Annotated in this window: 102 protein-coding genes (1 of these 102 cut by a window edge); 30 read left to right on the forward strand and 72 right to left on the reverse strand. The window is 61.8% G+C overall.

All coding sequences use genetic code 11. The annotated features are described in order from the left end of the window. The first annotated feature begins 78 nt into the window (after positions 1–78). Positions 79–858 (forward strand): hypothetical protein, encoded by a 780-nt coding sequence (locus tag ACFPN2_RS13715; RefSeq protein ID WP_380597392.1) that lies wholly within the window; start codon positions 79–81, stop codon positions 856–858. Here ACFPN2_RS13715 and ACFPN2_RS13720 read toward each other — a convergent pair whose 3' ends face one another. After that, positions 859–3,348 carry an ABC transporter permease gene (locus tag ACFPN2_RS13720; RefSeq protein WP_380597394.1) on the reverse strand — a complete coding sequence of 830 codons (2,490 nt, stop codon included), beginning with the start codon at positions 3,346–3,348 and terminating at the stop codon, positions 859–861. Further along, positions 3,345–4,022, reverse strand: a complete 678-nt coding sequence (locus tag ACFPN2_RS13725) for an ABC transporter ATP-binding protein (protein WP_380597396.1) — start codon at positions 4,020–4,022, stop codon at positions 3,345–3,347. Before ACFPN2_RS13725 ends, ACFPN2_RS13720 begins: the two co-directional genes overlap by 4 nt. Between ACFPN2_RS13725 and ACFPN2_RS13730 the strand changes: the two genes are divergently transcribed. Both ACFPN2_RS13730 and ACFPN2_RS13735 read left to right on the forward strand, forming a co-directional pair. Then, entirely contained in the window at positions 4,021–4,752 is a 732-nt protein-coding gene (locus ACFPN2_RS13730; protein WP_380597398.1) for an arylesterase, read from the forward strand. The genes ACFPN2_RS13725 and ACFPN2_RS13730 overlap by 2 nt on opposite strands. 23 nt (positions 4,753–4,775) lie before the next feature. Beyond that, on the forward strand, positions 4,776–6,470 hold the full coding sequence (locus ACFPN2_RS13735; protein ID WP_380597400.1) for an AMP-binding protein: 1,695 nt from the start codon (positions 4,776–4,778) through the stop codon (positions 6,468–6,470). Between the two features lie 28 nt (positions 6,471–6,498). Here the strand turns inward: ACFPN2_RS13735 and hemE are convergent, their stop codons facing one another. The 11 genes from hemE to ACFPN2_RS13790 all read right to left on the reverse strand — a co-directional run bounded on the left by hemE (position 6,499) and on the right by ACFPN2_RS13790 (position 17,704). Further along, a complete protein-coding gene (hemE, locus tag ACFPN2_RS13740) occupies positions 6,499–7,584 on the reverse strand; it encodes a uroporphyrinogen decarboxylase (RefSeq protein WP_380597402.1) in 1,086 nt (361 codons plus the stop codon). A gap of 68 nt (positions 7,585–7,652) precedes the next feature. Beyond that, on the reverse strand, positions 7,653–7,838 hold the full coding sequence (locus ACFPN2_RS13745; RefSeq protein WP_380597404.1) for a hypothetical protein: 186 nt from the start codon (positions 7,836–7,838) through the stop codon (positions 7,653–7,655). Next, complete coding sequence (locus ACFPN2_RS13750) at positions 7,835–9,385, reverse strand: anti-phage dCTP deaminase (RefSeq protein ID WP_380597406.1); 1,551 nt, start codon at positions 9,383–9,385, stop codon at positions 7,835–7,837. Before ACFPN2_RS13750 ends, ACFPN2_RS13745 begins: the two co-directional genes overlap by 4 nt. A 203-nt stretch (positions 9,386–9,588) precedes the next feature. Then, on the reverse strand, positions 9,589–10,752 hold the full coding sequence (locus ACFPN2_RS13755) for a deoxyguanosinetriphosphate triphosphohydrolase (protein WP_380597408.1): 1,164 nt from the start codon (positions 10,750–10,752) through the stop codon (positions 9,589–9,591). Then, on the reverse strand, positions 10,749–11,849 hold the full coding sequence (gene aroB, locus ACFPN2_RS13760) for a 3-dehydroquinate synthase (protein ID WP_380597410.1): 1,101 nt from the start codon (positions 11,847–11,849) through the stop codon (positions 10,749–10,751). Before aroB ends, ACFPN2_RS13755 begins: the two co-directional genes overlap by 4 nt. Continuing rightward, a complete protein-coding gene (gene aroK / locus ACFPN2_RS13765) occupies positions 11,846–12,394 on the reverse strand; it encodes a shikimate kinase AroK (RefSeq protein WP_380597411.1) in 549 nt (182 codons plus the stop codon). Before aroK ends, aroB begins: the two co-directional genes overlap by 4 nt. Before the next feature lie 168 nt (positions 12,395–12,562). Then, on the reverse strand, positions 12,563–14,770 hold the full coding sequence (pilQ, locus tag ACFPN2_RS13770) for a type IV pilus secretin PilQ (RefSeq protein ID WP_380597413.1): 2,208 nt from the start codon (positions 14,768–14,770) through the stop codon (positions 12,563–12,565). Between the two features lie 20 nt (positions 14,771–14,790). After that, positions 14,791–15,312: a pilus assembly protein PilP gene (locus ACFPN2_RS13775; RefSeq protein ID WP_380597415.1), complete on the reverse strand. Its 522-nt coding sequence runs from the start codon at positions 15,310–15,312 to the stop codon at positions 14,791–14,793. 37 nt (positions 15,313–15,349) lie between these two features. Then, entirely contained in the window at positions 15,350–16,012 is a 663-nt protein-coding gene (locus ACFPN2_RS13780; protein WP_380597416.1) for a type IV pilus inner membrane component PilO, read from the reverse strand. Beyond that, positions 16,009–16,641, reverse strand: coding sequence for a PilN domain-containing protein (locus tag ACFPN2_RS13785; protein ID WP_380597418.1), 633 nt, complete (start codon positions 16,639–16,641; stop codon positions 16,009–16,011). Before ACFPN2_RS13785 ends, ACFPN2_RS13780 begins: the two co-directional genes overlap by 4 nt. Position 16,642: 1 nt before the next feature. Next, positions 16,643–17,704: a pilus assembly protein PilM gene (locus tag ACFPN2_RS13790; RefSeq protein ID WP_206606496.1), complete on the reverse strand. Its 1,062-nt coding sequence runs from the start codon at positions 17,702–17,704 to the stop codon at positions 16,643–16,645. A 499-nt stretch (positions 17,705–18,203) separates the two neighbouring features. Between ACFPN2_RS13790 and ACFPN2_RS13795 the strand changes: the two genes are divergently transcribed. Together ACFPN2_RS13795 and ACFPN2_RS13800 are read left to right on the forward strand one after the other, a co-directional pair. Beyond that, a complete protein-coding gene (locus ACFPN2_RS13795; protein WP_380597420.1) occupies positions 18,204–20,681 on the forward strand; it encodes a penicillin-binding protein 1A in 2,478 nt (825 codons plus the stop codon). Between the two features lie 33 nt (positions 20,682–20,714). Further along, on the forward strand, positions 20,715–21,338 hold the full coding sequence (locus ACFPN2_RS13800) for a hypothetical protein (protein WP_380597422.1): 624 nt from the start codon (positions 20,715–20,717) through the stop codon (positions 21,336–21,338). Between the two features lie 24 nt (positions 21,339–21,362). On the opposite strand, the gene ACFPN2_RS13805 is transcribed toward ACFPN2_RS13800, so the two are convergent. The 7 genes from ACFPN2_RS13805 to ACFPN2_RS13835 form a co-directional block, all read right to left on the reverse strand. After that, positions 21,363–22,658, reverse strand: coding sequence for a citrate synthase (locus ACFPN2_RS13805; protein ID WP_380597424.1), 1,296 nt, complete (start codon positions 22,656–22,658; stop codon positions 21,363–21,365). Between the two features lie 327 nt (positions 22,659–22,985). Next, positions 22,986–24,473 (reverse strand): M48 family metalloprotease, encoded by a 1,488-nt coding sequence (locus ACFPN2_RS13810; RefSeq protein WP_380597425.1) that lies wholly within the window; start codon positions 24,471–24,473, stop codon positions 22,986–22,988. 216 nt (positions 24,474–24,689) lie between these two features. Beyond that, positions 24,690–24,890 (reverse strand): 50S ribosomal protein L31, encoded by a 201-nt coding sequence (gene rpmE, locus ACFPN2_RS13815; RefSeq protein ID WP_380597427.1) that lies wholly within the window; start codon positions 24,888–24,890, stop codon positions 24,690–24,692. A 460-nt stretch (positions 24,891–25,350) separates the two neighbouring features. After that, positions 25,351–26,520 (reverse strand): radical SAM family heme chaperone HemW, encoded by a 1,170-nt coding sequence (gene hemW / locus ACFPN2_RS13820; RefSeq protein WP_380597429.1) that lies wholly within the window; start codon positions 26,518–26,520, stop codon positions 25,351–25,353. Between the two features lie 108 nt (positions 26,521–26,628). After that, a complete protein-coding gene (gene rdgB, locus ACFPN2_RS13825) occupies positions 26,629–27,222 on the reverse strand; it encodes an RdgB/HAM1 family non-canonical purine NTP pyrophosphatase (protein WP_380597431.1) in 594 nt (197 codons plus the stop codon). A gap of 7 nt (positions 27,223–27,229) precedes the next feature. Continuing rightward, a complete protein-coding gene (gene rph, locus ACFPN2_RS13830; protein ID WP_380597433.1) occupies positions 27,230–27,955 on the reverse strand; it encodes a ribonuclease PH in 726 nt (241 codons plus the stop codon). 140 nt (positions 27,956–28,095) lie between these two features. Continuing rightward, on the reverse strand, positions 28,096–28,839 hold the full coding sequence (locus ACFPN2_RS13835) for a PP2C family protein-serine/threonine phosphatase (RefSeq protein ID WP_380597435.1): 744 nt from the start codon (positions 28,837–28,839) through the stop codon (positions 28,096–28,098). A 139-nt stretch (positions 28,840–28,978) separates the two neighbouring features. Here ACFPN2_RS13835 and ACFPN2_RS13840 point away from each other — a divergent pair, with 139 nt between their 5' ends. From ACFPN2_RS13840 to ACFPN2_RS13855, 4 genes are all read left to right on the forward strand, one after another. After that, the gene (locus ACFPN2_RS13840; RefSeq protein WP_380597437.1) at positions 28,979–29,833 is read left to right on the forward strand and encodes a YicC/YloC family endoribonuclease; all 855 of its coding nucleotides are present in this window, start codon (positions 28,979–28,981) and stop codon (positions 29,831–29,833) included. Positions 29,834–29,844: 11 nt separating this feature from the next. After that, complete coding sequence (gmk, locus tag ACFPN2_RS13845; protein ID WP_380600124.1) at positions 29,845–30,459, forward strand: guanylate kinase; 615 nt, start codon at positions 29,845–29,847, stop codon at positions 30,457–30,459. A 109-nt stretch (positions 30,460–30,568) separates the two neighbouring features. Beyond that, on the forward strand, positions 30,569–31,306 hold the full coding sequence (locus tag ACFPN2_RS13850; protein ID WP_380597439.1) for an SIMPL domain-containing protein: 738 nt from the start codon (positions 30,569–30,571) through the stop codon (positions 31,304–31,306). 29 nt (positions 31,307–31,335) lie between these two features. Next, positions 31,336–32,478 (forward strand): SEL1-like repeat protein, encoded by a 1,143-nt coding sequence (locus ACFPN2_RS13855; protein WP_380597441.1) that lies wholly within the window; start codon positions 31,336–31,338, stop codon positions 32,476–32,478. Positions 32,479–32,483: 5 nt separating this feature from the next. On the opposite strand, the gene ACFPN2_RS13860 is transcribed toward ACFPN2_RS13855, so the two are convergent. The 6 genes from ACFPN2_RS13860 to ACFPN2_RS13885 all read right to left on the reverse strand — a co-directional run bounded on the left by ACFPN2_RS13860 (position 32,484) and on the right by ACFPN2_RS13885 (position 40,559). Further along, positions 32,484–32,771 (reverse strand): NfeD family protein, encoded by a 288-nt coding sequence (locus ACFPN2_RS13860; RefSeq protein WP_380597443.1) that lies wholly within the window; start codon positions 32,769–32,771, stop codon positions 32,484–32,486. Between the two features lie 201 nt (positions 32,772–32,972). Continuing rightward, a complete protein-coding gene (gene mnmG, locus ACFPN2_RS13865) occupies positions 32,973–34,898 on the reverse strand; it encodes a tRNA uridine-5-carboxymethylaminomethyl(34) synthesis enzyme MnmG (protein ID WP_380597445.1) in 1,926 nt (641 codons plus the stop codon). 168 nt (positions 34,899–35,066) lie between these two features. Then, positions 35,067–36,431 carry a DUF3999 domain-containing protein gene (locus tag ACFPN2_RS13870; RefSeq protein ID WP_380597447.1) on the reverse strand — a complete coding sequence of 455 codons (1,365 nt, stop codon included), beginning with the start codon at positions 36,429–36,431 and terminating at the stop codon, positions 35,067–35,069. 11 nt (positions 36,432–36,442) lie between these two features. Then, positions 36,443–39,223, reverse strand: coding sequence for a DUF2339 domain-containing protein (locus ACFPN2_RS13875; protein WP_380597449.1), 2,781 nt, complete (start codon positions 39,221–39,223; stop codon positions 36,443–36,445). A 75-nt stretch (positions 39,224–39,298) separates the two neighbouring features. Next, positions 39,299–40,375, reverse strand: a complete 1,077-nt coding sequence (locus tag ACFPN2_RS13880) for a DNA topoisomerase IB (RefSeq protein WP_380597451.1) — start codon at positions 40,373–40,375, stop codon at positions 39,299–39,301. Between the two features lie 16 nt (positions 40,376–40,391). Next, a complete protein-coding gene (locus tag ACFPN2_RS13885) occupies positions 40,392–40,559 on the reverse strand; it encodes a hypothetical protein (protein ID WP_380597453.1) in 168 nt (55 codons plus the stop codon). 205 nt (positions 40,560–40,764) lie between these two features. On the opposite strand from ACFPN2_RS13885, the gene ACFPN2_RS13890 reads away from it, so the two are divergent. Continuing rightward, positions 40,765–42,729 carry a S9 family peptidase gene (locus tag ACFPN2_RS13890; RefSeq protein ID WP_380597455.1) on the forward strand — a complete coding sequence of 655 codons (1,965 nt, stop codon included), beginning with the start codon at positions 40,765–40,767 and terminating at the stop codon, positions 42,727–42,729. Positions 42,730–42,860: 131 nt separating this feature from the next. Here the strand turns inward: ACFPN2_RS13890 and ACFPN2_RS13895 are convergent, their stop codons facing one another. Together ACFPN2_RS13895 and ACFPN2_RS13900 are read right to left on the reverse strand one after the other, a co-directional pair. Beyond that, complete coding sequence (locus tag ACFPN2_RS13895) at positions 42,861–43,757, reverse strand: hypothetical protein (RefSeq protein ID WP_380597457.1); 897 nt, start codon at positions 43,755–43,757, stop codon at positions 42,861–42,863. Beyond that, positions 43,754–45,157 carry an alkaline phosphatase D family protein gene (locus ACFPN2_RS13900; protein WP_380597459.1) on the reverse strand — a complete coding sequence of 468 codons (1,404 nt, stop codon included), beginning with the start codon at positions 45,155–45,157 and terminating at the stop codon, positions 43,754–43,756. Before ACFPN2_RS13900 ends, ACFPN2_RS13895 begins: the two co-directional genes overlap by 4 nt. Positions 45,158–45,222: 65 nt before the next feature. Between ACFPN2_RS13900 and ACFPN2_RS13905 the strand changes: the two genes are divergently transcribed. Together ACFPN2_RS13905 and ACFPN2_RS13910 are read left to right on the forward strand one after the other, a co-directional pair. Continuing rightward, positions 45,223–47,334, forward strand: a complete 2,112-nt coding sequence (locus ACFPN2_RS13905) for an ATP-dependent helicase (protein WP_380597461.1) — start codon at positions 45,223–45,225, stop codon at positions 47,332–47,334. Between the two features lie 32 nt (positions 47,335–47,366). Next, a complete protein-coding gene (locus ACFPN2_RS13910) occupies positions 47,367–49,370 on the forward strand; it encodes a C1 family peptidase (RefSeq protein WP_380597463.1) in 2,004 nt (667 codons plus the stop codon). Here ACFPN2_RS13910 and ACFPN2_RS13915 read toward each other — a convergent pair. Genes ACFPN2_RS13915 through ACFPN2_RS13985 form a run of 15 tightly spaced genes read right to left on the reverse strand, consistent with a single transcriptional unit; the run spans position 49,300 to position 62,196 of the window. After that, complete coding sequence (locus tag ACFPN2_RS13915; protein WP_380597465.1) at positions 49,300–49,851, reverse strand: DUF192 domain-containing protein; 552 nt, start codon at positions 49,849–49,851, stop codon at positions 49,300–49,302. The genes ACFPN2_RS13910 and ACFPN2_RS13915 overlap by 71 nt on opposite strands. Before the next feature lie 21 nt (positions 49,852–49,872). Continuing rightward, entirely contained in the window at positions 49,873–50,772 is a 900-nt protein-coding gene (locus tag ACFPN2_RS13920; RefSeq protein WP_380597467.1) for a type II secretion system F family protein, read from the reverse strand. A 14-nt stretch (positions 50,773–50,786) separates the two neighbouring features. Then, positions 50,787–51,635, reverse strand: coding sequence for a type II secretion system F family protein (locus ACFPN2_RS13925; RefSeq protein ID WP_380597469.1), 849 nt, complete (start codon positions 51,633–51,635; stop codon positions 50,787–50,789). A 3-nt stretch (positions 51,636–51,638) separates the two neighbouring features. Continuing rightward, the gene (locus ACFPN2_RS13930) at positions 51,639–52,940 is read right to left on the reverse strand and encodes a CpaF family protein (RefSeq protein WP_380597471.1); all 1,302 of its coding nucleotides are present in this window, start codon (positions 52,938–52,940) and stop codon (positions 51,639–51,641) included. 7 nt (positions 52,941–52,947) lie between these two features. Further along, entirely contained in the window at positions 52,948–53,496 is a 549-nt protein-coding gene (locus ACFPN2_RS13935; protein WP_380597473.1) for a hypothetical protein, read from the reverse strand. Beyond that, complete coding sequence (locus ACFPN2_RS13940; RefSeq protein ID WP_380597475.1) at positions 53,493–53,696, reverse strand: hypothetical protein; 204 nt, start codon at positions 53,694–53,696, stop codon at positions 53,493–53,495. The genes ACFPN2_RS13935 and ACFPN2_RS13940 overlap by 4 nt, the downstream gene beginning before the upstream one ends. 56 nt (positions 53,697–53,752) lie before the next feature. Continuing rightward, positions 53,753–54,913 carry a Tox-REase-5 domain-containing protein gene (locus ACFPN2_RS13945; protein WP_380597476.1) on the reverse strand — a complete coding sequence of 387 codons (1,161 nt, stop codon included), beginning with the start codon at positions 54,911–54,913 and terminating at the stop codon, positions 53,753–53,755. A gap of 3 nt (positions 54,914–54,916) precedes the next feature. Next, positions 54,917–57,154, reverse strand: coding sequence for a TadE/TadG family type IV pilus assembly protein (locus ACFPN2_RS13950; RefSeq protein ID WP_380597478.1), 2,238 nt, complete (start codon positions 57,152–57,154; stop codon positions 54,917–54,919). A 27-nt stretch (positions 57,155–57,181) separates the two neighbouring features. Beyond that, on the reverse strand, positions 57,182–58,225 hold the full coding sequence (locus ACFPN2_RS13955; RefSeq protein WP_380597480.1) for a type II and III secretion system protein family protein: 1,044 nt from the start codon (positions 58,223–58,225) through the stop codon (positions 57,182–57,184). Next, the gene (gene cpaB, locus ACFPN2_RS13960) at positions 58,222–59,025 is read right to left on the reverse strand and encodes a Flp pilus assembly protein CpaB (protein ID WP_380597482.1); all 804 of its coding nucleotides are present in this window, start codon (positions 59,023–59,025) and stop codon (positions 58,222–58,224) included. Before cpaB ends, ACFPN2_RS13955 begins: the two co-directional genes overlap by 4 nt. Positions 59,026–59,050: 25 nt before the next feature. Further along, on the reverse strand, positions 59,051–59,206 hold the full coding sequence (locus tag ACFPN2_RS13965; RefSeq protein ID WP_380597484.1) for a hypothetical protein: 156 nt from the start codon (positions 59,204–59,206) through the stop codon (positions 59,051–59,053). After that, entirely contained in the window at positions 59,203–59,913 is a 711-nt protein-coding gene (locus ACFPN2_RS13970) for a hypothetical protein (protein WP_380597486.1), read from the reverse strand. Before ACFPN2_RS13970 ends, ACFPN2_RS13965 begins: the two co-directional genes overlap by 4 nt. A 3-nt stretch (positions 59,914–59,916) precedes the next feature. After that, positions 59,917–60,705 carry a hypothetical protein gene (locus ACFPN2_RS13975; protein WP_380597488.1) on the reverse strand — a complete coding sequence of 263 codons (789 nt, stop codon included), beginning with the start codon at positions 60,703–60,705 and terminating at the stop codon, positions 59,917–59,919. Positions 60,706–60,707: 2 nt separating this feature from the next. After that, positions 60,708–61,994: a pilus assembly protein TadG-related protein gene (locus ACFPN2_RS13980; RefSeq protein WP_380597490.1), complete on the reverse strand. Its 1,287-nt coding sequence runs from the start codon at positions 61,992–61,994 to the stop codon at positions 60,708–60,710. Further along, positions 61,903–62,196, reverse strand: coding sequence for a Flp family type IVb pilin (locus ACFPN2_RS13985; RefSeq protein WP_380597492.1), 294 nt, complete (start codon positions 62,194–62,196; stop codon positions 61,903–61,905). The genes ACFPN2_RS13980 and ACFPN2_RS13985 overlap by 92 nt, the downstream gene beginning before the upstream one ends. Positions 62,197–62,348: 152 nt before the next feature. Here ACFPN2_RS13985 and ACFPN2_RS13990 point away from each other — a divergent pair, with 152 nt between their 5' ends. Next, positions 62,349–63,638, forward strand: a complete 1,290-nt coding sequence (locus ACFPN2_RS13990) for a metal-dependent hydrolase family protein (RefSeq protein WP_380597494.1) — start codon at positions 62,349–62,351, stop codon at positions 63,636–63,638. Positions 63,639–63,644: 6 nt separating this feature from the next. On the opposite strand, the gene ACFPN2_RS13995 is transcribed toward ACFPN2_RS13990, so the two are convergent. Continuing rightward, positions 63,645–64,493, reverse strand: coding sequence for a dienelactone hydrolase family protein (locus ACFPN2_RS13995; RefSeq protein ID WP_380597496.1), 849 nt, complete (start codon positions 64,491–64,493; stop codon positions 63,645–63,647). Between the two features lie 94 nt (positions 64,494–64,587). Next, positions 64,588–65,658, reverse strand: a complete 1,071-nt coding sequence (gene ada / locus ACFPN2_RS14000; RefSeq protein WP_380597498.1) for a bifunctional DNA-binding transcriptional regulator/O6-methylguanine-DNA methyltransferase Ada — start codon at positions 65,656–65,658, stop codon at positions 64,588–64,590. Between the two features lie 221 nt (positions 65,659–65,879). Here ada and ACFPN2_RS14005 point away from each other — a divergent pair, with 221 nt between their 5' ends. Further along, on the forward strand, positions 65,880–66,785 hold the full coding sequence (locus ACFPN2_RS14005; RefSeq protein WP_380597500.1) for a c-type cytochrome: 906 nt from the start codon (positions 65,880–65,882) through the stop codon (positions 66,783–66,785). Positions 66,786–66,793: 8 nt separating this feature from the next. Here the strand turns inward: ACFPN2_RS14005 and ACFPN2_RS14010 are convergent, their stop codons facing one another. The 7 genes from ACFPN2_RS14010 to rpmH are packed head-to-tail and all read right to left on the reverse strand — an operon-like array spanning position 66,794 to position 72,207. After that, complete coding sequence (locus ACFPN2_RS14010; protein WP_380597502.1) at positions 66,794–67,882, reverse strand: hypothetical protein; 1,089 nt, start codon at positions 67,880–67,882, stop codon at positions 66,794–66,796. A 57-nt stretch (positions 67,883–67,939) separates the two neighbouring features. Further along, the gene (locus tag ACFPN2_RS14015; protein WP_380597504.1) at positions 67,940–68,320 is read right to left on the reverse strand and encodes a hypothetical protein; all 381 of its coding nucleotides are present in this window, start codon (positions 68,318–68,320) and stop codon (positions 67,940–67,942) included. A 14-nt stretch (positions 68,321–68,334) separates the two neighbouring features. Continuing rightward, positions 68,335–69,696 carry a tRNA uridine-5-carboxymethylaminomethyl(34) synthesis GTPase MnmE gene (gene mnmE / locus ACFPN2_RS14020; protein WP_380597506.1) on the reverse strand — a complete coding sequence of 454 codons (1,362 nt, stop codon included), beginning with the start codon at positions 69,694–69,696 and terminating at the stop codon, positions 68,335–68,337. 17 nt (positions 69,697–69,713) lie between these two features. Then, positions 69,714–71,432 carry a membrane protein insertase YidC gene (yidC, locus tag ACFPN2_RS14025; RefSeq protein ID WP_380597508.1) on the reverse strand — a complete coding sequence of 573 codons (1,719 nt, stop codon included), beginning with the start codon at positions 71,430–71,432 and terminating at the stop codon, positions 69,714–69,716. Continuing rightward, complete coding sequence (gene yidD, locus ACFPN2_RS14030) at positions 71,425–71,679, reverse strand: membrane protein insertion efficiency factor YidD (RefSeq protein ID WP_380597510.1); 255 nt, start codon at positions 71,677–71,679, stop codon at positions 71,425–71,427. The genes yidC and yidD overlap by 8 nt, the downstream gene beginning before the upstream one ends. Beyond that, positions 71,667–72,029, reverse strand: coding sequence for a ribonuclease P protein component (gene rnpA / locus ACFPN2_RS14035; protein ID WP_380597512.1), 363 nt, complete (start codon positions 72,027–72,029; stop codon positions 71,667–71,669). The genes yidD and rnpA overlap by 13 nt, the downstream gene beginning before the upstream one ends. 43 nt (positions 72,030–72,072) lie before the next feature. Beyond that, entirely contained in the window at positions 72,073–72,207 is a 135-nt protein-coding gene (rpmH, locus tag ACFPN2_RS14040) for a 50S ribosomal protein L34 (protein ID WP_161810250.1), read from the reverse strand. A 258-nt stretch (positions 72,208–72,465) separates the two neighbouring features. On the opposite strand from rpmH, the gene dnaA reads away from it, so the two are divergent. From dnaA to gyrB, 4 genes are all read left to right on the forward strand, one after another. Continuing rightward, a complete protein-coding gene (gene dnaA, locus ACFPN2_RS14045; protein ID WP_380597515.1) occupies positions 72,466–73,827 on the forward strand; it encodes a chromosomal replication initiator protein DnaA in 1,362 nt (453 codons plus the stop codon). A 219-nt stretch (positions 73,828–74,046) separates the two neighbouring features. Continuing rightward, the gene (dnaN, locus tag ACFPN2_RS14050; RefSeq protein WP_380597517.1) at positions 74,047–75,144 is read left to right on the forward strand and encodes a DNA polymerase III subunit beta; all 1,098 of its coding nucleotides are present in this window, start codon (positions 74,047–74,049) and stop codon (positions 75,142–75,144) included. A gap of 21 nt (positions 75,145–75,165) precedes the next feature. Beyond that, positions 75,166–76,230, forward strand: a complete 1,065-nt coding sequence (gene recF / locus ACFPN2_RS14055; RefSeq protein ID WP_380597519.1) for a DNA replication/repair protein RecF — start codon at positions 75,166–75,168, stop codon at positions 76,228–76,230. Positions 76,231–76,258: 28 nt separating this feature from the next. Further along, positions 76,259–78,673 (forward strand): DNA topoisomerase (ATP-hydrolyzing) subunit B, encoded by a 2,415-nt coding sequence (gene gyrB / locus ACFPN2_RS14060; RefSeq protein WP_380597521.1) that lies wholly within the window; start codon positions 76,259–76,261, stop codon positions 78,671–78,673. Positions 78,674–78,740: 67 nt separating this feature from the next. Here the strand turns inward: gyrB and ACFPN2_RS14065 are convergent, their stop codons facing one another. From ACFPN2_RS14065 to glyQ, 3 genes are read right to left on the reverse strand one after another with little or no spacing between them, the layout of a single operon-like run. Next, positions 78,741–79,499, reverse strand: coding sequence for a lysophospholipid acyltransferase family protein (locus ACFPN2_RS14065; RefSeq protein ID WP_380597523.1), 759 nt, complete (start codon positions 79,497–79,499; stop codon positions 78,741–78,743). 10 nt (positions 79,500–79,509) lie between these two features. Further along, positions 79,510–81,591 (reverse strand): glycine--tRNA ligase subunit beta, encoded by a 2,082-nt coding sequence (glyS, locus tag ACFPN2_RS14070; protein WP_380597525.1) that lies wholly within the window; start codon positions 81,589–81,591, stop codon positions 79,510–79,512. Continuing rightward, complete coding sequence (glyQ, locus tag ACFPN2_RS14075; protein ID WP_380597527.1) at positions 81,588–82,526, reverse strand: glycine--tRNA ligase subunit alpha; 939 nt, start codon at positions 82,524–82,526, stop codon at positions 81,588–81,590. Before glyQ ends, glyS begins: the two co-directional genes overlap by 4 nt. A gap of 313 nt (positions 82,527–82,839) precedes the next feature. On the opposite strand from glyQ, the gene glnA reads away from it, so the two are divergent. The 5 genes from glnA to ACFPN2_RS14100 all read left to right on the forward strand — a co-directional run bounded on the left by glnA (position 82,840) and on the right by ACFPN2_RS14100 (position 88,298). After that, positions 82,840–84,252, forward strand: coding sequence for a glutamate--ammonia ligase (gene glnA, locus ACFPN2_RS14080; protein WP_380597529.1), 1,413 nt, complete (start codon positions 82,840–82,842; stop codon positions 84,250–84,252). 128 nt (positions 84,253–84,380) lie between these two features. Then, positions 84,381–85,064 (forward strand): DUF4124 domain-containing protein, encoded by a 684-nt coding sequence (locus ACFPN2_RS14085; protein ID WP_380597531.1) that lies wholly within the window; start codon positions 84,381–84,383, stop codon positions 85,062–85,064. A gap of 59 nt (positions 85,065–85,123) precedes the next feature. After that, positions 85,124–86,239, forward strand: coding sequence for a nitrogen regulation protein NR(II) (gene glnL / locus ACFPN2_RS14090; protein ID WP_380597533.1), 1,116 nt, complete (start codon positions 85,124–85,126; stop codon positions 86,237–86,239). Continuing rightward, entirely contained in the window at positions 86,226–87,623 is a 1,398-nt protein-coding gene (gene ntrC / locus ACFPN2_RS14095; RefSeq protein ID WP_380597535.1) for a nitrogen regulation protein NR(I), read from the forward strand. Before glnL ends, ntrC begins: the two co-directional genes overlap by 14 nt. Positions 87,624–87,833: 210 nt before the next feature. After that, positions 87,834–88,298: a tRNA (cytidine(34)-2'-O)-methyltransferase gene (locus tag ACFPN2_RS14100; protein WP_380597536.1), complete on the forward strand. Its 465-nt coding sequence runs from the start codon at positions 87,834–87,836 to the stop codon at positions 88,296–88,298. Here ACFPN2_RS14100 and gpsA read toward each other — a convergent pair. From gpsA to ACFPN2_RS14120, 4 genes are all read right to left on the reverse strand, one after another. Then, complete coding sequence (gene gpsA, locus ACFPN2_RS14105) at positions 88,285–89,307, reverse strand: NAD(P)H-dependent glycerol-3-phosphate dehydrogenase (RefSeq protein WP_380597537.1); 1,023 nt, start codon at positions 89,305–89,307, stop codon at positions 88,285–88,287. The genes ACFPN2_RS14100 and gpsA overlap by 14 nt on opposite strands. 7 nt (positions 89,308–89,314) lie before the next feature. Continuing rightward, on the reverse strand, positions 89,315–89,815 hold the full coding sequence (gene secB / locus ACFPN2_RS14110; RefSeq protein WP_380597539.1) for a protein-export chaperone SecB: 501 nt from the start codon (positions 89,813–89,815) through the stop codon (positions 89,315–89,317). Between the two features lie 89 nt (positions 89,816–89,904). After that, a complete protein-coding gene (gene grxC, locus ACFPN2_RS14115) occupies positions 89,905–90,171 on the reverse strand; it encodes a glutaredoxin 3 (RefSeq protein ID WP_380597541.1) in 267 nt (88 codons plus the stop codon). After that, the gene (locus ACFPN2_RS14120) at positions 90,171–90,617 is read right to left on the reverse strand and encodes a rhodanese-like domain-containing protein (RefSeq protein ID WP_380597543.1); all 447 of its coding nucleotides are present in this window, start codon (positions 90,615–90,617) and stop codon (positions 90,171–90,173) included. The genes grxC and ACFPN2_RS14120 overlap by 1 nt, the downstream gene beginning before the upstream one ends. A gap of 172 nt (positions 90,618–90,789) precedes the next feature. Between ACFPN2_RS14120 and ACFPN2_RS14125 the strand changes: the two genes are divergently transcribed. The 3 genes from ACFPN2_RS14125 (at position 90,790) to ACFPN2_RS14135 (ending at position 94,583) form a co-directional block, all read left to right on the forward strand. After that, entirely contained in the window at positions 90,790–91,896 is a 1,107-nt protein-coding gene (locus ACFPN2_RS14125) for a murein hydrolase activator EnvC family protein (RefSeq protein ID WP_380597545.1), read from the forward strand. Positions 91,897–92,270: 374 nt separating this feature from the next. After that, positions 92,271–93,545, forward strand: a complete 1,275-nt coding sequence (locus ACFPN2_RS14130) for a S41 family peptidase (protein WP_380597546.1) — start codon at positions 92,271–92,273, stop codon at positions 93,543–93,545. Between the two features lie 6 nt (positions 93,546–93,551). Then, entirely contained in the window at positions 93,552–94,583 is a 1,032-nt protein-coding gene (locus ACFPN2_RS14135) for a GGDEF domain-containing protein (RefSeq protein ID WP_380597548.1), read from the forward strand. Between the two features lie 4 nt (positions 94,584–94,587). Here ACFPN2_RS14135 and ACFPN2_RS14140 read toward each other — a convergent pair whose 3' ends face one another. Beyond that, positions 94,588–94,986 carry an MAPEG family protein gene (locus ACFPN2_RS14140; protein ID WP_380597550.1) on the reverse strand — a complete coding sequence of 133 codons (399 nt, stop codon included), beginning with the start codon at positions 94,984–94,986 and terminating at the stop codon, positions 94,588–94,590. 150 nt (positions 94,987–95,136) lie between these two features. Between ACFPN2_RS14140 and ACFPN2_RS14145 the strand changes: the two genes are divergently transcribed. After that, positions 95,137–95,511, forward strand: a complete 375-nt coding sequence (locus ACFPN2_RS14145; protein ID WP_380597552.1) for a phage holin family protein — start codon at positions 95,137–95,139, stop codon at positions 95,509–95,511. Here the strand turns inward: ACFPN2_RS14145 and ACFPN2_RS14150 are convergent. From ACFPN2_RS14150 to dtd, 7 genes are all read right to left on the reverse strand, one after another. Next, entirely contained in the window at positions 95,495–97,438 is a 1,944-nt protein-coding gene (locus ACFPN2_RS14150; RefSeq protein WP_380597554.1) for an OPT family oligopeptide transporter, read from the reverse strand. The genes ACFPN2_RS14145 and ACFPN2_RS14150 overlap by 17 nt on opposite strands. Before the next feature lie 4 nt (positions 97,439–97,442). Beyond that, the gene (locus ACFPN2_RS14155; protein WP_380597556.1) at positions 97,443–99,260 is read right to left on the reverse strand and encodes a M2 family metallopeptidase; all 1,818 of its coding nucleotides are present in this window, start codon (positions 99,258–99,260) and stop codon (positions 97,443–97,445) included. Positions 99,261–99,279: 19 nt separating this feature from the next. Next, complete coding sequence (locus tag ACFPN2_RS14160; protein ID WP_380597558.1) at positions 99,280–100,758, reverse strand: peptide MFS transporter; 1,479 nt, start codon at positions 100,756–100,758, stop codon at positions 99,280–99,282. Positions 100,759–100,923: 165 nt separating this feature from the next. Beyond that, positions 100,924–101,685, reverse strand: a complete 762-nt coding sequence (tatC, locus tag ACFPN2_RS14165; protein ID WP_380597560.1) for a twin-arginine translocase subunit TatC — start codon at positions 101,683–101,685, stop codon at positions 100,924–100,926. 8 nt (positions 101,686–101,693) lie between these two features. Next, entirely contained in the window at positions 101,694–102,113 is a 420-nt protein-coding gene (gene tatB, locus ACFPN2_RS14170; RefSeq protein WP_380597562.1) for a Sec-independent protein translocase protein TatB, read from the reverse strand. A 20-nt stretch (positions 102,114–102,133) separates the two neighbouring features. Continuing rightward, entirely contained in the window at positions 102,134–102,364 is a 231-nt protein-coding gene (tatA, locus tag ACFPN2_RS14175; RefSeq protein ID WP_380597564.1) for a twin-arginine translocase TatA/TatE family subunit, read from the reverse strand. Between the two features lie 75 nt (positions 102,365–102,439). Continuing rightward, positions 102,440–102,895 carry a D-aminoacyl-tRNA deacylase gene (dtd, locus tag ACFPN2_RS14180; RefSeq protein WP_380597566.1) on the reverse strand — a complete coding sequence of 152 codons (456 nt, stop codon included), beginning with the start codon at positions 102,893–102,895 and terminating at the stop codon, positions 102,440–102,442. A gap of 496 nt (positions 102,896–103,391) precedes the next feature. On the opposite strand from dtd, the gene ACFPN2_RS14185 reads away from it, so the two are divergent. Continuing rightward, positions 103,392–104,207 carry a UDP-2,3-diacylglucosamine diphosphatase gene (locus ACFPN2_RS14185; RefSeq protein ID WP_380597568.1) on the forward strand — a complete coding sequence of 272 codons (816 nt, stop codon included), beginning with the start codon at positions 103,392–103,394 and terminating at the stop codon, positions 104,205–104,207. Further along, on the forward strand, positions 104,204–105,241 hold the full coding sequence (locus ACFPN2_RS14190) for a glycosyltransferase family 4 protein (RefSeq protein ID WP_380597570.1): 1,038 nt from the start codon (positions 104,204–104,206) through the stop codon (positions 105,239–105,241). The genes ACFPN2_RS14185 and ACFPN2_RS14190 overlap by 4 nt, the downstream gene beginning before the upstream one ends. A gap of 3 nt (positions 105,242–105,244) precedes the next feature. Here the strand turns inward: ACFPN2_RS14190 and ACFPN2_RS14195 are convergent, their stop codons facing one another. Both ACFPN2_RS14195 and mrcB read right to left on the reverse strand, forming a co-directional pair. After that, positions 105,245–105,742 carry a hypothetical protein gene (locus tag ACFPN2_RS14195; protein WP_380597572.1) on the reverse strand — a complete coding sequence of 166 codons (498 nt, stop codon included), beginning with the start codon at positions 105,740–105,742 and terminating at the stop codon, positions 105,245–105,247. 116 nt (positions 105,743–105,858) lie between these two features. After that, positions 105,859–108,174, reverse strand: a complete 2,316-nt coding sequence (mrcB, locus tag ACFPN2_RS14200; protein ID WP_380597574.1) for a penicillin-binding protein 1B — start codon at positions 108,172–108,174, stop codon at positions 105,859–105,861. A gap of 223 nt (positions 108,175–108,397) precedes the next feature. Between mrcB and ACFPN2_RS14205 the strand changes: the two genes are divergently transcribed. Beyond that, positions 108,398–110,059 carry a cation:proton antiporter gene (locus ACFPN2_RS14205; RefSeq protein WP_380597575.1) on the forward strand — a complete coding sequence of 554 codons (1,662 nt, stop codon included), beginning with the start codon at positions 108,398–108,400 and terminating at the stop codon, positions 110,057–110,059. 6 nt (positions 110,060–110,065) lie between these two features. Here the strand turns inward: ACFPN2_RS14205 and ACFPN2_RS14210 are convergent, their stop codons facing one another. The 3 genes in view from ACFPN2_RS14210 to uvrD are tightly spaced (each overlapping or abutting the next) and all read right to left on the reverse strand, a layout consistent with a single transcriptional unit that may run on beyond the window. Continuing rightward, positions 110,066–111,514, reverse strand: coding sequence for a TrkH family potassium uptake protein (locus ACFPN2_RS14210; protein WP_380597577.1), 1,449 nt, complete (start codon positions 111,512–111,514; stop codon positions 110,066–110,068). Then, a complete protein-coding gene (gene trkA, locus ACFPN2_RS14215; RefSeq protein ID WP_380597579.1) occupies positions 111,511–112,899 on the reverse strand; it encodes a Trk system potassium transporter TrkA in 1,389 nt (462 codons plus the stop codon). Before trkA ends, ACFPN2_RS14210 begins: the two co-directional genes overlap by 4 nt. Continuing rightward, on the reverse strand, positions 112,896–114,788 hold the 3' portion of the coding sequence (uvrD, locus tag ACFPN2_RS14220) for a DNA helicase II (protein WP_380600126.1). The gene runs 279 nt beyond the window's last position; the window shows 1,893 of its 2,172 coding nt (coding positions 280–2,172); its start codon lies beyond the right edge, outside the window; its stop codon occupies positions 112,896–112,898. The genes trkA and uvrD overlap by 4 nt, the downstream gene beginning before the upstream one ends.

The following is a 114,788-nucleotide window of genomic DNA, read 5'->3' on the forward strand; positions in this document are numbered from 1 at the left end:
TTTTGCGGACTCGCTCGACATTTCGACTGACGTGCTTTTGTTAACCTCCGCCGCGTTATGGCAATCGGGCCGGCGCGGATGGATCGCAAGTACATCGAAAACGAGCATGTGGTGGATCGCTACCTGTCCGGCGATCTGACCGTGCGCGAAGCGCGCGACTTCGAGAAGTTCTGCCTCGATAACCCGGCCTTCCTGCAGGCGCTGCCCATTCCAGTGCGCTTGAAGACACGGCTGTCGCGCCGGCCGGTCGACGGCAGCGAGACCGGCGTGTTCGACGCCATTCCCTCCAGCTCGACCCGGGCTGTGATGGAAGAAACCGACGATGGTTTCGATCCCGAAGAAGCTCGGGAAGAAATGCGCCGGAGCAGCGGGGGCGGTGCCGCCAGTCGCGTGCTCGTCCTGGCGCTGGGCCTGGGCATGCTGATCGCGGCCGGTGCGGCCGTGATCTTCGGTCTGCAAGCCCGCGCGCTTACCGAACAACTACAAGGCGCGCACAAAGAACTCACCAGCACACAAATGCAGCCGCCGGGCAGTGTGCAGCGATACAAACTGCAGATGGTGAAAGGCAAGCCGGCGAGCCCGACCTTCGCGCTCGGCTGGCTCGATCCGGCGCAACTGCTGGATATCAGCGTCGACGCCACCGACGGCAAGATCCAGCAGTTTCAAATCACCATCGACAAGAGCGATGGCGTTCGGGTGATGCAGATCAAACGCATCATGCGCGACTCCAACAAGGAGATCCGCTTCAGCTTGAACTCATCGGCGTTCGGCCCGGGCGATTATCTGGTGAAGGTCGAAGGTTATAACTGGCGCGGCCAGACCGAAGAGGTCGGCTGGATGATGCTCGGTTTGAAGTAATCAGCCGCCACGCAAAGTAGCGACCGGCGGGTGATTGACGACCGAACGGGTCGCCAATGTTCCGCTCAGACCGACGAGCACCGCGCCTGCCACCAGGCCGACCGCCCATACGGTGATGTCGAACGTGTAGTCGAGATTGAAGATGCGCGTCGCGAGGAAATATCCCGCCGCCGTCGCGCCAATCGCCGCCAGCGTGCCCGACAGAATGCCCAACGTGGTGAACTCCGCCGCCACGCCTTGCAACACCACGCGACGGCTCGCACCCAACGTTCGCAACATCGCGCTCTCGTAACGTCGCTCATCGCGCGTCGCCTGAATCGCAGCGAGCAGCACCGTGATGCCGGCGAGCAGCGTGAATCCAAACACGTATTGAACCGCTAACGACGCCTTGTCCATCACGCCGCGCACCTGCGTGAGAATCGCTTCGAGATCGATCGCGGTCACCTCGGGAAACTGGCGCACGAAGTCCATCAACACCGGGCGCTGCTCGCGAGGAATATGCACGCTCGTGATGTAGGTACCGGTGCTGTCATTCAGTGTGCCGGGCGAGAACACCATGAAGAAGTTCGGACGGAACGAATCCCACTGCACCTCACGGAAGCTGCTGACGCGGGCGGTGATGGTCTCGCCGGCGACGTCATAAGTGAGCTCGTCGCCGAGCTTCAGACCCAGAGCGTCGCCCAGCTCTTTCTCGACGGATACGCGCGGCCCGCCGCGATCGTTCGGACGCCACCATTCGCCCGAGAGCAGCTTGTTGTCGTCCTGCATGGTCTCGGCCCAGGTGAGATTCGCTTCCCGTTCCAGGAAGTCCTTGCCGCGATCGTTTTGAATTTTCAGATCGGTGGCCGACTTGCCATCGATCTTGATCAACCGGGCGCGAATCATCGGCACCAGTTGCGGCGGCGTCATGCCGTGCTCGGCGAAGAAGTCACGGACCTGCGCGGTCTGATCCGGACGAATATTGATCATGAAATGATTGGGCGCGTTCTCCGGCAAGCTGGCCCGCCATTCCTGCATCAGATCGTTACGAACGACCGCCAGCAGCAACAGCACCATCAGGCCCAGACCGAAGGCGACGATCTGAATCACGCTGTCCCGGCCGCGACGGGCGATGTTTGCCATCCCATAACGCCATGAGACGCCCACACTACCGCGCAGCCCACTCAGGCCTCGCACCAGCAACCAACCCGCAAGCATCAGCACTGCGAACGTGACAAACGTCCCGCCGAATACATACAACAACAGCTGCGCGTCGCGAACCAGCCACGCGAGCAGTGCGACCAGCGCGGCGAGCGCGGTTCCGTAGACGGTGGCATAGCGCAACGGTGGCGGCTCGAGATTCCGTCGCAACACGCGGGCGGGCGGCACGAAGCGCAGTTGTAACAACGGCGGCAGCGCAAAGCCGATGAGGATCAGCACCGAGGTGACAATGCCCAGCCCGCCGGCACTCAGCGACGGACGCGGCAGCTCATTGCGCACCAGATCTTTCAACAGATACGCGATGCCTTCCTGAGCGGCGTAACCGATGACCGCGCCAATCACGCCGGCAATCAAACCGATCATCAACAACTCGAGCACACTGATGGACAGCACGAGGCGCTGAGGCGCGCCCATGCTCTTCATCAGCGCGACGGTATCGAGATGCCTTGAAACGTAACGCCGAGCCGAGATCGCCACCGCTATCGCGGCCAGCAGGATGGTCACCAACGCGGCCAGATTCAGAAACCGGCTCGCACGGTCGATGGCGGAGCGAATCTGCGGGCTGGCATCGGCCAGGTCGACGATGCGCTGACCAGGCTTCTTGATTTGAGTAAGCCGTTCTTTGAAGGCCGCGATGGCTGACGGCTGACCGGCGAACAACGCGAAATGAGAAATGCGACTGCCTTCCTGCGCGAGGCCGGTGGCTTCCACATCCTCGAGACGCATCAGCAACGTCGGCGCGAGATCGACGAATTGCGAGCCTTGGTCGGGCCGATAGTCGAGCACCTTCGTGGCTGTGAGCTCGCTCGATCCGACCCGAATCTTGTCACCGACGTTCGCGCCGAGTTGCGCGAACAAGCGCGGTTCGAGCCATGCTTCGCCGGGACCGGGCGTCGTTGTGACTTCCTGCGCGGGACCGAACGGCACCTCCGCGACTTTGACTCGACCTCGCAGTGGATACTCGGGAGAGACCGCCCTGATCGCCGTCAGCGCGCTGTCGTCGCCCTTGAACACGACGCTCGGAAAGTTGGACAGCTCGGCGGTTTGCAGGCCCGCGTCCTTGGCCATCTGAAAATATTCCGGCTCGAGCGCCGAGCGCGACTGCAGTCGCAGATCCGCCGCGAGCACTTCGCCCGCTTGTTGATCGACCGCGAGACTCACGCGGCTGGTAAAGAACCCCACCGCTGTCAGCGCCGACACGGCGACCAGCAGCGCCAACATCAACACTCGCAGCTCGCCCGATTTACCATCGCGCGCCAGTGCGAGAATCGCGAGCCTCAGCGCTTTCATGCGGCGACCTTGCCGGCGTCGATTCGAATCGTGCGCCCGCATCGCTGCGCGATTGCGTTGTCGTGAGTCACGACGACTAACGTGGTCTGCGCAGCGCGGTTCAACTCAAACAGCAATTCGATGATGCGCTCACCCGTGGCGGAATCGAGATTGCCGGTCGGCTCATCCGCGAACAGCAACGCGGGCCTCGTCACAAATGCGCGGGCAATCGCGACTCGTTGTTGCTCGCCGCCGGAGAGTTGGCGCGGATAATGTTCGCGTCGCGGAGTCAAACCGACTTTTGCCAGCACTTCCGCCGCCGCCTCGCGCGCACCGGATTTTCCGGCCAGTTCCAGCGGCAACATCACGTTCTCGATCGCGGTCAGCGAGGGCACCAGATGAAAGCTTTGGAACACGAACCCCACGTGCTGAGCGCGCACTGCGGCGCGGCCATCTTCATCCAATGCCGTGAGCTCCGAGCCGTTCAGCCAGATTCGTCCGTCAGTCGGTTCATCCAGCCCGGCGAGCAACGCCAGCAACGTCGATTTGCCCGCGCCCGACGCGCCGATGATGGCGACGGTCTCGCCGACCTGAATGCTTAGATCGACGGCCGCCAGGATGGTCAGCGTTCCCTCCGGACTGCTAACCTGCTTGCTGATTTTTTCCGCTCTGAGGACCGGTTGCGCAATGCTCATGTCGAGATCTGAATCTGGATCGTTGGGCAAGTCAGGTACGGCGAAGGCCGCCGTAGTTTGCCAGCGCAAACTTAGCGGAAACTTACGCAGGGCTGTCACGATCGGTTTCAGCCTGGCGTTGTTGGTCCTGCTCGGGCTGGGACTGGCCCCGTCCGGTTTGGTTCACGCCGCGGCCGCGCCCGGCAAGATCCTGGTGCTCGGTGACAGCTTGAGCGCCGGCTATGGCGTCAAAGTGGATGCCACCTGGGTGGCGTTGCTGGAACAGCGGCTGGCCAAGCAAGGTTACGGGTACCGAGTAGTCAATGCCAGCATCAGCGGCGAAACCACCGGCGGTGCGCGCGGCCGCCTGCCTCGTGCCCTGGATTTGCACAAGCCTGCTGTGGTGATTATTGAGCTGGGTGGCAATGACGGCCTGCGGGGCCTGCCTTTGAAACAGGTGCGCGGCAACTTCGAATACCTGATCGAGACCAGCCAGGCCGCGCAGGCCAAAGTCGTGCTGGTCGGCATGCGCATGCCGCCGAACTACGGTGCCGAATATGCCAACTCGTTCCATGCGCTGTATGGCGAGCTGGCGAAAAAATACGACGTGCCGCTGGTGGATTTCTTTCTGGACGGCGTGGCGCTCGACGACACCCTGATGCAAGCCGATGGCATTCATCCCAATGCCACGGCACAACCCAAATTGCTGGACAATCTGTGGCCGGCACTGAGCAAGGTACTGAAGCAATGAACGCAATCGCGCAGGGGGCGCCAATGACGGTCGAATCCTCCAAGCCCTGGCTGAAGAGTTATCCGCCGGGGGTGCCGGAGCAGATCAATCCCGATCAATACACGTCGGCGGTCGAGCTCATCGACGGCGCCTGCGCCCGTTTCGCCGACAAGCCGGCCTTCACCAGCATGGGGCGCACGATCACGTACGCCGACTACGATCGCCTGTCGCGAGACTTCGCCGCCTATCTGCAAAGCATCGCGCATCTGAAGAAAGGCGATCGCATCGCCCTGATGATGCCGAACGTGCTGCAGTATCCGATCGCGCTGTACGGCGCGTTGCGCGCTGGCTTGATCGTCGTCAACACCAATCCGCTGTACACGGCACGCGAGCTGGAACATCAGCTCAGCGATTCAGGCGCCAAGGCCATCGTCATTTTCGAGAACTTCGCGCACACGCTCGATCATGTCATCGCCAAGACTCAGATCCAGCACGTGATCATTACCGGCGTCGGCGATCAGCTGAATTTTCCCAAGTCGGTGCTGGCCAATCTGGTCGTGCGCCACGTGCGTAAGCAGGTGCCGAGCTACAACTTGCCGAACGCGGTGCGCTTCAACAAGGCGCTGCAAGGCGGCCGCTTTGAAACATTCACGCCGGTGCCGCTGACGCTCGAAGACATCGCGTTTCTGCAGTACACGGGTGGCACGACGGGCGTGGCGAAGGGCGCGATGCTGACGCATCGGAATATCGTCGCGAACGTCATGCAGGCTGAGTCGTGGATCGGCACGGCGGCTCGTGTCGGTCAGGACACCATCATCACGGCGCTGCCGCTGTATCACATCTTCGCGCTCACCGGAAATTGGCTGGTGTTCGTGAAGCTGGGCGCGCACGACATTCTCATCGTCAATCCGCGCGACTTCCCGGCCTTCGTCGGCGAGCTGAAGAAATATCGGTTTACTTACATTAGCGGCGTGAACACGTTGTTCAACGCGCTGCTGAACACGCCGGGCTTTGCGGAAGTCGATTTCAGCGCGCTGGCCATTACGCTGGGCGGCGGCATGGCGGTGCAACGCCCGGTCGCGGAGCATTGGAAGAAGGTCACGGGCAACGTGCTGACGCAGGCGTGGGGTTTGACGGAAACGTCGCCGGCCGCTTGTATCAATCCGTTCGGCGAGGACTTCAACAACTCCATCGGCCTGCCGATTTCTTCGACCGAGATCAGCATCCGCGACGACGATGGCAACGATCTGGGCATCGATAAGGTTGGCGAGATTTGTATCCGCGGGCCGCAGGTGATGCGCGGCTATTGGAACCGTCCGGACGAGACCGCCAAAGTGATGCTCGGCGATTGGCTGCGCACTGGCGACATCGGCCGGCTGGATCACAAAGGCTATGTGTTCATCGAGGATCGCAAGAAGGACATGATCCTCGTGTCCGGCTTCAACGTGTATCCGAACGAGATCGAAAGCGTCGTCGCCGCACACCCCGGCGTGCTCGAAGTCGCCGCGGTCGCTCAAGCCGACGAGCATTCGGGCGAGGTGGTCGCGCTGTTCGTCGTGAAGAAAGATCCATCGCTCACCGAGCAGCAGCTGATCGATTTCTCCCGTCAGCAGCTCACCGGGTACAAGGTGCCCCGGCATGTGTATTTCAGGACCGAGCTGCCGAAGACCAACGTCGGCAAGATCCTGCGACGCGCGTTGCGCGATGAGTTGAAAAAGAAGGAAGCACCCAGCGCTTAACGCGAACTACAACCAACCATCCCGTGCGTCAGCGCGGGATGTGATATTGAGGGCTCAGCTCGTGCACGGCGGCGATCATCGCGCCGGCGTGCTCGGGCGGCACGGCCGGGTGAATGCCGTGGCCCAGATTGAACACGTGGCCATGCCCGTGCCCGTAGCTCGACAGGACTCGTCCCACTTCCTCTCGGATCTTCTCGGGTGCCGCGTACAGGCAGTTCGGATCGAGATTGCCCTGAAGCGCCACGCGATCGTTCACCAGGCGACGCGCGTCGGCGAGATCGGTCGTCCAGTCGACACCCAGCGCATCGCAGCCCGTCTGCGCCATGATACTCAGCCGGTCGCCGGCGCCTTTGGTGAACAAGATCACCGGCACGCGCCGGCCTTCGGCTTCACGCGTCAATCCATCGACGATGCTCTGCATGTAGTGCAACGAGAACTCTCGATACTGCGCCGGCGTGAGCACGCCGCCCCAGGTATCGAAAATCATCACCGCCTGCGCACCGGCCGCGATCTGCGCATTGAGATAGGCGCGGGTGGAATCGGCCAGCAGCTGTAACAACGCACGCAGCGTGGCGGGCTCGTTGTACATCATCGTCTTGATACGAGAAAACTCCTTCGAGCTACCGCCTTCGACAATGTATGTACCGACCGTCCACGGACTGCCGGCGAAACCGATCAGCGGCACACGCCCGTTCAGTTCCTTCCGAATCAAGCTCACCGCATCCATCACATAGCGCAGCTCGACCTGCGGATCCGGCACGCCCAACTTCTCCACATCCGCCTTCGACCGCACCGGCCGCTCGATGCGCGGCCCCTCACCGGTCTCGAACTGCAATCCCAGCCCGAGAGCATGAGGAATCGTCAGGATGTCGGAGAACAGAATCGCCGCATCGAGCGGGTACCGATCCAGGGGCTGTAATGTGACTTCGCACGCCAGCTCCGGCGTCATGCACAGCTTCAGGAAACTCCCGGCCCGCTCACGCGTGGCGCGGTATTCCGGCAGATAACGACCGGCCTGACGCATCATCCACACGGGGGTGCGATCGACCGGCTGTCTCAGCAGGGCGCGGAGGAGCAGGTCGTTGGTTGGAGCGGGCTTGGAAGTACCAGTCATCGTGACTGGTAATTTACCACTTGCACGTTGCGGCAGCGCAAATCAATCGTCCTGCCGGCGGCACCGATCTAGTCATCGAGAAAATCAGAAAGACTCGGTGCAAGCCTGGTGGCGGGGGCATTCCCGTCGCTGGCAACGACGGCTTTCTTGTCACCAATACCGGAGGCGTTCTTGAGCCATTGCGGCCAGCTTTCAAGCTCCCGACGGGCCATCTCGATCTGCCGTTCGAGGTCGGAACCTTTCACTGGACTCATATTGAGGTCTCCTCCAACACCCGAGAACCTGCGCTGCGCGCAAGTATGACGGGCAGAACGTTACCAAGCACGCCACCCTCGATCAATAGATACGAGGCAACGAAGCGCTTGAGGCGCGGCTGTGCTTTTCCGTCAATCCACGCGATAGCGTTTCCCCGCGAATCTTTGCGATCAGTCGCGCGGAACATTTCTGTATAGATACTCGGCGCAACTCCGACGAACGGCTCGAACGTAACGCGATCCGGTCGTGCGACACATGGGTCGACATCTATCATGTCCTCGTACAACTCGCGCGCAAGGCTCTTCGGATAGGGCTCGATGTACACCACACGACGTATGCCAGCTGAAATGATATGCCTGGCGCATAAATGACAAGGAAATGTGGTGGTGTACATGCTGGCGTGCTCGACGGCGATGCCGCGGTGCGCGGCTTCCGAGAGCGCCGACATTTCAGCGTGTACTGAACGGCCGAACTCCAACAGGTTCTGGATCTGCGTGCCATTGAGCATTCCAGCGGCGAGCAGCGAATCGGCATCGCCCGGAGAATTGTCCGGCGGACGCCACCCCGCATCGCGTAGCCGAGCGAGTGCTTGCGCGAGCAACTGGCGCTTGAACCTGCTGGTGCTATCGACGCCCTTCACGAAATCCCGGTGATCCGGACTTTCTCCGCTCCAGTACAGACCGCCACCCACCTTCGGGACGTCGTTGCATCCCACCGCGAGAATGCTGCCATCCTGATTTGTGACAGCGACGCCAACCTGTCGCCCCAGATCCGCGGATCGAAGTGCTGCCGCATATGCGTGAAACATTGCGAACTCATCCCGCGTCGGCGTCTCGAATGGATGGCCGAAGAGCAGGCGGACATAGCGTGCCAGCCCCGCTTGCAACCGTTCCGATGAGCGCGCGTCCACGAAAAAATCGCCGCAGGGAAATGAATCTCGAACGCTCTGTCCAAGTTTGTTCTGTTCTTGCTCATCGATCTGAATCAGTTCTTCCGCCTGGGCGCGAAAGCGGTCGGTGTATGTCTCGCCGCGCGATTCGGCGATGGTCGCAGCCAGTTCTTCGACGCGGTCCCGTCGGGGCATGTACGTCGAAATGACATTGAAAGCTCCGCCGTAGACGTATCGAAGCATCTGGATCTCATCGGGATGCTTCAGCGAGCGAATCACAAAAGCGGTCCGTTCCAGCGGTTGTTTGCCGGCCTCGTCCTGTGGAAGATGGGGCTGTCGCAGGATTCGACGTTGACGAATTGCAGATATCGCGAGCACTGCCATGACTTCGCCAGTGCCCATTCTGTTGCGCAAATCAGTGCCGCCTTTCATGTGCTCCCGAATTCGATCGAACTCGGACGCAAAAGCACGCCTGCCGAGGTGCGCATATGAATCGAGCTGATGAAGGAGCGAACTGACATGGATCTCTTCGACTCTGTAACGCACGCGCTCCAACTCCGCGGTAAGCGTGCGTGTCACAGCTCCGAGATCGGACCCCACGGCCCCGACGAGACCGAACACCAGCTCGGGACCCGAAAGCGCTAGTAATTGGTTCATGCAACTATCCGGCGGCTCTTGATGAGCCATCGACTTCGTACTTGATCGTGCTCCCAGACTGGTTCGCCCCCTCGTTGAGGCGGGAATATTTCTATAGTCACCGCGGGAAATGGCGCGCGTTCTGCGCGCGGAGTCACGCGCGCAATTCTGCGTGCGTCGAGCCACGCAGCGTCGATACCGAAGATCAGAGCGAGGAGAAGGGATCAGCTGCGCTTGGCGGGATCGAAGATGCGTTCGTGTTCGACGATGGCGTAGCGGTCGGTCATGCCGGCGATGTAGTCGGCGACCGCGCGGGCGCGGCCGGATTCGCCGGCTTGGGATTCCATCTGCGAGGCGATTTGCTGATGCTCGGGCGGCAACAGCTCGGGGCGCTTGAAGAAGGCTTCGAACAGGCTGTTGATGACCGCGTCGGCCTTGTTGGTCATGCGCAGGACGCGGTAGTGACGATAGACGTGGTCGAGCAGATAGCGCTTCAGCTCGAGATGTTCTGCGATCACGGGCTCGCTGAATTTGACTAACGCGCCCGGCGCCGCGCGTACTGCTTCGACGTCCGCCGGGGCGGCGGCGCGCAGCTGGGCGGCGGTGTTCTCGATCAGATCGGTGACGACGTACGCGATCATGCGCCGGATCACTTCGTGGATGAGCCGCCGCCCGTTCAGCGACGGGTAGGCAGCCATGACGATGTCGTACTGCCGGCGGAACAACGGCACTTGTTTCAACTCGTCGACGGTGATGATGCCGGCGCGCAGGCCGTCGTCGAGATCGTGATTGTTGTAAGCGATCTCGTCGGCCAGATTGGAGATCTGCGCCTCGAGCGTCGGCTGCCGGCGCCGGATGAAACGTTCGCCCAGCTCGCCGAGCTTGCGGGCGTTGTTCAACGAACAGTGTTTGAGAATGCCTTCGCGCGTCTCGAACGTGAGATTCAGCCCGGCGAACGCGGCGTAGTGCTCTTCGAGCTCATCCACGACACGCAGCGACTGCAGGTTGTGCTCGAAGCCGCCGTAGTTGCGCATGCAGGCATTCAGCGCATCCTGGCCGGCATGACCGAACGGCGTGTGGCCCAGGTCGTGCGCCAGACAAATGGCTTCGCACAATGTTTCATTGAGCCGCAACGCTCGCGCGAGTGTGCGGGCGATCTGCGCGACTTCGATGGAATGGGTCAGGCGCGTCCGAAACAAATCGCCTTCGTGATTGACGAACACCTGGGTCTTATAAACCAGGCGTCGAAACGCGGTGGAATGCACGATGCGATCGCGATCCCGCTGATACTCACTGCGATAGCGCGGAGCCTCCTCGGGATGCTGACGGCCCTTCGACCGGGAGTCCCAGGAAGCGTAGGGAGCAAGCGGCGAGGGCGGTGTGGTCATGCGGCGGTGTCGAAATGCGTTCGCATGGTGGCGGCGAACGCTTCGCCTGAGTAGTCGCTGACGACATCCGCCTTGCCGAGGCTGCGTAACAACACCAGTCGTAACTTGCCATCGAGCACTTTCTTATCGAGCCCCATCAGCTCACGCGCACGCTCGGCGCCGATGCGCGGCGGCTCGACGGGCAGTTTGAATCGTTTCAGCAGAGCGATCGCACGTTCTTTGTCTGCGCTCGGCAGCCAGCCCAGCCGTTCGGACAAATCCGCCGCCATCACCATGCCGGCCGCGACCGCTTCGCCATGCAACCAGTTGCCGTAGCCCGATGCCGTCTCGATCGCATGACCGAACGTGTGACCCAGATTCAGAATGGCGCGCAGTCCTTGTTCGCGCTCGTCGATACCGACGACTTCGGCTTTGATCTCACAAGAGCGGCGCACCGCGTAAATCACCGCACCATCGACGCGCTTCAACAACGCCTCGGCATTCTCTTCGAGCCACGCGAAGAACGCCGGGTCGTAAATCAAACCGTACTTGACGATTTCAGCGATACCGGCGGCAAACTCACGCTCCGGCAGCGTGTGAAGCGTCGCGGTGTCCGCGATCACACAGCGCGGCTGATGGAACGCGCCGATCATATTCTTCGCGCCAGGATGATTGACGGCGGTCTTACCGCCGACGGACGAATCCACTTGTGACAGCAGCGTCGTCGGCACCTGGATGTAGTCGATGCCGCGTTGATAGCACGCAGCCGCGAAGCCGGCCATGTCGCCGATGACGCCGCCGCCGAGCGCGACGACGGCTGCGTCGCGGTTCATGCGCTCCTTCACCAGCGCATCGATGATCAGCATCATCGTCTCGAAGGTCTTGTATTGCTCGCCGTCGGGCAGCACCACCGAAGCGATGCGCCGATGCTTCAAGGCCGTTTCCAGCGGCCGCAGATACAACGGCGCAATGGTTTCGTTGGTGACGATCAGCAGATTGCGCGCGGCGACGTGCTCGCTCAGCAGCGCGTCGTCCTCGAGCAGATGCGGCCCGATCAGAATGGGATAGCTGCGCTCGCCCAGGGCGATATCGACTCGTTCGTGCGGTTGGTGACTCATGTTACGGACAGCTCCTGCAAACGCTGCACGACTTCGTCGGCGACCGCTCGCACCTGGCGGCCATCGGTGCACACCACGATGGTGGCGATGGACTCGTACAGCGGACCGCGAAAGGTCATCAGCTCGCGCAGCTTGCGCTCGGGATCGGCGGTGTACAGCAGCGGGCGCTGGCGACCGTGCCGGGTGCGCTCCAGCTGCTGATCGACGCTGGTCTGGAGATAGACGACGCGGCCCCGGCCGGCGAGATGCTCGCGATTCAACTCCGACAAGACAGCGCCGCCGCCGGTGGCAACGATCACATCCGTCATCTGAGTGAGTGCGTCGATCACTTCACGCTCGCGATCGCGAAAGCCGGCCTCGCCTTCCTTCTCGAAAATAAAGGGAATGTCGACGCCGCAGCGGTGCTCGATTTCAGCATCGCTGTCATAGAAATGAAGATGCAGCAGGCGCGCAAGCTGCTTGCCCACGGCGGTCTTGCCCGAGCCCATCGGGCCGATCAGGAAGACGTTATTGCCGAGCGCGGGCTTGGTCGGTTCGGAAGTCATGCAAGGCGGGACTATAAACGAAAGAGGCCGCCCGAAGGCGGCCCTACGTTGCTAGTACCACCCTCGGGTACAGGGATGTACCCCGCCGCTTCAGCGGCGGACGAGCGGCAAAAGTCACGCCTTTTGCCGCCTCGTCAGGAGGGTCGTGGCAGGATGCCCGATCCCGACTTAATAAAGACTCGAGCCTTCGCGCAGGATGCGCGGGGTCACGAAGATCAACAGTTCGTCCTTGTTGTCCGTGGTCGTGGTCTGCTTGAACAGGCGGCCGACGACCGGGATGTCGCCCAGGTACGGCACTTTGTTCTCGGCGTCGCGACGCTCGGTTTCCAGGATGCCGCCGAGCACGACGGTCTGGCCGTCGTTGACCAGCACCTGGGTCACGATCTCGCGAGTGTCGATCGAGGGCACGAAACCGCCGGTGGCGCTGGCGACCAGCTGACCGACGCTGTCCTTGGACACGGTGAGGTCGAGGATCACGCGGTTGTCCGGAGTGATCTGCGGCGTCACCTTCAGGCTCAGCACGGCCTTCTTGAACTGGGTGGTCGTGGCACCGCTGGACGAAGATTCCTGGTAGGGAATTTCCACGCCCTGCTCGATGGTGGCTTCACGCTGGTTGGCCGTGATCAGACGGGGCGAGGAGATGATCTCGCCGCGGCCTTCGGCCTGCGCCGCGGACAGCTCCAGGTCGACCAGGTAGTCGGAGTCGATCAGAGCCAGGGCCAGGCGACCGGCCGGGTTGGCGGCCGGCAGGTTCACCAGATAACGATCGGCAGCGTTCTCGGGCAGGATGAAACCGCCGAGCTGGCCGTCGGTGCCGTTGGTCGGCGTGCCGATCGGCGGATCGTCGTCGTTCTCACCCGCGAGCGCCGGGTACGGGCTGATGCCGACGCCGTTCTCGCCGTTCAGCGGGCCGCCGAGCAGGCCGAGGCCGTCCTTGCCGCCCTGATTGAAGGCGACGTTGGCACCGAAGCGCACGCCCAGGTCGCGGCTGTAGTCGTCGCTCACGATCACGATGCGCGCTTCGATCATCACCTGCTTGACCGGGATGTCGAGCGTCGACACCAGGCGACGGATGTCCGCAAGGCGCTCCGCCGTGTCCTGCAACAGCAGGGTGTTGGTGCGCTCGTCGATCGCGACGCTGCCGCGCTCGGAAATCAGCGAGCCGGCGCCCGACTTGATCAGCGTGGCCAGATCGGCGGCCTTGGCATAGTTCACCTGCAGGTACTCGGTACGCAGCGGCGAGAGCTCCTGAGCTTCCTTACGCGCGGTCAGCAGCTCTTTCTCGCGGGCAGCGATTTCGTTGGCCGGCGCGATGAAGATGACGTTGCCTTCCTGACGCGAGTCGAGGCCCTTGGTACGCATCACCACGTCCAGCGCCTGATCCCACGGCACGTTCTGCAAGCGCAGGGTGACGTTGCCGGCGACCGAGTCGCTGATGACCATGTTCTGGCCGCTCGTGTCAGCGAGCAGCTGGAGCACGGCGCGGGTTTCAATGTCCTGGAAGTTCAGGGTCAAACGCTCGCCGACGTATTCCTTCTTGTCGCGCAGCTCGGGCGGCAGCTTCACGACCGGCTTCACTTCGATCGTGTAGATGTTGTCGGACTGATAAGCGAGCTGCTCGTAGTCGCCGGAAGCGGAGATCACGAGGCGGGCACCGTCGCCGACGCGCAGGGCATCGACCGCGCTCACCGGCGTGGCGAAGTCGACCACGTCCAGACGCTGCAACAGGTTTTCGGGAATCGCGGTCTTGGCGAAGTTCACGACGATCTTGCCGCCTTCCTGGCGCAGGTCGGCGGGCACCTTGGAATCGGTCAGCTCGACGATGATGCGAGCCGAGCCGTCGCCACCGCGACGGAAGTCGATGTTGTTGACGCTGCGAACGCCGGAGACGTTGGTGGCAGCGGCGGGGCGCTGCGTGGCCGCGGCGAAACCGCCGGGCTGGGCGCTCGATTGCAGCGTGCGGCCGGTGCCGGAGGAGGCGAGCGACACCACGATGGTGTTGCCTTGAACGCGGGTCTCGTAGGGAACCAGCGAGTCGACGTTGAGCACCACGCGGGTGCGGCCATTCGCTTCGGCGACGTTGACCGTGTCGAGCACGCCCTGTTTCACGTCCACTCGACGCGAGGTCATCGCGACCGAGGTGGCCGGCAGATCGAGCGCGATGCGCGCCGGATTGTCGACCGTGAAAGTGAGCGGAGTGGGCGCATCCTCGGACAGGCGGAGGGTCAGCTCCACTTTGTTTCCGGCAGTGGCCGTCGCCTGGATGCTTTCCAACCGATTGGTGGACTGCGCCAGTGCAGCCTGGCCGAACCCGGCCAGCGCGGCCAGGGCCAGGACCAGTCTCGCGGCAGACCGTTGCACGCTTGAGAACAACATTCTGTGTTTCTCCCTGAGAATCATTCGTTCAGCGCCAGCGCCGCTGGCCGCTCGATGTATCCGCCGAGGCCGTCGGGGACGATCTCGATGATGGAAATCCGCGTCGGCGTGATGCTGATCACGCGGCCGTCGTTCTGGCCCATGAAATTGCCCGGCAGCACGCGATGAACCAAGCCATCCTTGCCCTGGACCAATCCGTAGTTGTTCCCCTGCAGCTGCAGGGTGCCGACCATGGACATGGTGTCGAGCGGGAACTGTTCGAGGAATTCGCGCGTGCGCTTGCTGTCCGGACGCACGGCGCTGGCCACGTCGTTACGCGCCGGCGCGCTCGGCACGAACGGCGAGCGCATGCTGGAGGCGTTGTACGCGAAACTTTCATATGCCCGGATCTCCGGCAGCGGCTCGATGCGCTCGCCGGGACGGCCCTTGATCTCGCTGACCTGGGCTTGCAGCTTGTCCATGTCTGTCGAGCAGCCGCTCAGCCATACGAGGGCGAGCGCGCCGGTCGCGAGAGTTCGAAGATGCTTGCTGTGTACCGTCATAAGTGACTGCTCTTGGCGTTATCCGTAAGGCGCCGCGTTAATTCGCGCCAGGCGGACGACCCGCCCGTTTCTGGGGTTGCTGGGCAGCCTGCTCCTCGTCGTCGAGGTAACGATATGTCTTGGCGGTGACGTTCAATTGCAGCTGATCGTTGCCACCTTCCTTGTCCTTGCCCGCCGCCGGCGTGATCTCCACGTCGTGCAACGTCACGATGCGCGGCAGCGCCGCGATACCGCTGACGAACGCGCCGATCGCGTGGAAACTCCCGGTGAGCCGCATCTTGATGGGCAACTCGGCATAGAAGTCCTTGTTGATCTGCGCCTCGGGTTGAAACAGCTTCTGATCCAGACCGGCACCGGCACCCTGCTGGGAAATATCGGTCAGCAGGTTGGGCACCTCGGTCTTATCCGGCAGCTTGCGCAACATCGCGCCGAACGAGCGCTCCATTTCGGCGAGCTGCGCCTTGTAGGCATCCAGATTCGCCGCCTTGCGCGCCTTGGTTTCCAGCGTCTGTAACAGCTCGGCTTCCTGTGCGCGGGCCGTGTCGAGCTCGGGCTTCTTGTCCTTCCACGCCAGGAAGTACGACATGAAACCGGCGGCGAGCACGAAGATCAGCGCAATGGCCCCGAGCCGGAATGCCACCGGCCAGCGGCTCGGATCGTTCGGATCCAGATCGCGCAGTTGTTCGACGAACGTGCTCATGACGCACCTCCGGGAACTTTAGGCGCCTTCTTGGAGACCGGCCCCTTCTGGCCCGGTCCGGCTTTCTGTTCCGACGCCGCGGCGGCCACTTGGGGATTTTCCTGGGTCGCGTTCAGCGTGAACTGCGAGCCCGCGTCGCTGGCGCCCTTGGTCTCGAGAATCTGCAGCGCCGGATCTTTCAGCCACTCGGAGCTGTCGATATTGCGCATATAGGAGGCCACGCGCGTGCTCGACTGCGCGATGCCTTTCAACTCGATCTTACGGTCGGTCTGTTTCACTGATGTGAGATAGATGCCGTCGGGCGTGGTGCGGACCAGTTGATCGAACACATGCACGATCTCCGGACGGCTCAGCTCCAGCTGCTCGATCACGGTGATGCGCGCCTGCAAGCGTTTCTTCTGCTCTTCCAGATCCAGGATTTCGGCAATCTGCTTGTCGAGCTCCTTGATCTGGTCGTTCAGATAGGTGTTGCGGGCCATCTGATCGTCGATCGCCGACTGCATCTGCCAGTTGACTACGAAGTACACCAGAACGGCACCCAACAGCGCGGCGACCGCGCCAACCCCGAACTCCTGACGCTTGCGCTTACGTTCCGCCTCACGCCAGGGCAATAAATTAATTCTTGGCATGTCAGTCGAAGCTCCTCAACGCCAGCCCGCACGCTGTCAATAATGCGGTCGCATCTTTCTTGACTGCCTGCGCCTTGGCCTTCTGACTGACCTTCATCTGACCCAGAGGGTCGCCTCGTTGTGATTCGATGCCGACGCGACTTTGGATCATTTCGGCGGCACCGGCGATGTTGGCGCAGCCACCGCAGATCAGAATCTGTTCAGGTTGCTCGCGGCCCGCGCCGGAGGCGAGGAAGAACTGCAGCGAGCGGCTCACTTGCTGGCACATATCGTCGATGAACGGGCCGAGCACTTCAGTCTCGTAATTGCCAGGCAGCCCGCCTTCTTTCTTGGCACGGCCGGCTTCTTCCATGCTAAGGCCGTAGGTGCGCATCACTTCTTCGGTCAGCTGCTGACCGCCGAAGGCGAAGTCGCGGGTGTAGATGACTTTCAGGTCGCGCAACACGCTGAACGTGGTGGAGCTGGCGCCGAAGTCGACCACCGCGATCACGCGGCCGAGGCCGCCATCGGGCATCTGGTGAGTCAGCAGGCGGCAGGCATTCTCGAGCGCGAACGCTTCCACATCGACGATCTTGGCAGTCAGACCGGCCGCGGCGCAGGCGGCGATCCGCTGTTCGACGTTCTCAGAGCGGGTCGCGACCAGCAGCACGTCGAGCATGTCCGGATCCTTCTCCGAAGGTCCGATCACTTCGAAGTCGAAGCTGACTTCTTCCATGGGGAAGGGGATGTACTGGTCGGCCTGCATTTCCACCTGGCCTTCCAGCTCGTTCTCGCCCAGCGTGCGAGGCATCTGGATGACCTTGGTGATGGCGGCATCGCCGCTGATCGCCACGGCCGCTTCCTTGGCCCGCGCACCTGAACGCTTCACGGCGCGCTTGATCGCCTCGCCGACGGCATTGGCGTCGACAATGGCTTTTTCGTTAATTGAATTCGGCGGAGTGGCCTCCGCGGCATAGGACTCCACGCGGTATTGACCGCCGCTCATGCTCAATTCAATGAGCTTGACCGAGGAGGTAGTGATGTCCAGGCCCAGGATGGGTCTGGATTTTGCGGTTAACAGCACGCTGGTTCCCTTTCTTGATCAGACACTTAGGTGACGATCGGAGATCGGACGCGAAACACGGGCGGCAACTATATACAGCCGTGACTTAAGTTGAATGTGAGGAGCCTCACGAAATACCATCGCGGTATTCCCGCAGCAAAAGTGCTGTTTTTGCAGTAGTAAGCACCTGTTAGCCGCATTCATCCGCAGGAGCTGAGGTAGATCAGGGCCTTACCGTCCGGGCGGCGCAGCTCCACCACCCCGGCTCCGCCGTCTTCTGCCGTTATCCCCGAACGCCGTTTGCGGTTTCGCGTCGCGGGCCTCCCGGTGTGAAACCTGAGAGTCGTGTGCAACGATCTTCAGGGTCTGACCTCAAAGTCAGCCTGGAGCGCATTCGGTACTATCGGTCCGGCCTGGATCGATACGCGATGCCGCACCAGATTATGTTCACGGGCTAATATTGCCTAGCAGCTTTTGATATAGCAACTGGCAAAGCAAGGACTTAGGATTTTTAGTTGCCATGCGACGTTACCTCAAATCCCCCCTCCGGCTGATCATTGCAGGCGTGCTCGGGGCGACTGGCGCAGCCGTGCTCGGACTGGCCGGCGCCTATCAGTACCTCCGTCCGGCCCTGCCGGATGTCAGCGCCATCAAGGACATCCGGCTGCAGGTGCCGTTGCGGGTGTTCAGCCGTGACGGGCGGCTCATTGCTCAGTTCGGCGAGCAACGCCGCATCCCGCTGTCCTTCGAGGCCATCCCTCATCAGATGATCAATGCGGTGCTGGCGGCCGAGGACGACAACTTCTTCCAGCACGGCGGCGTCGACTATCCCGGTCTGGCGCGTGCCGTGATCCGGCATCTGTTGTCAGGTAACAAGTCCGAAGGCGGCAGCACGATCACGATGCAGCTGGCGCGCGGCGTGTTCCTGAGTCCTGAGAAGAGCTATCGACGCAAGATGGTGGAGATCTTCACCACCCTGCGGATCGAGCAGGAGCTCTCGAAACAGGAAATCCTCGCGCTGTACATGAACAAGATGTTTCTTGGTCAGCGCGCGTATGGCATCGGAGCCGCGGCGGAGGTTTATTACGGCAAGAGTGTCGATCAACTGACCTTGCCCGAGATCGCGATCATTGCCGGCACATTCCGTCTGCCGTCGCGTGACAATCCGGTGGCGAACGCGGAGTTCGCCCGCCAGCGGCGCGCTTATGTATTGCGCCGAATGCATGAGAAAGAATTCATCACGCAAGCGGAATACGAAGCGGCGTTGAAGTCGCCGGTCGAGTCGAAGCTGCACGGTCCGGCGGTCGAAGTCGAAGCGCCGTATATCGCGGAGATGGTGCGAGCCGACCTGTTCAACCGACTCGGCGCCGATGCGTACACCGCCGGCTACGAAGTCATCACGACGGTCGACAGTCGTTTGCAACATGCGGCGGTGAAAGCATTGCGTGGCGCGTTGCTCGAATACGATCAGCGCCATGGTTATCGCGGTCCCGCCGGACGCGTCACTTTGCCGTCGGGTGCTCGCGAGAAAGAATGGTCGCAGGCACTCGAGGAATATGCGGTGCGCGGCAGTCTCGAACCCGCCGTCGTGATCTCAACGGAAGAAAAAAGCGCGGTCGCTTACTCACGCGGCTCCGGACGAGTCAACTTGGGTTGGACTGGACTGAGCTGGGCGCGCAGCCCGTTGCCCGATGGCAGTGTCGGTCCGCAGCTGCAACGTGCGGCGGATGTCGTCGCGGTCGGCGACATCATCTATATCGCGCAGGAAGTTTCGGGTAACTGGCGCATGGTGCAGGTCCCGGAAGCGCAGGGCGCATTCGTCGCGCTCGATCCGCAAGACGGCGGCATCGCGGCGCTCACCGGCGGCTTCGACTATTTCGCCAGCAACTACAATCGCGCCGTGCAGGCCAAGCGTCAGCCGGGCTCGTCGTTCAAACCTTTCCTATATTCAGCGGCGCTCGATCAAGGCTTCACGCCTGCGAGCATCGTGAACGACGCGCCGCTGGTGATCGAAGACCCGACGCTCGAAGGCAGCTGGCGTCCGCAGAACAATACGCGTGAGTTTCGTGGTCCGATGCGGCTGCGAGAGGCGCTGGTCCGTTCGCGCAATCTGGTCTCGATCCGCGTGATGAATGCATTGGGACCTGCATACGCGACGCAGTTCATCGAGCGCTTTGGTTTTCCGGAAAACACCTTGCCGCGCAATTTGTCGCTGGCGCTGGGCACCGCCCAGGTGTCGCCGTTGGAGATGGCGAGCGCGTACTCGGTGTTTGCTAACGGCGGCTTCCGTGTCGAGCCGTATTTCATTCAGCGCATCGTCGACTCCAACGGCAAAATCGAGTTCGAAGCGCAACCGAAGTTCGCTTGTGTCGACTGCGTGCAGCCAACGCCGCCCGCCGGCGAGACAGAAGGAGGCGTGACCAATCTGATCGATGCGCCGATCACCACCGCTACCAACGACGAGACACGCTGGGGCGGTCGCACTTATCTGCAGGAGAAGTCGCTGGCGCCGCAGGTTCTCTCGCCGCAGAACGACTATTTGATCACCGACATGATGGCGGACGTCGTCAAGCGCGGCACCGCGGTGCGCGCGTTGCAGTTGAAGCGCTCTGACCTTGCCGGCAAGACCGGCACCACCAACGATCGTCGCGACGCCTGGTTCTGCGGCTTCAACAGCTCGCTGGTCGGCACGGCGTGGGTGGGCTTCGATCAGGAACGTTCGCTCGGCCCCGGCGAAGAAGGCAGCCGCACGGCGCTGCCGATGTGGATCTACTTCATGGCCGAAGCGTTGAAGGGTGTGCCCGAACAAAAACGCACCCCGCCGCCGGGACTGGTGTCCATGCGGATCTCGGCGGATACCGGCCTGGCCGCACGGCCCGGCGATCCGAGCGCTATTTTCGAGACATTCATGGCAGGCCATCTGCCGCCGCAGGCCGAAGTCGACTCGGCGCTGCCTGGCGATGACGAAGAAGAGAAAAAGGACGACTCGCTGTTCTGAAGCGGCGGGTCGGTGCTGATTACGGGAACGAAGATGAGCAAACGAAGTAATCCACGCGCAGAGCAGCTGCGCATGGCCTTGGCGCAGGAGGCGGCCCGCATCATGTCCGAGCAGGGCATCGATGATTACGGCCTGGCCAAGCGGAAGGCAGCTGAGCGCCTCGGCGCGACCGACATCGCGGTGCTGCCGAAGAACACCGAGATCGAAGCCGCACTGGCCGCGCATCATCGTCTGTTCGAAGGTGACAAGCATTCGACCGCGCTGAGCGCGTTACGCCGCACGGCGCTGCAGGCGATGAAGTTGCTGGACAGCTTTCAGCCGCGCTTAGTCGGGCCCGTGTTAAGCGGCACGGCGTCGGCGCACTCGGAAGTGAATCTGCATTTGTTCGCGGACAGCCCGGAGCGGGTGACGCTGCATCTGATGGACAAGAACATTCCGCATCACCTGGCCGAGCGCCGGCTGCGTTACGAGCCCAATCGACTGGTAGCGTATCCGGTGGTGCAATTCGTGGCGGGAGATCGGGAAATCGACGCGGTCGTGTTTCCCATCGACGGCATTCGCCAGTCGCCGGCCAGCCCGGTGGACGGCCGGCCGATGCGCCGCGCGGACGCGGCGGAGTTGGAATCGTTACTCGAATCGGAGAGCAGCGACTATTAACCTCGCTGCTCCCTCGAAGCCAATTTAACGCTTCTCGATTTCGACGTACTGACGCGTCGCAGGTCCAGTGTACAGCTGGCGCGGACGGCTGATCTTCATCGCCGGATCGGCGATCATTTCCTGCCAGTGCGCCACCCAGCCGACGGTGCGAGCGATCGCGAACATCACCGTGAACATCGACTGCGGAATGCCGATCGCGCTGTAGATGATGCCGGAATAGAAATCCACGTTCGGATACAGCTTGCGCTCGACGAAATACTCGTCCTTCAACGCGATCTCTTCCAGCTTCAGCGCCAGCTCGAACAGCGGATTGTCGGACTTGCCGAGCTTCGCCAGCACCTTGTGCGCCATGGCGCGGATGATGGTCGCGCGCGGGTCGAAGTTCTTGTAGACGCGGTGGCCGAAGCCCATCAGCTTGAAGTTGTCGTTCTTGTCCTTGGCCTTGGCGAGGAACTTCGGCACGTTGTCGACGGTGCCGATCTGCTCGAGCATCGCCAGCACCGCTTCGTTCGCGCCGCCGTGAGCCGGGCCCCACAGCGCCGAGATGCCCGAAGAAATCGCGGCATACGGATTCGTGCCGGTGCTGCCGGCGAGACGCACGGTCGAGGTGCTCGCGTTCTGCTCGTGATCGGCGTGGAGGATGAACAGCAGATCCAGCGCCTGCGCCTGCACCGGATCGATGTTGTACTGCTCGCACGGCACGGCGAAGAACATGTGCAACAGATTCGAGCAGTAGTCGAGATCGTTGCGCGGGTACATGAAAGGCTGACCGAGCGCGTGCTTGTAGGCAGCGGCGGCGATCGTCGGAATCTTCGCGATGATGCGATGAGCGAAAATCTCCCGGTGGCGCGGGTTATTGATGTCCATCGAGTCGTGATAGAACGCCGCCATCGACGCCACCACGCCCGACAACATCGCCATCGGATGCGCGTTGTACTGGAAGCCGTTGAAGAATCGCAGCAGCGATTCATTGATCATCGTGTGGTACTGGACCGCGTGCGTGAATTCGGCAAGCTGCTCGGTGGTCGGCAATTCACCGTTGATCAGCAGGTACGACACTTCGAGAAAATTGCTCTTCTCGGCCAGCTGCTCGATCGGGTAGCCCCGATACATGAGCACGCCTTCGTCGCCATCGATGAAAGTAATTTTACTTTCGCACGACGCCGTGGCCATGAAGCCCGGGTCGAAAGTAAACAGGCCGTGGTCCTTGGCAAGGCTGCCGATGCTCAATACATCGGGTCCGAGCGTGCCGCTCTTCACGTCGGCGAGCGACTTCTTGCCGGTCGCCAGGTTGGTCAGTTCAAACTTCTTCTCGGCCATGGGGCTAATTCCGCAAACAGATGCCACAGGGGAAGCCTGACCGGGCGCTTCGGTGAGGGAGCATCTGGCCAAGCCGTGGAAAACGATCGAGCCCGTCCCTAGGCCTGCGATCGTCGCGGCTTTTTGCAAGCGCAAAAATCGGAGGCGCAGACTTACACGTCGTCGCCAGCGAATCAAGCATGGAGATCGGCGATGAGCATTAGTAATTCGCATCGCTGCGATTGCGACGCTATACCGTGAAGTAAGTCCGCCGTTGTCTATTAGGCGGACTTATGTTCCCTTCGGCGAGATTAATCTGCTCGCACTCGCGGAGGGGAAAACTCCGATTTATTGGACGATCTTGATCAGCTGACCGGGCTGCGGCTCTTTGTTCGGGTACAGATCGTTGAGCAGCCGCAATTGCTGTTCGGCGTACGTCGGCAACGGTGAAGTTTTCGCAAGGTCGGCGATGCGCGTGGTTTCCGTGGCGCGGATCGTCTTGATCTTGTACGGCTCGGCCAGTGCGAATTCGTTCTGCTTCAAACGACGGAAGGTTTTCACCGTCGACATGAACAGCGGGTCGGCCTTCGGCGTGCCGCTCGAGCCCTTGGTGGCACCCGCGAAAATGTAGGCGAGATTGTTGTGGTAGAGGACCACATAGCGGGCCGGCATCAAGCCGAACGGCGTATTCGCCGCCCGCACCACCGCCGTGTAACCCTGCAAACCGTTCACTTCGATCGCCTCGGACTGCGCGGCGCTGGAACGCGCCAGCAGACGTGAAAGAAATTCACGCGGGCCGGTGTTCGGCGGCGGCGCCTGGGTCTGCATTTGCAGAACGCTATCTTTCTGCGGTGAGAGCGCGACCAGGCGGTCCGCCTGATTTTCGACCGTCCAGCCGCTCGGGAAGGCCATCGTCAGTCCCAGGTCGGCGTGATAGAACCGATTGCCTTTGAGCACGCCCTGCGAGCGGCTCGGTCCCATCGGCAGACCTTCGATGGCTTTCAGATATTTGTCGCGCCCCGGATCGAGGTTGTCGGTCGGACCGCCCTTGAGCGTTTCGGCGGCCTTCACCACTTCAGTAAGACGCTCGTCGTTATCCGGGTGAGTGGCGAACACGCCGTGATACACACGCGGCTCACGCTTCTCCTCGCGAGCGCGTGCGATCTCGAACATCTCCTGGTTCTTCAACAGCCGCACCACGTCGATCATGCTGGTGGGCGCGAAGCCGACGTTCTTCAGATATTTCGCGCCGAGGCGATCGGCTTCGAGCTCCTGGTCGCGACCGTAGCCGCTGACCAGCGCCGCGCCGGCATAGTTGGCGAGACCGGCCAGGTCGGCGCTGCCGGTGAACAAACCGACCGCGGCGGCACCGATATTCGACAGCGTCGACTTACTCTGCTGCCGCACCGGATGGCGGGCGCTGACGTGGCCGATTTCATGACCCAGCACGGCCGCGAGCTCCGCTTCCGAGTTGAGGTAATTCATGATGCCGCGAGTGATGTAAACGTAACCACCGCCAGTGGTGAACGCGTTGATGTCCTCGCTATCGAGCACCATGAAGTGATATTCGAGCTCGGGGCGATCGCTGGCCTTGGCGGTGCGCTGGCCCACCTCGTTCACGTAGACCTGCAGCTGCTGGTCGTCATAAGGACCGCCGAACTGCTGCATGATCATCGGATGAACTTCTTTGGAGCGCTTGATCTCGCCAGCTTCGCTCTGGAACACCAGATCGGGCCGGCCGGTCACGGGATTGGAAGCGCAGCCGCTCAATAAAGCCGCGGGCCCGGCCAAGGCGGCAAGTAACAGCACGGCACGAACAGAGTTTTTCAGCGGCATGGCGGCGTCCGACTCGCAACGGCTGGGATAGCCATTGCACTCCATAGCTCTATGTCGATGCAAATCGTCGCGAGTTCCCTGACCGGATTCCCTAGTTACGGTAACAGGACTGCGAACGACAAAAGGGCGCCCCGGCAAACCGGAGCGCCCCTTGGATGTAGAGCCCGCCTGCTGAACGCGTGCTTAACGCCCGCCGGTTCAGCCAGCTCGCGAGTCTTAGCGAGCGTACTTCTTGCGGAACTTGTCCACACGACCGCCGGTATCGACGATCTTCTGCTTACCCGTGTAGAACGGATGGCAGGCGGAGCAGACTTCGATCTGCAGGTCATGGCCCAACGTGGAGCGGGTAACGAAGGAGTTACCGCAGCCGCAGACCACGTTGATCTCTTTGTACTCTGGATGGATACCGTCTTTCATGGCGCTGTATCTGGGGTCGGACTGGGCCGAAAAAAGGGGCGCAGTGTAGCGGCCGGTGGTCACCCCCGCAAGAAAAAAACTTCTCGCTCGATGGGGGCAAATGGATTCGTAGGTACTTGACGGCGGTTATCCACAAAGTCTGTGGATAAGTGTGTGGATGACTGCTCGCGACAGCGACCTCGAACCTTGCAGAAATGTGACGCTGTCAAATTGCTCACTTTTTCACCAGGGTATTTCCCCTTGCGCGATCAATGGGTTACGAAGCCCTGCTGATATATCGCATTTGATTTTGTCATCAACGTGGGGCGCGGACGACAACGGTTCACACGTGTGCATAACCCCTTCGTGTGCGGCGCTAAGGGATCGGTTTTCAAAGAAAATTTTGTGGGACAGTTCACACGCGAACGGCACGGTGGAGGGAACTTTTCGTTCCCCCGCCACGCACGGATTCGCCTGACACTCAGCTGTCGGAGCGCTCGGGGAGGAACAGCTCCTGCAGATCGTTGAGGAAGCGCTGACCGTCCGGGGTCGCGCGCCAGCGCCGATGCGCATCGTGCTCGAGCAACCCTTTCCGCTCGGCCTCCGCAATGGGGGCGTCGAGGGTCGAGAACAACAGGCCGGTGCGTGATTCGAACGCCGGCTCCTCGAAGCCCTCGATGAGTCGCAAGCCGTTCAGCATGAACTCGAACGGCAAATCCTCGACCGGCACGACGCGTCGTTCGCTCACGCGCAGATCTGCGGCGCGAGACAGATACTCGCGAGGTTGCTTCACCCGAGTCGTCCGCACGATCGCCGCGCCTTCATCCAGACGCGTCAGCTTGCCGTGCGCGCCGGCGCCGATGCCGATGTAGTCGCCGAATTGCCAGTAATTCAAATTGTGGCGGCTTCTGCGACCCGCTCGCGCGTAAGCCGAAACTTCGTATTGCTCGAAGCCGCGCGTCGCCAGCAGCTCCTGAGAGTCGATCTGCATCTGCCAGCAGTCGTCGGGCTCGGGCAGCGCCGGCGGCCGGTGATAGAACACGGTGCCGGGCTCCAGCGTCAGCTGGTACTGCGACAGGTGGGCGGGCTGCAGCGCCAGCGCGCTTTCGAGATCCTGGCGCGCTTGCGCCACGCTCTGCGCCGGCAAGCCATACATCAGATCCAGATTGAAATTATCGAGCCCGGCCTGGCGCAGCTCGTCCACCGCCCGCCCGATGTCGCCCGCGCCGTGAATGCGCCCGAGCAACTTCAACTGTTCTTCGTTGAAAGTTTGAGCGCCTAGCGAGACTCGATTCACGCCAGCATCGCGGTAACCCGAGAAGCGGCCGTGCTCAATCGTGCCGGGATTCGCTTCGAGCGTGATCTCGATACTCGGATCGAAGGGAATGTGTCGGCGCACCCCTTCCAGCAGTCGGCCAATCTGATCGGGAGCGAACAGGCTCGGCGTGCCGCCGCCGAAGAAAATCGAGGTGAGCGCGCGGCCTTGCGCCGCCGACGCATCGTTCTGCAGATCTTCGAGCAACGCGTCGATGTATTGAGCCTGCGGCACCAACTCTGGCGCCGTGTGCGAGTTGAAGTCGCAGTACGGACACTTGCGCACACACCAAGGCATGTGGACGTAGAGAGAGAGCGGCGGCAGAGCAAGGGACACGACTATCCAGTTACCACGGCAATGTAACGAAGCCACTTGGGTACAAGGACGTACCCCGCCGCTGCAAGCGGCGAGCGAGGGTCGTGGCAGGATGCCCGATCCCGAGTTTCAAAGTGACTCGCGCAGTTGTGCAACCAGGCCACGCAGGGCCTTGCCACGATGGCTGAGCTGATTCTTCTCCGCCGCGGGCAGCTCCGCCACTGTCATCGATCGATCGGCGAGCTCGAAAATCGGGTCGTAGCCGAAACCGCCGGTACCGCGACGATCGTTGGTGATTCGACCTTCCCAACTCGCCTGACAGATCAACGGCGACGGATCGCGCGGCGAGCGCATGTATACGAGCGCGCACTGATAGCGAGCCGTGCGCTGTGCAGGCGATTTGCCCTCGAGCGCGACGAGCAACTTGCGCAAGTTGTCTTCGTCGGTCGCGCCTTCGCCGGCATAGCGCGCGGAGTAGATGCCGGGCGCGCCCTCGAGCGCATCGACTTCCAGTCCCGAATCGTCGGCGATCGCCGGCAAACCGGACGCCTGGGCGGCGTGCCGGGCTTTCAAAATCGCGTTCTCGACAAACGTCAGGCCGGTTTCCTCGACACTGATCGACGTGAACTGCGACTGCGGCAGAACATCGAACGCCGGCGGCGGCAACAGCTCGCGCAGCTCCTTCAATTTGCCGGCATTGCCGGTAGCGATCACCAGACGCATGAGCCGATCAATCCTCGTTCAGCGCTTCGAGCTGGCGAGCGAGCAACTGACTGCAGCCGTTCGCGGCCAGATTCAACAGCGCATCGAGCTCTTCGCGCCGGAAGGCGTGACCTTCGGCCGTGCCTTGCACTTCGATGAAGCCGCCGCCGTTGTTCATGACGATGTTCATGTCAGTCTCGGCTTCGGAGTCTTCGGCGTAATCGAGATCCAGCACCGGTTGTCCCGACCAGATACCGACGGAGACCGCCGCCACCTGGCCATGAATCGGGCTGTCGCGCAGCGTGCCCTTGCGCACCAGTGAATTCACGGCATCGACCAAGGCCACATAGGCACCGGTAATCGAAGCCGTTCGCGTACCGCCGTCCGCTTGCAGGACGTCGCAGTCGATGGTGATCGTGCGCTCGCCGAGCGCCTTCGTGTCGACCACGGCACGCAGCGCTCGACCGATCAAGCGCTGGATTTCCAGCGTGCGGCCGCCCTGTTTGCCCGACGCGGCTTCTCGCTTGTTACGAGTGTGAGTGGCGCGCGGAAGCATGCCGTATTCCGCGGTCACCCACCCTTTGCCCGAATTGCGCAGGAAGGACGGGATGGTTTCTTCGACGCTCGCGGTACACAGCACGCGCGTCTCGCCGCACTCGATCAACACCGAGCCTTCGGCGTGACGGGTGAAACGACGCGTAATGCGGATCGGCCGCAGCTCATCGGGAGCGCGGCCACTAGGTCTGGATTTCATGGGTAAACCTTAATAGAAACTCGGCGACGGTGCCTTATCTCAAGCAGCCGTCCCTGGAACCACGGCCAGCCGTTACATCCGTGTACCGGCGTTCGCGCGGTTCGAAGCGACGTTAAGTCGCTTCGAAAAGGCATCCGCGCTCACCCGAGATAGCGCATGACCGCAGCGGTGGAATTATCGCTGAAAGGCGACGAAGCCTGAACCGCGCGGCGGCCCAGGGCTTCCAGCCAGGCTCGCAGCTGCTGCGTGTCGTCGCGGAAAAACGCGGCGATGTCCGTATCGCGCAAGTTGGCCCAAATGCCGTCGGTGCAAAGCAGAAGCACATCGCCGGACTGCAGCGTGTGCCGCCCGCTGATGGTCATTTCGGGAATCGCCGGATCGCCGCCGAGGCAGCATTCGACGAAGTTGCGCATCGGGTGATTCGGCAATTCTTCCTCGGTGATCTTGCCTTCGCGCAACAACAGCTCGACGTGGCTGTGATCCCGGGTCCGCGACACCAGCTTGCCGTGGCGAATGTGATAGATGCGGCTGTCGCCGACATGCGCCCAGTAGGCTGCACCTTCCTGGACCAGACACACGGCAATGGTCGCGCGCGGTCGCGCATCGATGCTCTGACCGTTGCCCAGGCGGGCCACGTCATCATGCGCACGACTCAGCGACAAATGCAGGAAGCCGATGGGGTCGAACATCGGCAGGGACGTTTGCTGGAAGGAATCGATCAGGCTCTTGAGCGCCGTATCGGCGGCGCGGCTGCCATCGGAATGGCCGCCCATACCATCAATGACCACGAGCAGCGCGGCCTTTTCGGTGGCGGCGACAGTTACTCGGTCCTGGTTGTCCTCACGATCACCGATCAGACTTAAATCTGCATGCTCGATCCGCAAGCGCGGGCTCCGGCCGGACGGCTCTTCTGCTGTTACACTTGCCCCTTTCCAAGGCGTCGCTTTATAGCATCGCGTCAGGCACCGTGTAAGAAGCGTTTGCCTTAATCTTTCCTACGGCACGAAATAAATGATCCGCAGCATGACAGGTTTCGCCCGGCGCGAGCGCCAGGGCCCATGGGGTACGCTGGTGTGCGAGGTGCGCACCGTGAACCATCGTTACCTCGAAACCTCGTTGCGTCTGCCCGAAGAGCTGAAGGCGCTGGACAACGACGTGCGCCAGGCTGTCGCGGCGGCACTACGCCGGGGCAAGGTGGACGCCAACCTGTATTTGAAGTCGGCCGCCGGCACGCAGCGCTCGCTGGAGCTGGATCCGCAGCTGCTGGAAGAACTGATTGCCCGCGTCGACCAGGTGCGCGGTCAGCTGAAGTATCCCTCGCCCGTCAGCCCGCTCGATCTGTTGCGCTGGCCCGGCGTGGTGCGCGAGGCCGAGGTGGACATCAAGCCCGTGCTCGCGGCCGCGTTGGAACTGGTCCAGGAAGCGCTGAACGAGTTGAACGAGACACGGCTGCGCGAAGGGCAACGCATTCGTGAGTTGCTGCTGGCCCGGTGTACAACCATGCGCACGCAAGTCCAGGCCGTCCGCCTGCGCTTGCCCGAAGTCTCGCGACGCATGCGTGAACGCATCGTCGAGCGCATTGCGCAGCTCGGCACGACGCCGGATCCGGAGCGCCTGGAGCAGGAGCTGGTGCTGTATGCACACAAGATGGATGTGGACGAGGAGCTGGATCGCCTGGGTGCGCATCTGGAAGAGGTGACATCGGTGCTCAGCTCCGCTGAGCCTGCCGGTCGCCGCCTCGACTTCCTGATGCAGGAGCTGAACCGCGAAGCCAACACGCTTTCCTCGAAGTCTCAGGACAGCGAGACCACGCGCGCGGCGGTAGATATGAAAGTCGCGATCGAGCAGATGCGCGAACAAGTACAGAACGTGGAATGAGCGAAGTGTCGGTGACCCGGGGAAAATTATTTGTGATCGCCGCGCCCTCGGGCGCGGGCAAGACGACGCTGGTGCGCGCATTGATGGCGCGCGTGCCGTCGCTGAAGTTTTCGATTTCCTATACGACTCGCAAGCCGCGGCCCAACGAACAGCACGGCCGCGATTATTTCTTCGTCGATCACGCTGAGTTCGAGCGCATGGTGAATGCCGGCGAGTTCCTCGAGCACGCACGCGTGTTCGACAATTACTACGGCACGTCGAAGCCCCAAGTCGAAAGCATGCTCCGCGAGGGCGAGAACGTGCTGCTCGAAATCGACTGGCAGGGTGCGCAACAGATTCGTCGCGCCATGCCCGAATGTCAGTCCATCTTCATCCTGCCGCCGTCACGCGAGGCGCTGGAGCAGCGTCTGCGCGGCCGCCAGACCGACAACGACGAAGTGATCGCGCGCCGCCTGCGCGACTCCATCGCCGACATGTCGCATTGGAACGAATTCGATTATGTCGTCGTTAACGATGACTTCGAGCGCGCCACCACGGATCTTGAAACCATCATCGCCGGTATTGGCGAAGCGCTCAGACGCGACCGCCCTGAGCTACAAACGTTGATCCGTCGCCTGCTGGGTTAACCCCGTCGATATTTTTTTCGGACGCGGTCGGACGCTGAACTTGCCGTGGCGGCAACAGACAAAGCATCTGACTGCCGCGGATGAGCGGCTTCATCAAGGAACAAGCATCATGAAACTCAGAACCCTTCAGCTCACCACCGCCGCTGCCTGCGCGTTGATGGTGTCCGGCTGGGCCGCCGGCGCGGAAGCCGAGCGTCCGCGCACTGTCAGTGTCACCGGTCAAGGCGAAATTCAGGCCGAGCCGGATCGTGCGCTGGTGACGCTGGGCGTCGAATCGCGCAAGCCGAAGATGGAAGACGCGCGCAACGAAGTCGCGAAGACGGTCGACGCCGTGCTGAAACTGACGCGCGATTTGAAGATCGATCAGAAGTACGTGCGCACTACGCGTGTGAACGTTCAGCCTGAGTACAACTGGGACAACAACGCCAAGGAGCGCAACCTGATCGGTTACTTCGTGTCGCGTCAGGTCGAAATCGAGCTGCGCGATCTGGACAAGCTCGGTCAGCTGATGGAGAAGTCGTTCGACCTCGGTGTGAACTCGGTGGGCGATCCGCGCCTGGACTCGACCAAGCGTCGCGATCTGGAACGCGAAGCCCTCGCGAAGGCCGTGGCTGACGCGAAGCTGAATGCCGAAGCGGTGGCGAAGGCCGCCGGTGCCCGCCTGGGTGCGCCGCGCACGATCTCCGCCAGCTCCGGCTACTCGCCGCCGCCGATGCCGATGATGAAAGCCAACATGGCTCGCGCTGAAATGGCCTCGGATGCGGCCGGCTCGTATCAGAGCGGTCAGATGGGATTCAACGGCACGGTGCAGGTCGAGTACGATCTGATTCCCAACACCACGCCGTAACCCCACGCGTTACGGAGGCAGCAATTCACATGAATCGCGGCTTTCACGGAACGACCCTACGCAGCGCTGCCTTCACGGCGGCGCTGTTCTTGATTCAAAGCTCGGCGCTCGCTATCGAAAAGCCGAAGCAGGCGCCGCCTCCCGAAGCACCGCCGGAAGCGCCCGCCATCACCGTCGCGCCGACCGACGAAACTCAATTCCAGCAAACGTTACAGCGGGTCTCCACGTTTCGTGAGTTTCGTGGCTTGAAGATCAACGAAGAGGTGATCGACCAGCTCTCGCGCGGTGAAGCCGATAAAGCAGTCGCGTCGTTGAGCACGCTGGCGGCGCAGGGCGATCGGGATGCAAACATCGCACTCGTGCGCATCCAGCACTGGTGCAATTCCGTTTCTCAATCGCGCCAGCAGGATTGGCAGGCCCAGCTGCCGCAGGTCGCGAAACAATTTCCGCCGGAGCGGGCCGGTCGAGTCGCCGGTGTGCTCAAGGCTGACGCTGAATTCAGTCCGCGCGCCAGACAAGGTTGCAGTCAGGCTCGGTTCGATTTCGGTGGCATTGAAGCGCGCTTGCGCGCGGCTGCCGATGCAGGCGATCCAGCAAGTGCGACGGAACTGGCGCCGTTCGTTCGCGATCCGGCGAAGCGCGAGGCTTTGTTACAGTCCGCGATCAGTAAGAATTACGCACCTGCAATGTATGCAGCGGCGAGCAATCTGCTGATGGCTGTTCAACGCGGCGAGACCACCGAGAACGTCAGCAAGATTCGCGATCTGCTCAAAGTCGCGGGTCGCACCATGCCCAAAGCGAAGTTAGACCTGGCGAACTGCATGGCACTGGGCTGCGATGGTCACCCGGCCGATGCGCGTACCGCGCTCGCATTCGGTACCGACGCCGCACGCGACGGTGAGCCGACCGCTTTCCTGTCCATGGCGCGCATGCCCTGGGGCCGCCAGATGCCACGCGTGCAATTGCTGGCGTGGCAATACTTCGGGGATCAGCTGAATGAAGCCGGCTGCATGGGCGACGCTTATATCGTCACGTCGCTAGGCTTCGCGCAGAGCATTCCGATGCTGGAAAAAGGCCAGCCCACGCAGGTGCTGGATGCGGCGAAGTCGCAGGCCGAAACCTTGTGGAAAGATAACGGCGAGCGCGCGAAGAAAGAGAACGGCTGTCGCTAGCTAGCTCAAGCCGCGACGCGATCGACCAGTAGCACGGTGCCGTCCACGCCCGTGACGCGAGCCTTCGCGCCGGGCGGCAGATTCGGCCCGCGAATCGACCAATCCCGATTGCCAAGGCGAATGCGGCCCGCGCCGTTCTGCAACCCCTGCTCCAACACCACCACCTGACCAATGTGACTATGGCCGGAGCGATGGCTGGCGAGCGGGCTGTTCAACTCGCGCTGCTTCTGGACATATTGTCTCCAGAAGTAGAAGCCGAACACCGTGGTGGCAAAGAGGGCGAACCAGATCATGGAACGTGCAAACAGTTAAATGACAGTGGAAGACTAGCAGCAAGCCCTAGGGGAAACGACGAATGAGATCACAGCTACGCTGTGCTCTCGCTCAAAACATCGACCCGGGACAAACGGAACTTTACGGAATAGCAGGCGCCATCGCCATGCCCCATCCAAGACTTGTGAAACGACTTCGAGTTCCGTAGCAAAAGCGCGAAATCAGCCCGCCCGCTGTGAGGGAACGCCTTGGCGGCGCTTCAGATGAACCAGCAAAAGTGAAATCGCCGCTGGAGTAATGCCGGGAATCCGCGCTGCGCGACCGACCGTTTCCGGCCGTGCTTCCTGCAAGCGCTGACGAACTTCCATGGACAAGCCACGCACCTGCGCGTAGTCGATGTTGTCCGGCAAGCGTGTGTCTTCATGACGCCGCTGCCGCTCGATCTCATCCTGCTGTCGATCGATATAGCCGGTGTACTTGGCCTGCACTTCGACTTGCAGCTGGACTTGTTCAGCGAGCCGCTCATCGACGTCGAGCGCGTTCATCCACTCCGGCTTGCCGACCTGCTCGATCGACGTGAGCGATTCGTACGACACTTCCGGCCGTCGCAACAAATCGAAACCGTGAGCCTCGCGAGCCAGCGTCGTGCCGAGCAGTTCGATCGAACGCTCTTCGGTGAGGTGCTGCGGTCGGACGATCGCCTTGTCCAGTCGCGCCACTTCAGCGTCGATCGCTGCGCGCTTGGTGTTGAAGAATGCCCAACGCTCATCGTTCACCAGGCCGAGCTCGCGGCCCTTCTCGGTCAAGCGCAGATCCGCGTTGTCTTCACGCAGCAGCAGTCGATATTCGGCGCGGCTGGTGAACATGCGATAAGGCTCGCTGGTGCCGCGAGTGATCAAGTCGTCGACGAGCACACCGATGTAAGCCTCGTCGCGACGCGGCGTCCACGCCTCGCGCTCCTGTGTCAGCAGCGCAGCGTTCAGGCCCGCGAGCAAGCCTTGAGCGGCGGCCTCTTCGTAACCCGTCGTGCCATTGATCTGACCGGCGAAAAACAGACCGCCGATGAACTTCGTTTCCAGGCTGTAACGCAAATCGCGCGGATCGAAGTAGTCGTACTCGATCGCGTAGCCCGGCCGCGTGATGTGCGCGTTCTCGAAACCTTTGATCGAGCGCACCAGGTCCAGCTGCACGTCGAACGGCAGGCTGGTGGAAATACCGTTGGGATAAATCTCGTGCGTCGTCAGTCCTTCCGGCTCGATGAAGATCTGATGCGACGTCTTGTCGGCGAAGCGATGGATCTTGTCTTCCACCGACGGGCAATAGCGCGGCCCGACGCCTTCGATGACGCCGGTATACATGGGCGAACGATCGCAGCCCGCGCGAATGATGTCGTGCGTGCGCTCGTTGGTCGCGGTGATGTGGCAATTCACCTGGCGAGGATGATCGCTACGACGGCCGAGATATGAAAACACCGGCGCCGGCTCATCGCCCGGCTGCACCAGCAGGCCTTCATAGTTGATCGTGCGGCCGTCGATTCGTGGCGGCGTGCCAGTCTTCAAACGACCGACGCGGAACGGCAGTGCACGCAAGCGTTCGGCGAGACGATTCGACGGCGGATCACCCGCGCGACCGCCCTGATAATTGGTGAGCCCGACGTGAATTTTTCCCGCCAGGAACGTGCCCACCGTGAGCACCACGGCCCGCGCACGAAACTCGATGCCGGTCTGAGTCACAACGCCTTGCACGCGCTCGTGCTCGACCACGAGGTCGGCAACTTCCTGCTGAAAGAGCGTCAGGTTCGGCTGGTTCTCCAGCATGAAACGGACCGCCGCCTTGTACAGCACGCGATCGGCCTGAGCTCGGGTGGCACGAACCGCCGGGCCCTTGCTGGCATTCAAAGTCCGAAACTGAATTCCGCCACGATCCGCGGCCTGCGCCATGGCGCCGCCCAGCGCATCGATTTCCTTCACCAGATGGCCTTTGCCAATGCCGCCGATAGCGGGATTGCAGCTCATCTGCCCGAGCGTCTCGATGCTCTGCGTGAGCAACAGCGTGCGCGCACCCATCCGGGCCGAGGCCAGAGCCGCCTCGGTGCCGGCGTGACCGCCGCCTACCACGATGACATCGAACTCTTGCGGAAAGCGCATGGGAGTGCTGCGCACCGCAGCCTGGGGAAAAGGGCGGCCATTTTAAGCGAGGGCTCGGGCATCCTGCCACGACCCTCGCGCGATTCGGTAAAAGGCGTGACTTTTACCTCTCGCCGCCGCCTATGGCGGCGGGGTACATCCATGTACCCAGCACTTATTTGCCTTATCTCAGTTCGTGGGATGCCTTACGCGCCTGAGCAGCGACAGGGCCATTCCGACCAGCAGCGCCACGCCGATCACCAGTACCCCCCACAAAACAACTACTTTGGCCGGCGTCTTCTTGGGCAGGGGTTTCAGGGCATCGGCGCCGCCCAGCGGCACCATCGGGTCCACAAAGCCCTGTTCGACCATCCGCTCGCGGTCGGCGGCACTCATGTTGGCCAGCAGTCCGTCGCAAACGGCCGGTTGAGCCGGCTCCGCCCGACGGCTGCCGAAGGCGACCGTGAACGGGCCCGGCCCCTGCGCCAGGAACCGCAGCTTGGCCGGCCGATAACCCAGCTCGAGCGTGCTGTCCTGATACACCTGGGGATCTTTCAGGATCTGCAGGCGCCAATATCGATCGCTGGCCGCTTGGAACTGCGCCGGCGGGCTCTCCCGCCGGACCGTGTCCGAGACGATGACATAACTTTCGCCGCTCCAGCGGCTGCGCCACTGCGACTCTTCATCCGGCCGGCTCTGCAAATTCACGCTGACCGTGCTGTTCTCCTGCGCCAGACGTACGCGTGCATAGGTGACGGGCGCCACGTGCTGAGAGTCGAAGTACAAAACATCGGCTTCCTTCGATTCCACGTGGGTCGCGTTGAACCACATGGGCTCGATCTCTTCCGCCTCGGCCACCTCTTCAGCCGTCACCGAGTTGAGAACCAGCGGCGGACCGCTGTCGACCCGTTGCACGCGCAGATACTGGTATTCGCGAGTCGGCAACACGATGCGTTCACGACGCAACTCCTGTCCGTCCTGCTGCGCAAGTAACAGCGTGGTGATGTGCACGACGGTTTGCCATTGATCCAGATCGTCGCTGGCCTCGATACGAACCTTCACTTCCGAAACACCGTCCGGGGTGCTCCAGTCGAAACGAATGGCGCGTAACTGCTGCCTGTCGCGAGCATCGATGATGTGGATCAAGCCGCTCACAACATCCGACGTGGGTGCCGACGATTCCTCCACGTTCACTCGCGTGCCCGCCGATGTTTCAACGGCTACGCGCGAGTTATCGGTGTAAATCTGATCCCGCCCTTTGAGTACGAACACTGGCAGCGACTGCTCCGTCACCTGCGGCGCCATGCTCGACGGAGCCGCGCAGAATGCGTGCGGCACCGGCATTCCGTTGGCATTGAAGACTCTTAGATCGCCGAGATCGGCGCGGGTCACGACGCGATAGACATCGTCGGGCAGCACGGCCTCGATCATCGGCTGCGCGTAGTTCGCCCTGACCGACATGCCGCTGGAGTAGTCGTTCTTGCTGGGCGGCGCCGCGCCGACGCTCGCCGCCAGCAAACAACCCACCGAGACAACCATTGAACGCACGGTCATAAACGATTCCATTACTCCGTTACCTGCTCGCTCACCTTGCGCGGAGGCAGAGGCGCGAGATAGCCCGTCACCAGCAACAACGCGCCCACCGTCAGGAACGAGGTGATGCGCGCGACAGTGCCGACATTAGACAGATCCACCAGGAACAGTTTCGCCACCACGACGATCATCAACCCCGCACCCACGATCCAGACGTACCGCCAGCGCTGACGCGCGGCAACGGTCATGGCCGTGAAGCCCAGCACACCCCAGAAAATCGAAATGGACGCTTGCACCAGGGTCGAATGCGCCATGCCGTAAGCGGTGATCGGCGCGCCGAAGTTGTGATGAAGCGTGCGGATCAGCGCGGCGTTCAACCAGACAAACACCAGCGCGGCGATGACGCCGATCAACGCTCGCCAATCGAATGGCCAGCTGGTCTCACGTTGCTGGACGCTCAGCGAGCTCCACCACATCGCGAGCGATGCGAAACACAGCGCGACGCTGATATCGAGCGGGTTCAGCAACGGCAGGTAGGGCAGCCAGGTCGAATCGCCCGTGCTGCTGATATTGATCATGAAGATCCAAAGCATCATGCCGACAGCGGCCGGCAGCGCGCCGTACACTCGATACGCTTTCTCGCGTGCCGCCACCGGCCAACGCGGTCGCAACTGCTGGCGTCCGAGCCACGCAATCACCAGCGCTGGCACGACACCCCAAGGCAACAGCGCCCACACGCCGGTGGTCAGCTCGCCGATTTGATAACTCGCCTCCCAGGCAACGACCAGCGTGAACACCCACACCGCGCCGGCGTGCAGCCAGTTGAGACCTTGAACATCGCGGCTCTCCCCGAGACGCAACATCGAGAAGTGCGCAGCGAACAACAGCACCCAACCCACGGCACCCCAGCGAATGAACGGATGAACAAAGTCGAGCGCGCCCGCCAGCGCGATCAAGGCGAAGATCGGCGGCAAATAAGTTGCGATGAGCAGCGGCAAGCGCCATTCGCGTTTCAAGCTGAGCCAGGCGAGCAGCGCGACCGTCAATGCGACGAAGCTCAATGCTCCGCCGTACGAAGCGCTCGGCAGGTACATATCGACCTCGCGCAGGCCGCCCAGTAACCACCAACCCACGCCCCACAGCGTGAACACAGCATCGGCGCCGCCTTCGTAACGCGCTTGCTTGGCCCGATTACGAAACAGCCAATAGCCCGTGCAGATGCCGGAGATACTGAGCATCACCGCGCCCAGCAACGTGCTGTTGAGAACCGGCAAATCGGTGGCGTTCCGGTAATGCATGCCGATCAGATAGCCGATGCCGGCCATGATCTGTAACAACGCGCCGAACGCGCGAGCGAGCTTGCGTTCCTGGCGCACACCGAGCCACAGCAAGCCCGCACCTTCGACGGCCCACATCGCCGCCGTCGTGCGGGTATCGAAGGCCAGAGGAATCGCGAGACTGGCGAAGATCACACCCAAGGCGGCGAAGGCTTCGACCAGCAGACGGAAGCTCTCACGCCGCGTTTGATACAGCATCCAGCCCAGCAACAGATAGAACGCGGCGAGCGCAAAGGCACTCCAGGCCATGGCGTATTCGATGGGCGAGACCATCGACGCGTGCAAGCCGAACGCAACGATGGGCAGTCCGAACACCAACGAGCCGGAGACGTAGCCTTTCAAGTCCGGCGGCTGACGCACGCAGTTCAAGATCGACACGCCGACGTACATGAGGAAGAACAAGATCAGGAACGCGTCGGCCGCCAACAGATCGTCGCTTTGATAACCGTTGACGCGCCACAGACCCGTGATCGTGAACGTGAACAGGAAGCCCAGCACGTTGAGCACTTTCCAGGTGCGGAACCAGGCCACCGCGAACACGCCGAGATTGAGCACGGCGTAGTAAGTGAACAAGGCGATGAAATTGCCGCTGCCCGTAGACACCATGATGGGCGCGAGGAAGCCGCCGGCAGTGCCGATGACGGCGAGTGACAGCGCATTCTGCCCCACCGCGAGAATGGCCGCGGCCAATGCAATCACGACCAGCAAACCGAACGCGAGACCCGTCGGCAGCAAGTCGAAGCGCGTCGCTGCGTAGACGGTTAGATATAAGCCGGCGATGCCGCCACCTTGGAGCAGCTGTGCATAGACGGACCGTTTATCGCGCAGTCGCCACCCGATGATCAGCAGTGCGAACGCGCCAATGGCAATCGCCACGAAACGCAGCTCGATCGGGAACAGGCTGTTCTCGGCGGCGTACTTCGCCAGAAACGTCGCGCCGAAGAACAGAATCACGATACCGATGCGCGCCAACGGATTGCCGCGCTTGAGCCAGCTGATGAACTCGCCCACCAATCGATCGATCGCGGTGGGCTCCGGCGGCGGAGCAGGGCGACGCGGCGGCGTTGGTGTTGGAGCCACACGTTCGCGAGGCGGCGTCGGAGCTGCCGTCGGCTGAGCAACGGGTAGCGGCACTGGCGATGTGACTTGCGGTGCCGGTGCCGGTGCCTGAGCCGCGGCCGTCGCAGGCGCAGGAGTTGCCGGCGCTGCTGGCGGCGTGCTTTCAGCCGTTGCTGGCGATGGAGGCGCACGTCGCGTCGGTTCGGGCAACTCGATGCTCATCCGCAGCGACTGCAGCTGCTCATCCAAAGCCTGCACCCGCCCGCGCAGGTGGAAGATCTGAGCCAGCAAGGCGCCGAGCAGGGCACCGAACCAGAAATTCTCCAGGTCCGACGTCAACGACGCACCGATCACGCCGAACAGCAACGCCAGGCCGATGGTCGATCCTTTAGAGGACGTTTGTTTTTCCGGCTGCATGCGCGTACCGCTTCTGTGCCGGGGTCCCGGCGGGCGCATCTTGCTGGAGAGCCGCCCGAAGCGCAAACGGCTGATTTAACTCTTGGTCTTATGCTGAATCTTGAGCAACGCCAGCGCGGCCAGCTCCATGCGTCGCGGCGACATTGACTGGCGCGGCACTCGTTGCTCGACCATTCCCGCCTTCCAGGCATCGAACACGACGGGATTGATATATGACTTGCGGCACACCGCCGGCGTGTTGCCCAGAGTCTCGGCCACACTGCGAGCCGTGGCGGCGACACAGCCATTGAAGGCACGCTGACTCATCGGTTCCTGCCGCTCCTGGCAGGCCAGGAAGGCGATGGCTCTGACCGTGCCGCCCCAGGTGCGAAAATCCTTGGCGGTAAAATCGTTGTCGCCGCCCATCGCCTCGCGCAGATACTCGTTGACCATGCCCGAGTCCACCGGCTGACGCTGGCCATCATCGTCCACATATTGGAACAGTGCCTGTCCCGGCAGTTGCTGAATGTGTTTGATCAGGCGCGCGAGTCTGCGGTCGTCCAGAACCACTTCATGCTGCCGTCCGCTCTTGCCACGGAAGTTGAAGGACGCCCGGCCGTCTCGCAGAAACTTCACGTGTTTGTTTCTGAGGGTCGTCAGTCCATAAGACCGATTGGCTCGCGCATACTCCTCGTTGCCGACCCGGATCAATGTTTCTTCGAGCAGGGTGACGATGACCGCGAGCACTTTGTTCTTCGGTAGTCCGGACAGCGCCAGGTCCTGCTTGAGCCGGCGTCGCAGCTTCGGTAGCTGCGCGCCGAACTCGATCATCTTGGAGAACTTGCCGTGGTCGCGGGTCGTGCGCCACTCGGCGTGATAGCGATATTGCTTACGCCGGCGCGCGTCGCGCCCGGTCGCTTGCAGATGACCGCGCTCCTTGGTGCAAATCCAGACTTCGGTATACGCCGGCGGAATCGCCAGCTTGCGAATCCGCGCCAGCACCTTCTCATCGCCGATGCGCTTGTGATCGGGCCCGACATAGTAGAAGCCGGTACCGCGCTTGTGACGCTCGATGCCCGGCTCGGCGTCGGACACATAGATCAAGCCGTTGGCGCGTGCGTGCCGATGAGCCTGCAGCACCGACTCGGGTAGGTCTGGCGGCAGGTCACGCATCGCCGACTATCATTTGTTAGGACGGATTACTGTCGGCATGCCCCCGATGCAGCAGGCCCCACCCGATGAGCGCCACGCCGATCAATAGCAATGCATGAACCGCGAACACGGCCATCTTGATGCCGAGCCAGAGCACGGCCCACGCCACCACCAATGCCAAACCCAACCATACCAACGGCTTCATAGTCTCACCCCTTGCGCCGGATAACGGCTGCCGTGGGAAAACGCCCGGAAATTGGCTTGGTTCCGATTGGCTGAATTGACGCAGGAATTGCCGTACGACACTCTCCCGGTCCTCTTTCTCCGGGAGCGCCATTCCTATGTTGAATGCCCCATTGCGTGCTCTGTTGCTCGGCTTGGTGGCTTGTCAGTTTGTCCCGTCAATGGTCATGGCCTCAGCAGAGCGCCGTGCCCTCACCGCCGAGGACATCAACGCCGTGCGCGAGGTGAGCGATCCACAACTTTCGCCCGACGGCCAGTGGGTGGCCTATGTGGTTCGCACCGCCGATCCGGTCAAGGACAAAGGCAACAGTCATATCTGGATGTCGAGCTGGGACGGCAAACAAAACGTGCAGCTCACCAACTCCGACGATAGCGAGAGCACGCCCCGCTGGAGCCCCGACGGCAAGTATCTCGGCTTTCTCACCGCTCGCGGCGAAGACGAGCCGCCGGAACAAGTCTGGTTGCTGGATCGACAGGGCGGCGAGGCCAAGCCGCTGACCGGCTTCAACGGCGACGTGGTGGATTTTCGCTGGTCGCCCGACGGCAAGAAGCTGGCGCTGATCGTCAGTGACGAAGATCCCCGCAAGTTGCGAGGCGCGGATAAAGATAAGACACCGCCGCCCATCGTCATCGATCGTTTCTACTTCAAAGAAGACGTGACCGGCTATCTGGGCACGCAGCGCCAGCATTTGTATGTATTCGACATGGCCACGCGCAAGGCGGAGAACCTCACGCCGGGCCGCTTCGACGAAAGCATGCCGAGCTGGTCGCCCGACGGCAGCCGGATCGCGTTCTATAGCAATCGCAACGAAGATCCGGATCGGAACAATGAGTTCGGCTTGTATACGATCGAGCCGCGCGCGGGCGCGTCGGCGATGCTGATCACCAAGTTTCAAGGCGACGAAGGCGATTCCTCCTGGATGAGCGCGCCGAGCTGGCGACCTGATGGACGCGAGCTGGCATTCGTCACCGCCGGTGATCCGAAGCTCATTTATTACTCGGTTCACAACATCGCTGTGGTCGCTGCGTCGGGCGGGACGTCGCGCCTGCTCACGAAGTCTTTGGATCGAAATGTCGTCGAGCCGCGTTGGGCGGGCGATGGCAAGTCGATTTATTTCTTGCTGGAAGACGATCGCAACCAGGTCCTGTCGCGCATTGCTGTCGCTAGCGGCAAGGTCGATCGCCTGCTCGACGGCCGGCGTGAAACCACGGCGTACTCTGTCGATAGCAAAGGTCGCATCGCCGTGCTCGACAGCACGGTGGACTCGCCTGATGCGGTCTATGCATTGGACGGCAAGCAGCCGCGCCTGCTGTCACATCACAATGATGAGTGGCTGGCGAGCGCGAAGCTCGGCACGACCGAGGAGATTTCGTTCTCGTCGAAGGATGGCACTCGCATCAGCGGCTTCATCGTGAAGCCTTCGGGCTACGTTGCTGGCCAGCGCTATCCGACGCTGCTGTGGATTCACGGCGGTCCGGTCGCGCAGTACGCGAACTCCTTCACGCTGCCGTGGCAGATCTTTGCTTCGCAGGTCTACGTGATCGTCTCTGCCAATCCGCGCGGCAGCTCGGGCCGAGGTGAGGCATTCACGACGGCGATCTACAAAGATTGGGGCGGCAAGGATTCGGAAGACGTGCTCGCCGCCGTGGATCATGTCGTCCAGCAGGGCATCGCCGATCCGAATCGATTGGGCGTCGGCGGCTGGAGCTATGGCGGCATTCTCACCAATGTCGTGATCGCCAAGGACACGCGCTTCAAATCGGCGACCAGCGGCGCGTCGATTTCGAATGTGCTGGCGGGGTACGGCACGGACATGTACATCCGCGAATACGAGATAGAGTTGGGTGTACCCTGGAAGAACCTGGAGACCTACCTGCACAACTCGTACGCGTTCCTACATGCGGATCGCATCAAGACGCCAACACTGTTTCTGTGCGGCGATCAGGACTTCAACGTGCCGCTGCTGAATTCGGAGCAGATGTATCAAGCGCTCCGCAGCCTCGGTGTGCCGACGCAGCTGGTGATTTATCCGGGACAGAACCACGGGATTCGCAAGCCGTCGTATTTGAAGGATCGGATGCAGCGCTATCTGGATTGGCACGGCAAATATTTGAATCAGCCGCAGAGCTGACGATAGCTACGCGCGCCGTTCTCGGGCGAGAACGACTGCACCTGATCGCGGCTAGTGGATGCGGAGCGGGCGCGTGCCCGTCGATCAGGCTTCTTCTTGGATGCGAAGCGGCGCGTGCCCGTCGATCGCGGCTACTTCTTCTTGGCGGTGGAGCGGCGTTTACCCGTCGCGCGCGGCTGAGACGATTCAACGTCGGTGCGCCGGCGCAGGCCTTCAAACAAATCGTCATTCCTGGTCGTGCGCACGATCTGATCGCCTTGCACGTCGTCGCGGATGCCCAGCGCCGCGGCGGCCGGCTGGCGAATGAGATAAGCGCCTCGCGGCGTGAACGCCTTCGACGACGGCTCGGCGCGGTCGTACGCCTCGTACCACCAGCGCGCCGCCTGCCAAATCGCCTCGGGACAACTCGAGGCCGACGGCAGCCCGGGGCTGAGATCGATGTTGGCCAGACCGTGCGCCCGCTCCAAAAGCGTCGCGGACGGAATGCCATGCCCCTGCATCAATGGATTGCCACGATCGCCGACCGCCCAGCAATAGCCCAGCCACGCGACGATCTGCGCCAGCAAGTCGACGATGTTTCTTTCCTGGCCGATGCGAGCGACGTGTTCCTTGATGGCGGCGTGCGCCTCCGTGAACTGCAGCACCGCGATGTTTGGATAGAACATCGAATCGCCATAGCGCGATTCGGCATCCAGCTTCACCGCTTCCAGCCCGTTCCGCTCCACTCGAGCACTGCTGTTGCTGATCGCATCGACACGCGCGGTCATCAACACATCGCCGTCGATGAGCAGGCCGCAGGTCGACCAGAAGCTCGGCAACAAATCCTGCCGCAACTCCGACTGCGCCACCCGCATCCGAAAATCGACGATGGAGCTGCCGCCGAGCAGCACCACCCCATCGCGATATCCCGTCGAGCTCAGCCAGGCGAAGTTCGCCACTTCGCCCTGAGGGGCCGCGTCCGCCGGCGTCTCGATCAGCCGAGGATTGCCATGGGCAACGTCGGAACGGCGCAGTCCGGAAAGATTCATGAGCGGGTCCCTAAGAAATATTCCTGACGAAACGACGGACGGCTGGCATCGAGCTCGTCCAGCCGCCACTGCGAGACGGTGCAGAACACTCGCTGCCCGCGTCGATAGAACTCCAGCAACATCGTGCCTTCGTCCGAGGAGCGCAGCGCGTCCTCGGTATGCAGCGTTGTGCCGCTGAACGAATGCCGGGCCGGCAAACTCGCCTTCGCCGGTGCCGCGACCCAACCGCCGAACAACGACAGCAATTGCCCGCCTGCGACCAGCGACAATGGCGAGCTGATCAATTCAGTCACTCGACGTTCGTTGCTCGACGTGCTCCCCGCAGGGAACGACGACCAGGCGATGCGACTGAAATGCAGATCGCCAGTCAGCACCGTCGTGCTACGCGCCGAACGTCCCAGCAGGTCCATCAACTCTACATAGTCGCGCTCGTAGTCCGCGAGACGGTAGTCGCCGAAGTTGCCCCGACGTTTCGAGGCGCTCTCGAAAATCGGCTGGCCCAGCACCAGCACGCCCAAACCTTGCGGCTCCGCGGCCCAGGCTCGAAGCTGCCGCCACTGCGTATCGGAAAACAAACGTTCGCAACACTCGCCGCGATTCACCCGTGTATCGAGCACGAAGAAATCCAGCGGCGGCACGCGAAAGCGCTGACCGTTGGCAGTATCGCCTTGAAACGTTTGTCCGAGCGCGCGAGCCATCGCCTGCCATGCCTTGCGCTTGGTGGAATCGCTCGTGTCGCGAGCGGTCGCGCTGGGATGAGGCGCGTTGTTCCATAGCTCGTGATCATCGGTGCAGAACACGTTCGCGCCTTGCGCCAGAATCGTGTTCAGTCCCTGCTCGGCAAACCAGGTGCGTGCATAGGTCGCGGAGTGACGCCGCTCCAGTTCGGCGACGCTGTGAGATTCGATCGCGAATTCGTACCAGGGCGCGTCCAGATACACTTGATCGCCCGCCCAGATCCGCAGGTGCGGCCGCAGTCCATTGCGATCGAGCTGCGAGAGCAATGACGAGGCAAGACGCGAGCGCTTATTGCCCGTGAAGTAACAGGACGACAGCAACACTCGCAGCGGTTTGGTTTCGTCGCCCAGCTGCTCCGGCAACGTCTCGAAGCGCGCTTGCACCGGCTCGCTGTCATTGAGACTCGCGCTGGCCTCGTACACGCGATCCGATTTCAGCGCGCCTTTGTCGATGAACTGATAGTGCAGCGGCATGGCGCCGGTCGGCTGCCAGGCAGCGGAACTCTTTGGCGGGAAACCCTGCCAGTCTTTCACCGGCACAGGCACATCGATGCCGTTTACTCGCAAGGAGATCGAGCCCAGCTGCGCTTTATCGACACCCCGCGCGCACAGCCAGAGCCGAGCGCTGTGCTGGGTGACCAGATGTGGCAGCAAGTAGAGCATGGCGCGATGTTTCGGCGGTCAGTCAGCTCTGTCGTTATATACAGTTTTGCGCCATTATAGCCGCGATGAGTATCGCAGCCAGCACCGCCCCCGCGTCCACGCCCACCTTTGGAGAAACCCTGAACGCCGCTCAACGGCGGGCGGCTCTCTATGGCGCGCACTCGGCGGACGGATTCGCCGCAGGTCCCTTATTGATCATCGCCGGCGCCGGTACAGGCAAGACCAATACGCTCGCCCATCGAGTCGCGCACTTGTTGCTCGAAGGCGTGGCGCCCGAGCGCATTCTGCTGCTCACGTTCACGCGTCGTGCCGCTCAAGAAATGCTCCGGCGGGCGGAACGGATTGCCACTGAAGCATTGGGCAATTCTCCGCGCGCCGGCGCCATTCATATCAATGCCGCTCGCCTGCTCTGGTCGGGCACGTTCCACTCCATCGGCAATCGACTGATCCGCGAGTACGCGCACGTCGTCGGGCTCGAGCCGTCGTTCTCGGTCATGGATCGAGGCGACGCCGCCGACTTGCTCGACGTGGTCCGCCAGGAACTGGGCTTCGCCAAGAAAGAGAAGCGCTTCCCGCGCAAGGACACCTGTCTTGCGATCTACTCACACAAGGTGAACAGCCGAGCCCCGCTCGCGAAAACGCTGCAAGACGTGTTTCCCTGGTGCGCCGAGTGGGGCGACGATCTCACGAAACTGTTTCGCCGTTATGTCGAGCTCAAGCATTCACAGCAGCTGCTCGATTACGACGACCTGCTGCTCTACTGGCATCTGCTCGTTCAGGAATCGGAGCTCGCACAAGCCATCGGAGCCCGCTTCTCGCATGTGCTGATCGACGAGTATCAAGACACGAATGCGCTGCAGGCCGAGACCGTACTGGCCATGAAGCCGCACGGCGCGGGGGTCTGCGTCGTCGGTGACGATGCGCAGGCCATTTACTCGTTTCGGGCCGCGACGATCGACAACATCCTCGAGTTCCCGGCGCGGTTCATCCCGGCCGCCGAGATCATCAAGCTGGAGCAGAACTATCGCTCCATCCAGCCCATTCTCGATGCGTCCAACACGTTGATGAGCGACAGCCCGCGGCAGTACCAAAAGGAGCTGCGCTCGGGACGCGACTCGTCCCGCCGTCCTTTTTATGTCTCGGTTCAGGACGACAAGGCTCAGGCCCTCTACATCGTCGAACAGATCCTGGCCGCGCGCGAACAAGGCGTCGCGCTGCGCCGGCAAGCGGTATTGATGCGCAATTCACATCACGGCGACATGCTCGAGCTGGAACTGATCCGGCGAAACATTCCCTACACCAAATATGGCGGCCTGAAATTCCTCGAAGCGGCGCACGTCAAGGATGTACTGGCGCTATTACGCTGGGCCGATAATCCACGCAATCGAATCGCCGGCTTTCGCGTGCTGCAATTGTTGAGCGGCGTCGGCCCTGCCGTGGCCGATCGTTGTCTGAAAGTGTTTGAAGCCAGCGGCCATGCGTGGCCGACACTGGCTTCCTATCGCATGCCTTCGGCGGCTGAGCAGGATTGGGCGGGCCTGGTCGAGCTGGTCAACGATCTGTCCCAGGCGCGCGAATGGATCGGTCAGCTGAGCCGGCTCCGTAAATGGTACGAGCCCCAGCTCGAGCGCATCTACGACGCCGCGCGCGTGCGCATCGGAGATATCGAGCAGCTCGAACGGCTGGCGGGTCAGTACACGTCACGGGAACAGTTCATTACCGAGCTGACGCTGGATCCGCCGCAGGTCACCAGCGATCTCGCCGGCGATCCGGCGCGCGATGAGGACTATCTGATCCTCTCGACCATTCATTCGGCCAAGGGTCAGGAATGGGACTCGGTGTATGTGTTGAACGTGGCGGACGGCAACTTTCCCAACGAGCATGCGACCGGCCGGCCCGACTTGATCGAAGAAGAACGGCGCTTGTTATATGTGGCGATGACGCGCGCCAAGCACGACCTGCATCTGGTCGCGCCCCTGAAGTACTACATCACTCAGCAAAGCCGCACTGGCGACGCTCATGTGTATGGGGCGCGCAGCCGTTTCTTTAACGATCGACTCATGCAATGTTTCGAACAACGCGCGTGGCCGGCGACGCCTCAAACGCTGAATAACAAGGCGTCTGATACCAAAGTACGAATTGACGCCGCCGCCGCGCTACGCGCAATGTGGGATTGACTCCTCTTTCCATAACAACACAAGGTCCATCTATGGCGAAGCGCACGGCCCGCGCTGCGGCTGGCAGCAAGCGCGCGAAAACCAGAACCTTCGACGTCCGCCGCGACACGCTCGATTTCCGGGACAAGATGTATGTCCCGACGCTGATCGAAGTGCCCACCGAACGCGAACTGGAACGCTATCGCGAGTTCCGCATTCCCATCCTCAATCAAGGCTCCGAAGGCGCGTGCACCGGCTACGGCCTCGCGACCGTCGTGAATTATTTGCTGACCACGCGCAAAGTGGTGAGCGACTGCAATCCCTGTAGTGCGCGGATGTTGTACGAGCTCGCCAAGCGCTACGACGAATGGCCCGGCGAAAACTATTCAGGGTCGAGCGCGCGTGGCGCGATGAAAGGCTGGCACAAGCATGGCGTGTGTTCGGAAACGCTCTGGCCTTCGGCGGCCAGCGAGAGCAAGAAGGGCCAATTGCTGACCGGCCTGAACGACGCACGCACCACCGACGCTCTGCGCCGTCCGCTTGGCGCGTACTACCGCGTGAATCACAAAGACCTGGTCGCCATGCACTCCGCGATCGCCGAGGTCGGCGTGTTGTTCGCCACGTCGAACGTGCATCAGGGTTGGCCTCAATGCGGCGACAACGGCCTGATCGAATATTCCGAGACGGTCATCGGCGCTCACGCCTTTGCCATCGTCGGCTACGACAAGCACGGTTTCTGGATTCAGAACTCGTGGGGCGAGGAGTGGGGCTACCAGGGTTTCGCGTGCATCAGCTACGACGATTGGCTGCAGAACGCGACCGACGTGTGGGTCGCACGGCTCGGCGCGCCAATCGAATTGAAGAGGAGCAGTTCGACTGCAGTCGCTCATTCAGCATCGGCAGGTCAGTCGGCCGCGTATTCGTATCCGGATCTGCGACCTCACATCATCAGCCTCGGCAACAACGGCGAGTTCAAAGCCGGCGGCAACTACGGCACTTCACCGGAAGAGGTCGCGCAGCTGTTCAAGAGCGAGCTGCCGAAAGCCATCGACAGCGCTGGCTACAAGCACATCATGCTCTACGCGCACGGCGGCCTGGTGAGTGAGAACTCGGCGGTTCAGCGATTGGCCGATTACCGCCCGACGATGCTTTCATCGGGCATCTATCCCTTCACCTTCATCTGGCACAGCGACTACTGGACCACGGTGAAGAACGTCCTCGATGACGCCTTCAGTCGTCGCCGGCCGGAAGGCGCGCTCGATGCCGCGAAGGACTTCATGCTCGATCGGCTCGATGACGCGCTCGAACCGCTGGCTCGTGTGCTCTCGGGTAAGGCGGCGTGGGATGAGATGAAAGAGAACGCGCTCGGCGCGACGCAGAACACCAAGGGCGGCGCGCGTGCCGTGGTCGGTCATCTCAAGCGGTTGATCGAGAAGTTGCCGGCCCAGCAAGTGCCGAAGATTCATCTGGTCGGTCACAGTGCGGGCAGCATTTTCCACGCCCCGCTGGTCACTGCGCTGAATGAAGCCGGCATCGACGTGGAGTCGTGCACGCTTTGGGCACCGGCCTGCACGGTCGAACTGTTCAAGCAGCACTACCTACCGGCGATCAAGAAGAAGCGGATCAAGCGGTTTGCGTTGTTCGCGCTGTCGGATAAGTCCGAGCAGGACGACAACTGCGCCAACATCTATCACAAGTCGCTGCTCTATCTGGTCTCGCATGCCTTCGAGGACAAGCCCCGCATTCCGCTGTTCCGCGACGGCGTGCCCATCCTCGGCATGGAGAAGTTTCTGCGTAAGGACGCGGAGCTGATGGCCTTGTTCAAAGGCGACAATGCCAGCTTGGTGATCTCGCCGAACAACAAGCCACTCAACTCCATCGACGCGTCGACCTCGCTCCATCACGGCGATTTCGACGACGACAGCGCCACCGTGCGTGCGACGTTGCGCCGGATTCTGGGCGACGGTGTGGGCAAGACTGAGAGCATCAGCTTTCAACGCTCGGCTTCGTCGCTACGCGAGCGTCGCGTGCGGGCCGACAAGGCTGCGGGCTTCTGATTTCTGCTGGACCGGCGTTCATACAGCGCCGGTCCAGCGGCAACCGCAACGAAAACTGCAAGGGCGCTCGCTCACACGGCGTGTGCCTGGCTCCCGGCTTGATCGTCGGTCGCTCGCTGGGATCTTCCGAGGCTTGATCCACGATCAAATAGATGCCGGCCGTGATTCGCGTCGTCGCGATCTTGCCGGCCGCCAGCTCCAGAACACGCGTCGTGTCCTTCGGCGCAATCACGATGCGCCACGGCGCGACGTTTTCCGCCACTCCCAACACTCGCATCTGACGATTGAGGAACACGACGTCGATGTTGAACCGCATGCCGAGCGTGTGAACGCTGCCGCCCGGCACGAGCAGCAGGCCTTCCTGCTCCGGGATGCTTCGGCGACGTAACAATCCGATGCAACGTGAACGAAACGAACACGCCATATGCACGTGATGCGCGACGCATCGCCCGTCGGCCGTGCGTAGTTCCAGCGTTCTCATGAGCTTCCTTGCCCTCCTCGATCAAAACAAGCTGAGCGCGCCCGCCTCCAGCAGCTGAATCGCGATCGGAAAGCCGATGACGATGAACGTGGTGGGAAACAGCAGCGCGATCAATGGAAACAACATCTTCACGGGTGCCTGGTTCGCCAGCTTCTCGGCGCGTAGGAATCGTTCCTGTCGACGTTGACGCGCTTGATCCGCCAGCACGTCACCGAGTGAGCCTCCGGTCTGCTCGGCCTGTGACACGGCGGCAGCGAAGTTGGTCACCGATGGCAACATGACTCGGGCGGCGAGCCGGTCGAGCGCCGCCCGGCGTGACAGGCCTGCACGAGATTCACGCAAGTAGCGAGAGAACTCCTGCTTCACCGGTCCCTCACGGAGGGAGCCGACCGCTTGTTCCAAAGCGGCAATGAAGTTCAGACCGGCCTTCATCGCCAGCACCAGCACGTCGAGCAAGAAGGGGAAGTCCTTTTCGAAGCGCGCCTGCCGCCGCTTGGTGACTTCGCGCAGCCGCAGATCGGGATAGAGAAACGACAGCGGGACGAGGCCGACTGCAATGGTGAGGTACAGTGGGTCTCGCAGGTTGAAGCCCACTATGGCGATGACAGCGGCCATCACGCCGACTACCCCCGCAACGCGGCGGATAATGATGAACTCAGCTGGATTGATCAGATAGGCGGCGCCCGCCGCGTCGAGCTGTTCTTGGATCACTTCACGACGCTGGGTGGTCAACGACGCGTCGACGGCCTCGCTGTACCAGCGCATGGCAGGTCGAAGGACTCGCAGAAACCAAGGGAGCCGATCGCGCCAGGCCTCGTCGCGACTCGCCGATGGCTCCTTGCCAGTGCGCAACGCTATCGGCAGCAGTAGAACCAGACAGCAGCTCAGCCCGGCCAACATCATTGCCACGTACATGCTCATGGTGGATCACGCCTCTACACATCGATGCGCACGATCTTGCGGATCATCCACACGGCGATGGTCATCATCGTCGCCACGATCGACAGCACGACCCAGCCATACCACTGCGTGAACAGCAGGCTCATGCGCGCCGGTTGCTGCTGATAAAGCACGAAACCAATGAAGACGGGCAGCAGGCCGACCACCCAGCCTTGTGCCCGGCCCATCGAGGTCAAGGCGTCGATCTTGCCCTCCATGTGTGCTTTGTCTTGCAAGGTCCGCGCGAGAGATTCGAGCGTGTCGGCGAGATTGCCGCCCACACGACGCGAAACGTTCATTGCCGTGTTCATCAGATCCAACTCGGACGCACCGACTCGCTGGCGCAGATCGTCGAGCGATTCGTGCAGCGGCCGTCCGACCCGCTGCTCAGCGAGCACGATGTTGAATTCCTGACTCAGCGGCGCAGGTTGGCGCGCGGCCATCAGCTCCAGACCGCGAGCGAGATTGCAGCCGGCTCGCAACGCGGAGCTGAGAGCGAGTAGTGCGTCGGGGAGTTGGTAGACGAAGCGCTTGCGCCGCTGAGTGGCGATGCGCTTCGCAAGCAGCCATGGGCCGGTGAGACTTGCGATCGTCGCGGCGACCCACCCGGTGGGTCCTATCGAGACGTAGGCGAGCGAGCCTGCGACCACAGTCATGGCTGCACTGACCGCGAACAGCGATCGTGGATTCGTTAGCACAAAGCTTTGTTTCAAGCTTGCGCCGATGCCGGCGATGAAAGAGCGGCGGTAACTGAGCGCGGCTCGGAGGAGCAGCGTCGCCAGTAGGATCGCGGCGACGGCCGTACAGAGGATTGGCACCAGCGGTGTGTGAGCGAGCGGGTCCATGCTTCATTGCTCCGATCGAGCGTCGGAGAAGATGCTTCGATCCAGGCGCACGCCCGCCTCATCCAGCGCTTCATAAAACGCCGGCGGCTGACCGCATCCTTGATAGCTCCCGACCACGGCGCCTCGCGGCCCGATGCCTCTCTGTCGAAAGTTGAACAACGGCTGCGTGAGAATCACATCCCCTTCCAACCCTTCGACCGCAACGATCGCCGTGACCCGCCGGCGACCATCGCTGAATCGAGAGAGCTGCACGATGATGTCGACCGCCGATGCGATCTGCTCCCGGATCGCACGCACTGGCAATTCCATCCCGGCCATCAGCACCATTACTTCCAGACGCGATAACAGGTCTCGCGGCGAGTTCGCGTGCCCGGTTGTGAGCGAACCGTCGTGGCCTGTGTTCATCGCCTGCAGCATGTCGAGCGCTTCGCCACCGCGGCATTCGCCGACGATGATTCGATCGGGTCGCATGCGTAGTGCATTCCGCACCAGATCCCGAATCGTGACTTCGCCACGACCTTCGACATTTGCAGGTCGCGCTTCGAGCGAGATGACGTGCGGTTGCGCGAGCCGCAGCTCGGCGGCATCTTCAATGGTCACAATGCGCTCGTTGCTGGCAATGTGCTCCGATAGCGCATTGAGAAATGTCGTCTTGCCGCTGCCCGTGCCGCCGGACACGATGATGTTCTTCCGGTACTGCACGCAAATCTTCAGGAACTCGGCCATCGATGCGGTCAGCGCGCCGATATCCACCAGCTTGACCATGGAATAGCGCTGGCCCGCGAACCGACGGATGGTCAGGATCGGCCCGATCAACGACAGCGGCGGAATGATCGCGTTGACTCGTGAGCCATCGGGCAATCGTCCGTCGACCATGGGCACCCCTTCATCGATGCGACGACCCAGCGGCGCCACGATGCGTTCGATCACACGCATCAAGGATTCATTGCTGATGAAGCGTGCGGGAACGGCGGAGAGCAGACCGTCGCGTTCCACGTAGATTTGATTGGGGCCGTTCACCATGACTTCGCTGATGTTGTCGTCGTGCAGGTACGGCTCGATGGGGCCGTAACCCATGATCTCGGCCGTCATCTCCTGGACGAAGCTGCTGACGTCGATGCTGGCGGGCAGCCGTACTGCGCCGGATGCGAGGATGGTTTCAATCGCTTGCTTCGCCTCGGCGCGTAGGTCTGTATCGGCGAGCATGTTCAGCGCTGTGCGCCGGAATAGATCCAGCTCGCGCAGGACCAGTGGCTGCAACTGTTCCTTGAGGGCTGCTGACAGTTCGGCGTGCGGTGTAGTCATCGTGCGCTCACTCGAGATAACGCAGATGCGTCCACGAGCGGCGGACGTGCTCAGCGAGGTGCGCCAACTTTCCTCTCAATGTCACCACCTGCATCACCACCATCGGCATTCCCTCGCGATGACCGAAGAATACGTGCACGTCGACGGGGACGTTCCGCGGCTCCGCCTGGAAGGTCGCTTCGTATCCCGTTAATTCTCCGTACTGCGCCTCGATGAGTTGCTCAGGTGGCAGCGTGCGATAGTTGAGTGCCATCTGATACAGCACGCCTCGTGCCGCATCCTCGAGCTCGCCGTCCTGGAACTTCATTCGCGGCGCTATCGTCCAGCTCATGTGCGCCGGCGGGTACGCCAGCGCGGGCGTTTCGGCGCTGAAGGTCAGCGCGGTGGCACTTTGCTTCAGACTGGTTTCCCACTCTGGATCCTGCTCGGTCCAGATTTCGAGGTTCATGACAGACAAACGATGAATGATCATTGGACGACCGACCCTGGTTGCCGCGGTGACATCTTTCGACTGGATTGCGCACAGGCATGCGATGAGCAGCGCTGCGTACTTCATGGTCCGGCCTCGTTCGATTGCGCGGCTATGAGGCCGATGAGAAAGGTCGTCGTGGTTGCTACCAGGCCGCTCCAGTGATGGGTTCGCCTGAATGCGTCCCGCCAGTTCAGCCTTGCCAGCGTTAGAAACATCACCAGCCAAATGAGGGCGTACGAGAGTACGAAGCGGCCGATGAGATTGCCGAGCAGATAGGGGCTCATGGGTTTTGCATTCCTTTGCGGGTGGGGGTCATTGGCGTTCCTTGCCTTGGTTTTCGTCAGGGTTTGGTGAGTGCTTCTTCCAGCGGGGTGTGGATTACTCGGAGTTGCTGTTCCGTGATGTCGGTGTAGTCGGCGAGCAGTGCACGTACCTGGTGCGCCGGCTCTTCCAATCCAATGTGCCACTCAATCGGCACGCCGCCCGCTTTCGCTGCGGCTCTCACTTGTCGCTTCGCTTCGTTTAAGACTGGGCCGTCCCAGTTTCTCAGGCCCCATTCCTTTGGGTGTCTCTTGAGGCGCCGGAATAGTTTGGCGTAGAGCAGTACTTTGCGGTCCGCGTCGTAGCCGTCGAAGTTGATGCAGTGAACGGTGTACTTTCGATTCGCCGGCGCGCCGGTGATGTACTGCTCGTAGATCGTTTCTTCCTGATCCGGCGGCCAGCCTTCAATTGCATACGTCGCATCGTTGACCAGCCCGAATTCGTCCAGGACGTCCCTCACTCGTTTACCGGCGGCTACGTCGGAAGGATTGTTCGCGTCGGGCATGTGAGGGGTTGTTTCTATCAGGATGCCGTTGGCGAAGGGTTCGTGGCGGATGTCGGGGGGGAGGCATTTCGATAGGTGCGGAAAGGGGAGGTAGAAGAGCCATTGGCCGGCGTAAGAATTCCGGCTCTGGCCTTTTACTGCACGCTCATAGTCGTAGAGCGCTATCCCGCCGATCCTACATTCCCAAGTTTGGATGAGTGTCCCTAACAGCTGGCGAAAGCGAGCTGGGGTTCGAGCGTCGCCAGCAGGCAACTCCATGACAGTCCCAGCATCAGGTTCAGTTGAAATTGAGTCTCCACGGAGCCGCAAGTACGCGCCACCAGTATTCGGTGGCAGAACCGATTGGCCATCTTTGTAAGCGCAATAAGAGACCGCAAATCCGCTGTGGCTAAGCGATTCGCTGCCCAGCCCTCCTTCAGCTAACAAGTTCAAATAGTCGCCCGCGTGATTCTCGTCAAACGCATATCTGCGAATTAGCTCTGCTGATGGATGCTCTTCATCGGGCGCTGGTGATAGCGCCTCCTTGGCAACTACCGTCAGTGTCTGAAAGGAGGCATCCAGTTTTGCAAGGGTCGCGAGAGTGTTTAGGCTCCGCTGCTGATACGCGCCAAAGTTGGACCTTGACCATGTACCGCTAGAGGACCATATGGAAACAATGCGGCTAGCGTTCTTCACTCATCACCCTTGTATGTCGGACAGCGGAGTGAAGATCACAATGATCCTATCCCTGTCGACTCGACGGTTGATCCCTCTGTCCAGTATCGCGCTGATACGCAGTGCCATTTCTTCGTCCACTACGCGCCACTCGATAGATGTTCCTGCTGTTCTTACAGCAGCAATCTGACGTTCAGCTTCTTCGAGCAACTTATCCGTCAACGCCCGCTTCAGCGGCTCATACCGACACCGATCCCCAAGCGGACACTCCTGCGTCCAATGCTTGGCATCTAACAACACATCTCGATTCGCGTCGTAGCCGTCGAAATTCACGCCGTTGACATTGTACTCAACACCGCGAGGAGCGCCGGTGATGAGTTCCTGGTAGCGGTAGGCATCGTTATCGGGGCGGGTAATGGAAGACCACGCGCCGGGGCCGCCGTCGGTGGCGCCGAGGGCAAAGTTGCTGGGGCTGCGAGGGACGGGGTAGCGGACGCGGAGGGTGCAGGTGGCGTTGTGAGCCCAGACGCGTTCGGCGCCGACGAAATAGCTCGAATCGTTGGCGACAGTGAGATTGAAAACCTGCAGCGCCGAATCGACGCGGCGGTTCGAAAGTACGAGCGTGTCGCCGCCGGCAGTGGCGACTGGCGCGCCGAGCTCGATGTCGCGAACGGCGGTCCAGCCGCGGCCCTGCACCCACAGCGGGTGCTCGTCCGTAACCGCAAACCGAGACGCCTCAGTCTCAACAACTCGATAAGTGTCCGCACGACGCGAGAAAACATGAGTAACGAGCTGCGAACGATCGAGATAGTCACGATCGCTGCGCGCATCCACCCACTCGCCCGGCTCGAGCGATTGGATAGGAACACTGCGATCTCCAACCCAAACGGAAGTATCAGCAGCGAAGCTCGCGCAGCCGAGTTCACGTTTGGTGGCATCGGCAGCAGCGCGAAGGCCGGCGCGACCGAAGCGGGCGAGCTTGGCCGCCAGCTTGAGCATGAAGGCCGGGCTGACATAGCTGCCCAGCACGCGGCCGCGATCGAACGAATCGCATTCGACGAGTTGGCTGAGGTCGTGACCGAGCGCGGCGCCGATGGTCTGAGCGGTGCCGACAGGGTCCTCCATGAAGGACATCGCCAGCTCATAAACACCACGCGCCGTCTCGATCGGATCGGTGATCGCAGCGACCAGATCGCCAATCTGACCGCGCAGTCCTTCCCAGAAACCGCGAACGAATTCGTAGGCATCGGCAGCGAGACCCCGAAGCTCGTCCCAAACGCGACCGAGCGCGCTTTGATCTTCCGCAGCCGGCGCGGCAGGTGTGTCAGCGGGAGTGCAGAGCGGCGTTTGAGTGCCGGGATCGGAAGGGCCACCGCCGTTGTCTTCATCGACGGAAGAATCGTCACCGCTCGCATCGGAAGGCGGCGGCGCGGCACCGTCACCGAACCCGAAGAATCCATCGCCGAGCGAAATGCCTGCGTGATCGGAAGATCCAGGCGAACTCTGCGTATCACCCGACGCATCGCCTTCATCGTTGTGACTTGCATCACCGCCCGACTCACCAAGGCCAGCGGCAACTCGCGCAACATCAGGAAGATCCGATCGCGAAACCAGCAGCTCGCTGAAGCGCAGCGGGCTCTGCATGCGCACAGTCGCCGTCGACGTGATCGGCAACCGATTCCGACGCAGCAGCTGCTGGTGAAATGCATCGCCATCGCGCGTCAACCGAAGCAGGCGCGAGAGGAAGCCATTGACCAGCGGAACCTTTAGCTCGTATCCATACGTGATCTCGACGCGTAGGAGGTTCGCGTCTTGAATGTTGAGTCCGCCGCTCGCGCCCGTCCGCGTGTCGCGAGCGTGCAAGCGATCGTTCGGCAGCTCACGAACGCCATCGACCTCAACCGCAAAGTCATCGAAGGCTTCGCGCGTCGGATTGAGGATGCGGATGCGCGCATCGGTGAGCAGCTCGCCTTCGAGGCGAGCGATAGATGCAGCGACGCCTTGTAACGAAGCGTCCGGCGAGTTGAGCGGCGCCAGCCCCTGAGCAAGACCGTGCCGAAGGGCAGCAGGCGTCGCATTCGCGACCGCTCCAGCTCGCGCCGCTTGGAGAGCCGCATGATTCAGCGTCGCCTTCGCCTGATAGACGAAGCCGAACTGAATGACCGCCAGGATGACGACCAGCAACAGCGGCAGCGCAATCGTCGCTTCGACGATTGCAGCTCCACGTTGCCGACATCCGCGGCTTGTTCGAGTCACATCCATGTGACGCTTGCTTTCCTTAATTAGGCGCTAGTCTTTCAACCGTGGCTTGAGCGCTTCATCCGAGTCGCGCTTGAGCCGGTCGAAGCGCTGCACGCCTTCGTTGACCGAATCCGAACCGATGATTTCCGGCGTAACGAGCACGACGAGCTCGGTCTCGCCGCGACGAAACTGTCGTGACTTGAACAGCTCGCCAATGACCGGCAGCGCGCCGAGCCCCGGAACCTTTGCGACGGTTTTCGCATCGTCAGCGCTGAACAACCCGGCGACGACCATCGGCTCGCCGGAGTGCACATTCATTTCCGTATTGGTCTTGCGAGTCGCGAAGCCAGGAATGCCGAGCACGGAGTTGGCTTTGTCGACGCTGCTGACTTCGACGCCGACCTTGGTACGAATCAGCCCGGCATCGTTCGCACGCGGCTCGACATTGAGCAGGATGCCGAACTGCTTGAACGTGACGTTGAGTGCGCCGTCCTGGTTCTGAACCGGAATCGGGACTTCACCGCCGACGACGAAGTCCGCCTGGCCGCCACTGATACACGTCAGTGTCGGCTCCGCGAGCAACCGAGCATCGCCGCGACTCATCAGCAGATGGATCACGGAATCGAGAGACGAAGAGATATCCACGCCGTCGTCCGTGCTAAGCACGGGACCGGCGGCGACATCTGCCCAATCGACACCGATATCGCGCAGCGCCGATTTGCGAACTTCGATGAGCTTCGCCTTGATGAGAATCGTGGTCTCGGCTTGCAGCGTCGGCACAGGTGCGGCGATCGGATCGACGATGCCCAGCACTTGCACGAGATAGGCAACGCTCGACCCATCGCGCGACCAGATGCGCAGATCCGTGGTGCCGGCCTTGCGCCCGAGCACGAGAATTTCCTGGGTGTCATCGAGCACCTTGATATCGATCGTGGCGCCGTCGCCGGCGGACACGCGCTTCGCACCGGGCGAGCGGATCAGCAGGCTTTGACCGACCGGCACGGAGAGCACAGACACCGGCGCTTGCTGAAGTGCCTCGGGTGTCGGAATGCCAAGCGCCAGTGCGGTCATCAACCAAGTACTAACGCTCATGACTCGACCCCGCCGAGAATCACTTGCACACGCAGCCGCGGCCGTGAAGGCGCCATCGGCGCATCGCCTTTCAGCAAACTGGTTTTCGTCACTCGAGCGATGCGCGGGATCGTTCGATCATCCGGCTGCCGAAGCGCGACGGTGATTCTTCCGGCCTCTTGAGCGAGCGTGATCTTGGCGGCGTCCGCAGGATCGACGGCGACGGTGATCGTGCGGAAAGCCGCGGACTGCAAGCGATCCGGCAACGAATGTTCGTTGGCCTGCGTTCGTATGCCCGTGGCAATGACCGGCACGGAGAACAGCAACGGCACAGTGACGCTGTCGTTCGCGGCTGCAGTCGTGAAGAGCAGATCGATGCGATCGCCCGGCGCAAGCATTCCCGCAATCGACGCTTCTTCGTCGACTGGAAACGTGAGCGCCCGCATTCCCTCGGGCAGCTGCGCCGAAAAGCCAGCGCCCGCGCCTTGAGCGAGATGAGTATTGAGAATGGTCTCGCCACTGCGCACAGGTCGCGACAGCACGCGCCCGGCGATCTCGTCCCAATGCTCGGACCTCACCGCGTCCGCATGCAGGAATGTGTTGGGCACTTCGCGAACAGCGACGGTTTGGCTCGAAAGCACCGAGCCCGGCGCAAGGTCCACCTTCGCGACCACAACGTTGACGAGCCGATACTGCTTTTGCAGTTGCTCGCGCTCCGCGTGCAGTTCGTCATCGATATAACCTTTGACGAAGTACGCTGAGCCGCCGCCGGCAGTGAGCGCGCCGCCTAGCATGAGTGCGGTGATCCAGATGCCTTTCATTGCTCGTCCTTGAGCGAGAGGAGAATTAGAACGGAATCATCAAGGCCCACGAAAATTCATCGTGATGCTCGATGAGCAGCGCCAACACGGCCTGCGCGCCTCGCCACACCGCCATCAAGCCAACAAGAATCGCGAGGTATTCGGCTGAGCCCCAGCCGCTTTGGTGTCGCTGGAGATTCATGATTTCTTCCAGGTGATGACGATGGCGGTGTTCGCCGGGCGAGCCGCGTCGGGAACGATGACGAGCAGCGCTTGCTCCGCTTGACGCTGGGCTTCGAGTACAAAGCCGCGATGACTTTGATACGTCGGTCGCGTGTCGATGATGTTCCAGCCGCTCGTGATCAACAGCTGCGAGAACGCCTGCGCTTCGGCAAACGGCGTCCGGTCGCTCGACAGGCTGATATGTTCCGACTGAATGCCCGCATCGTCGTACTGCTGCAAATTGACGATGCGAGCACCGGACGGCCGCGGGAAGTCAGTGTGTAGCCTGAGCGTGCCGGCTTCGAGCGCAGGACTCACCAAAATCGTTCCCTCGCTTCCCGTCGCCGCCGGACGAGCATGCACGGTGACGAAATGCTCGTGCGACTTGAACATCAGCACGCGCCACGGTGAATTCACCGAGCGTCGCACGTCGTGACTGCCCAGCGATTTCAGCTGAGACTCGTAGTAGTTGAGGACGGCATCCGGCGACAACCGCGACTCGAACGCCTTGAGCGTCATCGGCAGCCCGTTCATTCGCATACTGCGAGCGATCCACTGAGCGGTGCCATTGGGTGGCGCGGCGAGATCAGGAAGTTGCGCTGTAATCCGAGTCAAACGTTCGGCATGCGCCGGCAACATCAGCAAGATGAGCAGCAACGCGCCGAGTCGGAATGTATAGGTCGGCATGGCTCACTCTCCTTCCTGATCGACGACATAGGCGGAGGGCAGGGAGCTGGAACGAGGTCGCAGTTGCGGATCCCAACCGTACTGACCTTCACCATACAGCGGCCCGCCTTTGCTCAGAGCCTGCAGGGCGATGACCCGCCCTGGCAACTCGAGATCTTCGATGAGCTCGTTGACGGTGATGCGATCCACTCTGCGGCCGAACTCGCTTTCGTCGCGCGGCGACCAGGTGTCACTGAGCAACGCGCCCGTGGCACGTTGTGTGAGCGGAGAATCGCGATGGGCCAGCAGCGGGCGAATGTTTGCTTCGACGGTGGCGCTGGCGAAAGAACGGCGATTCAAGTTGAGGTCGTCCATCCTCAGCGCCTGAGCCACCGAACCGACGGGGCCGGTCCCGTGAGCCAGGCCGGGCATCAGCACGTAGCCAGCGTCGACAGGAACTGCACCGTCAGCAGCGAGGAATGAAACACCCGGCGGGGTCAGCAACGACTGACGATAATGTCGCCACAGTGGATTTTGCGAGACGCCTTCGGATCGCAGTGAGTCGATCGCCATCATTCCCGTGCTGGGATCGCCGAAGGTACGATCGAGCGCTTCGATCCTGACATCGTCATCTGACTTGGTGCTGCCGCTCCACACAGTGCGCTCCCACACCGAGTAGCGGAGCGCATCGAAGCTCTTGTGCTTCACATCCAGCTGCTTTCCGAGCAGCGCGATGCCACCGAGGAAAGGTGTGAGCACCGCCACGGCGACGACCGTCTCGACCATGGCGTTACCGCGATTCGTGGAGCGCATGATCAGAAGCTCCACGTGATGGGCGCGAGCTTCGCTTCCCAGAAAGGGTTGAACAGATTGGCGTACTCGTGCCTTCGTTCACCGAGCGACAAGAAGGCCGAGCCGCGCGGCCGCCGAAACTCCACACGGGCAATCGCAGCGACCGCCAACGGATGGGCCGTCGAGGTCATGCCGAGCAGATCTGCCGTTGCCACGTTTGCCTGAGATTTAGTGGCTATCGCCGCGATACGAAGTGACGCATCCCGAGGCGAACCAGAAACGTTGTAGTACGCCGGCACGCCGGAATAGTTCGAAGCGAATTCACGCGCGGTGGCGCTGCTGACTCGGTCGCCGATCCGTTGCCAGCGGTGCCAACCGAACAAGCTACGCGTGCGAAACTGCAGCTGATCCTCGGCGCGCCAGTCAGCCACTCGATCCGTCTGGCTCATCGAAGTCGCGCCGCGCTTGCGAAGCTGTACTGCGAGCAAGTTCTCTCGCCATCCTCGTTCGCCTGCAATCCATCGCTGCAGATCCGAATTGCCGCGCAGACTCGCATTCACCAGCAGTTGCATGGAGTTGCTGTCGCGACTGGCGGTGTAGCGTTGGATGAATGTAGGCACAGCAGCCGCTTGCGTCATCAGCTGTGCTTCGAGCAGCGCTTGCAGTTCCTCCGGCAGGAGTGAGAGCGCATCGCCGTCGTTGATGCGAATGTGCGGATCGTACGTCCGACCCGTCTGATCCATCAGACTCTGCACATTGCGAAAGGCGAGCGACGCCTGTGCCTCCGCCTGCGCGGCGCGAATGTTCGTGTTCCACGCATCGATGGCAGGGATGCTGATCTCGGCGGCTTGCTCGGTCGCGTCACGGACCTGCGCAGAGATTTGCTCGACGAGCTCCACGTACTGACCGACGTACGGGATCCACTGGGTGACCCGATCGATGGCGGCGATCGAGTCGTTGATATAGCGAACCCAGCTCACATAAGAAACGAAATGCCCGACGGCAACGTGATTGGCGATCATGGCTCGGTTGGTATAGGCAATGAAGTTGAGATGGCGTGCGGTCCACACCGCACCGCTATACGCCGCGGCATCCGCGGCGTTAGCGACCTGCGATCGCTCCGTGATCTTCTGTCCGGTGTTGAACATCACCGTCAGCACAGCGCTGCTGATGAGCACACCGAACAGAGCCACGGGCGCGATCTGTCCACGAGGGCGCTTACTGAGCAGCATTGGTCTGTTGGTTGTAAGTGGAGAGGCTGTCCGCTTGAGCGGCCCGGTTTTGGGCCGTGGTCGCGGAAGCCTGGGCATCGGTGATGTCTTGCGTGGCCGATTGACCCGCCATCTCGCGGCTCATGCCGGCCAGTTGGTTTTGAAGAACATCGCCGAAGGCGGCGAACAACCCGATGCCGGCGACGGCCACCAGCGCGGTGATGATGATGTACTCGCTCATTCCCTGGCCGCGCTGTGCACTGCGCGAGTGCGCCAGCGAAATCTTCTGTTTGCTATCCATTGCAGTCTCCTTGGGTGCGGAGACGACACAGTAATGGCGCGAGACTGGCAAAAAACGCCAAATACTTGCGCTTTCGTCGAGAAATAGCCGTGCTGTTTTCCTTTGAAACGTGAAGGGGTATCGTGCCGCACCAGCAAAATGGGAGGAACGCGATGCGGTTAGCAGTGAAGTTGGCGTTGGGATTGGCGGTCGTGGTCGGCTCGGCGCAAGCCGCCGAAACGCCTCAGCCCATCGTGCTGAAGGCGGCCTATCTGTTCGACAGCAAGTCGGGCAACCTCACGAACGGCGGCGCCGTGCTCGTGGAAGGCGACAAGATCAAGGCGCTCGGCTCACAAGCCGTGCCGGCCAATGCGAAGGTGATCGATCTCGGCGATGCGACGCTGATGCCGGGCTTCATCGATGCCCACACGCACATCACCATGGAAGGCCACAATGATTTCTACAAGGGCTTCCACGCGGATATGTATCGCTTCCCCGCGGAGCAGTCCTTCTTCGCTGCCGTGTATGCAAAGCGCACGATCGAAGCCGGCTTCACCACCGTCCGGAACGTGGGCGCCGGTGAATTCGTCGACGTGGGTTTGCGTAACGCCGTCAACGCCGGCCTCACCCCGGGCCCAACGATTCTGACCGCGGTCCACTCGGTGGGCTCCACCGGCGGTCACTGCGACCAGGGTCCGTTCCCGCCGGATCGCATCGCGCCGCTCGGTGTTCAAGACGGTGTATGCAATGGCGCCGATGAGTGCCGCGCGGCCGTGCGCTACCAGCTGAAGTGGGGCGCTGACGTGATCAAGATTTGCTCGTCAGGTGGCGTGCTCTCGGAAGCCGATCCGGTGGACGTGCCGCAGCTGACGCCCGATGAGTTGAACGCCATCATGTCGGAAGCGCATGCGTGGAAGCGCAAAGTGGCCGCGCACTCTCACGGCGATCTCGCCGCCCGCCAGGCTGTCGAAGCCGGGGTGGATTCCATCGAGCACGGCAGCTTCCTCAGCGACGAAACCCTCAAGCTGATGAAGGCGAAGGGCACTTACCTGGTGCCGACGCGTCTCGCGGTCTGGTGGGTAAACCAGGTCGCCGACAAGTTCCCGCCGGCGATTGCAGCCAAGGCCCGCGCGACGCTGCACGAGCACGAGCGCATGTTCCGCTCGGCGCTGAAGATCGGTGTGCCGATTGCGTTCGGCACTGACTCGGGTGTGTCACCGCATGGCATGAACGCCAAGGAGTTCAAGTTGCTGACGGACATCGGCATGCAGCCGGCCGCAGCGCTGGTTTCCGGCACGCGCGAATCGGCAAAATTGCTCGGCATCGCCGATCAGGTCGGCACGCTCGAAGCGGGCAAGATCGCCGACATCGTCGCCGTCAAAGGCAACGTGTTGAACAACATCGCCGCGACCGAACAGCCCGTGTTCGTGATGAAGCACGGCGTGGTGGTGAAGCAGCCGTAACTGGCGCTAACTGAAGCGCCTGGCGAGGAATTCTTGCCAGCGCTTCTTCGCCAGCAATTGATACCCCTTGTCGAAGGTCGTCGATGAGGGCAGGTAAAACCCCGGGCCGGCGCCACTATATAAATAGAGCTCGCGCCGGTCCGGAGCGACCGCCACGAACCGCCCCAGCCAGTTCAGCTGCTCGCGATCGATCGCCGGGTCCGCGGTCCCGGCATGAAACTGAACGGGGACATTCAGCCGCGCCAGCAAGGTGATCAGGTCCGGGCGCGGATCGGTCTTGGATTTTTCGGTCGCTTCGATGGGCGTGGACAGCGTGATCACGCCAACGATGCCGAGCGGATCGTTCAGCGCCATGCGTAACGCGGTATAGCCCGCCGCGCCGAATCCCAAAATCACGACGGGATTGGCATTCGGCGCGCTGCCGTTCAACGTGACGATGCCGGCACGCACATCGCCTTCAACGTCGAGATTGAAGGCCTCGCTCAGCAAGGCGTCCGGATGGGTGGAAATCTTGGCCGTGCCGCGCTGAGCGCAATCGATCACGAGCGCGACGTAACCGGTTCGGGCCACCTCGCGCGCCAGCTCCTGCAGTTCTTTGGGAATGCCCGGACTGTCGTGAATGATCACGACGGTGGTTTGATTGCTCGCGCCCATGGGGACGGCTTGATACGCAGGCAGCAGCGTTCCGCCGTTATCGACAGTGAGCCCGCGAGCCTCGATGTCCCACACTCGAGCGGCGGCATCGGCCACCGTCGTCGCGCCCAGCGCCGACGCGGCGGTCAGTTGCAGAGCCGTCGCGAGGAACTCCCTTCGCGTCGCTGGTGGCTCATCTTCGTCTAAACAACCCAGGCACATACCGCCTCCCGCAGCATGCTATGTCGCATGCGCGCTCATTATCAGCACGAGTAGCGGGTGCGCAAGGATCCATCCCGAAGATGTGAACTGCAGCTCATCGCTTGCTGGCCGCACGTTCCGTATCGAGCAACACTCGCTTTCTCTGCATGCCCCAGCGATAACCGCCCAGCTCGCCGGTGCCCCGCACGACGCGATGACACGGGATCAACAGCGCAACCGAGTTGGTGGCGCACGCCCTGGCAACGGCTCGAGCGGCGCTGGGTTTGCCGATGGCGGCCGCGACTTCCGCATACGATCGGACTTCGCCGTACGGCAGCTTCTGCAAGTAGCGCCACACGATCAGCTGGAATGCCGTGCCTCGCACGTCCAGGGGCAGATCGAGTCGGGGCTCGAGCCCTCGCAGATGACGATTCAGCGCGGCGATCCACGATTCGAACTCGTTGCGCGAGCTGTCGGGCATCGCTTGCACCGTAGCGGCGGGGAACTGCAGCTGCAAATCATCGAGCAAGGCTCGATCGTTCTCGCCGAACTGCAGGAAACAAATGCCGCGATCGGTGGCGCCGATCATCATCAATCCCAGCGGAGTCTGGCCGCTCGCGTAAGAGATCGTGAGGCCTTTGCCGCCGCTGCGGTATTCGCTGGGTGTCATGCCGAGCTGACCGTCCGCCTTCTCGTACACACGGCTGCCCGAGCCGAAGCCCGCTTGATAGATCGCATCCGCGACGGGCGCTTCGTTACGCAGCTCTTTTTTGAGCATGCGAACCCGAGCCGCCGTCTGATATTCCTTCGGGCTGCTGCCCATGATTGCTTTGAAACTGCGTTGCAAATGGAATGGGCTGTAGCCGGAGCGTTTGGCGAGTTGTTCCAGGCTGAGCTTGCTGTCGGGCGCGGCATCGATTTGCCGGGCCAGCTCGTGCACGACCTGATTCAACACATTTGCCGAAACGCCGGTGGGCCTGCAGCGCTTGCAGGGCCGCAGACCGGCACGTTCCGCCGCTTCGGCGGTGGTGAAGAAACGAACGTTCTTCCGCAACGGCCGGCGCGAGTTGCAGGAAGGCCGGCAATACACGCCAGTGGTCATGACGCCATAGAAAAACTCACCGTCGCGGCTGGCGTCGCGGTTCTGTACCGCGCTCCACAAGGCATCGTCGTTCGCGTTGGACATGGCAGGTCTCCTCTTTGCTTGGGTCGCAGTTTTGCGTGCGGCCGGCTCGGAAGATTCCCGCCTCTTGCTGTGTAATTTTCTGGACTGCTTGGGCATGTCAGGTGACTTCAAGTGTAGCCCGCCCCTGGCGAAAGTGAGCAGCGTGCGTGGCTCTTCCGGGCCAGTGTTGGCTGCCCCTTCGTACGCTGTAATCCAGCCATCGATATGCAGAATACGCCGCCATGAACAAGCTCATGAAAATCGTCGGGGGCTCGTTGGCGGTCCTGGCTGCCGGAGTGGGTATTGCTGCTGGCGCCGCGGTGGTGCTCAGCGAGCGCAAGATGAATCGGGTCGTCGACGTGCCGATTGCGTCGGTGAATTTCGCTTCGTTCAATCCCGATCTGGCGCGCGGTGAATATCTGTTTCAGACCCGCGGCTGCACGGAATGTCATGGCACGCGCGGCGAGGGCAAAGTCGTCATCGACGATCCGAGCGGCGGTTTGTATATCGCCTCGCCAAACATTACTCGCGGCGGTGGCGGTGCGGCTGCGAGATACAGCGACACCGATTGGGTCGCGCTCCTTCGCCATGGCCTGAAGCCGGGCCGCGTTCCCGCCTTTGTCATGCCGAGTGAAGACTACGCTCAGATGGCCGATGAAGATGTGGCGGCGCTGGTGACTTACATTCGCTCCATGCCGCCGTCAGCCGAGCGCAAGACCGAGATGCGCATTCCGCTGTTGGTGAAAGCGCTCTATGTCGCCGGCATTGCCCAGGATGCGTCCGAGAAGATCGATCACACCAAACCCGCGCCGACTCGCGTGCCGGTCGATACGCATGCGCAAGGCGAGTACATCTCGAAGACCTGCGTCGGTTGTCATGGTCAGGGCTTCTCTGGCGGCCCGATTCCCGGTGCTCCGCCCGTCTGGCCCGCGGCGGCGAATCTCACTTCCGCCGCGGATAGTGCGATGACACAGCGCTACGCCTCGGTCGAGCAGTTCCGTCAGATGATGCGTTCTGGCAAGCGAGCGGACGGCACCAGCATCGGCGTGATGCCTTTCGAAAGCCTGCGCGGCATGACCGATACTGAACTGGATGCGTTGTTCGGGTTCTTGAAGACCCTGCAACCCAGAACGTCTGGCACGCGTTGATCTCTCGTTTACTGGCCGACGGCGACTTTCTTGTACCCCGTCGGCAGCTCGAACGATTGCGGACTCACTGCATCGGTGCTCACTGATACGAGCTCTGTGCTCATATTCATCAGAGAGAACAGGCCACCTGGCAATTGCGTGGGTGGCGCGGCGGCTTCGGGTGCCGGTGCTGCTTTCTTCTTACCAAACATTCCGCCCAAGGCACCGCCGAGCGCTTGACCGATGCTGGTCGGTGAGGCGGTGCTCTCCTGCTGACCGCCGGCCTGCATCTGCTGAGTGCTTTGACACTGCGGGCCGCCCACGCCGAGCCCGAAACTCAGCCTGACCGGATACCCTTTCACGTCGCGCATCTTGGTCGCGACTTCACTCCACAGGCCTTTGTAGCGGCCGAACATCGTCTCCGCGCGCTCGGCAAAATCTTTCGAGCCCGCGGTGCCCATTCCCATCTTCTCTGCAAATGCCTGCTGATACGCCTGCGCTTCGGCGGACGCCTGGAAGTCCGGCGCGACCCACTGATCGAACACCAGGCCAAAATCGCAGACCTGGCCGGTCTTCTTGTCCTTGCAGGATTGGGTAGCAGTGATGGTGACGCGCTCAGCCTGGTGACCGGCGATCGATGCTTTCTCGCCCGAGCGAATGACGTCGCTCTTCGGCTCGGACCATTCGCATTGCGACTCATCGACACCGGAAGTGCCCTGTTGCTGCGCCGCCTGCGCTTCCTGCATCTGCTGCGACACCTTCTGCATCTGCGCCCGGGTCTCGGCGAACGTGGTTTCGGTATAGGTCTTCTTCTTGTTGTCGAGCGAATACATCTTGTCCTGATCCAGCCGCACGATCTCGGTCGAATCGCCGCCGATGCCGCGCGCGAAGGTCCGCATCAAGCCGGATTCGAACTGCAGGTTACTGTCGGTGCGCGCCCGTTGACCCGAAATCGACGTGGTCGTCGTGCCGCTCATGTTGGCCATCTTCATCATGCCGGCGCCGCTGATGCTCATGCGCTCGGTGATGATGACGTCTGACTGCGCAGCGGTGCTCAGAATCGCGGCCAGGGCGCCTGCCAGAACGGCGCGTGTAGGAATAGTTCTGAACGATTGCATCGTGACCTCCATCTCCAGCTTCGGGTGCCGGCGAAGGTAACTAACGCAATCCTCCGCTCATTCCTGCCACTTTTGCAATCGCGACTTCAGCGCACGCCAGTGCGCCGCCGCAAACGCTCTCGCTTCGATTTCGTAGCAGTTATGCCAATAACCGTTGCGAGCTGACTCGAGCAGATATTTCCAGATCGTGAGCCGTCGGATCTGCCACTGACGCAACACATGGAAGTATTCGTGCAGGACGAGCTCGGGATCGTTCCAGAAATCGTTTGCTGAACCGCGCAACAAGATGCGGCCGCGTCGCGTGGTCGCGCGTGCGCCGAAATGCATGCGCGCGTATAGAGAGTTTTCGACAACGCGGATGTGCTCGACCGGTTCGCCGAAAATGTCGCGGAGAGCGATGGCGAGAGAGGCGGGAATCGAGGAGCGCTGGCCGAACATTGGGCCGCCGCTCGCTACTTGCCGATACAAAACGTCGTGAAGATCCGCCCGAGCAAATCGTCCGGCGTGAACTCGCCGGTGATTTCGCCGAGACATTGCTGAGCCTGGCGCAGCTCTTCCGCCATCAATTCGCCGGCGCGCTTTTCCATGAGCTGGCGTTGCGCTTCATTCAAATGAGCGGAGGCACGATCCAGCGCGTCGAGATGCCGACGGCGCGCGGAGATCGTGCTCGTGCCGGCGCCTTGGAATCCCATGCATTCCTTCAGGTGCTCACGAAGCAGATCGATGCCGTCGCCGCTCGTTGCTGATACATGCAAACGCGGCGGCTGGGATTGTTCGTAACGAGATTGCGCCTGCGCGAGGTCGATCTTGTTCAGGATGACGCTCACGGGAATGTCGGCCGGTAAACTGGCGAGTTCAGCTTGCATGGCTTCGTCGTCCAGACCGCGAGTCGCATCGATCACATAAAGGATGCGATCGGCGCGAGTCATTTCATTTCTGGCGCGGCGGATGCCTTCAGCTTCGACAACATCGGCGTCTTCGCGAAGGCCGGCGGTGTCGGCGATGTGCAAAGGCATGCCGTCGATGTGAATCCGCTCGCGAAGGACGTCGCGAGTCGTGCCGGGAATGTCGGTCACGATGGCGGCTTCGTAGCCGGCGAGCCGATTCAGCAAACTGGATTTGCCGGCGTTCGGACGGCCGGCAATGACGACAGTCATGCCTTCGCGAAGCAACGCACCTTGTTGCGCTTTCGCGGTGATCTGTTCGCAGAGCTCGATGGTTGAAGCGATGCGTTCATGCAAGACGGTGTCGGCGAGAAAGTCGACTTCCTCTTCCGGGAAATCGATCGCGGCTTCCACATGCATGCGTGTTTCCGTGACCGCTTCGGTCAGCGAATGAACGGCAACGGAAAACTCACCTTGTAACGATCGAAGCGCGGCACGCGCTGCCTGGCTCGAGCCGCTGTCGATGAGATCGGCGATGGCTTCGGCCTGCGTCAGATCGATCTTGTCGTTCAGGAAGGCGCGCTGGGTGAATTCGCCCGGCTGCGCGACACGCGCGCCGAGGCTGACGACTCGAGCGAGCAACATATCCATGACGACGGGACCGCCATGGCCATGCAGTTCGAGAACATCTTCGCCGGTGAACGAGTTCGGCGCGGGAAAGTAGAGGGCGAGGCCGCCGTCGAGCATTTCACCGTCGGCGTCACGAAAGATTCGCAACACTGCATGCCGCGGCTCCGGCAGATCGCCGAGCACTTCGGCGGCAATGGTGGGTGCGAGGCGGCCCGAGATTCGCACCATCCCGACGCCACCGCGACCCGGCGGCGTTGCAATCGCCGCGATGGTGTCAGTGTCGCCGGGACGGGGTGTCATGCCTCGAGTCGACCGGGTCAGCTCCGGTCTTTCTCTTTCTTATCTTCCGCCGCGACCAGCTTGTTAATCCGGTACTGCTGAGCGATCGACAACAACGTGTTGGTCAACCAGTACAGCACCAGACCCGCGGGGAACCAGGCCATCGTCACCGACATGATGAGCGGCATGAACATGAAGATCTTCGCCTGCACCGGATCGGTGCTGGGCATGGGCTGCAGCTTGAATTGCGCGAACATCGCGCCCGCCATCAGGATGGGCAGGATGAAGAACGGATCGCGCGACGACAGATCGGTGATCCAGCCGAGGAACGGCGCCTGCCGCATCTCGACACTCTCCAGCAGCACCCAGTAGAAGGCGAGGAAGAACGGAATCTGAATCAGGATGGGCAAACAGCCGGCGAGCGGATTGATCTTCTCGCGCTTGTAGATCTCCATCATCTGACGGCCGAGTTGTTCGCGGTCGTCTTTGTAACGTTCCTGAATCTGTTTGATGCGCGGACCGAGGTTGCGCATCTTCGCCATGGAGCGGCCGCTCGACGCGGTCAGCTTGTAGAAGGCGAGCTTGATCAGGAAGGTGACGATGATGATCGCCCAGCCCCAGTTACCCACCACGCCGTAAACGAACTCGAGCACGGTGAACAACGGCTGCGCGATGATCGTGAGCTTGCCGTAGTCGGCGACCAGCTCCAGACGCGGACCGGCCTGCGCGAGTTGTTCCTGCAGCTTCGGGCCGACGAAGATCGTCTCATTAAATGTGTGCTTGCCGCCGGTTGGTACAGCCGTCAGCGGGCCGCGATACGACAGGACGAAATCGTTGTCGGCATCGAGGCTGAGCTGGTAATCGTAGGTCGCATCCTTCGGCGGCACCGCGGCCGCGACGAAGTGGTGCTGCAAGGAAGCCATCCAGCCGCCGGCGAAGTCGCCTTTGAACTTGCGATCGTCCTCGTCTTCGATCTTCAGCTTGCGATAGGCCTTGCCGTCGAAGATCGCCGGACCGCGATACGCATAGGTCTCGACGTTGAAGTACGAGCGCTCGATATGCTCGTAGTGACGGATCAGCTGCACATACGAAGCGGCTTTGTAATCGCTGCCCGACTGGTTATCGACGTCGTAGCTCAAATCGACCTGGTAGCTGCCGGGCTTGAACTTGAAGGTCTTGGTGACCGTCACGCCCTGGCCGTCGGTCCACGTCAGCGGCACGACCAGTTCCTGCTGTCCCGCCTCTAATTTGTATTCGCTCGCCGCAGCTTGATAAGTGACCTGATGCGTCGGCTCGGCACGACCGTCCGCAGCTCGCAAACCGGAGCGCGCCACATACAGCGGCGGATTCGGCGTGAACAAGCGCACCGGCACATCCGGCTGATTCTTCTTAACGGGGTATTTCAGCAGATCGGCGCGGACCAGCTCGCCACCGCGAGTGCTGATGTCCATCGAGAGCACGTCGGTGACAACACGAATGACAGCCGCGTTGCCTGCGACGGTCTCCTGGTTGCTCTCATTAATAGTAGCGGCCGATGTGCCGCTGGCCGAAGCCGGCGGCGCGGTCGCGTCGCTCGATGGCAATTCCGGCAACGTGTCGTTGGCTGCCGCCGGGGCAGTACCGGTTGCAGACGGCGTCTGCGTAGTCGCAGCGCTCGCCGGCGCCGGCGGAGGAGCGTAGTCCTTCTGCCAGGTGATGAAGTTCAGGTACAGGACCAGCGCAAGCGCGGCCCAGATGAATACGCGTTGGTTATCCATGAGGAACCGGCTTGGTATTGTGAGGAGGTGGCACCGGATCGTAGCCGCCTTCGTTCCAGGGATGACACCGCATCAGGCGGCGCACCGTGAGATAAGTTCCGCGAGCTGCGCCATGTCGTTGCAAAGCTTCTTCGGCGTAGCAGGAACAGCTCGGGTAGAAGCGGCAGGTCGGCCCGAGCATGGGGCTGATCAAATAGCGATAGACGCGAATCGCAGCGGTCAGGCCATGTACGACTACGGGGCGCATTGCTTTACCACCGTGCGCCAATGCTTCTCGAGGCTGCGCACGATGACGGCGTTGTCCGCATCGCGAGCCCCCGAGCGCGCATTAACGACGATGTCCACCGCAGGCAGTTCATGCTGATGCTGACGAAACGATTCCCGAACCAGTCGCTTGATGCGGTTACGCCGCACGGCGTTACCGATGATGCGTGCGGCAATCGATAATCCAAGTCTGGGTATCGAGCCGCCGCTGTTACGAGTGAGGATCGCGAAACAGGCGTCGGTGGAGCGGCGCGAATCCCGATAGACGCGATCGAATTCGGATTTATGCCGGAGACGTTGCGCCGGTTGAAAGCGTCGGGTCGGGGCTGGCAAGTCTAGGGTCGGACAAACGCGAGCGCCGCTGCTAAGCCTGAGCTCAGACAGTGAGACGCTTGCGGCCCTTGGCGCGACGACGGGCGAGCACCTGGCGACCAGCACGGGTGGCCATACGCGCGCGGAAACCGTGGGTGCGCTGACGTTTAACTTTGCTGGGTTGGTAAGTACGCTTCATGCGGGCATCTCAACGATGTCGTAACTTGGGCTCGGGCCAGAAATCGCGCTAAAACAAGTACATGCTGGCGCGCGTAGAGGGGCGGCAAGACTACGCACCACCCCCCTCAGTGTCAAGCTCGACTATGGCTTCCGGCGCACAAAATTCGCGGCGCCTGCCTGTGGATAACTGGCAGTCCATCGGTATAGACTCGCCGCCTCTCGCGTTGACCTGGCGCAGAACAATTCTTTCTCTCGATTCGATTTAGGGGACGAAACCGTGCAGGGTTCGTTGTGGCGCCGCTGTCTCGCGCAATTGGAAGTGGAATTGCCGGAGCAGCAGTTCAATACGTGGATCCGGCCTTTGCAGGCCGTGGAGGACGGACGGACGTTGCGCCTGCTCGCACCGAACCGTTTCGTCGTCGACTGGGTGAATGAGAACGTCGCGGGCCGGATCACCGAACTGGTCGATGCCGTGGGCGAAGAGCCCAGTCCTGCCGTCGTGCTGGAAGTCGGTTCCCGGCCGGCCGCCCCTGCGATGACGATCAACACGCATCAGCCCGTGGCTCAGCGCATGCCGACGATCACGCCGGCACCGGTCCGCGATATCCCGGCGGTGTTGGGCAGTCGCCTCCAGCCAGATTTCACCTTCGCGAACTTCGTCGAAGGTAAGAGCAACCAGCTCGGCCGCGCCGCGGCGTTCCAGGTCGCTGAAAATCCCGGTCGCGCCTACAACCCGCTGTTCATCTATGGCGGCGTGGGTCTGGGCAAGACGCACCTGATGCACGCGGTCGGGAACATGATCAAAGCTCGTAACGAGCATGCCCGCGTCGCCTATGTGCACTCGGAGCGATTCGTCGGCGACATGGTGAAGGCGCTTCAGCACAACACCATCAACGATTTCAAAACCGCTTATCGCTCGCTCGATGCGCTGCTGATCGACGACATTCAGTTTTTCGCCGGCAAGGATCGGTCGCAGGAAGAGTTCTTCCACACCTTCAACGCGCTGTTCGAAGGCCAGCAGCAGATCATCATGACCTGCGATCGCTATCCCAAAGAGCTCGACGGCCTGGAAGAGCGGCTCAAGTCACGCTTCGGCTGGGGACTGACGGTGGCCATCGAGCCGCCGGAGCTGGAAACCTGCGTGGCCATTCTCATGAGCAAGGCCGCTCAGACCCGCGTCGATTTGCCCGACGAAGTCGCGTTCTTCATCGCCAAGCGGATTCGCTCCAACGTGCGAGAGCTCGAGGGTGCTCTGCGTCGCGTGGTGGCGAACTCGCAATTCACCGGCCGTGCGATCACCATGGAGTTCGCGAAAGAGTCGTTGCGCGATCTGCTGGCTTCCCAGGATCGCATGGTGACCATCGAGAACATTCAGAAGACCGTCGCGGAATACTTCAAAATCCGCGTGGCCGATTTGCTGTCGAAGCGTCGCAGTCGCTCGATCGCGCGGCCTCGGCAAGTCGCGATGGCCTTGGCGAAGGAGCTGACCAGTCATAGCTTGCCGGAGATCGGCGATGCATTTGGCGGCCGCGACCATACGACGGTGCTGCATGCATGCCGGGTGATCAAGGAGCTGCGAGAGTCGAATACGCGCACCAGCGAGGACTACTCAAACCTGTTGAGAACCCTGGCTGGATGACTGTGGATAATTTGTTAGGTTTTCGTGGGTCTTATTTATCCACAGACGGCCCACAGTTTCGATACAAGCTCCGCGACAGTTAGCAGATGAGTTTTGATGGCGATAAGCGACTGATGGAACACGCAAAAAACGGGTTATACACAGCGCTTGCCGCCCTTCATAATCATCATAAATTCTTTAAATACTTAATCTCTAATTAAGATTCCGAAGGTGACCACGATGAAGTTCAGTGCTGAGCGGGAAAGCATCCTCGCACCACTGCAGGCGGTAATCGGCGTTGTGGAGCGGCGCCAGACCATGCCGATCCTGGCCAACGTCCTGATCGCGGGTCGGGGTGAGCAACTGTCCATCACGGCGACGGATCTGGAAGTGGAGCTGGTCGCCAAGGCCAACGTCACTTTGCAGACACCGGGCGAAATCACCCTGCCCGGTCGCAAGCTGCTGGACATCATCAAGGCCCTGCCCGACAAGGCCCAGGTGACGATCTCGGTGGAAGGCGAGCGCGCCACCGTTCGTTCCGGCAAGAGCCGCTTCACGCTGGCTACCCTGCCGGCGAGCGACTTCCCGACGGTGGAAGACATTCGGGCCCAGAAGGCGCTGCTGATTTCCCAATCCGCCCTGCGCCGCTTGCTCGACAAGACGCATTTCTCGATGGCGCAGCAAGACGTGCGTTACTACCTCAACGGTATGTTGCTGGAAGCTGACGGGAAAACGCTCCGAACGGTCGCGACTGACGGCCATCGTCTGTCATATTGCGAAACCACGCTCGAACATGAGGCCGGTGCTACTCAGCAAGTGATTGTGCCGCGTAAAGGCGTGCTCGAGCTGCAACGGCTGTTGGCCGGTGAAGGCAATGTCGAGCTGGCGATCGGAACCAATCACGTTCGCGCCCAGATCGGCGACATTCGCTTCACTTCGAAGCTGATTGACGGCCGTTTCCCGGAATATGGTCGCGTGATCCCGGCCAATCCGACCAAGCGGATCAACGTCAATCGCGACGTTCTGCGTTCGGCGCTCCAGCGCGCGGCCATTCTTTCCAACGAAAAGTATCGTGGTATTCGCCTCGGCGTTAAGCCCGGAGTCCTGCTCCTGCAATCGCATAACCCGGAGCAGGAAGAAGCCGAAGAGGAGTTGGAGATCAATTACGGCGGCGACGAGCTGGAGATCGGCTTCAACGTCAACTACCTGCTCGATGCGCTGGCGGCTGTGGATAGCGGCGATGTGGTCCTCGGTCTCACGGACGCGAACAACAGCTGCTTGCTGAGCTCTGAAGGCGCGCCGCAGGCCAAGTACGTCGTCATGCCGATGCGGCTATAAAACCATGGCGGGCGTGCACCGGTGCTGACTGCGATCACGGTCGATAACTTCCGTTGCATCGAACACGCCAGCCTGGACTTTGACTCGCGCTCGACCGGCATCATCGGTGACAACGCCTCCGGCAAGACCTCCTTGCTGGAGGCGATTTACTTTCTAGGCCACGGACGTTCGTTCCGGGCCGCCCAGGCGGAAAAGCTCAAACGGGAGGGCACGACCTTTTTTCGAGTGGTCGGGCGGCTCGCGACTCATCGCGGCATGCTGACTGCGGGGCTGGAGCACACCCAAGGTCGAACCCAAGGTCAGCTGGCGGGGCAGGGCATTTCCGGGATCGCGGACATCGCCGAAGTCTTACCTCTGCAGATCATCGACCCTGGCGTCCATCGATTGGTGGAGGAGGGTTCGGCTCGGCGTCGTCGACTGATGGACTGGGGAGTGTTTCACGTGAAACGTGAGTTCCTCGGTTACTGGCGTCGCTACCAGCGCGCCCTGTCCCAACGAAACGCCGCGCTTCGAACGGCTCATGGCGAGGAGTTGATCCATGCCTGGGAGCAGGACTTCTGCGCCGCCGGCGCTGAGGTGGATCGGTTGCGCGCCCACTATGTCGAGGCGCTGAAGCCGCATTTCGAATCGCTGGCAGCTCGCCTGGTTGGACCGGGCACCACGCTGACCTATCGTCGGGGATGGCCTGTGGAGGCCGAGTTGAGACAGGCTCTGCACGACTCCATATCTAGGGACCTGAGACTCAAGACCACCCATGTCGGTCCCCATCGGGCGGACCTCGTTTTTTTGATCGATGGGACGCCGGCGAAGGACCGGGTCTCCCGCGGCCAACAGAAGATGCTGGCGGCCGCCTTCATCCTTTCTCAATTGCAGTGTCACACCGCTCTGGGGGCGGTGCCGACCACCCTGATGTTGGACGATCCAGCGGCCGAGCTGGATGTGGATAACTTGGGGAAACTTCTTCTGGCGATCGCCGAGATCCCCAGTCAGTTGATCGTCACTTCAGTCCACGAGCGGGGACTGAAGGGCATCGAAATTGGCCGCAGGTTTCACGTGAAACAAGGCAATTTCGAGCCGATGGTATAATGCCGCCGCACTTATTTCAGGCCGGACCATGACAGATAAAGACGTCTACGATTCCAGCAAAATCAAAGTCTTGAAGGGCCTCGATGCGGTCCGCAAGCGCCCCGGAATGTACATCGGTGACACCGATGACGGGACCGGTCTACATCACATGGTATTTGAGGTCGTCGATAACTCCGTCGACGAAGCATTGGCCGGTCACTGCTCTCAAGTGACCGTCACTATCCACGCTGACCAGTCGGTCACAGTGTCCGATGACGGCCGTGGAATACCTGTGGATATCCATCCGGAGGAGGGTCGTTCGGCGGCCGAAGTCGTCATGACCGTGCTCCACGCCGGCGGCAAATTCGACGACTCTTCCTACAAGGTCTCGGGTGGTCTGCACGGCGTCGGCGTGTCGGTGGTGAACGCCCTTTCCGAGTACCTGCTGCTGACCATTCACCAGAACGGCAAGCTGCACCAGCAGGAATACCGTCTGGGTGAACCCCAGGCTCCCCTGGCCGTCATTGGCACGACCGAGAAGCGCGGTACCACAATTCGGTTCAAGCCCAGCGCCGAGACCTTCAGCAACATCGAGTTCGACTACGACGTGCTGGCCAAGCGTCTCCGCGAACTGTCCTTCCTCAACTCCGGTGTCCGGATCGAGCTGATCGACGAGCGCGACGACAAGCGCGAGACCTTCCATCATGAAGGCGGCATCCGGGAGTTCGTCCGTTACTTGAACCGGAATGCCCAGCCCATCCACGACACCATCATCTGGTTCCGCACCCAACAGGAGGCGATCACGGTCGAGCTGGGCCTGCAGTGGAATGACTCCTACCAGGAGAGCATGAGCTGCTACACGAACAACATTCCCCAGCGCGACGGCGGTACCCACCTCGCCGGCTTCCGCAGCGCCCTGACCCGCACCCTCAATGCCTACATCGAGAAGGAGTTCTCGGCGAAGGACAAGGTGGCGATGAGCGGTGACGACGCCCGCGAAGGTCTCACGGCCATTCTGTCGGTGAAGATGCCGGACCCGAAGTTCTCCTCGCAGACCAAGGACAAGCTGGTCTCGTCCGAGATCAAAGGCATCGTCGAATCGGCGGTGGGTGCCAAGCTGGAAGAGTTCCTGCTGGAGCATCCGCCTCAGGCCAAAGCCGTCGCCAATAAAGTGTTGGAAGCCGCCCGCGCCCGCGAAGCTGCTCGCAAGGCTCGCGAAATGACTCGCCGCAAAGGCGCGCTGGATCTGGCCGGTCTGCCGGGCAAGCTGGCGGACTGCCAAGAGAAGGATCCGGCGCTGTCCGAGATGTTCCTGGTCGAGGGTGACTCCGCAGGTGGCTCGGCGAAGCAGGGCAGAGACCGGCGCACTCAGGCCATCCTGCCGCTGAAGGGCAAGATCCTGAACGTCGAGAAGGCGCGCTTCGACAAGATGCTGTCGTCCGCGGAAGTCGGCACGCTGATCACCGCGCTCGGCTGCGGCATCGGCGCGGACGACTTCAATGTGGAGAAGCTGCGCTACCACCGCATCATCGTCATGACCGACGCTGACGTGGACGGCTCGCACATCCGCACCCTGCTGCTCACCTTCTTCTATCGCCAGATGCCGCAGCTGATCGAGCGTGGGCACATCTATATCGCGCAGCCGCCGCTGTTCAAGTTGAAGAAGGGCAAGTCCGAGCACTATGTGAAGGACCAGGCCGAGCTCGATTCGATGCTGCTGACTTACGCCTTGGAAGACGCGCAGCTGTACGCCGACCCGGCGCAGGCGCCGATGACAGGTTCCGCTTTGGAAACTCTGGCTCGTCGCTGGATGGAAGTGGCTTCGATCATCCGTCGCTCATCCCGCCGGTATGACGAGCGCGTGCTTGAGCAGCTGCTGTACATGCCCGAGGTCACACCGGCGAATCACGATCAGCTCGACTGGCTGACTCAGTGGGGCCGCACCTTGGAGACCCAGCTCAACGCCTACGACGATGCCGCTCGGAAGTATCGCGTGCGCGTGCTGGCTGCCGTCGATGGCGGAACGCCGCGATTGCTGGTTGCCCGCATCGAGCACGGCATCACTCAGGAGAAGCACATCCATCGCGAGTTCTTCGAGTCGGCCGAGTACCGGAGCATTGCCGATCTCGGCACCACCCTGGCTGGGTTGTTCAAGCCAGGTGCTTACGTGGCGAAGAACGAGAGCAAGCAGGAAGTGGGCGGCTTCAAGGGCGCCATCGACTGGCTGCTGGAATCGGGCCGCCGAGGCCAGACCATTCAGCGCTACAAAGGTCTGGGCGAGATGAACCCGGAGCAGCTTTGGGATACGACCATCAATCCGGAGACCCGTCGTTTGATCCAGGTCCGCATCGAGGATGCCCTGGCCGCCAACGACATCTTTGCGACTCTGATGGGCGATCAGGTCGAGCCGCGACGCGAGTTCATCGAGAAGAACGCGTTAGCGGTTGCCAACCTTGACATTTAATTAAATTTAATATAAAGGCGGCAGAGAGCTGAATCTCTGCCGCCGATGATCAAGGTCCGATTAACGGTCAGCCGGCAGCGATCGGCCGGCCCGAAGCATCCGAAACGCCACTCGCGCCATCCGGCGTCAGCGTCGCGAGCTTCTTCTCAATCCACGCCCGCACTTCTTCGTTGAGCTCACGAGGGTCGCGACCAGCTGCATCGATCGCTGGGCCGATGACCACGCGAATCGTGCCGGGCTTTTTCACCCAACCGCGGCGAGGCCAGTAGTAGCCGGCGTTGTGAGCGACCGGAATGATTTTACAGCCCGCCTTCGCCGCGAGCAGTGAGCCGCTCACGCCGTATTTCCGACTCTCACCGACGGCAACGCGCGTGCCTTCCGGGAAGATCAGAACCCAAAGCCCTTCCTGAAGTCGCGCCTTGCCCTGCTCGACCACTTGAGTCACGGCCGTCGCACCGGCCTTGCGATTGATGGCGATGGGTTTGAGACATTTGACGGCCCAGCCGACCAGGGGGATCCACATCAGCTCGCGCTTGAGCACCCAGGCCTGCGGGGGAAAGACCGCGGCCTGCGCGATGGTTTCCCACGCCGAGGAATGTTTCCACATGGACACATGCGCGCCCGGCGGAATGTTTTCTCGGCCTTCGACCGTATAAGTGAGCCCGCAAAGCTTCGCGAGCAGCCACATGTTCAAGCGCCCCCAGCTGCGGGCGATCGCATACAGCCGCTGGCTTGGCAGCCAGCCGAATGCCAGAACCACGACCGCGTAGAGCAGGGTTCCGATGAACAGTGCAGTGGTGAATAAGATCGACCTCAGCAGCTGCATTACACGCCTCTTATCCAGGGAGTCGCGACAAATCGGCCACCTGCAGGAACAGCCCGCGCAGGCGCACCAGCAAGCCTAATCGATTCGCGCGCACCTCTGGATCCTCCGCCATCACCATCACGGAATCGAAGAAGCGATCCACGTCGTCCTTCAAGGTCGCGAGCTGGGTCAGTGCACCGGTGTACTCACGACGTGAGAACAACGGATTGACCGCCCGCTCCATGGAAACAACGTGGTCGAATAGCTGGCGTTCCGCCGGCTCGCGGAATTGACCGATTTCCACCACACCGGACAGATCGCCAGTCGCCTTGCGAAGGATGTTAGCGATGCGCTTGTTCGCAGCGGCCAGGCTCGCCGCTTCAGGCAGCGCCAGAAATCCTTCCAGCGCCTGCAGACGGACATCGATATCGAGCGTCGTATGCGGCTTGCTCGCGAGCACGGCGTCGAACATTTCCGTCGTGATCGCACGGCCGCCCGCTTCCTCGAGGTAGGAAGATCGCAGACGTTCCATGAGATAGCCCCAGATATCTTCGCCGACATTTTCGGGCGCCGTGACCGGCTGCAACGAGACGGCTTGATCCACGAGCACGCGCAGGTCCAGATCGAGCTTGTGCTCCATGACCGTACGCAGGATGCCGAGGGCTGCGCGACGCAGGCCGTAGGGATCCTTGGTGCCGGACGGTTTCTGACCGATGCTGAAAATGCCCGCGATGGTGTCGAGCTTGTCCGCGATCGACAGCGCGATGCCGGTTTTGGTCGCCGGCAATTTATCGCCAGCGAACCGTGGCCAATATTGTTCTTCGAGCGCGGCGGCGACTTCGGGGTTTTCGCCATCGAGCTGCGCGTAGTACTTGCCCATCAGGCCTTGCAGCTCGGGGAACTCGCCGACCATCGCCGACAACAAGTCACATTTGCTCAGCTTGGCGGCGCGGGCGGCGAGTTCAGCGTTGCCGCCGATGCCTTCAGCAATCCGCTGAGCGAGCGTGACGACGCGATTGCTCTTGTCGGCCAGCGAACCCAGCTTTGCTTGGAACGTCACCGCCTTCAGCGCGGCGTAACGTGTCTCGAGACGTTCCTTTCGGTCGGTGTCCCAAAAGAAGGCGGCGTCGGCGAGGCGAGGGCGCACGACGCGTTCATTACCATCGCGCACCCGCTCCGGCTCGCGGCTGGCGATGTTTGCAACGGTGATGAAATAGTTCATCAACTGCCCGTCGTTGGTGCGCACCGGGAAGTAACGTTGATTGTCCTGCATGGTCGCGATCGGCACTTCCTGCGGCAGACGCAGGAACTCTTCATCGAAGCGCCCCGACAGCGGCACCGGCCACTCGACCAGCGCTGTGACTTCATCCAGCAGCCAATCTTCGATGACCGCCTGGCCGCCCAGTGAATCGGCGATCGCATTGACCTCGGCGCGAATGCGTTCCCGGCGAGCGCCGACATCGGCAACGACGTGCGCCTTCTCGAGCAGCACTTCGGCGTACTTCGCGGGATTGCTGATCGCCAGCTGCTTCGGTCCGTGGAACCGATGACCCTGCGTTTGTTTGCCCGCCTGAATGCCCAGAATCTCGGTCTCAACGACGCTTGAGCCGAACAACATCACGACCCAGTGAGCCGGGCGGACGAATTCCTGCGAGCCCGCGCCCCATCGCATGCGACGCGCGATCGGCAGGTTGTCGAGCGAGGCGGTGACGATGCCTGGCAATAGAGAAGTCGTCGCGGCGCCCGGCTTCGAGCCTTCGAACTGCAGCACCTTGCCCTTCGGCCCGTCGACCTGCGCCAGCTGTTCAACTGTCACGCCGCACGAGGCCGCGAAGCCGAGCGCAGCCCTCGTCGGCTGACCATCGGGACCGAATGCATTGGCAACCGCCGGACCCTGACGTTTGATTTGCTGATCCGGCTGTTGATCGGCGACACCCGCAACGAATACTGCCAGGCGGCGGGGCGTGGCGTACCACTTCACATCGCCATGGTTGATGGACGCTTCATCGAGGCCTTTGGTCACGCCGTTGGCAAACGACTCGGCCAAAGTGAACAACGATTTGGGCGGCAGCTCCTCGGTGCCGATCTCGACCAGAAAGTCACGTTTACTCATGCTGCGGTCTCAGCTTCAGCAGCCACGCGATTCAGCATGGGGAAGCCCAGTGCCTCGCGGGTCTTGTAATAGGTTTCGGCGACTTCTTTGGCGAGCGCGCGGACCCGCAGGATGAAGCGCTGACGCTCGGTGACCGAAATGGCTTTACGGGCATCGAGCAGATTGAAAGTGTGCGAGGTCTTGAGCATCTGCTCATAGGCCGGCAATGCCAGCCCGGCTTCGAGCAGCTTCTTACATGCGGCCTCGTGATCGTCGAAGTGCCGGAACAGCAGCGCGGTATCCGCCAGCTCGAAGTTGTATTTGGACTGCTCGACTTCGTTCTGATGATAAACGTCGCCGTAGGTCACGCGGCCGAGCGGGCCGTCCGCCCACAACAGGTCGTACACGCTCTGCACGCCCTGCAGATACATCGCGAGGCGTTCCAGACCGTAAGTGATCTCGCCCATCACCGGCTTGCAGTCCAGGCCGCCCACTTGCTGGAAGTAAGTGAACTGCGTGACTTCCATGCCGTTCAGCCAGATTTCCCAGCCCAGGCCCCAGGCGCCGAGGGTGGGCGACTCCCAGTTGTCCTCCACCAGCCGGATGTCGTGGGTCAGCGGATCGAAGCCGAGCGAAGCCAGCGATCCGAGATACAGATCGACGATGTCTGGCGGCGACGGTTTCAACACCACCTGGAATTGATAGTAGTGCTGGAGGCGGAACGGGTTATCGCCGTAGCGACCGTCCGTGGGCCGGCGCGAAGGCTGCACATAGGCAGCGCTCCACGGCTCCGGACCCACTGCGCGAAGCAGGGTCCCGGTGTGAAACGTGCCTGCGCCCATTTCCATGTCGTAGGGCTGCAGGATCACGCAACCCTGCTTCGACCAGTACGACTGGAGGGCGAAGATCAGGTCTTGAAAAGTCCGCGGCGGGACGACGGCTTTCGATGCGGCCATCTGGGGTCCGGTCCTAAAGGGGAAAAGCGCGCGAGTATACCCGGCAACCCCGTGAAATCTGGGTCTGCTACAGATTGGGGCCTGAGGCATCGCGTCGGTGCACACCTATGGTGCATCCAAGGGCTAATGTGCTCCAATTCAGGGCGCCGCTTTGTAATGTTTTCCGCGCGGCATCACCAAAATCCAGCAGTTGCGCCATCACGGTGCGCTGGCATGCTTCCTGCAATTTTGTCTGGTCCTCAACAACCTCCTGGCGTCGTAGCGGCGAGCGGCCCGGGACTTCTCAATCTCGCTGTCTACCGGAGGAGAACTCATGACGACCCCCGCTGAAGTCCTCAGCATGCTGAAAGAGAAGGAGGTCAGATACGTTGATCTGCGCTTCACGGACACTCGCGGCAAAGAGCAGCACGTGACCGTCCCCGCGCACACCGTCGACCAAGGCTTCTTCGACGACGGCAAGATGTTCGACGGCTCCTCGATCGCCGGTTGGAAGGGCATCAATGAATCCGACATGGTGCTCATGCCGGACGCCAGCACCGCCGTGCTCGATCCGTTCTTTGAAGAGACCACACTGATCATCCGCTGCGACGTGCTCGAGCCCTCGACCATGCAGGGTTATGAGCGCGATCCGCGCTCCATCGCGAAGCGCGCCGAGGCGTACCTGAAGTCCACCGGTGTCGGTGACAAGGCGCTGTTCGGCCCGGAAAACGAATTCTTCATTTTCGATGACGTGAAGTACGGCACCAACATGCAAGGGTCGTTCTTCGAGATCAATTCCGTCGAAGCCGCCTGGTCGTCGGGCAAGGCCTTCGAAGGCGGCAACATGGCACACCGTCCGGGCGTGAAGGGCGGCTACTTCCCCGTGCCGCCAGTCGACTCGTTCCAGGACATCCGTTCGGCCATGTGTAATGCCCTCGAAGAGCTGGGCATGAAGGTCGAAGTGCATCACCACGAAGTGGCGACTGCCGGCCAGTGCGAAATCGGCGTGAACGCCAACACGCTGGTGAAGAAGGCTGACGAAGTGCAGTTGCTGAAGTACGCGATTCACAACGTCGCGCACGCCTACGGCAAGACCGTCACTTTCATGCCGAAGCCCATCGTCGGCGACAACGGCAGTGGCATGCACGTGCACCAGTCGATCCAAAAGGACGGCAAGCCGGCCTTCGCGGGCGACAAGTACGCGGGCCTGTCGGACATGGCGCTGTACTACATCGGCGGCATCATCAAGCACGCCAAAGCCATCAACGCGTTCACGAACGCCAGCACCAACAGCTACAAGCGCCTGGTGCCGCACTTCGAAGCGCCCGTGATGCTGGCGTACTCCGCCCGTAACCGTTCTGCTTCTATCCGTATTCCCTGGGTGGCGAACCCGAAGGGTCGTCGTATCGAAGTGCGCTTCCCGGACTCGACGGCGAATCCGTACCTCGCGTTCGCGGCCATGATGATGGCCGGCCTCGACGGCATCCTGAACAAGATCCACCCGGGCGAAGCCGCGGACAAGGATCTGTACGACCTGCCGCCGGAGGAAGCGAAGAACATTCCGGAAGTCTGCTACTCGCTGGAACAGGCGCTGCAGGCTCTGGATGCGGATCGCGGCTTCCTGAAGGCCGGTGGCGTGTTCACCGACGACGTCATCGACGCCTACATCGCGTTGAAGATGCAGGAAGTGACCAAGGTGCGTATGTCCACGCACCCGCTGGAGTTCGAGCTGTATTACAGCGTCTAACTACAGCCGTCGGCGGCTGCGTTTTCGGATGCAGCCGTTGACAGGTTTTTCTGTAACGGTGACGGCGGTCACAAATACGCCGTCACCGCTTTTGTCAGGTCGAGGTGGAGCGGCTATGCTCATTACATATGCGTACGGCGCTTTATGTTCTCCTCGCACTGGCGGCACCGGCCTTTGCCGGTCAGACCGTTTACAAGTGGGTGGACGAGAAAGGTGTCACGCACTTTTCGGATCAGCCCATCGCGGGCGCCGAGAAAGTGGAGCTGAGCAGCGGCCCGAGCCGCGCCACCACTCCGCAACCCTCTTACGCACCCTCGACGGCGCAGCCGACCCAGTCCGGTCCGGCTTACTCGCGCTTCGTCGTCGTCAGCCCGCAGCAGGATCAGTCGTTCGTCAACACGGGGGGCAAAGTCACCGTGTCGCTGGCGTCTTCGCCGGCCATCAGCACGGGTCACACCGTGACGCTGTATCTGGACGGCTCGCCGGTGTCGGGCTTCATGCCCATGACTCACGAATTCTCGAACATGGCTCGCGGTACGCATACCGTGAAGGCGGTTGTCAGCAACGGCAGCCAGACCATTCAGGAAACGCCGCCGGTGACGTTCCACGTGCGGCAGGAATCGATCGCGAATCCGCCGGTCGGTCCGGCCATGCGCAACAACAAGCCGAAACGTACCGCCGGCAACAAGCTGACCACCAAGCAGCAGAGCTATCAGGCGTTGAATGGCGGCAAGGCGGCCATCGATCCGAGCACCAATCTGCCGGTGAAGACCAAGCCTGCGCAGAAGCCCGGTCCCAAGGCCGGCAACTAATATTTGTTTCTGCCCGCGTGCCGCTCGCTCGAGCGGACGGGTCACGGTGAAGGACGCGAATGGCCGCGCAACCTTCCCATCTCATGGTCAGCGCTGACTCCGGGCGTATCCTCGACAGTCTCAGCACCAGCGTGCTGATCGTCGATCGCACGCGCTCGCTGCTCTATTTGAATGTTTCCGCCGAGGCGCTGTTCGGCGTCAGTCGCAATCAGGTGCGCGGCCGCCCGCTGGCCGAATTGTTAGAAGATTCCGCCGTGCTCGATGAAGTCATCGATCGCGCGGCCAATACGTCGCGTCCTTTCTCGCGACGTGAGCTCGCGCTGCGTCCGATCTACGGCGACGGTGAGCTCGTCGTCGATTGCACGGTCGCTCCATACGAAGAGAGCGGCACGCCCGGCGCAGTGCTGATCGAGATCAGCGACGCGACTCAACATCAGCGCATCACGCGCGAGACTGCGTTGCTGACCCAGATCGGCGGCAGTCGCTTGATGATTCGTCAGCTCGCGCACGAGATCAAAAATCCACTCGGTGGCCTGCGGGGCGCCGCGCAGTTGCTGGCTCGCCAGCTCGACGACGCATCGATGCGCGAGTACACGACGGTCATCATCAGCGAAGCCGACCGTTTGGTGACATTGGTCGACACCTTGCTCGGTCCGGGACATTTCCCCCGCAAGGAATCGATCAACATTCACGAGCTGCTGGCGCACGTGGGTCATTTGCTCGCGGCCGACGCGCCTGCCGGCGTCACGATCGAGCGCGACTACGATCCGAGCCTGCCGCCGTTGCATCTCGATCGCAATCTGATCATTCAAGCGATGTTGAATCTGGGCAAGAACGCCATGCAGGCGCTGGCCTCGAACAACGGGCGCGGCGGTCGTCTCGTGTTACGCACACGCGCGCTCACCAATGTGAATATCGGCGCGCGTCGGCATCGACTCGTCGCCAGCGTGCAGTTCGAGGACAACGGCCCCGGCGTCCCCGAACATCTTCGCGACACTTTGTTTTATCCGCTCGTTACGGGGCGAGCCGACGGTACTGGACTTGGTCTGGCAGTGGCGCAAGACCTGGTGAGTCGTCACGACGGCCTGATCGAATTCGAGAGCAGGCCGGGTCAAACCACTTTTACTATTTTGTTGCCATTCCATGTTGCAGACCACACCGGTGAAGCCTCTTAACGTCTGGCTCGTCGACGACGATGCCTCCATCCGCTGGGTCCTGGAGCGCGCGTTGCGCCAAGGCGGCATGGCACCCACGGCCTTCGATCATGCGGACACGGCGCTCGCAGCGCTGCGCCGGGATCGGCCCGATGTTTTGATTACAGACATTCGCATGCCCGGTCGCAGCGGCCTCGAGCTGCTGACCGAGATTCGCGATAACCAGCCGGACTTGCCGGTCATCGTGATGACCGCGCATTCCGATCTGGATAGCGCGGTCGCCGCTTATCAAGGCGGCGCGTTCGAATATTTGCCCAAGCCGTTCGACATCGATCAGGCGGTCGATCTGGTGCGGCGCGCGGCTCAGCAGAAATCTCGCGTTGAGGAAACGTCGACGGAAGCGCGGCGCATTCCTGAAATGCTCGGTCAGGCGCCGGCCATGCAGGAAGTGTTTCGTGCGATCGGTCGGCTGTCGCGATCGAGCATGACGGTGTTGATCACGGGCGAGTCAGGTACGGGTAAAGAGCTCGTTGCCCGCGCTTTGCATCGTCACAGCCCGCGAGCGAACAAAGCGTTCATCGCTTTGAACACCTCGGCGTTTACGGCGGATCTGCTCGAGTCTGAATTGTTTGGTCACGAGAAGGGCTCATTCACCGGCGCGGACTCTCAGCGTCGCGGCCGCTTCGAGCAGGCCGACGGCGGCACGTTGTTCCTCGACGAAATCGGTGACATGTCGCCCCAGTTGCAGACGCGACTACTGCGCGTGTTGGCGGAAGGCGAGTTCTATCGCGTCGGCGGTCAGGTGCCGGTGCGGGTCGATGTGCGAGTGATCGCGGCGACTCACCAGGATCTGGAAGGGCGCGTGAAACAGAATCTGTTTCGCGAAGACTTGCTGCACCGGTTGAATGTGATTCGTATCGAAGTGCCGCCTCTGCGTCAGCGCCGCGAAGATATTCCTGAGTTGCTGATGCACTATTTGAATGAGGCTGCGGTCGAGTTGGGCGTTGAGCCGAAAGTGCTGACGCCGGAAGCGGCGGCGGCGCTGTCCAATTTCGATTGGCCGGGCAATGTTCGACAGGTTGTTAATGCGTGTCGTCGGTTGACGGTGACGGCGCCGGGTCGGGAGATCAAAGCCGAAGATATTCCTAGCGATTTGGGCGGTATCCCGGGGCCGGCGAAGTTGCAGGACGAGTGGACCCGCCAGCTCACCAACTGGGCCGAAAAGCGCCTCGCCGCCGGCGAGACCCCACTGCTCGACGACGCCATGCCCGAGTTCGAGCGCACTTTGATCCGCGCCGCTCTGCGTAAAGCGGAAGGCGGCCGGCAGGAAGCGGCGAAGCTGCTCGGCTGGGGCCGGAATACGCTAACCCGTAAGCTGAAAGAGCTGGCGATGGACGACGAATAACGCGGCCACCGGGTTTCTATTTCTTCAGTGCGCGTTGAGCCTGACGGCCAACGCGCGCGGCGCCGCCAGGAAGCGACGCGGTATTCACGACAGCTACAGGCGCCTGCGCGTTGATTCGCTACCTCGCGGCTTATTCAAGCTGCGATCCAAGCAGGTTGCCTGTTACCCTTCGCCGCAAATTCTTAGTTTGCGGCTCGCAGGGGCGCTGAGTTGTTCCACGTCATTCTTTTCCAGCCGGAGATTCCTCCCAACACAGGCAACATCATTCGCCTGTGCGCCAACTCTGGCTCGTCATTGCATCTGATTCGGCCGCTGGGTTTCGACATCAGCGAAAAGGCTGTGCGTCGCGCGGGAATGGACTACGCGGATATGGCGAATGTTCGAGCGTGGGATTCGTTGGACGAGTGCTTCAACGCTATCTCTGTGAAGCGCTGGTTCGCGCTCTCAACACGCGGCAAGACTCGCTACGATCAGCCGCGTTTCGTGCCCGGCGATGCGTTCCTGTTCGGACCGGAAACGCGAGGGTTGCCGCAGGACTTGTTAGAAACATGCCCGGTCGAGCACCGGCTGACGATCCCAATGCGCCCCGGCAACCGCAGCCTGAACCTCTCGAACGCCGCCGCCGTCCTGGTCTACGAGGCCTGGCGCCAACTGGAATTCGCTATTCCGGCTTGAGCGCCCGACTCATCAATTCCTTCACCGCAGCCTTCGGCGCCACGCCCTCATAAACGACGCGATAGACCTGCTCGCAAATAGGCATCTCCACGCCGGCGCGCTGGGCAACCGTTCGCACGGCATTGGCAGCGAGCACACCCTCGACCACCTGCCCAATCGTCTTCTGCGCGGCATCGACTTTCTCACCCGACGCCAACGCCAATCCAAAGCGTCGATTGCGCGACTGATTGTCCGTGCACGTGAGCACGAGATCGCCGAGCCCGGCCAAGCCCATGAATGTTTCTTTCTTCGCGCCGAGCGCCACACCCAATCGAGTCATTTCAACCAACCCGCGTGCGATCAACGCAATGCGCGTGTTGGCGCCAAAGCCAAGGCCATCGGAAATACCCGCGCCAATCGCCATCACATTCTTGATGGCACCGCCGACCTCAACACCGGTGATATCAGTCGAGGTATAAGCGCGGAAGTTCTGACCGGAGAAACGCTGAGCGAGCTCAGCCGCGTAAGAAGAATCGGTGGCGGCGATCGTCATCGCCGTTGGCAAGCCCGCTCCGACCTCCTTGGCAAAGGTCGGTCCAGAAATAACGGCCGTGGGCACGCTCTCGCCCAACACTTCGCGCGCGACTTGATGCGGCAACAAGCCGGTGGAAACTTCGAAGCCCTTGGTGGCCCAAGCAACGCGGGCGTTAGCCCGCAAATGCGGAGCGATCTCCTCGAGCATTCCGCGCAGCGCATGACTCGGCACAGCCACGATCACATCGCGGCCGGCCTGCAACGCCGTCTTCAGATCGGGCTCGACACGCAGCTGCTCGGGAAACGGCGCATCCGGCAGATAGCGCGCGTTACGCCGATCGCGTTGGAGCTCGGCGAGATGGATCGAATCGCGCCCCCACAGCAAGGTGGGAAGCGCGACACGAGCTAACTGAATTGCGAGCGCCGTGCCCCAGGAGCCGGCGCCCAGAACCACGCAGGTTGAGCCGTCGGCTGCCGCCTCTGGCGCGACAGACATGGCGCGATCAGTTGAACGAAGGAGTGCCCGGGGCGGCCGGCTGCTGCCCTTGAGCGCGAGCCGCGGCCTGCGCGAACAGCGCGTCGAAGTTCACCGGCGGCAGCAGGAACGGCGGGAAACCGCCCTTCATGAGCAGATCGGAGATCACCTGGCGCGCGTACGGCAGCAGGTAGTTCGGGCAGAAGATGCCGAGCAGGCGCTGCATGTCGTCCTGAGGCACGTTGCGGATGCCGAACGCGCCGGCCTGCTGCAGCTCGACCAGCCACAGCGTCTTGTTGTCCGCCTGCGCTTCGACGCGCACGGTCAGTACGACTTCCTTCATGTCACCGCCGATGTCGTTGACCGCGGTGTTGAGGTTCAGGTTGATCGTGGGATTCGTGTTCGGATTGACGCGCGGGCCGGTCGGCGCCTCGAAAGACACGTCCTTCAGATACACCGCCTGCGGCGCGAACTGCGGCGCATTGGGATCGGCGTTCTGGCCGTTGGCGGCGGGTACTTCGTCAACCATGATTTCGAGTCCTCTGTCGTATTCGTCGAATAATAATGGGCGCGGAATACATGAATATGACTGGAACCCGCGCCGTTGTGCCGTAGCCCTTACCTGGGCAATTGGGCGAGCAGTTTATCCAATTCACCGGCCCTATCGAGAGCCGCGAGGTCGTCGTAGCCGCCGACGTGGCGTTCGCCGATGAAGATCTGCGGCACGGTCCGGCGGCCGTTGCTTTTCTGGAGCATCACTTCGCGCTCGCCCGGGACTTCGTCGACCTTGATCTCGCGGAAGGCCGCGCCTTTGCGCTCCAGCAGATTGCGCGCCCGCTGGCAATAACCGCACCACGCGGTCGAATACATCACGATCTCGCTCATCAGTGCTTACCGTCCTTCTTGGCGGCACCCTTCACCAACGGCAGATTCTCCTGCCGCCAGCTGTTCAGACCGCCGCTCAAGGTCACCACTTTGTTGAAACCCGAAGCGCGCAGCTGGCGCGCGGCTCCGGCCGAGGTCATGCCGGCATCGCAATAGACGATAACCGGCTTCTCCTTGAATTTCTTCAAGGATTCCGCGCGGCTGGCAATGTCAGCCGCAGGGATGTGGCGCGCCTCGATGATGTGTCCAGCCTCGTAGTCCTTGCTGTCTCGAACGTCGACCACCAGCGCGCCGCTGTTGGCGAGCCGGACCGCGTCCGCCGTGCCGACGCTACTGGCACCGCGAGAGCGCTGACGCATCTCGATCACGATCGCAATAACAGCGAGAATCGCCGCAGCGGCGACCAGGAACGGATGGTTGGTGGTGTATTCAAAGAATCGATTCATTGCAGCAGGTCGGGATTCAACCCGTGGGGCTGGCAAAAGGGCGCGAAGTATAACAGCCGAGGCGCTTGCCCAAGTTCCCGGACAACAGGACCTGGGTTTCGCCTAGCCAATGTCAAAATTGCGTCTCGTCACGGCCGCTTTCGCGGCCATCTGCACAGTTGGGTTGGGGACCGTGGCTTTTCAAGCCGCGGCCGCCGGCGCAGCCACCCCTGCCGCCAAGGAAGCCGAGCTCAAGCAGGTCCGTAATCGAATCGACTCCATCCGCCGGAGCATCCAGGCCGAGGCCGAGCGCCGTGACGCGCTGGCCGGGCAGGTGAAAGAAGCCGAGCTGAAGATCCAGTCGGCGCGCGAACGGCTGTCCGATGTCCGCGCCCGCCGGATCGCCTCCGAAAATCGGCTCGCGGATCTCAAGGCCGAGCAGCAGGCGACCAACAAGCGGATCGATGACGAGAGGGACGCGCTCGCCGCCGAAGTGCGGGTGGCTTATATGAATGGCCGCCAGGAGCAGCTGAAGCTACTGCTCAATCAGCAGGACCCGGCGCAGCTGGGCCGCATGATCGCTTACTACGGATATTTCGGCCGGGCCCGCGCCGAGCGCATCACGGCGATCGGCGAGCATCTGGCGCATCTCGAGCTGCTCTCCGAGAGCATCGCCACCGAGACCGAACAGTTGCGCGAAATCGAAGCGGGTCAGGCGCAGGATGTGAAAACACTGGCCGGCGCACGCGATCAACGCGCACGCACGCTGGCCCAGGTGCAATCGAAGATCAAGAACCGCAACGACGAGCTGGCGAAACTGCAGCGCGAAGCGCAGGCGCTGGAAAAGCTGGTGGAAGAATTGCGTCGGGCCATCGAAGAATTCCCCGAGCTGTCCGAGCAACCGTTCCTGCGCGTGAAGGGCAAGCTGCCGTGGCCGGTGAAAGGTTCGCTGCTGGCACGCTTCGGAACGTTACGCGCCGGCGGTCCTTTGAAATGGCAGGGCATGGTCATTGGTGCGGAGCGCGGCACTCAAGTTCGCTCGCCGTTTTATGGTCGCGTGGTGTACGCAGACTGGTTGCCAGGTATGGGCCTGCTCGTCGTGGTCGATCACGGCGGTGGCTATATGAGTTTGTATGGTCACAACGAACAGGTGTATCGCCGCGTCGGCGATCGCGTTCAGCCGGGCGATGTGCTGGCCGCCGTCGGTGACGCGGCGGGCATGGGCAAGCCCGGGTTGTACTTCGAGATCCGCAAAGGTCGCACGGCCCTCGATCCGGCGGACTGGCTGGTGAAGCGCTGAACGCAAATCACGTGCATGCATGTAGGCGACGAAGTCATCGTCACAATCACGCGGACTATTCGCGCGAATCGTTCAGCCGGGGTCATACGCGCGCCAGCCCACTTGGCTACGGCGCGTCCGTACCGATGGTCAGCCGATTCAGCGGTGGACTGATTGCCGCTGCCAGCGTCGGACTGACAGCCTTCGGAGACACGCTTTGACGGGGCTCACGGTTCGATTATCGTGATCTCTCCGTTGAGGATCTTTTGGCCATTCCTTGAACGGCGTCCCGGATTCCCGGCGCCCATGGGCCGCATTGTCGCCGCGTGTTGGACGTGTACTATGGTTAAAGGCCGCCGAACTTGAAGTCTCATCTCCTAATGTCACGCGTAGTCATGCCGTTCCGTTTCGCGCTGGTGCTGGGCGTAGGCGTCATCATGGGCTTTGGCCTGTCGGTGGGGCGCACGGTCCAGGCGCAGCGGGAGATCGATCCGCCGGCCGTCGTGAACGACGAGAGCGACAACGACGGCGACAAGGCCGTGCCCTGGCAGGACGCGCGTCTGCTCGCCGAAGTGCTGGAGCACGTCCGTAAGGAATATGTTGAAAAGATCTCCGACCAGGAGCTGATCGAAGCCGCCATCCGCGGCATGATTTCCGATCTCGATCCGCACTCGGCGTTCCTCGACCCGCAGGAATTCGACGAGATCCGGATCAGCACCACCGGTGAATATTCCGGCGTCGGCATCGAAGTCCAGCTGGAGAACGGCGTGGTCAAGGTGGTGAATCCCATCGAGGGCACCCCGGCGCAGAAAGCAGGCGTGCTTGCCGGCGACACCATTCTCGCGGTCGATGGCGTGCCGGTCAGCGTCGAGAATCTGAATGACACCATCGACCGGATGCGCGGCAAGGCCGGCACGGCGGTGAAGATCAGCATTGCGCGCGTCGATGTGAAAGATCCTTTGGAATTCACGCTGTCCCGCGCCGCCGTGCAGGTTCACAGCGTGCGTGACCAGATGCTCGACGGCGGCGTCGGCTATGTCCGGATCTCGCATTTCAGCGAAACGACCACCTCGGATCTGGAGCGCTCGCTCGCGTCGTTGAAGAAAAAGAACGGCGCGCCGCTGAACGGTCTGGTGCTCGACCTGCGTAACAATCCCGGCGGCGTGCTCGAAGCCGCGGTCGGCGTGTCGGATGTGTTTCTGGAAGACGGTGTCATCGTGACGGCCAACGGCCGCGCCGCCGACGCCCGTTTCGAAATGGATGCTCGCCCCGGCGACGCGCTCGACGGCGCGCCGATGGTGGTGCTCGTGAACGGCAGCTCGGCCTCGGCGTCGGAGATCGTTGCGGGCGCCTTGCAGGATCATCACCGCGCCACGCTGGTGGGTCATCAGACCTACGGCAAGGGCTCGGTGCAGACGGTCCTGCCGCTGTCCGATGGGCATGCCATCAAGCTGACGACTTCGAAGTATTTCACGCCGTCCGGTGCATCGATCCACGAGAAGGGCATCAAGCCCGACGTGCTCGTCAACGAGAAAGACGTGCCCAAGCCGAAGGAAGGCGTGGATGTCACCGAGTCCTACGGCGGCAAGGATGACGTTGAGCTGCAGCTCGCCGTGAGCACTCTGCAGCAGAAGACGAGCGGCGCCATTCGGCAGAGTCGCGCCCCGTAACATTGCATGCGCGCGGCTCAGCCTGCAGCGGCCCAAACTCAGGGATTTGCGGCCAGGGCGTTGCTGTGCCTCGAGCTGCTGACGCTCGCCATCGGCGCGCTGCAGTTTGCTTTCGTTCCCAGTTCGGTTGATCGACCTATCCTGGCCGCAGCGGCACTCGGGCTGCTGACGGTCAGCATTCTGTTCTCGCGCACGGTCCCTGCGTTTCAACGACCGATCGCGCGTCAACACTGCATCGATATCGCGGCGCTGATCGTTTGCATCAGTTTGTTTGCTATCGCCACGGGCTCGGCGCACAGCTTCATCGTGCCGCTGTATCTGGTCCCGCTGGTCGCCGCGTCGCTCGCGTTCGGTCGCTGGTGGATCGTGTTGCTGCTGACGGTGGTGGTCGCGGCAGTCGGTTTCATATTGGGCGCAGTGACGCCCGAGACGGATATCGCAGGGCCTGAGTTCGGCGTGCGTTTATTGAGTGTGCTCGCGCCCGGCGCGGCCATCGCGTTGATCATCGCGGCGTTGATCGAGCAGATGAACAGCGCCGTGCAAAGGATCAGCGATCTGGCGTCGACCGACGCGCTGACCGGCCTGCTGAACCTGCGCTCGTTCGAAGAGATTCTGCAGCAGGAACATCGCAAGGCCGAGCGCTTCGGCCGGCCTTATACGATTGTTGTCGTCGACGTGGACAACCTGGCCCATATCAACGAAACGATGGGCCACGAAGCGGGCAGCCAGGTGTTGGGCGCAGTGGCTGCCGCTATCACTCGCTCCATCCGTACTTCAGACGTCGCGGCCCGGCTCGGTGGCGATGAGTTTGTTGTGTTGCTGACGGAAGCAGATTCGGCGATGGGCGGGGCGATCGCCACGCGCATTCGTAACAACGTCTACGCCGGCACCGTGTCGGTCGCGAACCGGATGGTCCGAGCCAACGTCAATGTCGGCACAGCCAACTTCCCCGAGGATCATCTCTATCCCAAAGAGCTGATGATCCTGGCCGATCAAAACATGCAACAGGACCGGGCCCTGCGGCGGGCACCGGACTGACGATCTAAGCCGCTGCGCCGATCAGAATCGCGCGGATCGCCCAGACCAGGATGCCGATCATCATCGCGAAGCTCGGCAGAATGGTGAGCGCGAAGCCCAGCGCGCGGGATTTGGGATCTTTGACGTAAGCGGCCGCATAGATCGCGCGGCCCAGAATGAATACCACGCCCAGCGCCGCCGCCCACAGCGGGCTGACGTAAGCACCAAAGATCCACAGCGACGGTAGAAACAACATCAGCTGTTCCTGGGTGTTCATTTGCACGCGGAAGTGGCGCTCGAACACCTCGTTGCCGGTCGTGGCGGGCGCCGCCACGCCATACCGGGTGCGGGCCCGGGCGACCTGGAAGCTCAGGTAGAAGAACTGCAGCAGGGCCAGGACGGTGACGATAGCGACAAAAGGCATAGCGTTCCCTCATTGATCAAGTTGGCAGCTCCTGCACATCCGTGTGCCCGCTGCATTTGGGCATCCTGCCCATCACCGACGCCGTGAGGCGTATCATGGCCGGGACGGTTGTGCGCCGTAGCTTACCCGTCGCGTCACGAGGACTGCATCATGACCGGATTTTTCCTGAGAGCCGCCATTGTCGCCCTGGGCTTGTGGCTGGCCACCCAAATTTTCGACGGGCTGATTTTTGACGGCCCGGTCACCTTGCTGGCGGCGGCCGTGCTCCTCGGCATCGTCAACGCCATCGTCCGGCCGATTGCCGTGATCTTGACCTTGCCGCTGACCCTGCTGTCGCTGGGACTGTTCCTGCTGGTCATTAACGCCGGCATGCTCGGCCTGGTGGCGCTGCTGCTGAAAGGATTCAGCATCAGTAGCTTCTGGACCGCACTCGGCGCGTCGTTGATCGTGAGTCTCACTTCCTGGCTGGCCTCCGGCATGATCGCCAACAGCGGCCGCGTCGAAGTGATCACGATGAAGAAGTAGCGCCCTTCACCGCGACCCGATACAGAATCCAGCCGATCACGGCGAAAATCGCCAGGCCGACCAGCTCGCCGAACTGCAGGAACGAGGGCAGCGCCAGCACGTCCGCTTTGCCGCTGTAGACGATCGGGATGGCAATCACGATACCGAGCAAGGCCTCGCCCGTGATCAAGCCAGCGGAGAACAGCACACCTTTGCGATGGATACGTTCGGCCGCGTCGGGATCGTTGTGAACTCCCGCCGCGCGCTCGACCAGATGCGCCAGCAGGCCGCCGAGGAAGATCGGCACAGTCAGATCTAACGGCAAATAGATACCTACGGCCGCAGCCAGCACCGGCGTGCGGAAGTTCGAGCCGCGCTTCTTCAGGATCTCGTCGCAAATAATGATGGCCGCGCCAATCGCCGCGCCGATCCAGATCAAATCCCAGGGCAGCTCGCCACCAAACAAACCTTTCGCGACCGAGGCCATCAAGGTCGCCTGCGGTGCCAGCAGCGGATTCGGATGATCGGGCGTGGGCACGCCGATGCCATAGGCCTTGGCGAGCAGGTTCAACACCGGCGCCATGACCAGCGCACACGAGGCCGCGCCGATGGCCAACATCACCTGCTGCCGCCACGGCGTCGCGCCGATCATGTAGCCGCATTTGAGGTCTTGAAGGTTGTCGCCGGCGACGGCCGCTGCACAGCAGACCACCGCGCCGATCACGATCGCGGCCACCGGGCCCAACGGCGCATTGCTGCCCATGAGCGCGGCCAGTACTAACGACGCGAACAGAATGGTGCCGATGGTGATGCCCGAGACCGGGTTGTTCGATGAGCCCACCAGGCCGGCCATGTACGCCGACACCGAGCTGAACAGAAAGCCCGCGACGATCATGATCAGGGTCATCGGAATGGACACGGCGTAGTTCTGCACGATCGCGTGATACAGGCCGGCCAGCGGCAGGGTGAACGCGATCAAGCCGATCAGCACGGCCTTCATCGGCAGATCTTTTTCGGTCTCCGCGACCACTTTGCTCGCGCCGGCGCGAGCCGCTTCGAGACCGCTGCGAATGCCGGACATGAGCGACTTGCGCAGCGAGATCAGGGTCCAGATACCGCCGATCAGCATTGCGCCCACGCCGAGATAGCGGATCTCCGCGCTCCAGATGATTCCGGCGGCATCCTCGGCGCTGGCGCCGACGAGCCGTGCGGCGAGGATGGGATTGCCGTCGAGGAAGAACGAACTGTAGATCGGGATGGCGATGTTCCAGGACAGGATGCCGCCGGCCACGACCACGATGCCGATGTTCAGACCGACGATGTAGCCCACACCGAGCAGCGCCGGCGACAGGTTCGTTCCCATGTACGCGATGCCTTTGCCGACGAAGCTGCCGAACGCAGCCGAGTCAGGCACCAGGCGCAAGCCGCTGGCCGCGATGAGCTTGCCGATACCGCCCAGCGTCGAAGCGGCGGCGAGCACGCGAATACCGCTGGCGGGATTCTCACCGGCCTTGAGCACTTCAGCCGCGGCCTTGCCTTCAGGAAACGCCAGCTGTTGATCGACGATCAGCGAGCGACGCAGCGGCACCGAGAACAACACGCCGAGAATGCCGCCCAAGCCCGCGATCGCCAGCACCCACCAATATTTGAAGTCGCTCCAATGCCCGAGGATCACCAACGCAGGCACGGTGAAGATCACACCGGCGGCAATCGAGGAGCCGGCCGACGCGCCGGTCTGCACGATGTTGTTCTCGAGAATATGACCGCCGCCGAGCACGCGTAGTACTGCCATCGAAACGACAGCGGCAGGAATCGCCGTCGCTATCGTCAGGCCCGCAAACAATCCGAGGTAAGTATTCGCGGCCGCGAGAATCATCGCGAGCACGACCGAAAGAATGATCGCGCGCGGCGTGAGCTGCGGCACGGATTGAGTCGCGGGTGTATTCATGAGATCACCAGCCGCAGGTTTGGCCTTTGTTCTGTTCTTCCAACCAGGCGAGCAACGGCGCGAAATATTCCGTGATCGCCGATGCGTCCATTTCTCGCGTGCCCGTCAGTTTCTCGAGCGTATCTTGCCAGGGCTGGCTTTGACCCAGCGCCAGCATCTCGCGGAAGCGCTTGCCTGCTTCCTCGTTGCCGTAGATCGAGCACTCATTCAGCGGGCCTTGGAACCCGGCCGCCTGACACAGCGCGCGATGGAACTGGAACTGCAGGATGTAAGACAGGAAATAACGCGTGTACGGCGTGTTCGCCGGAATGTGATATTTCGCGCCCGGATCGAAGTCCTCTTCGGTGCGAGGGACCGGCGCGGCCACACCTTGATACTGCTCGCGCAGCTGCCACCACGCGGCGTTGTAGTTCTCGGGCTTGATCTCGCCGGAGAACACTTTCCAGCGCCATTCATCGATGAGCTTGCCGAACGGCAGGAACGCGAGCTTGTCGAGCGCGAGCCGCATCTGCTGATTGATGGTCGCTTCCTTGCTCGGCTTCACCGCGCCCGCGAGCCCGATCTGATGCAGATACGCCGGCGTCATCGACAGGTTCACCGTGTCGCCGATGGCTTCGTGGAAGCCGTCGTTCGCGCCGCTCTGATACAGATACGGCAGATCTTTATACGACAAGTAATAAAACACGTGGCCGAGCTCGTGATACACCGTCATCAGGTGTTCCTGGGTCGGCTCGATACACTGCTTGATACGGACGTCTTCCTTGCCGTCCATGTGCCACGCGCTGGCGTGACATTGAACGTCGCGGTCGCGCGGCTTCGAGAGCAAGGACCGCTCCCAGAATGTCTGCGGCAGTTTCGGGAAGCCGAGCGAGACGTAGAAGTTCTCGGCCGACTGCGTAATCTTCACTTGATCGTAATTCTGTTTCTCCAGCGCCGCGGTGACGTTCGTGTCGGTGGCGCCGGGGTAGGGCTCGACCAGCGGATAAATCTCGCCCCACTGTTGCGCCCACATGTTTCCAAGCAGCTGCGCCGGAATCGGTTTGCCCGCGGGCACGTGATCCTGGCCGTAAGTTTTCTGCAGCTTGCCGCGAACGTAACAATGCAATGAGCCGTACAGCGGCTTCACTTGCTCCCACAGTCGCGCCGCTTCCTTGGTGAAGTCGTCGGGCGGCATGTCGTAATTCGAGCGCCACATCGCACCGAGATCGGCGAAGCCCAATTCCCGCGCGCCTTCATTTGCAAGCTCGACGAAGCGCACGTAATCCTTGCGGAGCGGGCGAGCGGTCGAATGCCAACCGGTCCACGCGTCGGTCAATTCGTCGTAGTTGCGGCTGTTCGCGAGAATGTTGCTGAGCTGGGTCTGATCCTTACAGGAGTCCGGACCCTTCGGGCAGTACTTGGCGGCGCCGTACATGCCTTCCATCTTCGATGTGATTCCCGCCAGCTCGGAACGCTTCGTGGCGTCGGCAGGCGCCGGCGCCGCGACGCCGAGCTTGAGCAACTGAATCGACCGAGCCGCGTTCGGGCTCAGCTGATCCGGTTTGAAGGCCTTGGCTTTCTCGACCGCGCCGCTGAAATATTCCAGCACGCGCTCATTGGCCTTCGCGTTGAGGAACTCGGTGTCGACGTTGATGAAAGTGGCGTAGGCGAAGCCAGCCGCGCTTTGTTCTTTCGACAGCTCGGCCATTTCATTATTGACCCGAGCGACAAACGAATCGGCGTTTTCGGCCTGAACGGTTGCGGTTGGAGATTGACGCTCGCAGCCGGCAATGGCAAGCACGGCTGCGACTGCTGCAGACAGTCGCACACAAAGACGAGTCATGGCTGTTCTCCGACGGACTTTACTTCACGCCCGCCATCATCTTGCGGATGAACGGGGTCAGCACCAGCAACACCACACCGGCGATGAAGCCCCACCAGAACAGATACAGGAATTGACCGGGCATGCCGGGCAGATTGTTCGGATCGATCTCGCCGGCGAATTGACCGGCGAGATTGTTGCCGAGCGCGGTGGCCAGGAACCACAAGCCCATCACCTGACCGACGAAGCGCGCCGGCGCGAGTTTGGTCATCGAGCTCAGGCCCACCGGGCTGAGACATAACTCGCCGAATGTATGCAGCAGATAAGTGAGGATCAGCCAGGTCGGCAGCACCTTGTCGCCCGCGACGACGTAACGCGCGGCGAGGAACATCACGAGGAAGCCGAAGCCCATCAGGATCAGGCCGACGGCGAATTTCGCCGGTGCCGAAGGATCCAGATTGCGACGACCCAGATTCACCCAGATCGCCGCGAACACCGGCGCAAATAGAATGATGAACGCCGGGTTCACCGCCTGCAGCGTGCCCGCGGGCAATTCCCAGCCGAACATGACTCGGTCGGTGTGACGCTCGGCGAACAAGTTGAACGATGCGCCGGCCTGCTCGAAGCCCGCCCAGAACATGGCGCACGCGATGAACAGCGCGATCATGGCCACGATGCGCTTGCGCTCATCGGTCGCGAGACCGGCGCCAAACAGCAGGTAGGCGAAGAAGCCGGCGGCCAGCGCCACCAGGGCCCAATTGAGCCCCTTCGAAACGACCACGGGGTCGAGCTGAATCACGCCCGTCAACGCGGCCGCCATGAACCCGACGACCACGACCATGAAGCCGATGACCGGTGTCCAGCTCGTCGGCTCGCCCATCGGCACGACGCCGGAGTTGCCCAGGTAATATTTGGTGGCTTGAAACTGCACCAGGCCGATCAACATGCCGATCGCCGGGAGCGCGAAACCTGCGCTCCAACCGAAGGCGGTGGCGGCCATCGGCACCAGCAACGAGCCCAGCGTGGCGCCGGTGTTGATGCCCATGTAAAAAATGGAGAAGCCGGCATCGCGACGCGAGCCGCCTTCGGGATAGAGCTGCGCGACGATGGCGCTGATGTTCGGCTTCAGCAGACCTACGCCGAGCACGATCACCATCAGGCCGATGAAAAACAGCTGCGTGTTGCCCGTGGCGAGGCAGCCGTTACCGAGCATGATCATCACGCCGCCCCAGAACACGGCGCGCTGTTGACCGATGAGACGATCGGCAATCCAGCCACCGAACAGCGACAGCAGATACGTGCCGGAAATATAGAGACCGTAGATGGCACTGGCGGTCTTATCGTCCAGGCCCATGCCGCCGTCGGCGACCGCCGCGGTCATGAACAGGATCAAAATGGCCCGCATGCCATAGTAGGTAAAGCGTTCGAACGCTTCGGTGCCGAACAGGGTCATCAGGCCACGCGGATGACCGAAGATCTGCGGCCCATGGGTGGAATCGCGTTCGATGCTTTGATTCATACGGGAAGGGTCTCCCTGCGGCAGCTCGCGGGCGCGGCACTGCTGTTGTTATGGATGGCAACCATGACAGAAGTCATGGAGACGCAGTCTCACCGATGTGCGCGCCGCGGGGCAAGCTTGCGCAGTAACGGAACGCTTGACGGACCTCGGTGTATACCGAGACGTTCAGGTCTCGACTTCCCCTGCCTGCTGCCGCTTCTTTAGCAGGAAGCGCGACAGGACGATGCCGATCTCATATAGCAGATACATCGGCACCGCCATCATGGTCTGCGACAACGCATCCGGCGGGGTCAGGAAAGCGGCAATGATGAAAATACCCAGCAACACATAGCCGCGATTCTTGGTCAGGGTCTGGATGCTGACCATGCCGGTGGAGATCAGCAGCACGGTCGCGACCGGGATTTCGAAGGCGACGCCGAATGCGAAGAACAGCAGCAGCACGAAATCCAGATAGTTCTGCATGTCCGTCATCATCTGCACGCCCACCGGCGCACTCGTGGTGAAGAACGCGAACATCAGCGGGAACACGACGAAGTAGGCGAAGGCCACGCCGCAGTAGAACAGCACGATGCTCGAAACCACGAGCGGCACGGCGAAGCGCTTCTCGTGCTTGTACAAGCCGGGCGCGACAAAGGCCCACGCTTGATACAGCACATAAGGCATGGCGGCGAACAGCGCGACGAACAGCGAGAGCTTCAGCGGCGCGAGGAACGGCGAGACCAGACTGGTCGCGATCATCGACGTGCCTTTCGGCATCTTCTCCATCAACGGCGTCGCGACCAGCGTGAACAGCTCGTTCGAGTAGATGGCACAGGGAACGAACAGCACGCCGATCGCAATCACGGCGCGCAGCAGCCGGTCGCGCAATTCGACCAGGTGCGAGATCAGCGAGCCTTCGGCTAATTGTTCGCGCTCGTCAGCACTCATGCGCGAGCTCACTGCACAGCTTTGGAGGTGGGCGTCTCAGCGGCCGATTGGGGCGGCGGCTCCATGCCGGAAACCATGGTTTGCAGATCCAGTCCCGAAGCATTGTGAGGTTTATCGCTGACGGGCGGCGGTTCGGCCGCGGGAGGCGTTTCAGTATGAGTGGACTCGACCGGTGACGTCGCGCTGGCGGCGGTATCGGTCGACGGCGGCGGCGAAGCGGGCGGCGGCGCCTGCATGGGACGAGACTTGGTCATCTCCTCCAGGTTCACTTCCTGCTCCAGCTGCGTGCGCAACTGACGCGCCATGGCGCGGGCACGACCGGTCCAGCGGCCGACCTTCTCGGCCAGGCCGGGCAACTTCTCCGGTCCGAGCACCAGCAGCGCCAGGCCCAGGATCAGAACAATCTCGGTGAAACCGACTTCGAACATCGCGCGCCGCGGTCAAAACATCAAACGTTGGAAGACTTGCTGCCCGTCTTCGGCGTCGAATTGAAATCGGCGTCCTTTTGCTGAGGGGCGTTGAGCTGCTGCGTCTCCTTGTCGTCCTCGTCTTCCATGGCCTTCTTGAAGCCCTTCACGGCACCGCCCAGGTCCGAGCCAATGGTCTTGAGTCGCTTGGCGCCGAAGATCAGCAGCGCAATGGCGAGGATGATCAGAAGTTCTTTGAAACCGATGCCCATACGATTCTCCCGCTTCGCAAAGCCGCCGGATCATACGCCACCCATCTGTCGAGTGGGTGGCGCCGGCCTCGAAAACTAGCCCTTGAGCTCAGGCTCCACCTGCAGCCAAAACGTCACCGGACCGTCATTCGTCAGACTGACCTGCATGTTGGCGCCGAACTCTCCGGTTTGGACCGCGCCGAGGCGCGCTCGTGCCCGTCCCACCAAATAATCGAACAATCGCCGCCCATCCTCGGGCGCGGCCGCCGGGCTGAAGCCCGGGCGCGTGCCGCTACGCGTATCCGCCGCCAGTGTGAACTGCGAGACCAGCAACAGCTGTCCGCCAATGTCCTGCAAACTGCGATTCATGCGGCCTTCGGTGTCCGGAAACACGCGGTAGGTACACAGTCGTTCCAACAACCGGTCCGCCTGCGCCTCGCTGTCGCCTCGCTCCACACCTACCAATACCAATAATCCCGTGTCGATGGCGCCCACCTGCCGGTCGGCAACTCGAACTTCGGCATGGGTGACGCGCTGGAGCAGGCCAATCATTGCAGGTCGCTGATAAGGATGGTTCAGCAGGATAACGGAGGCGGACTAAACGTAAATGAAGTTTCCGTCACAGCGGATATATTCCACTGACAGGGCAATGCGACTTTGAATTTACCGCCATATCCCCACTCAGCAGCGGTTTTATTTAAATCCGTCGCGCTAGTTCGGAGTCTGGGCCGCTTCGCGGCCCGCCACACTGAGCTTCGCTCGTGTATCGGCCCAAGTTCGCACCAAGTGGGATTTATGAGCCGAATATAAAGACGGCTTTGGAGTTTGTGTTGTTCCGAACCAGGGAGTCGGCCAAAAACTACACTTGCGGCTGGAAGAGGCGCTGACCTCGGCCTCATCCCCCGGTTATGACAGCTCCTGAACTGTCATGGAGTTTTCGCCACTCAACCCGCTGAACCGTAAAAGAATCTTCCCGCCGTTGTCATCCACCGGTCACGTTCCGGGCCGAGTCTGCGCGCACCGCAAGCCTCGTCGCAGGAGGTGAACCATGAGCCCGAATCCGAGCAAACCGGTCTTCCGCTTCCGTAGCGTCTTCATCTCGGACATCCACCTGGGATTCCGCGGCTGTAGCGCGGATTACCTGCTGGATTTCCTGCACTCGGTCGAGTGCGACACGCTTTACCTGGTCGGTGACATCATCGACATGTGGAGCCTGAAACGGTCGTTCTTCTGGCCGCAGGAACACAACAACGTCATCCGGACCATCCTGGGCAAAGCCAAGGCCGGCACGCGGGTCATTTATATCCCCGGCAATCACGACGCCGTGTTCCGTGAGTACTGCGGCATGGTGTTCGGCAACGTCGAGATCCATCGTGAGATCGTTCACGAGAACGCCGACGGCCGTAAGTTCCTCGTCCTGCACGGCGACGAATTCGACAGCGTCATCAAGGCGAGCCCGATCCTCGAAGCGCTGGGCAATCGCGCCTACGCCTTCATTTTGAAATTGAATCGTTACGTGAATTTCTTCCGGCGTGCGTTCGGCGCGCCGTACTGGTCGATCGCCGCGTTCCTGAAGCACAAGGTGAAGAACGCGGTGAAATACATCGCCAACTTCGAGCGGGCGCTCGCGGACGAGGCCAAGCGTCGCAATCTGGACGGCATCATCTGCGGTCACATCCATCGCGCCGAGATCACCGAGATCGACGGCATCACCTATTGCAACGACGGCGACTGGGTCGAGAGCTGCACGGTGCTGACCGAGGACGATGAAGGTCGCATGTCGCTGCTGCGTTGGACGGAGCAGAAACAAGTGGTGGCGCACACCGGGATGGTTGCAGCGCTGCCGATCGGACAGGCCGCGTGAAGATAGCGATCGTTACCGATGCCTGGCGGCCGCAAACAAACGGTGTCGTCAAAACGCTGAGCACGACCGCCGAGGGTCTGCGCACGCTCGGCCACGACGTGCGCATCATCGAGCCCAATCAGTTCAAAACCTTTCCGTGTCCGACGTACCCGGAAATTCGCCTGGCATGGCTGCCGTATGGACGAGTGTCGCAGTTGCTCGAGGAGTTCGGGCCGGACGCGATTCATATCGCCACCGAAGGCACGTTGGGGGCCGCCGCTCGCAAATGGTGCTTGCGCCGGCGGTTCCCGTTTACGACGTCGTATCACACGCAATTCCCTGAATACGTGCGCGCACGAGTGCCGATTCCGCTCGCGGTGAGTTACGCGCATTTGCGACGCTTTCATTCGGCCGCGGCCCGAACGATGGTTGCGACGCCGGCGATGCAACGACTGCTCGAGTCGCGTGGATTCAAGAACATCGTGCGATGGACGCGCGGTGTGGATGTTTCTTTGTTCAAGCCGAGGGACAAGAGTTTCCTCGACTTCCCGCGGCCCATTGCGACCTATGTGGGACGAGTCGCGGTCGAGAAAAACATCGAAGCGTTTTTGAAGCTCGACTTACCCGGCACCAAAGTCATCGTCGGCGACGGCCCGGCGCGTGCCGAGCTGGAATCGAAGTATCCGACCGCGAAGTTCGTCGGCTTCAAATACGGCGAAGAGTTGGCGTCGCATGTCGCGGCGTCCGACGTGTTTGTTTTCCCCAGCCGGACCGATACGTTTGGATTGGTATTGTTGGAGGCGATGGCGTGCGGCGTGCCGGTCGCGGCTTATCCCGTCACCGGGCCGATCGATGTCGTGACTCAAGGCGTGACCGGCGAGCTCAACGAAGATCTTCGCGCTGCCGCCTTGGCCGCGCTGAAGCTGGATCCAAATCAGTGCCGCGCGTACGCGTTAGCTAACACTTGGGAAACAGCGACGCGGCAGTTTCTATCGCACCTGGCGCCCAGAGCGGCGACGGCCGCAGTGGCCGAGTCGGCGTTGGACTCGGCCTGATCGCTAGCGAACGCCCTGAGCTTTCATCGTCGCTTCCTGCGCCTCTTGGTTCTTGCCACGCGCACGTAGCGACTCAGCAATCAAGCTCCACGCCGCTGAGTTTGCTTTGGGTGCATTGACAGAGAGTGCCGCCGCCTTGCGGCCCATGTTCTCCGCCTGGACGTAATTTCCTTCCGCCTGCCGCACCTTCCCAAGCTCGATCCATAGCAACGGATTGGCCGGCTCGATTCGCAACGCGCGCTCGATCGAAGACGCCGCGACCGGATAGTTCTTCGACTGCAATTGAATCTGCGCCTGACTCACCAACGCTTTTGAAGCCGCACTCAACACCGGTTCACGTACCACCGGTGCTGGCGGCGGAGGTTGCTCGGTGGGTTGTTCCTGCGGCTGGGCCGGGCGGGTTTCGACCGGCGGTTCGGTCGGTGCAGGAACGGGCGCGGGCGGTGCCGGGGCGCGATAGGGAGGAGGGACTGCGCACGCCGCAACGGCGAGCAGGGCCACGAGCGTGGGAAGGTTTCGTTGCCAGGTAATCACGAGATTGTCAGACCGCCGCCAATTGAAAAAGTCTTCGCCGAACGCTGAACGGCCGGATTCAGCCCGTTCAGCATTTCAAGCCATTATTGCCGAGTGACGCCGCGCCACCATTCCTTGGCCTTCTCCCCGATCTCGCCGAACACGTTGGTGGTACACGAGGGCTGCATCGGCAGCTCGGTCCCCTTCGGCACGGCAATGGCGATGGGTTCCTCGCCGCAGTCCGGCCGGGCCCCCAGGCCCGTTGGGAATTCTATCCAGGTTTCCTCCAGGCCTTCCGGCAACGGCGCGCTCCAGGAAGTTGTTCCAATGTTTGCCATCAGGCGCGACCAGACCGGCAGCGAGCCTGCCGAACCGGTGAGGCCGGTCGACGTGTTGTCGTCATGGCCGATCCATACCACCGCGAGATGGCTGCCCGAGAAGCCGGCAAACCAGCTGTCACGATAATCCGAAGATGTGCCCGACTTACCCGCGACGACCACGTCAGGAGGAATCACCGCGCGTGCGCCGCGACCGCTGCCGTGCTGGATGACTTCGACCATCATTCGATTGACCTGATAGATCGCGTCGGGGCTCGCGACCGGCGTGACTTCCAGTGCAAACGATTTCAGCGGCTCTCCTTCCGCGTCGAGCACCGAGCGCACCGCTCGCAGCGGCGTGCTGAAGCCGCCGTTCGCAAACGCGTTGTAGAGCTGCGCGACTTCCAGCGGAGAAACATCGAGCGAGCCGAGCAACACCGACGGTAACTGCGGCGGCTCTTTCTCCAGACCGAGGGCCACGAACTCGCGCGTAACTTTCGGCAAGCCCACCGACAAGCCGAGATTCACGGTCGCGAGATTCATCGATTGCGCCAACGCGCGCACCAGCGGCACCGGGCCGTAGAACTGTTCTTTGGAGATATTCTTCGGTTCCCACAGCTGGCCGTTCGCCAGCTTCACCGACACCGGACCGTCTTCGATGATGGACGCCGCGTTATAAGAGCCGCTTTCGATCGCCGCGAGATAAATCACCGGTTTGACCAGCGAGCCGATCGAGCGCTTCGCATCCAGCGCGCGATTGAAACCAGCGAAGCTCGCTTGCCGACCGCCGACCATCGCCACGACTTCGCCGTTCTGTGGAGCGGTGACGACGACCACGCCTTCCAACGGCACCTTCGATTTCGTCTTGCGAGTCTTGTCGAGTCGATCCAATTCCTGGGTCAGCGCCTTCTCGGCCTGGGTCTGCACCGTCGGATCGAGCGTCGAGAAAATCCTCAGACCGGCCTCGGTCAGATCTTCTTCGCGATAGTCACGTCGCAACGTGCGTCGAACCAGATCGAGGAACGCAGGGTAATAACCGCCGCCCGCTTGCGTGCCGGAACTCACAATGCCGAGCGGACGCTTCGCCGCCTTCTTCGCCATGTCCGGTGCGATGACGCCGTGCTCGGCCATCAGCTTCAACACCAGATCGCGTCGCTCACGCGCACGTTCCGGATGACGGCGCGGGTCGTAATAAGAAGGACCGCGCACGATTGCGACGAGCAACGCGACTTCGTGCAGTTGCAATTCAGCCAATGGTTTGCCGAAGTAGAACTGACTGGCCAGACCGAAGCCGTGAATCGCGCGCCGGCCGTCCTGGCCCAGATAGATCTCGTTGATGTACGCATTCATCAAGTCCTGCTTGCTGAAGTGCACTTCCAGCAGCATGGCCATCATCGCTTCTTCGAGCTTGCGGCCGAGCGTGCGGCGGTTGTCGAGGAAGTAGCTCTTCACCAGTTGCTGGGTGAGCGTCGAGCCGCCTTGCTCGATCGCGCCCGCGCGCAAGTTCACAAACGCGGCGCGCAGGATGGCGGTGGGATTCACGCCCCAATGCGTGTCGAACTTGCGGTCCTCGACCACTTTCAATGCCGAGGGCAACAACTGCGAGACTTCCTCGGGCGTGACCACGACGCGATCCTCGCCATGAATGGGGAAGATGCTGCCGATCAGCAGCGGGTCGAGACGAAAGATCGGCACTTCCTCATTGCGGCCGTTACGCATGTCCTCGATGGCGTTGCCGTTGGTCTTGAGAGTCAGCAGCTGCGGTTCTTGCAGCGCGTCCGGAAACTGGAAACGACGATTGATCAGATCGATGCGCGTGCCCTGGCGGCTGTAGCTGCCGGGATGCTGAGGCTTGTCAACGCGCTGGTAGCCGAGCCGTTGCAAATCCTGCTCGAGCGTATCGGCGCTGGAGGCCAGGCCGACGTACAGCTCAGTCGGCTGGGCATACACCTGCGCGGGTAAGGTCCAGCGGCGTCCCTCGAACTGACTGGTCACCTTGCGGTCGAGTGTGAACACCCAGAGGGTGAAAGCGATCGCCGCGACGCCGAAGGCGAGCGCGATGCCGGCAAAAATCTGCTTACGATATTTTTTCAGTGCTCTCATCTCGAATCTGTGTCATCCACGGCAGGACTAACGTCATCAGCTTGCGGCAGGATTCGGGCAAACCGGTGGCAAAGTCGTGGTGCCCGCCGGTCTCTCGGTAGGCAGCTCCTGCACGTCCATGTGCCCGCTGCATTCGGGCATCCTGCCCAGCAGGCGACGCATGCTACATTGCCGTCGCTGTTTGCGCCGAAAACTCGCCGACTCTGGCCGCCACGAATCATGCATGAATCATGAAATTCCCCTGGTCCTGAACGTCGCGGTCGCGCTCGGCATCGCGGTGGCCGGCGGCTTCCTCGCCAGCTGGCTGCGGCAGTCGCCGATCTTCGGCTACTTGCTGGCCGGCGTGGCTATTGGACCGTTCACCCCGGGATTCGTCGGCAACCGCGAAAACATTGCGCTGCTGGCCGATGTAGGCGTGATCTTTCTCATGTTCGGCCTGGGCGTGGCGTTCTCGCTCAAGGACCTGGCTCGAGTGCGGGCCATCGCCACCGTCGGCACCTCGGTGCAGGTGATATTGACCATTCTGGGCGGCACGCTGGCCGGCATGGCGATGGGCTGGGGCGTGTTGGCCGGCACCGTGTTCGGTGTCGCGCTCGCGGCCAGCAGCTCCATGGTGATTCTGAAAACACTGCTGGACCGGGGTGAGATCGCTTCCAGTCACGGTCGCCTGCTGCTGTCGATGGCGATCGTGCAGGACCTGATCATTGTCGTGCTGATCGTGGTGCTGCCCCAGTTGGTGTCGTCGCAGGCCGGCGCGTCGCCGACCGATGTGGCCATCGAAGTTGGCATCACCATCTTGAAAGCGACGGTATTCATCGGCGTGTCCCTGGCCGTCGGCTTGCGGGCGGTGCCATGGCTGATGGGACACATCTCGAGGATGCGCTCGTCCGAATTGTTCATCGTCACTGCCGCCGTGTTGGCGCTGGGCGCGGCGAGCGTCAGTCAGCTGCTCGGCCTGTCGCCCGCGCTGGGCGCATTTGTGGCCGGGCTGCTGTTGTCGGAGAGTGAGTTCGATCATCGCGTGATATCCGAGGTCGTGCCGGTGCGCGACCTGTTCGCGACGCTGTTTTTCGTGTCGGTGGGCATGTTGATCGATCTCAATTTCATCGTCGCCAACTGGCCGGCGGTGCTGGCGGTCGCGGCGTTCACCGTGCTGCTCAAATTCGCGGCCACCGCGATCGGCATCCTGCCGTTCCGCTTGACGGCCCGGACCGCGGCCTTCACCGCGCTCGGCATGATCCCGGTCGGCGAGCTCAATTTCGTGCTGGCGCAGATCGGCCTGCAGACTCAGGCACTTTCGCCGCAAATCTACAATCTGATTCTGACCTCGGCGCTGGTCACGATCGTCCTGACGCCCTCGGCATTCGCGGTCGCGCCCAAGCTCGGCGAATTCATGTTGCATCATCGCGGGCTGCGCCGTTGGTTCGACACTGGCACCGGGGCGAGCGGCGAGGGCGCGCAACTGGAAGCTCATGCCATCGTCATCGGCTACGGCCGGGTGGGCCAGAGCGTCGCTCGCGGGTTGCGGGACGCGGGGATCAGCGTTGCCGTCATCGATTCGAGATTGTCACGGGTCCGCGATGGCGTCGCCGATGGATTGCCTGCGATTTATGGAAACGCATTCTCTCCTACCGTGCTCGAAGCTGCTCATGTCGCCAATGCCCGACTGGCCGTCGTCGCCCTGCCCGATTTCGCGCCGGCCCGCGCGGCCATCAACCAGCTGCGACACCTCAATCCTTCGGTCGTTATAGCAGCCCGAGCTGAGCAGTCGGTGAACGAGCCGGCGCTGCGAGCGGCGGGCGCGCACCTGGTGATCGTGCCGGAGTTGGCGGGCGCCACGGCGTTGTTACACGGCGCGTTGGATATGTTGGGTGCGGCTCGCTGAGCGTGATCAGCGGCGCCAGAACGACGGCGTCGCGATCACCAGCAGCGGGAAAATTTCCAGACGCCCGAGCAACATCGCGATCACGCACAGCCATTTCATCGGCTCGGAGATCGAACGGAAGTTCGACGAGACTTCGCCCAGGCCCACGCCGTAGTTGTTGATGCACGAGGCGATCGCGGAGAACGCCGTCACGTGATCGGCGCCCGCGATCATCATCAACACCATCAGCACCGCGAACAGAATCATGTACGCGGCGAAGAAGCCCCACACCGAATCGATGATGCGCCAGTCAACCGGCTTGCTGCCGATACGCACGGGAATCTCGGCACTCGGATGAATCAGCCGCTGCACTTCGCGCTGACCTTGTTTCCAGATCAGCAACCAGCGGATCACTTTCATGCCGCCCGACGTTGAACCCGCCGAGCCGCTGATGAAGGTCGCGAGCAACAGGATCACCGGGACCGCGCCGGGCCACACCGAGTAATCGGTGGTGAAGAAACCCGTGCCGGTCTGCGCCGAAATGGCCGTGAACACCGACTGTCGAATCGCCGTGTCGGTTGTATAGACGCCTTTGACGAGCAGCATGCCCAGCGTCAGCAGAAACAGGCACGTCACGAGAAACAGGAAGGCGCGAAACTCAGGATCGCGGAAGTAATCTTGCAGACGGCGATAGCGGAGCACGAAGAAGTGCAGCGCGAAGTTCACGGCACCGAGGAACATGAACAACGACGCCACGATCTCGACGGCCACGTTGTCGAAATAGCCGAGGCTCAAATCGTGCGTCGAATGGCCGCCGGTCGAGACCGTCGAGAAGGCATGCGCGATCGCGTCGAACGGCGACATGCCCGCCAGCCAGTAACAAGCCGCGCAAAGCACGGTGAGCGTCACATAAATCACCCACAGCGCTTTCGCCGTCTCGGTGATACGCGGTGTGAGTCGCACGTCCTTTGCGGGCCGCGGGCTCTCCGCTTTCAACAATTGCATGCCGCCGACGCCCAGCATGGGCAGCAGCGCGACCGCCAACACGACGATACCGATGCCGCCGAGCCATTGGATCTGCTGACGGAAATACAAAATGGAAATCGGCAGCTCTTCGAGGCCGACCAGCACCGTCGCGCCCGTGGTCGTGAATCCCGAGACGGCTTCGAACACCGCGTCGGTCAGATCGAGGTCGGGCCGATCTGAAATCAGCAGCGGCACCGCGCCCGCCAGACCGAGCACGATCCAGAACATCGAGACGACCAAGAATCCGTCTCGCACTCGCAGCTCGCGATGCGCCTTGCGCGCGGGCCACCAGACGAGCGCACCCACGATCAACATGCCAAAAAACGAATCGAAGAACGGCTGCCAATGACCGTCGCCGAAATACAGCGACACGCCGACGGGCGGAAGCATGGTCACGCTGAAGAGCATCAGCAGCTGACCGATGATGCGTTGGACGGTGAGGAAGTTCATCGGGCGTGCCGGCGCGGCACATCGAACAGGCGCTCGACCGCTTCGACATGGCGGCGGTCGGTGAGGAACAGGATCACGTGGTCGTCGCGCTGAATCATGGTGTCGTGGTGCGCGATCAAGACCTGGTCGCCGCGGGCAATGGCGGCGATCGTCGTTCCCTCGGGCAATGGGATGTTTTCGATGCGTTTGCCGATGACCCGGCCTTCACCTTGCACGCCGTGCACGATGACTTCCAGCGCCTCGGCCGCGCCGCGTCTCAGGGAGTGCACGCGAACCACGTCGCCACGACGCACGTGAGCCAGCAGCGAACCGATCGTCACCTGCTGCGGCGATAAGGCGATATCGATGGAACCGCTCTGCATGAGCTCGGCATAAGCGGGGCGATTGATCAGTGCCATCACCTTGTGACAGCCCAGTCGCTTCGCCAGCATCGCCGACAGAATGTTTGCTTCCTCGGCATTGGTGACCGCGACAAACACGTCGGCGCTGTCGATATTCTCTTCGAGCAGCAACTCTTCGTCGGCAGCATCGCCACTGAGCACGATGGTATTGCTCAGCAGCTCCGACACGCGCCGGGCACGCCGGGGGTCGCGCTCGATCAGTTTGACCTGGTGATTCACTTCCAACGTTTGCGCGAGATGGAAACCGATGTTGCCACCGCCGGCGATGACCACGCGGCGTACCGGATCTTCGGCTCGCTGCATCTCGTTCATCACGAGGCGAATGTCTTCGCGAGCGGCGATGAAGAATACTTCGTCGCCATGCTGGATGACCGTGTCGCCCTCGGGCTTAATGCTATGGCCTTCACGATAGATCGCCGCGACCCGTGCATCGCGCCCCTCGATGTGCGTGGGCAACTGTTTCAGCTGCTGACCGACCAGCGCACCGCCTTGCAAGGCTTTGACACCGACCAGTCGAATGCGGCCGTCGGCGAAGTCCAGCACCTGCAAAGCGCCGGGATACTTGATCAAGTGCACGACGTGCTCGGTCACCAGCTGCTCGGGGCTGATCGGCACGTCGACGGCGAAGGCGCGGTCCTCGTTCGAGAACAGCTTGGTGTGCTTGGTGAAATCGGCGGAGCGGATGCGGGCGATGCGCGTCGAGTCCTTGTTGAACAGGCTCCACGCGATCTGACAGGCGACCATGTTCACTTCGTCGCTGTTGGTCAGCGCGATGAAGATGTCGGCGTCGCGGGCGCCGGCGGCTTCGAGCACGCTCGGTTGCGTGCCGCTGCCGACCAGCGTGCGAATGTCGAGACGGTCCTGCAGATCGCGCAGCAGCTCGTCATTCACATCGACGACCGTGACTTCGTTCGCCGCTTCGCGCGCCAGATGGTAGGCGGCAGTGCGACCCACTTGTCCGGCGCCGAGGATGATTATTTTCATACCGGTTCCAGGTTCGCAAACGCCAGCATCAGCCACTTCCGGCCCTGGCGCTCGAAATTCACATGCACGCGCGCATGAGTTCCGTCGCCTTCCAGCTCGAGCACCGTGCCTTCGCCATATTTCCCATGGCGCACGCGCTGACCGAGCCGCACCCCACCAAAGGTGGCAGCCTCTTCGTGCACTCGACCGCCCATGCCACTGCGACGGGGCGTGTAGATCGGTCGCGAGATCTGAATACGCGGCCGGATCTCCTCGACCAGCTCAGCCGGGATTTCTTTGATGAAACGCGACGGCGTGCCGTAGCTGTCGACGCCATGCAAGCGGCGTTGCTCGGCATAAGTGAGATACAGCTGTTTCATGGCGCGTGTCGTGCCCACGTAACACAGCCGGCGTTCTTCCTCGAGCCCGTCGATATCGCTGATCGAGCGCTGGTGGGGGAACAACCCATCTTCCATGCCGCACAGGAATACGATGGGGAACTCGAGGCCCTTGGCCGAGTGAAGCGTCATCATCTGCACGGCGTCTTCGCCAGCACCGGCTTGTTCTTCGCCGGATTCCAGCACTGCATGCGCGAGGAAGTTTGCGAGCGGCGAGACTTCGATCTCGCCTTCGGGCTCGTAACCGCGCGCCGCCGACACCAATTCGTTCAAGTTGTCGACGCGGGCTTCGCCGCGATCGCCTTTTTCCTGCTGGTAGTGCGCGATCAGACCGCTCGTATGAATCACGTGATCGACCTGCTCGTGCAGCGGCAACGTGCGCGTCTGCTCGGCCATTTGCTCGATCAGCAGCATGAAGGCATGTATGGCCTGTCCACCGCGCGCCCCCATCTCTTTGATGCTTGCGCCGGCGGCTTCCCACATCGACGTGGCATTCGCGCGTGCGTAGTTGCGGATCATGTCGAGCGTCTTGTTGCCGATGCCGCGCGTCGGCAAATTCACGATGCGTTCGAACGATGCGTCGTCGGTCCGGTTATGCATCAACCGCAGATAGCCGAGCGCATCTTTGATTTCGGCACGCTCGAAGAATCGCAAGCCGCCGTACACGCGATAAGGAATGCGATGAGTCAGTAACGCTTCTTCAAGCGTGCGCGATTGCGCGTTCGAGCGGTACAGAATCGCGCATTCGCTGCGCAGGCCGCCTTTCATCGCATATTCGCGAATGCGGTTGACGATGAAGTCCGCCTCGTCGCGCTCGTTGAACGCCGCATACAGCCGGATCGGATCGCCTTGCTCGCCGCTGGTCCACAGATTCTTGCCGAGACGGCCGCCGTTGTTGGAGATCAGCGCATTGGCGGCCGCGAGGATGTTGCCGGTGGAGCGGTAGTTTTGCTCCAGCCGAAACATCTGCACGTTGGGATAGTCGCGACGGTACTGATGCAGATTTTCCACGCGAGCGCCGCGCCAGCGATAGATCGACTGATCGTCGTCGCCGACCGCGAACGGCAAGCCATTGGGACCGGCCAGCAGCTTCAACCACGAATATTGAATCGTGTTGGTGTCTTGAAACTCGTCGATCAGCACATGCCGGAAGCGCTGGCGGTAATGATCCAGCAGCGCCGCGTTGTCGCGGAACAGTTCGTAAGCGCGTAACAGCAGCTCGGCGAAATCCACGATGCCGGCGCGGTCGCACTGTTCCTGATACAACTCATACAACTTGATGAACATGCGCCGGGTCGGATCGCCCTCATCCTTGAGTTGCTTGGCGCGCAGTCCTTCGTCCTTGCGGGCGTTGATGAACCACATGACCTCTTTCGGGACCCAGCGCTCCTCGTCGAGGTTCTGCGCCCTCAGCACGCGGCGAATGGCGCGCAGCTGATCGTCCGAGTCCATGATCTGGAAGCTCTGCGGCAGATTGGTGTCGCGCCAATGGATGCGCAGCAGGCGATGCGC

The sequence above is a fragment of the Steroidobacter flavus genome (assembly GCF_042651805.1).
Lineage (GTDB): Bacteria > Pseudomonadota > Gammaproteobacteria > Steroidobacterales > Steroidobacteraceae > Steroidobacter > Steroidobacter flavus.

Bases quoted from the DNA above. Each gene is read 5' to 3' on its own strand.
- ACFPN2_RS13785 (WP_380597418.1), bottom strand. From the start codon at position 16,641: ATGCCAAGAATTAATTTATTGCCCTGGCGTGAGGCGGAACGTAAGCGC.
- ACFPN2_RS13985 (WP_380597492.1), bottom strand. From the start codon at position 62,196: ATGGATAGCAAACAGAAGATTTCGCTGGCGCACTCGCGCAGTGCACAG.
- ACFPN2_RS14185 (WP_380597568.1), top strand. From the start codon at position 103,392: ATGAGCCCGAATCCGAGCAAACCGGTCTTCCGCTTCCGTAGCGTCTTC.
- grxC (WP_380597541.1), bottom strand. From the start codon at position 90,171: ATGAGCGAGATCGTGATGTATTCGACCGCGTGGTGCGGTTATTGCCAG.
- ACFPN2_RS13810 (WP_380597425.1), bottom strand. From the start codon at position 24,473: ATGCCGCTGAAAAACTCTGTTCGTGCCGTGCTGTTACTTGCCGCCTTG.
- ACFPN2_RS13975 (WP_380597488.1), bottom strand. From the start codon at position 60,705: ATGCGCTCCACGAATCGCGGTAACGCCATGGTCGAGACGGTCGTCGCC.
- ACFPN2_RS13750 (WP_380597406.1), bottom strand. From the start codon at position 9,385: ATGAACCAATTACTAGCGCTTTCGGGTCCCGAGCTGGTGTTCGGTCTC.
- aroB (WP_380597410.1), bottom strand. From the start codon at position 11,849: ATGAGTCACCAACCGCACGAACGAGTCGATATCGCCCTGGGCGAGCGC.
- hemE (WP_380597402.1), bottom strand. From the start codon at position 7,584: ATGACTGGTACTTCCAAGCCCGCTCCAACCAACGACCTGCTCCTCCGC.
- ACFPN2_RS13875 (WP_380597449.1), bottom strand. From the start codon at position 39,223: ATGCAGCCGGAAAAACAAACGTCCTCTAAAGGATCGACCATCGGCCTG.
- ACFPN2_RS13735 (WP_380597400.1), top strand. From the start codon at position 4,776: ATGACGGTCGAATCCTCCAAGCCCTGGCTGAAGAGTTATCCGCCGGGG.
- ACFPN2_RS13860 (WP_380597443.1), bottom strand. From the start codon at position 32,771: ATGATCTGGTTCGCCCTCTTTGCCACCACGGTGTTCGGCTTCTACTTC.
- ACFPN2_RS13950 (WP_380597478.1), bottom strand. From the start codon at position 57,154: ATGGATGTGACTCGAACAAGCCGCGGATGTCGGCAACGTGGAGCTGCA.
- ACFPN2_RS14120 (WP_380597543.1), bottom strand. From the start codon at position 90,617: ATGAATCGATTCTTTGAATACACCACCAACCATCCGTTCCTGGTCGCC.
- ACFPN2_RS13840 (WP_380597437.1), top strand. From the start codon at position 28,979: ATGACAGGTTTCGCCCGGCGCGAGCGCCAGGGCCCATGGGGTACGCTG.
- ACFPN2_RS14150 (WP_380597554.1), bottom strand. From the start codon at position 97,438: ATGAATACACCCGCGACTCAATCCGTGCCGCAGCTCACGCCGCGCGCG.
- ACFPN2_RS13775 (WP_380597415.1), bottom strand. From the start codon at position 15,312: ATGACGGTACACAGCAAGCATCTTCGAACTCTCGCGACCGGCGCGCTC.
- ada (WP_380597498.1), bottom strand. From the start codon at position 65,658: ATGTCCAACGCGAACGACGATGCCTTGTGGAGCGCGGTACAGAACCGC.
- ACFPN2_RS14140 (WP_380597550.1), bottom strand. From the start codon at position 94,986: ATGCCTTTTGTCGCTATCGTCACCGTCCTGGCCCTGCTGCAGTTCTTC.
- ACFPN2_RS13795 (WP_380597420.1), top strand. From the start codon at position 18,204: ATGCGACGTTACCTCAAATCCCCCCTCCGGCTGATCATTGCAGGCGTG.
- mnmE (WP_380597506.1), bottom strand. From the start codon at position 69,696: ATGACACCCCGTCCCGGCGACACTGACACCATCGCGGCGATTGCAACG.
- cpaB (WP_380597482.1), bottom strand. From the start codon at position 59,025: ATGAAAGGCATCTGGATCACCGCACTCATGCTAGGCGGCGCGCTCACT.
- ACFPN2_RS14160 (WP_380597558.1), bottom strand. From the start codon at position 100,758: ATGAATCAAAGCATCGAACGCGATTCCACCCATGGGCCGCAGATCTTC.
- ACFPN2_RS13965 (WP_380597484.1), bottom strand. From the start codon at position 59,206: ATGAATCTCCAGCGACACCAAAGCGGCTGGGGCTCAGCCGAATACCTC.
- ACFPN2_RS13910 (WP_380597463.1), top strand. From the start codon at position 47,367: ATGGCGAAGCGCACGGCCCGCGCTGCGGCTGGCAGCAAGCGCGCGAAA.
- rph (WP_380597433.1), bottom strand. From the start codon at position 27,955: ATGAAATCCAGACCTAGTGGCCGCGCTCCCGATGAGCTGCGGCCGATC.
- ACFPN2_RS14145 (WP_380597552.1), top strand. From the start codon at position 95,137: ATGACCGGATTTTTCCTGAGAGCCGCCATTGTCGCCCTGGGCTTGTGG.
- ACFPN2_RS13730 (WP_380597398.1), top strand. From the start codon at position 4,021: ATGTCGAGATCTGAATCTGGATCGTTGGGCAAGTCAGGTACGGCGAAG.
- ACFPN2_RS14130 (WP_380597546.1), top strand. From the start codon at position 92,271: ATGCCGTTCCGTTTCGCGCTGGTGCTGGGCGTAGGCGTCATCATGGGC.
- ACFPN2_RS13940 (WP_380597475.1), bottom strand. From the start codon at position 53,696: ATGAGCCCCTATCTGCTCGGCAATCTCATCGGCCGCTTCGTACTCTCG.
- ACFPN2_RS13930 (WP_380597471.1), bottom strand. From the start codon at position 52,940: ATGACTACACCGCACGCCGAACTGTCAGCAGCCCTCAAGGAACAGTTG.
- ACFPN2_RS13720 (WP_380597394.1), bottom strand. From the start codon at position 3,348: ATGAAAGCGCTGAGGCTCGCGATTCTCGCACTGGCGCGCGATGGTAAA.
- pilQ (WP_380597413.1), bottom strand. From the start codon at position 14,770: ATGTTGTTCTCAAGCGTGCAACGGTCTGCCGCGAGACTGGTCCTGGCC.
- ACFPN2_RS13915 (WP_380597465.1), bottom strand. From the start codon at position 49,851: ATGAGAACGCTGGAACTACGCACGGCCGACGGGCGATGCGTCGCGCAT.
- glyQ (WP_380597527.1), bottom strand. From the start codon at position 82,526: ATGGCCGCATCGAAAGCCGTCGTCCCGCCGCGGACTTTTCAAGACCTG.
- ACFPN2_RS13935 (WP_380597473.1), bottom strand. From the start codon at position 53,496: ATGAAGTACGCAGCGCTGCTCATCGCATGCCTGTGCGCAATCCAGTCG.
- ACFPN2_RS13855 (WP_380597441.1), top strand. From the start codon at position 31,336: ATGAATCGCGGCTTTCACGGAACGACCCTACGCAGCGCTGCCTTCACG.
- rpmE (WP_380597427.1), bottom strand. From the start codon at position 24,890: ATGAAAGACGGTATCCATCCAGAGTACAAAGAGATCAACGTGGTCTGC.
- ACFPN2_RS14085 (WP_380597531.1), top strand. From the start codon at position 84,381: ATGCGTACGGCGCTTTATGTTCTCCTCGCACTGGCGGCACCGGCCTTT.
- aroK (WP_380597411.1), bottom strand. From the start codon at position 12,394: ATGACTTCCGAACCGACCAAGCCCGCGCTCGGCAATAACGTCTTCCTG.
- ACFPN2_RS14065 (WP_380597523.1), bottom strand. From the start codon at position 79,499: ATGCAGCTGCTGAGGTCGATCTTATTCACCACTGCACTGTTCATCGGA.
- trkA (WP_380597579.1), bottom strand. From the start codon at position 112,899: ATGAAAATAATCATCCTCGGCGCCGGACAAGTGGGTCGCACTGCCGCC.
- tatC (WP_380597560.1), bottom strand. From the start codon at position 101,685: ATGAGTGCTGACGAGCGCGAACAATTAGCCGAAGGCTCGCTGATCTCG.
- ACFPN2_RS13880 (WP_380597451.1), bottom strand. From the start codon at position 40,375: ATGCGTGACCTGCCGCCAGACCTACCCGAGTCGGTGCTGCAGGCTCAT.
- ACFPN2_RS14010 (WP_380597502.1), bottom strand. From the start codon at position 67,882: ATGCAATCGTTCAGAACTATTCCTACACGCGCCGTTCTGGCAGGCGCC.
- ACFPN2_RS13995 (WP_380597496.1), bottom strand. From the start codon at position 64,493: ATGTGCCTGGGTTGTTTAGACGAAGATGAGCCACCAGCGACGCGAAGG.
- ACFPN2_RS13905 (WP_380597461.1), top strand. From the start codon at position 45,223: ATGAGTATCGCAGCCAGCACCGCCCCCGCGTCCACGCCCACCTTTGGA.
- secB (WP_380597539.1), bottom strand. From the start codon at position 89,815: ATGGTTGACGAAGTACCCGCCGCCAACGGCCAGAACGCCGATCCCAAT.
- ACFPN2_RS13895 (WP_380597457.1), bottom strand. From the start codon at position 43,757: ATGAATCTTTCCGGACTGCGCCGTTCCGACGTTGCCCATGGCAATCCT.
- ACFPN2_RS13990 (WP_380597494.1), top strand. From the start codon at position 62,349: ATGCGGTTAGCAGTGAAGTTGGCGTTGGGATTGGCGGTCGTGGTCGGC.
- ACFPN2_RS13900 (WP_380597459.1), bottom strand. From the start codon at position 45,157: ATGCTCTACTTGCTGCCACATCTGGTCACCCAGCACAGCGCTCGGCTC.
- ACFPN2_RS13920 (WP_380597467.1), bottom strand. From the start codon at position 50,772: ATGAGCATGTACGTGGCAATGATGTTGGCCGGGCTGAGCTGCTGTCTG.
- tatB (WP_380597562.1), bottom strand. From the start codon at position 102,113: ATGTTCGAAGTCGGTTTCACCGAGATTGTTCTGATCCTGGGCCTGGCG.
- rpmH (WP_161810250.1), bottom strand. From the start codon at position 72,207: ATGAAGCGTACTTACCAACCCAGCAAAGTTAAACGTCAGCGCACCCAC.
- tatA (WP_380597564.1), bottom strand. From the start codon at position 102,364: ATGGGCATCGGTTTCAAAGAACTTCTGATCATCCTCGCCATTGCGCTG.
- ACFPN2_RS13850 (WP_380597439.1), top strand. From the start codon at position 30,569: ATGAAACTCAGAACCCTTCAGCTCACCACCGCCGCTGCCTGCGCGTTG.
- ACFPN2_RS13885 (WP_380597453.1), bottom strand. From the start codon at position 40,559: ATGAAGCCGTTGGTATGGTTGGGTTTGGCATTGGTGGTGGCGTGGGCC.
- ACFPN2_RS13925 (WP_380597469.1), bottom strand. From the start codon at position 51,635: ATGGACCCGCTCGCTCACACACCGCTGGTGCCAATCCTCTGTACGGCC.
- ACFPN2_RS13890 (WP_380597455.1), top strand. From the start codon at position 40,765: ATGGCCTCAGCAGAGCGCCGTGCCCTCACCGCCGAGGACATCAACGCC.
- ACFPN2_RS13725 (WP_380597396.1), bottom strand. From the start codon at position 4,022: ATGAGCATTGCGCAACCGGTCCTCAGAGCGGAAAAAATCAGCAAGCAG.
- yidC (WP_380597508.1), bottom strand. From the start codon at position 71,432: ATGGATAACCAACGCGTATTCATCTGGGCCGCGCTTGCGCTGGTCCTG.
- ACFPN2_RS14135 (WP_380597548.1), top strand. From the start codon at position 93,552: ATGCGCGCGGCTCAGCCTGCAGCGGCCCAAACTCAGGGATTTGCGGCC.
- ACFPN2_RS13980 (WP_380597490.1), bottom strand. From the start codon at position 61,994: ATGCCCAGGCTTCCGCGACCACGGCCCAAAACCGGGCCGCTCAAGCGG.
- dnaN (WP_380597517.1), top strand. From the start codon at position 74,047: ATGAAGTTCAGTGCTGAGCGGGAAAGCATCCTCGCACCACTGCAGGCG.
- gyrB (WP_380597521.1), top strand. From the start codon at position 76,259: ATGACAGATAAAGACGTCTACGATTCCAGCAAAATCAAAGTCTTGAAG.
- dtd (WP_380597566.1), bottom strand. From the start codon at position 102,895: ATGATTGGCCTGCTCCAGCGCGTCACCCATGCCGAAGTTCGAGTTGCC.
- ACFPN2_RS13745 (WP_380597404.1), bottom strand. From the start codon at position 7,838: ATGAGTCCAGTGAAAGGTTCCGACCTCGAACGGCAGATCGAGATGGCC.
- ACFPN2_RS14210 (WP_380597577.1), bottom strand. From the start codon at position 111,514: ATGAACTTCCTCACCGTCCAACGCATCATCGGTCAGCTGCTGATGCTC.
- glnL (WP_380597533.1), top strand. From the start codon at position 85,124: ATGGCCGCGCAACCTTCCCATCTCATGGTCAGCGCTGACTCCGGGCGT.
- ACFPN2_RS13755 (WP_380597408.1), bottom strand. From the start codon at position 10,752: ATGACCACACCGCCCTCGCCGCTTGCTCCCTACGCTTCCTGGGACTCC.
- ACFPN2_RS13780 (WP_380597416.1), bottom strand. From the start codon at position 16,012: ATGAGCACGTTCGTCGAACAACTGCGCGATCTGGATCCGAACGATCCG.
- ACFPN2_RS14205 (WP_380597575.1), top strand. From the start codon at position 108,398: ATGAATCATGAAATTCCCCTGGTCCTGAACGTCGCGGTCGCGCTCGGC.
- ACFPN2_RS13955 (WP_380597480.1), bottom strand. From the start codon at position 58,225: ATGAGCGTTAGTACTTGGTTGATGACCGCACTGGCGCTTGGCATTCCG.
- mrcB (WP_380597574.1), bottom strand. From the start codon at position 108,174: ATGAGAGCACTGAAAAAATATCGTAAGCAGATTTTTGCCGGCATCGCG.
- ACFPN2_RS13870 (WP_380597447.1), bottom strand. From the start codon at position 36,431: ATGACCGTGCGTTCAATGGTTGTCTCGGTGGGTTGTTTGCTGGCGGCG.
- ACFPN2_RS13715 (WP_380597392.1), top strand. From the start codon at position 79: ATGGATCGCAAGTACATCGAAAACGAGCATGTGGTGGATCGCTACCTG.
- glyS (WP_380597525.1), bottom strand. From the start codon at position 81,591: ATGAGTAAACGTGACTTTCTGGTCGAGATCGGCACCGAGGAGCTGCCG.
- yidD (WP_380597510.1), bottom strand. From the start codon at position 71,679: ATGCGCCCCGTAGTCGTACATGGCCTGACCGCTGCGATTCGCGTCTAT.
- rdgB (WP_380597431.1), bottom strand. From the start codon at position 27,222: ATGCGTCTGGTGATCGCTACCGGCAATGCCGGCAAATTGAAGGAGCTG.
- gpsA (WP_380597537.1), bottom strand. From the start codon at position 89,307: ATGTCTGTCGCGCCAGAGGCGGCAGCCGACGGCTCAACCTGCGTGGTT.
- ACFPN2_RS14155 (WP_380597556.1), bottom strand. From the start codon at position 99,260: ATGACTCGTCTTTGTGTGCGACTGTCTGCAGCAGTCGCAGCCGTGCTT.
- ACFPN2_RS13805 (WP_380597424.1), bottom strand. From the start codon at position 22,658: ATGGCCGAGAAGAAGTTTGAACTGACCAACCTGGCGACCGGCAAGAAG.
- ACFPN2_RS13970 (WP_380597486.1), bottom strand. From the start codon at position 59,913: ATGCCGACCTATACATTCCGACTCGGCGCGTTGCTGCTCATCTTGCTG.
- ACFPN2_RS13800 (WP_380597422.1), top strand. From the start codon at position 20,715: ATGAGCAAACGAAGTAATCCACGCGCAGAGCAGCTGCGCATGGCCTTG.
- mnmG (WP_380597445.1), bottom strand. From the start codon at position 34,898: ATGCGCTTTCCGCAAGAGTTCGATGTCATCGTGGTAGGCGGCGGTCAC.
- ACFPN2_RS14015 (WP_380597504.1), bottom strand. From the start codon at position 68,320: ATGTTCGGCCAGCGCTCCTCGATTCCCGCCTCTCTCGCCATCGCTCTC.
- ACFPN2_RS14005 (WP_380597500.1), top strand. From the start codon at position 65,880: ATGAACAAGCTCATGAAAATCGTCGGGGGCTCGTTGGCGGTCCTGGCT.
- glnA (WP_380597529.1), top strand. From the start codon at position 82,840: ATGACGACCCCCGCTGAAGTCCTCAGCATGCTGAAAGAGAAGGAGGTC.